Annotated in this window: 82 protein-coding genes and 2 tRNA genes; 40 read left to right on the top strand and 44 right to left on the bottom strand. The window is 72.6% G+C overall.

Annotation, left to right across the window (positions count from 1 at the left end; translation table 11 throughout):
- Positions 1-247: 247 nt before the first annotated feature.
- Both C8054_RS08830 and C8054_RS08825 read right to left on the bottom strand, forming a co-directional pair.
- Positions 248-1,546 carry an Ig-like domain-containing protein gene (locus C8054_RS08830; RefSeq protein ID WP_107156251.1) on the bottom strand — a complete coding sequence of 433 codons (1,299 nt, stop codon included), beginning with the start codon at positions 1,544-1,546 and terminating at the stop codon, positions 248-250.
- Between the two features lie 191 nt (positions 1,547-1,737).
- Positions 1,738-3,015, bottom strand: coding sequence for an Ig-like domain-containing protein (locus tag C8054_RS08825; RefSeq protein ID WP_107156250.1), 1,278 nt, complete (start codon positions 3,013-3,015; stop codon positions 1,738-1,740).
- 187 nt (positions 3,016-3,202) lie between these two features.
- Between C8054_RS08825 and C8054_RS08820 the strand changes: the two genes are divergently transcribed.
- Positions 3,203-3,278: transfer RNA gene (locus C8054_RS08820), tRNA-Lys, on the top strand.
- Positions 3,279-3,796: 518 nt separating this feature from the next.
- Complete coding sequence (locus C8054_RS08815; protein ID WP_233219541.1) at positions 3,797-6,514, top strand: ricin-type beta-trefoil lectin domain protein; 2,718 nt, start codon at positions 3,797-3,799, stop codon at positions 6,512-6,514.
- A 105-nt stretch (positions 6,515-6,619) separates the two neighbouring features.
- Here C8054_RS08815 and C8054_RS08810 read toward each other — a convergent pair whose 3' ends face one another.
- Entirely contained in the window at positions 6,620-8,194 is a 1,575-nt protein-coding gene (locus C8054_RS08810; protein WP_107156248.1) for a cellulose binding domain-containing protein, read from the bottom strand.
- A 35-nt stretch (positions 8,195-8,229) separates the two neighbouring features.
- A complete protein-coding gene (locus tag C8054_RS08805; protein ID WP_199199614.1) occupies positions 8,230-9,579 on the bottom strand; it encodes a polysaccharide deacetylase family protein in 1,350 nt (449 codons plus the stop codon).
- 94 nt (positions 9,580-9,673) lie between these two features.
- Between C8054_RS08805 and C8054_RS08800 the strand changes: the two genes are divergently transcribed.
- The gene (locus C8054_RS08800) at positions 9,674-10,330 is read left to right on the top strand and encodes a flavodoxin family protein (protein ID WP_158273817.1); all 657 of its coding nucleotides are present in this window, start codon (positions 9,674-9,676) and stop codon (positions 10,328-10,330) included.
- On the opposite strand, the gene C8054_RS08795 is transcribed toward C8054_RS08800, so the two are convergent.
- The 6 genes from C8054_RS08795 to C8054_RS08770 are packed head-to-tail and all read right to left on the bottom strand — an operon-like array spanning position 10,273 to position 15,396.
- Positions 10,273-10,806 (bottom strand): hypothetical protein, encoded by a 534-nt coding sequence (locus C8054_RS08795; RefSeq protein WP_107156246.1) that lies wholly within the window; start codon positions 10,804-10,806, stop codon positions 10,273-10,275. The genes C8054_RS08800 and C8054_RS08795 overlap by 58 nt on opposite strands.
- Complete coding sequence (locus C8054_RS08790; protein ID WP_107156245.1) at positions 10,803-11,183, bottom strand: carboxymuconolactone decarboxylase family protein; 381 nt, start codon at positions 11,181-11,183, stop codon at positions 10,803-10,805. The genes C8054_RS08795 and C8054_RS08790 overlap by 4 nt, the downstream gene beginning before the upstream one ends.
- 2 nt (positions 11,184-11,185) lie before the next feature.
- The gene (locus C8054_RS08785; RefSeq protein WP_146179888.1) at positions 11,186-12,397 is read right to left on the bottom strand and encodes an MFS transporter; all 1,212 of its coding nucleotides are present in this window, start codon (positions 12,395-12,397) and stop codon (positions 11,186-11,188) included.
- 7 nt (positions 12,398-12,404) lie between these two features.
- Positions 12,405-12,917, bottom strand: a complete 513-nt coding sequence (locus tag C8054_RS08780; protein ID WP_107156243.1) for an aromatic-ring-hydroxylating dioxygenase subunit beta — start codon at positions 12,915-12,917, stop codon at positions 12,405-12,407.
- Positions 12,914-14,233, bottom strand: a complete 1,320-nt coding sequence (locus C8054_RS08775; protein WP_233219540.1) for an aromatic ring-hydroxylating dioxygenase subunit alpha — start codon at positions 14,231-14,233, stop codon at positions 12,914-12,916. Before C8054_RS08775 ends, C8054_RS08780 begins: the two co-directional genes overlap by 4 nt.
- A complete protein-coding gene (locus tag C8054_RS08770) occupies positions 14,230-15,396 on the bottom strand; it encodes a glycosyltransferase (protein ID WP_107156241.1) in 1,167 nt (388 codons plus the stop codon). The genes C8054_RS08775 and C8054_RS08770 overlap by 4 nt, the downstream gene beginning before the upstream one ends.
- A 552-nt stretch (positions 15,397-15,948) precedes the next feature.
- On the opposite strand from C8054_RS08770, the gene C8054_RS08765 reads away from it, so the two are divergent.
- Positions 15,949-16,767: a hypothetical protein gene (locus tag C8054_RS08765; RefSeq protein WP_107156264.1), complete on the top strand. Its 819-nt coding sequence runs from the start codon at positions 15,949-15,951 to the stop codon at positions 16,765-16,767.
- Here the strand turns inward: C8054_RS08765 and C8054_RS08760 are convergent.
- A complete protein-coding gene (locus C8054_RS08760; RefSeq protein WP_107156240.1) occupies positions 16,724-17,215 on the bottom strand; it encodes a DUF3291 domain-containing protein in 492 nt (163 codons plus the stop codon). The genes C8054_RS08765 and C8054_RS08760 overlap by 44 nt on opposite strands.
- Before the next feature lie 21 nt (positions 17,216-17,236).
- The gene (locus C8054_RS08755) at positions 17,237-17,854 is read right to left on the bottom strand and encodes a metalloregulator ArsR/SmtB family transcription factor (protein ID WP_107156239.1); all 618 of its coding nucleotides are present in this window, start codon (positions 17,852-17,854) and stop codon (positions 17,237-17,239) included.
- A gap of 82 nt (positions 17,855-17,936) precedes the next feature.
- On the opposite strand from C8054_RS08755, the gene C8054_RS08750 reads away from it, so the two are divergent.
- Both C8054_RS08750 and C8054_RS08745 read left to right on the top strand, forming a co-directional pair.
- On the top strand, positions 17,937-21,011 hold the full coding sequence (locus C8054_RS08750) for a VWD domain-containing protein (protein WP_107156238.1): 3,075 nt from the start codon (positions 17,937-17,939) through the stop codon (positions 21,009-21,011).
- 61 nt (positions 21,012-21,072) lie between these two features.
- Positions 21,073-21,148, top strand: a tRNA-Lys gene (locus C8054_RS08745).
- 63 nt (positions 21,149-21,211) lie between these two features.
- Here the strand turns inward: C8054_RS08745 and C8054_RS33065 are convergent.
- The 7 genes from C8054_RS33065 to C8054_RS32250 all read right to left on the bottom strand — a co-directional run bounded on the left by C8054_RS33065 (position 21,212) and on the right by C8054_RS32250 (position 27,433).
- The gene (locus C8054_RS33065; RefSeq protein WP_255562981.1) at positions 21,212-21,589 is read right to left on the bottom strand and encodes a hypothetical protein; all 378 of its coding nucleotides are present in this window, start codon (positions 21,587-21,589) and stop codon (positions 21,212-21,214) included.
- On the bottom strand, positions 21,586-21,948 hold the full coding sequence (locus C8054_RS33060; RefSeq protein WP_107156237.1) for a tyrosine-type recombinase/integrase: 363 nt from the start codon (positions 21,946-21,948) through the stop codon (positions 21,586-21,588). The genes C8054_RS33065 and C8054_RS33060 overlap by 4 nt, the downstream gene beginning before the upstream one ends.
- 960 nt (positions 21,949-22,908) lie before the next feature.
- Positions 22,909-23,556: a hypothetical protein gene (locus C8054_RS08730; RefSeq protein ID WP_146179887.1), complete on the bottom strand. Its 648-nt coding sequence runs from the start codon at positions 23,554-23,556 to the stop codon at positions 22,909-22,911.
- Between the two features lie 67 nt (positions 23,557-23,623).
- The gene (locus C8054_RS31690; protein WP_146179886.1) at positions 23,624-25,945 is read right to left on the bottom strand and encodes a hypothetical protein; all 2,322 of its coding nucleotides are present in this window, start codon (positions 25,943-25,945) and stop codon (positions 23,624-23,626) included.
- Between the two features lie 87 nt (positions 25,946-26,032).
- Positions 26,033-26,554: a hypothetical protein gene (locus tag C8054_RS08720; RefSeq protein ID WP_146179885.1), complete on the bottom strand. Its 522-nt coding sequence runs from the start codon at positions 26,552-26,554 to the stop codon at positions 26,033-26,035.
- Positions 26,555-26,726: 172 nt separating this feature from the next.
- Positions 26,727-26,981, bottom strand: coding sequence for a hypothetical protein (locus C8054_RS08715; RefSeq protein WP_233219539.1), 255 nt, complete (start codon positions 26,979-26,981; stop codon positions 26,727-26,729).
- Between the two features lie 65 nt (positions 26,982-27,046).
- Positions 27,047-27,433: an NUDIX hydrolase gene (locus tag C8054_RS32250; RefSeq protein ID WP_199199613.1), complete on the bottom strand. Its 387-nt coding sequence runs from the start codon at positions 27,431-27,433 to the stop codon at positions 27,047-27,049.
- 202 nt (positions 27,434-27,635) lie between these two features.
- Here C8054_RS32250 and C8054_RS08705 point away from each other — a divergent pair, with 202 nt between their 5' ends.
- A complete protein-coding gene (locus tag C8054_RS08705) occupies positions 27,636-28,133 on the top strand; it encodes a DinB family protein (protein WP_107156233.1) in 498 nt (165 codons plus the stop codon).
- A 24-nt stretch (positions 28,134-28,157) separates the two neighbouring features.
- Here C8054_RS08705 and C8054_RS08700 read toward each other — a convergent pair whose 3' ends face one another.
- Complete coding sequence (locus C8054_RS08700; protein ID WP_107156232.1) at positions 28,158-28,898, bottom strand: SDR family oxidoreductase; 741 nt, start codon at positions 28,896-28,898, stop codon at positions 28,158-28,160.
- A 57-nt stretch (positions 28,899-28,955) separates the two neighbouring features.
- Between C8054_RS08700 and C8054_RS08695 the strand changes: the two genes are divergently transcribed.
- Positions 28,956-29,525 carry a TetR/AcrR family transcriptional regulator gene (locus tag C8054_RS08695; RefSeq protein WP_233219538.1) on the top strand — a complete coding sequence of 190 codons (570 nt, stop codon included), beginning with the start codon at positions 28,956-28,958 and terminating at the stop codon, positions 29,523-29,525.
- Positions 29,526-29,598: 73 nt separating this feature from the next.
- Here the strand turns inward: C8054_RS08695 and C8054_RS08690 are convergent, their stop codons facing one another.
- The gene (locus C8054_RS08690; protein ID WP_107156230.1) at positions 29,599-30,705 is read right to left on the bottom strand and encodes an NAD(P)/FAD-dependent oxidoreductase; all 1,107 of its coding nucleotides are present in this window, start codon (positions 30,703-30,705) and stop codon (positions 29,599-29,601) included.
- Positions 30,706-30,735: 30 nt separating this feature from the next.
- Between C8054_RS08690 and C8054_RS08685 the strand changes: the two genes are divergently transcribed.
- Positions 30,736-31,455, top strand: coding sequence for a TetR/AcrR family transcriptional regulator (locus tag C8054_RS08685; RefSeq protein ID WP_233219537.1), 720 nt, complete (start codon positions 30,736-30,738; stop codon positions 31,453-31,455).
- A 28-nt stretch (positions 31,456-31,483) separates the two neighbouring features.
- On the opposite strand, the gene C8054_RS08680 is transcribed toward C8054_RS08685, so the two are convergent.
- Positions 31,484-33,157 carry a Na+/H+ antiporter gene (locus tag C8054_RS08680; protein ID WP_107156228.1) on the bottom strand — a complete coding sequence of 558 codons (1,674 nt, stop codon included), beginning with the start codon at positions 33,155-33,157 and terminating at the stop codon, positions 31,484-31,486.
- Between the two features lie 51 nt (positions 33,158-33,208).
- Here C8054_RS08680 and C8054_RS08675 point away from each other — a divergent pair, with 51 nt between their 5' ends.
- Together C8054_RS08675 and C8054_RS08670 are read left to right on the top strand one after the other, a co-directional pair.
- Positions 33,209-34,111 carry a ParA family protein gene (locus C8054_RS08675; protein ID WP_107156227.1) on the top strand — a complete coding sequence of 301 codons (903 nt, stop codon included), beginning with the start codon at positions 33,209-33,211 and terminating at the stop codon, positions 34,109-34,111.
- Between the two features lie 14 nt (positions 34,112-34,125).
- Positions 34,126-34,533 (top strand): hypothetical protein, encoded by a 408-nt coding sequence (locus tag C8054_RS08670; RefSeq protein WP_107156226.1) that lies wholly within the window; start codon positions 34,126-34,128, stop codon positions 34,531-34,533.
- Here the strand turns inward: C8054_RS08670 and C8054_RS08665 are convergent.
- Positions 34,505-36,682: an ATP-binding domain-containing protein gene (locus tag C8054_RS08665; RefSeq protein WP_146179884.1), complete on the bottom strand. Its 2,178-nt coding sequence runs from the start codon at positions 36,680-36,682 to the stop codon at positions 34,505-34,507. The two genes, C8054_RS08670 and C8054_RS08665, sit on opposite strands and share 29 nt — an antisense overlap.
- A gap of 422 nt (positions 36,683-37,104) precedes the next feature.
- On the opposite strand from C8054_RS08665, the gene C8054_RS08660 reads away from it, so the two are divergent.
- The 4 genes from C8054_RS08660 to C8054_RS08645 all read left to right on the top strand — a co-directional run bounded on the left by C8054_RS08660 (position 37,105) and on the right by C8054_RS08645 (position 42,396).
- On the top strand, positions 37,105-38,460 hold the full coding sequence (locus tag C8054_RS08660) for a ricin-type beta-trefoil lectin domain protein (RefSeq protein ID WP_107156224.1): 1,356 nt from the start codon (positions 37,105-37,107) through the stop codon (positions 38,458-38,460).
- Between the two features lie 133 nt (positions 38,461-38,593).
- Positions 38,594-40,954: a ricin-type beta-trefoil lectin domain protein gene (locus tag C8054_RS08655; RefSeq protein ID WP_233219544.1), complete on the top strand. Its 2,361-nt coding sequence runs from the start codon at positions 38,594-38,596 to the stop codon at positions 40,952-40,954.
- Between the two features lie 76 nt (positions 40,955-41,030).
- Positions 41,031-41,597, top strand: a complete 567-nt coding sequence (locus C8054_RS08650) for a hypothetical protein (protein WP_107156222.1) — start codon at positions 41,031-41,033, stop codon at positions 41,595-41,597.
- 61 nt (positions 41,598-41,658) lie between these two features.
- The gene (locus C8054_RS08645) at positions 41,659-42,396 is read left to right on the top strand and encodes a Clp protease N-terminal domain-containing protein (RefSeq protein ID WP_107156221.1); all 738 of its coding nucleotides are present in this window, start codon (positions 41,659-41,661) and stop codon (positions 42,394-42,396) included.
- A 45-nt stretch (positions 42,397-42,441) separates the two neighbouring features.
- On the opposite strand, the gene C8054_RS08640 is transcribed toward C8054_RS08645, so the two are convergent.
- The 6 genes from C8054_RS08640 to C8054_RS08615 form a co-directional block, all read right to left on the bottom strand.
- Positions 42,442-42,960: a hypothetical protein gene (locus C8054_RS08640; protein WP_107156220.1), complete on the bottom strand. Its 519-nt coding sequence runs from the start codon at positions 42,958-42,960 to the stop codon at positions 42,442-42,444.
- A 108-nt stretch (positions 42,961-43,068) separates the two neighbouring features.
- Positions 43,069-43,488: a PIN domain nuclease gene (locus tag C8054_RS08635; RefSeq protein WP_107156219.1), complete on the bottom strand. Its 420-nt coding sequence runs from the start codon at positions 43,486-43,488 to the stop codon at positions 43,069-43,071.
- Entirely contained in the window at positions 43,488-43,745 is a 258-nt protein-coding gene (locus C8054_RS08630; RefSeq protein WP_107156262.1) for a type II toxin-antitoxin system VapB family antitoxin, read from the bottom strand. The genes C8054_RS08635 and C8054_RS08630 overlap by 1 nt, the downstream gene beginning before the upstream one ends.
- Positions 43,746-43,808: 63 nt before the next feature.
- Entirely contained in the window at positions 43,809-43,994 is a 186-nt protein-coding gene (locus C8054_RS08625) for a DNA repair protein (protein ID WP_107156261.1), read from the bottom strand.
- 82 nt (positions 43,995-44,076) lie between these two features.
- Complete coding sequence (locus tag C8054_RS08620) at positions 44,077-45,099, bottom strand: sensor histidine kinase KdpD (protein WP_107156218.1); 1,023 nt, start codon at positions 45,097-45,099, stop codon at positions 44,077-44,079.
- Entirely contained in the window at positions 45,092-45,787 is a 696-nt protein-coding gene (locus C8054_RS08615) for a response regulator transcription factor (RefSeq protein ID WP_107156217.1), read from the bottom strand. The genes C8054_RS08620 and C8054_RS08615 overlap by 8 nt, the downstream gene beginning before the upstream one ends.
- Positions 45,788-45,902: 115 nt before the next feature.
- Here C8054_RS08615 and C8054_RS08610 point away from each other — a divergent pair, with 115 nt between their 5' ends.
- Positions 45,903-46,568 carry a GNAT family N-acetyltransferase gene (locus C8054_RS08610; protein ID WP_107156260.1) on the top strand — a complete coding sequence of 222 codons (666 nt, stop codon included), beginning with the start codon at positions 45,903-45,905 and terminating at the stop codon, positions 46,566-46,568.
- Between the two features lie 183 nt (positions 46,569-46,751).
- Here the strand turns inward: C8054_RS08610 and C8054_RS08605 are convergent, their stop codons facing one another.
- Together C8054_RS08605 and C8054_RS08600 are read right to left on the bottom strand one after the other, a co-directional pair.
- Positions 46,752-47,459, bottom strand: coding sequence for a TetR/AcrR family transcriptional regulator (locus C8054_RS08605; protein WP_107156259.1), 708 nt, complete (start codon positions 47,457-47,459; stop codon positions 46,752-46,754).
- A 144-nt stretch (positions 47,460-47,603) separates the two neighbouring features.
- Positions 47,604-49,058, bottom strand: coding sequence for a glycoside hydrolase family 3 protein (locus C8054_RS08600; protein WP_107156216.1), 1,455 nt, complete (start codon positions 49,056-49,058; stop codon positions 47,604-47,606).
- 126 nt (positions 49,059-49,184) lie between these two features.
- On the opposite strand from C8054_RS08600, the gene C8054_RS08595 reads away from it, so the two are divergent.
- Positions 49,185-50,390 carry an ROK family transcriptional regulator gene (locus C8054_RS08595; protein ID WP_107156215.1) on the top strand — a complete coding sequence of 402 codons (1,206 nt, stop codon included), beginning with the start codon at positions 49,185-49,187 and terminating at the stop codon, positions 50,388-50,390.
- Between the two features lie 136 nt (positions 50,391-50,526).
- Here the strand turns inward: C8054_RS08595 and C8054_RS08590 are convergent, their stop codons facing one another.
- The gene (locus tag C8054_RS08590) at positions 50,527-51,537 is read right to left on the bottom strand and encodes an ABC transporter permease subunit (RefSeq protein ID WP_107156214.1); all 1,011 of its coding nucleotides are present in this window, start codon (positions 51,535-51,537) and stop codon (positions 50,527-50,529) included.
- Entirely contained in the window at positions 51,534-52,538 is a 1,005-nt protein-coding gene (locus tag C8054_RS08585) for an ATP-binding cassette domain-containing protein (protein ID WP_107156213.1), read from the bottom strand. Before C8054_RS08585 ends, C8054_RS08590 begins: the two co-directional genes overlap by 4 nt.
- Before the next feature lie 76 nt (positions 52,539-52,614).
- Between C8054_RS08585 and C8054_RS08580 the strand changes: the two genes are divergently transcribed.
- Positions 52,615-53,511, top strand: coding sequence for an ABC transporter ATP-binding protein (locus C8054_RS08580; RefSeq protein WP_199199617.1), 897 nt, complete (start codon positions 52,615-52,617; stop codon positions 53,509-53,511).
- A gap of 16 nt (positions 53,512-53,527) precedes the next feature.
- Positions 53,528-54,442, top strand: a complete 915-nt coding sequence (locus tag C8054_RS08575; protein ID WP_107156211.1) for a ribokinase — start codon at positions 53,528-53,530, stop codon at positions 54,440-54,442.
- A gap of 27 nt (positions 54,443-54,469) precedes the next feature.
- On the opposite strand, the gene C8054_RS08570 is transcribed toward C8054_RS08575, so the two are convergent.
- Positions 54,470-55,228, bottom strand: a complete 759-nt coding sequence (locus tag C8054_RS08570; protein ID WP_107156210.1) for a hypothetical protein — start codon at positions 55,226-55,228, stop codon at positions 54,470-54,472.
- Positions 55,229-55,382: 154 nt separating this feature from the next.
- Between C8054_RS08570 and C8054_RS08565 the strand changes: the two genes are divergently transcribed.
- Positions 55,383-56,882: a dienelactone hydrolase family protein gene (locus tag C8054_RS08565; RefSeq protein WP_107156209.1), complete on the top strand. Its 1,500-nt coding sequence runs from the start codon at positions 55,383-55,385 to the stop codon at positions 56,880-56,882.
- Between the two features lie 13 nt (positions 56,883-56,895).
- Here the strand turns inward: C8054_RS08565 and C8054_RS08560 are convergent, their stop codons facing one another.
- On the bottom strand, positions 56,896-57,267 hold the full coding sequence (locus C8054_RS08560; RefSeq protein WP_107156208.1) for a hypothetical protein: 372 nt from the start codon (positions 57,265-57,267) through the stop codon (positions 56,896-56,898).
- Positions 57,264-57,746, bottom strand: a complete 483-nt coding sequence (locus C8054_RS08555; RefSeq protein ID WP_107156207.1) for a DUF6232 family protein — start codon at positions 57,744-57,746, stop codon at positions 57,264-57,266. The genes C8054_RS08560 and C8054_RS08555 overlap by 4 nt, the downstream gene beginning before the upstream one ends.
- A gap of 106 nt (positions 57,747-57,852) precedes the next feature.
- Between C8054_RS08555 and C8054_RS08550 the strand changes: the two genes are divergently transcribed.
- Entirely contained in the window at positions 57,853-58,263 is a 411-nt protein-coding gene (locus tag C8054_RS08550) for a nuclear transport factor 2 family protein (protein WP_107156206.1), read from the top strand.
- Here the strand turns inward: C8054_RS08550 and C8054_RS08545 are convergent.
- Entirely contained in the window at positions 58,209-58,733 is a 525-nt protein-coding gene (locus tag C8054_RS08545; RefSeq protein ID WP_107156205.1) for a DUF6232 family protein, read from the bottom strand. The genes C8054_RS08550 and C8054_RS08545 overlap by 55 nt on opposite strands.
- A 97-nt stretch (positions 58,734-58,830) precedes the next feature.
- Here C8054_RS08545 and C8054_RS08540 point away from each other — a divergent pair, with 97 nt between their 5' ends.
- Together C8054_RS08540 and C8054_RS08535 are read left to right on the top strand one after the other, a co-directional pair.
- Positions 58,831-59,604, top strand: a complete 774-nt coding sequence (locus C8054_RS08540) for an enoyl-CoA hydratase/isomerase family protein (RefSeq protein ID WP_107156204.1) — start codon at positions 58,831-58,833, stop codon at positions 59,602-59,604.
- Between the two features lie 72 nt (positions 59,605-59,676).
- Positions 59,677-61,299, top strand: a complete 1,623-nt coding sequence (locus C8054_RS08535) for an acetolactate synthase (RefSeq protein ID WP_107156203.1) — start codon at positions 59,677-59,679, stop codon at positions 61,297-61,299.
- Positions 61,300-61,349: 50 nt separating this feature from the next.
- On the opposite strand, the gene C8054_RS08530 is transcribed toward C8054_RS08535, so the two are convergent.
- Genes C8054_RS08530 through C8054_RS08520 form a run of 3 tightly spaced genes read right to left on the bottom strand, consistent with a single transcriptional unit; the run spans position 61,350 to position 62,460 of the window.
- A complete protein-coding gene (locus tag C8054_RS08530) occupies positions 61,350-61,748 on the bottom strand; it encodes a PLD nuclease N-terminal domain-containing protein (protein ID WP_107156202.1) in 399 nt (132 codons plus the stop codon).
- A gap of 26 nt (positions 61,749-61,774) precedes the next feature.
- Positions 61,775-62,074 (bottom strand): DUF202 domain-containing protein, encoded by a 300-nt coding sequence (locus C8054_RS08525; protein ID WP_107156201.1) that lies wholly within the window; start codon positions 62,072-62,074, stop codon positions 61,775-61,777.
- Complete coding sequence (locus C8054_RS08520; protein WP_107156200.1) at positions 62,071-62,460, bottom strand: YidH family protein; 390 nt, start codon at positions 62,458-62,460, stop codon at positions 62,071-62,073. The genes C8054_RS08525 and C8054_RS08520 overlap by 4 nt, the downstream gene beginning before the upstream one ends.
- A gap of 41 nt (positions 62,461-62,501) precedes the next feature.
- On the opposite strand from C8054_RS08520, the gene C8054_RS08515 reads away from it, so the two are divergent.
- From C8054_RS08515 to C8054_RS08500, 4 genes are all read left to right on the top strand, one after another.
- A complete protein-coding gene (locus C8054_RS08515; RefSeq protein WP_107156199.1) occupies positions 62,502-63,299 on the top strand; it encodes a GNAT family N-acetyltransferase in 798 nt (265 codons plus the stop codon).
- Positions 63,300-63,301: 2 nt separating this feature from the next.
- Positions 63,302-63,706, top strand: a complete 405-nt coding sequence (locus C8054_RS08510; RefSeq protein ID WP_107156258.1) for a hypothetical protein — start codon at positions 63,302-63,304, stop codon at positions 63,704-63,706.
- A 187-nt stretch (positions 63,707-63,893) separates the two neighbouring features.
- Complete coding sequence (locus C8054_RS08505) at positions 63,894-64,673, top strand: electron transfer flavoprotein subunit beta/FixA family protein (protein WP_107156198.1); 780 nt, start codon at positions 63,894-63,896, stop codon at positions 64,671-64,673.
- Positions 64,674-64,684: 11 nt separating this feature from the next.
- Positions 64,685-65,644: an electron transfer flavoprotein subunit alpha/FixB family protein gene (locus tag C8054_RS08500; RefSeq protein ID WP_107156197.1), complete on the top strand. Its 960-nt coding sequence runs from the start codon at positions 64,685-64,687 to the stop codon at positions 65,642-65,644.
- Between the two features lie 191 nt (positions 65,645-65,835).
- On the opposite strand, the gene C8054_RS08495 is transcribed toward C8054_RS08500, so the two are convergent.
- Positions 65,836-66,606, bottom strand: coding sequence for an anti-sigma factor (locus tag C8054_RS08495; RefSeq protein WP_107156196.1), 771 nt, complete (start codon positions 66,604-66,606; stop codon positions 65,836-65,838).
- On the bottom strand, positions 66,560-67,165 hold the full coding sequence (locus tag C8054_RS08490; protein WP_107156257.1) for an RNA polymerase sigma factor: 606 nt from the start codon (positions 67,163-67,165) through the stop codon (positions 66,560-66,562). The genes C8054_RS08495 and C8054_RS08490 overlap by 47 nt, the downstream gene beginning before the upstream one ends.
- A 242-nt stretch (positions 67,166-67,407) precedes the next feature.
- On the opposite strand from C8054_RS08490, the gene C8054_RS08485 reads away from it, so the two are divergent.
- The 7 genes from C8054_RS08485 to C8054_RS08455 all read left to right on the top strand — a co-directional run bounded on the left by C8054_RS08485 (position 67,408) and on the right by C8054_RS08455 (position 74,195).
- On the top strand, positions 67,408-68,238 hold the full coding sequence (locus C8054_RS08485; protein WP_107156195.1) for a DUF4397 domain-containing protein: 831 nt from the start codon (positions 67,408-67,410) through the stop codon (positions 68,236-68,238).
- Complete coding sequence (locus tag C8054_RS08480) at positions 68,235-68,906, top strand: class F sortase (protein WP_107156194.1); 672 nt, start codon at positions 68,235-68,237, stop codon at positions 68,904-68,906. The genes C8054_RS08485 and C8054_RS08480 overlap by 4 nt, the downstream gene beginning before the upstream one ends.
- A gap of 100 nt (positions 68,907-69,006) precedes the next feature.
- Positions 69,007-70,182 (top strand): cysteine desulfurase family protein, encoded by a 1,176-nt coding sequence (locus C8054_RS08475; protein WP_107156193.1) that lies wholly within the window; start codon positions 69,007-69,009, stop codon positions 70,180-70,182.
- 37 nt (positions 70,183-70,219) lie between these two features.
- Positions 70,220-71,293, top strand: a complete 1,074-nt coding sequence (gene mnmA, locus C8054_RS08470; RefSeq protein WP_107156192.1) for a tRNA 2-thiouridine(34) synthase MnmA — start codon at positions 70,220-70,222, stop codon at positions 71,291-71,293.
- Positions 71,294-71,744: 451 nt separating this feature from the next.
- Positions 71,745-72,749 carry a methionine synthase gene (locus C8054_RS08465; protein WP_107156191.1) on the top strand — a complete coding sequence of 335 codons (1,005 nt, stop codon included), beginning with the start codon at positions 71,745-71,747 and terminating at the stop codon, positions 72,747-72,749.
- Positions 72,750-72,786: 37 nt separating this feature from the next.
- Positions 72,787-73,155, top strand: a complete 369-nt coding sequence (locus C8054_RS08460; protein WP_199199611.1) for a VOC family protein — start codon at positions 72,787-72,789, stop codon at positions 73,153-73,155.
- A 26-nt stretch (positions 73,156-73,181) separates the two neighbouring features.
- A complete protein-coding gene (locus C8054_RS08455) occupies positions 73,182-74,195 on the top strand; it encodes an ADP-ribosylglycohydrolase family protein (RefSeq protein ID WP_107156189.1) in 1,014 nt (337 codons plus the stop codon).
- Between the two features lie 13 nt (positions 74,196-74,208).
- Here C8054_RS08455 and C8054_RS08450 read toward each other — a convergent pair whose 3' ends face one another.
- Complete coding sequence (locus C8054_RS08450; protein WP_107156188.1) at positions 74,209-74,718, bottom strand: type II toxin-antitoxin system PemK/MazF family toxin; 510 nt, start codon at positions 74,716-74,718, stop codon at positions 74,209-74,211.
- 198 nt (positions 74,719-74,916) lie between these two features.
- Between C8054_RS08450 and ligA the strand changes: the two genes are divergently transcribed.
- The 4 genes from ligA (at position 74,917) to gatA (ending at position 81,704) form a co-directional block, all read left to right on the top strand.
- Complete coding sequence (ligA, locus tag C8054_RS08445; protein WP_199199610.1) at positions 74,917-77,052, top strand: NAD-dependent DNA ligase LigA; 2,136 nt, start codon at positions 74,917-74,919, stop codon at positions 77,050-77,052.
- A gap of 152 nt (positions 77,053-77,204) precedes the next feature.
- The gene (locus C8054_RS08440; protein ID WP_107156186.1) at positions 77,205-79,820 is read left to right on the top strand and encodes a bifunctional diguanylate cyclase/phosphodiesterase; all 2,616 of its coding nucleotides are present in this window, start codon (positions 77,205-77,207) and stop codon (positions 79,818-79,820) included.
- 106 nt (positions 79,821-79,926) lie between these two features.
- Positions 79,927-80,232: an Asp-tRNA(Asn)/Glu-tRNA(Gln) amidotransferase subunit GatC gene (gene gatC / locus C8054_RS08435; RefSeq protein ID WP_107156185.1), complete on the top strand. Its 306-nt coding sequence runs from the start codon at positions 79,927-79,929 to the stop codon at positions 80,230-80,232.
- Complete coding sequence (gene gatA / locus C8054_RS08430) at positions 80,229-81,704, top strand: Asp-tRNA(Asn)/Glu-tRNA(Gln) amidotransferase subunit GatA (protein WP_107156184.1); 1,476 nt, start codon at positions 80,229-80,231, stop codon at positions 81,702-81,704. The genes gatC and gatA overlap by 4 nt, the downstream gene beginning before the upstream one ends.
- A gap of 191 nt (positions 81,705-81,895) precedes the next feature.
- Here gatA and C8054_RS08425 read toward each other — a convergent pair whose 3' ends face one another.
- Positions 81,896-82,186, bottom strand: a complete 291-nt coding sequence (locus C8054_RS08425) for a hypothetical protein (RefSeq protein WP_146179883.1) — start codon at positions 82,184-82,186, stop codon at positions 81,896-81,898.
- Positions 82,187-82,326: 140 nt separating this feature from the next.
- On the opposite strand from C8054_RS08425, the gene gatB reads away from it, so the two are divergent.
- Positions 82,327-83,823 carry an Asp-tRNA(Asn)/Glu-tRNA(Gln) amidotransferase subunit GatB gene (gatB, locus tag C8054_RS08420; protein WP_107156182.1) on the top strand — a complete coding sequence of 499 codons (1,497 nt, stop codon included), beginning with the start codon at positions 82,327-82,329 and terminating at the stop codon, positions 83,821-83,823.
- 108 nt (positions 83,824-83,931) lie between these two features.
- The gene (locus tag C8054_RS08415; protein WP_107156181.1) at positions 83,932-86,280 is read left to right on the top strand and encodes a pyruvate dehydrogenase; all 2,349 of its coding nucleotides are present in this window, start codon (positions 83,932-83,934) and stop codon (positions 86,278-86,280) included.
- Positions 86,281-86,371: the final 91 nt, after the last annotated feature.

Here is an 86,371-nt window from a genome sequence, read left to right as displayed (position 1 = left end):
CCGGTGTTCGGGTTCTGCTTGGTCGCTGAACCAGATACCGGAGACCTCGCTACATCTCGAACACCGACACGCCAAGATCCTCACCCAACAGCTCAAGCCCTCGCACGGACTTCGACACAGGCCCTAGCACGGGAAACGGTGGGCCACTCCCGTGGCCTAGATGCCACGGCGGTTTCAATTCCCATCAGTCACCCCAACGACGAAGCCCCCTCCTCCGGGAGGGGGCTTCGTCGTGTGCGGGGTCCGGTCAGGCGGTCGGCTCGGCGCTGGGCGTGCCGGCGGCCGGGCCGGCGTCGTCGCCCGGCGCGGCCGGCGGCTCGTACGGCAGGGCGCTGCCCTTCACGTACTCGTCCCAGCTCATGTTCCAGTCGGTCCAACCGTTGCCGTTCTGGAGCTTGCGCTCGGTGCCCTTGACCGTGATCGGGTCGCCCAGGCGGGTGTTGGCGAACAGCCAGTTGCCGTCCTTCATCGAGACGTTGACGCAGCCGTGCGAGACGTTCGAGCGTCCCTGCACGCCCTCGGACCAGGGGGCCGCGTGGATGAACTCGCCGCCCCAGGTGAGCCGCTGCGCGTAGTCGATCTCGGTGCGGTAGCCCTCCTCCGGACCCAGCTCCTCCATGGTGTCGAAGACGGTGTGCCGGAGCTTCTCGATGACCACCATGGTGCCGCTGGACGAGGGGGTGCTCTTCTTGCCGAGGCTCACCAGGATCGTCTTGATGGCTTTGCCGTCCTTGGTGACGGTCATCCGCTTGGTGCGGTTGTCCACCGTCATCACGAACGACGGGCCGATCTTCACGTCGACGGTCAGGTCGGAACGGCCGTACCAGCCGTCGCCAAGCGGCAGCCCGTTGGCCCGCACCTGGTAGGAGACCGTGCTGTTGGCCTTCCAGAACGTCTTGGGCCGGTAGTGCACCTCGGTCGGGCTGATCCAGCGCCAGATGCCCTCCTGGGCCGGCTGCGCGGTCACCGTCATCCGGCGCTGCATGTCGTCGCGGTAGTCCTCGGGGATGGCCCGGCCGAACTTCACGATCAGCGGCATGCCCACGCCGACGACCTGGTTGTCGCCGAGGAAGCTGGTCACCCGGACCTGCTTGGCGGGCTTGGCCATCACGGTGAACGTGCTGGTGGCGGTCGCCGGCTTGCCGTCGTCGCCGGTCGCCGTCACGGTCGCGGTGTACGTCTGGGCGTAGTCCAGCGCGGTGGCGGGCTCCCAGCTCCTGCCGTCGGCGGCGAGGGTGCCCTCGACCGCCTTGCCGGTGGCGTCCTTCAGCTCGACGGCGGTCTCCTTCGCCTCCTTCGTGGTGAAGGTGATGGCGGTGGTGGCCGGGACGTCCTTGGCGTCGGCGGCCGGCTCGCTGATGGTGGCCGCCGCCTTCGGGGCCTTCTCACCGCCGTCACCGCCGCCCTGCCAGCTCGACGGTTTGTCGCCGCCGCCGGTGCAGGCCGTCAACGCCATGGTGGCGACGAGCACCGCGGCGGCGAATGCGCGGCGCCCGCCGCGGCGGGCGCCTCCGCCCCGGATCGGTTCGTCCTGGCCAGCTCGCATGATTCCCTCACAAGTGTGCTGCGCGGTCCCGATCGTCTCTGGTCAGACGCGTCGGACCGGGTACTCGTTGCCGGAAGTGAACCGGAACACCCCGGTGACGGTGTAACGATTCTGTCGTCGTCCGGCGCTTCGTTGCTGGGGACGAGTCCCGGCGCCGCCGCAAGCGGCCGCGTCCGACAACGGTACGCCGCTCAGAACGGCGCGCCCTGCCCGCCCTTCGGCACCGGCAGGGCGCTGCCGGCGACGAACTCCGACCAGCTCATGCTCCAGGCCGTCCAGCCGTTGCCGGGGACCAGTCGCCGTTCGGTGCCCTTCACCGTGATCGGGTCGCCGACGAGCGTCTTGCCGAACAGCCACCGACCGTCGGCCATCGACACGTTCACACAGCCGTGCGACACGTTCCGGCGGCCCTGCACCCCCTCCGACCAGGGCGCGGCGTGGATGTACTCACCGCCCCAGGTGAGCCGCTGGGCGAAGTCGATCTTCGTGACGTACTGGTTGTCCGGGTCCGGCTCGTCGCGGGTGTCGAAGACGGTGGACTCCTTCTTCTCCATCACCACCATGGTGCCGCTGGAGGAGGGGGTGCTCTTCTTGCCCAGGCTCACCGGCAGCGTGCGGATCACCGCGCCGTCCTCCGAGACCGTCATCTTCTTGGTCGCGTTGTCCACGGTCATCTCGAACGCGCGGCCGATCTTCGCGGTGGCGCTCCGGTCGACGTTGCCGTAGCGGCCGTTGCTCAGCGGGATGCCGGCCAGCGCCAGCCGGACGGTGAGCGTGGTCCCGGTCTTCCAGTACTCCGGGGCGCGGTAGTAGGCCTGGGTGCCGTTGGCCACCCAGTGCCAGGCGCCGGGCTGCGGCGGATCGGTCTGCACGAACATGCGCTTCTGCACCGCGGCGCGGTCCTTCTTCGGGATGCCCGGCGAGAACTCGGCGACCACCGGCATGGCCACGCCGTACGTCTTGTCGCTGAACAGGTAGAGGCCGGAGCCGATGGTGGACTTCGGCTTGGCCATCGTGGTGAACGTGCTGGTGCCCTGGTGGGTCGCGCCGTCCGGGCCGGTCCCGGTGACCGTGGCGGTGTACTTCGTCGCGTACTTCAGCGTGGTGGACGGCACCCAGCTGGAGCCGTCGCGCCGCATCCGCCCGTTGACCGCCGTGCCGTCGGCGGTGGTCAGGACGACCTTCGACACCGTGCCGCCGCCCGGGACGCGCGCGCTGATCTCGGTGCTGGCCGGCCGGCCGGTCGCGCCGTCGGCCGGGCTCACCGTCAGCGGCGACGCGGCGGGGGCCGCGTCGCTCGGCGGGGCGCTCGTCGGATCCGGCGCGGTGGCCGAGACGCCCCCGACCCCCTGCTGCTGGCCGGGCACGAAGGCCGGCTTCTGCTCGTCGCCGCCGCACCCGGTCAGTGCCAGCGACGCCGTGAGGACCAGGACGCCCACCATCGCCCCGGCCCGCGCGAACCTGCCCATGCCCACCCCTGTCGTAGCGTGCCTGGCGGACATCGTGCCCCATCGACGCCATGACGCCCGCCCCCGAACCGGGTCCGCTGTCTGGTTTCGGCATCTTTGCCGGTTAAGCTCGTCCGAAGGGTGGACCCCGGTATCGGATTGGAACCCCGCTCGGCGGGCATGCTAAGGTTCTTCCCGTTGTCAGCGAGCGCCGCTAGCTCAACTGGCAGAGCAGCGGACTCTTAATCCGCGGGTTCGGGGTTCGAGTCCCTGGCGGCGCACCAGCAGCAAGGCCCCGAAAGGCGTTCCGCGCCGGTCGGGGCCTTCTTCGCGTCCGCCGGTGGTGGCTCGGCCCGCCGGCTCGGCGGTGCGGGTGGTCTCCGGACGACCGGTGACCCGGCCGGCTGCCGCAAGGATGCTCGGCGGGCGCGGCCGGGAGCCTCCTGTCGATCTCCGCCCAGAGGTCGGACGGCTGGGCCGATCGCGATACGCATAGTCGACTGACGATCGGATGGTTGCGCGGTAAACGTCTGACGTCTACGCTGCAAGGCAGAATTCTGTGACCATGGGCAAGCGGGTGTGAACGGGCATCGGGCGTTACCGACGGCACGGTAGGTGCCGTCGGGCGGTACGTCTCGCTCGAAGCGCACGTGGCCTCGCGGCTGTTCCTGCCGCTCCTTGTCAGAGCCCCACCATGGTCGGAACCTCCCCGTGTTCCCCCCTCCGTCGGCGGTTATTCGCGCGGTGGTCCACCGTCGCGCCCCGAGGACGATTGTCCAGCGAACATGTCCAGTCGGCGGTAATGCGAAAGGAATGGTACGTGAAACCAGCCGTCTCTACCGTTCGAAGGTCACTGCTGGCAGTGGTTCTGGCCGTCGCCTCCACGGTCCCGGCAGTGGTCGCGAATCAACTGCCGGCCTCGGCCGCCGTCCAACAGACCTACTATGTCGCCCCGGACGGAAACGACGCCAACCCGGGAACGCTCCAGTCACCATTTCGGAGCCTGCAACGCGCGCGGGACGCCGTTCGTACGGTGAATTCCAGCATGACCGGCGACATCCAGGTCTACCTGCGCGGTGGAAGTTACCCGGTGAACAGCACGATCGAGTTCGGGGCCGGCGACTCCGGCACCAACGGATATCGGGTCAGCTATTCCGCCTACCCCGACGAGACCCCCGTGCTCGAAGGTGGGGTGCAGGTGACGGGGTGGACCCAACACAGCGGCAACATCTGGAAGGCGCCGCTCGACCGCGCCAACAAACTGCGCGCGCTCTACGTCAACGACAAGCGGGCGTACATGGCGTCGAAGACGATCGCCTCGGCGGGCTGCTACGGGACGTACACCATCACGGCCGGGCAGGCCGCGTGGGCCTGGGAGTCGGGGTCGCAGTGCGACGGCGCCAGGTACAACCTGAACGACTTCCCCGCCGTCGCCCGCAACTCCGACGACATCGAGATCGAGACGGGGACGACCTGGACCACGGCGATCGTGGGGGTCCGTCAGGTGACCACGAGTTCCGACGGCGCCAATCGGGTGGCGCTGTTCCAGCAGCCGGGTGCCGCCATCGCCCAGGGCGCGTTCAACGGCAACGCCCAGACCGGCGGCAGCCACAAGGTGATGAACGCCTACGAGTTCCTGGACGCGCCGGGTGAGTTCTACTTCGACAAGGGCGGCCGGACGCTCTACTACTACAAGAGCAGTTCCGAGAACATGGCGACCGCGTCGGTCTTCGCGCCGAACAACGTGACCACCCTGGTACGGGTCGCCGGCACCTCGACGAGCAGTCACGCTCGCAACATCACGTTCTCCGGCCTCACCGTCCAGCACTCCGACTGGAACCTGTTCACCGTCGCCGGTTCGTCGTTCAAGCAGGCGCAGCAGGGCAACCTCGGTGCGCAGGCGTATGCGAAGCGGAACTTCCACGACTACTACTACCGCAACGTCGACGTCACCCCGGGCATCATCCAGGTGGAGAACGCCGACGGGATCCTCCTGCAACGCAACCGGGTCCAGCACACCGGCGCCGACGGCATCAACATGGTCAACGATGTGCAGAACAGCCAACTGGTCGGCAACCGCACCAACGACATCGCCGGCTCCGCCGTCACCGTCGGCCATCCCCAGCACGTCTACATCGGCGACGGGACGTCGACCAACCGCGAGAAGTGGTCCCCGCAGGTCGAAGGGCTGCCGAAGAACATCGCCATCAGGAACAACTACCTCTACGACAGCGCGGTGCTGTTCAACGGGCACAGCCCCGTCTCGGCGTACTTCGTCGACACCCTGACGGTGCAGCACAACCGGATCGAGAAGTCGCCGTGGGCGGGCATCACGCTCGGTTGGGGCTGGTGGAACTTCGACGGATCATCGGGCTCGATCGCGCCCAACCGGCCGACCACGACGGCGCGGAACAACACCATCAGCTACAACCACATCATCGACACGGTGCAGCGTCTCAGCGACACGGCGCCCATCTACACACTGGGCAGCCAACCGGGCACCACGATCACCAACAACTATCTCCAGGGCGTGCCGTCCGGGCACAAGTACGGCCTCCACCCCGACGAGGGATCGGCGTACCTCACCTTCCGCGACAACGTCCTGAGCGTGGACAAGAACGTCACCTGGATGATCAACTCGGACGACTTCGGGCGCAAGCACGACCTGAGCATCACGCAGACCTACGGTCCCATCAACAAGGTCTCGAACAAGAACCTGCCCAACAGCACGATCAACGACATCATCGTCTCCGCCGACTACGTCTGGCCGGCGCCGGCGTACGGCATCGCCGTCAACTCCGGCCTGGAGGACGCGTTCCGGGACATCGTCCCGGCGGCCAACCTGTCCCTGCCGAACCATGTCCTGCCGGCCAGCACCTACGTCACGAGCGGGACGGCATCGATTCCGATCCGCAGCGCCGGCGACGCGACCAGGACGGTCTGGCTGGCTCCCGCCGGCACCACCGCCTTCACCGCCGGCCCGACGATGACCAGGGCCGGGGGCACCGACACGTCCATCGCCGTCCCGACGTCGCAGGGCGAGTACCGGCTCTACGTCCTCGACGCGCAGGGCAACCGGTCGGCCGAGTCCAGCTCGATCGTCCGGCAGCAGGGCACCGGCACCGGCCAGCCGGGGGGCCGGCTCGTGGGCGGCCAGTCCGGCCGGTGCGTCGAGGTGCCGAACTCCGCCACCACCAACGGCACGCAGGTCCAGCTCTGGGACTGCGCCGGCGGCGCGAACCAGCAGTGGGCCTACACCGCCGGCAAGCAACTGATGGTGTACGGCAACAAGTGCCTGGACGCGAACGGCGCGGGCACCAGCAACGGCACCACGGTCATCATCTGGGACTGCCACGGCGGCACCAACCAGCAGTGGAACGTCAACGCCAACGGCACCGTCACCAACGTCCAGTCCGGACTGTGTCTCGATGCCAACGGCGCCGCCACCGCCAACGGCACGAAGATCATCCTCTGGTCGTGCAACGGTGGCCCGAACCAGCAGTGGAGCCTTCGCACCTGACCGACGGCTCCGGGGCCGGGCCGACTCGGCCCGGCCCCGGGCCGGCGCACCGACGAGGAAGGCCCTGACATCCGCCACCGCGGGTCGGGGCCTTCTCCGCGTCGGCTACCAGCTCAGCGGCAGAGTGCCGATGAACCGGGTGAGCGCGCCGGCGATCAACTGGTCGTCGCGTCGCGACGGGTGCCAGTCGCACCCGAGCTTGTCCAGACCCAGCGCGTTGTCGTCGTAGTAGAGCGACCGGATCCGGGTGTCGCCCGCGTCCGTCCGGGTCCGGACGACCTGCTGCACGGAGCTGGCGAGCGGCGTGCCGGACAGGTCCGGGTAGGTCAGCACGATGAACGTGTCGGGGCCGTAGCGGGCCCGCAGCTTGTCGAGGAAGCCCAGGTACGCGGTCCGGAAGTCGGCGGCGAGTTGGTCGGGGGTGCTCCACCGCTCACCGGCGTGCAGGGCGGTGGAGAAGTCGTTGATGCCCAGGCCGACCACGACCAGTTGCGGTTGCCAGGTGGCCGGCTTCTGCCACACGGTGCTGTTCCAGAGCGCCTGGAGGTCGGTCTCGTAGTAGGTGCGGAAGTTGTCCGTGCCCCCGCCGTTGTAGTTGCGCACCATGCCCAGGCCGGACCAGGCGATGAGCTGGAAGTCGGCGTCCAGGCTCTGTGCGGTGAGCGCGCCGAACGTGACGTCGGCGTTGGAGTTGCGGGTGACCCCGCCGTTGGCGGAGCAGTCCCGGGTCGTCGACATGTTGCCGTAGCCGGCGGTCCACGAGTCGCCGATGAACTCGATCTGTCGGCTGCGGGTGGCGGGCCTGGCCAGGATCACGCCACCGGGTTCGGCGACGAGCCCACCGAACTCGCCGGCGGCCCACGGGCTCTCGGTGCGTTTGACGAGCCGCACGGTGTGGATGGCGTCGGTGAGGTTCCGGACCCAGTAGGTGGTCTGCCCGGGGGTGACCAGGGTGGCGACGGTCGTGCCGTCGATCTGGACGGCGTAGTCGTTCTGGCTGTCGTTGAGCACGATCCCGACGCTGGTGCCCCGGAACCGCCCTTCGAAGTAGGTGCCGGGCCAGGTGTACTGGACGCTGCTCCCGACCGCCCGGACGCGCCCCACAGTGTTCGTCTGCCCGGCCGACGGCGGCGGCGGGCTGGTGGGCGGTGGCGTCGGCGTGGCGGTGGGTGGCCAGTGGGTCTCCGGCGGGCCGGTGGGCGGTGGCGGGTCGATGGTCGGTGCCGGGGTGGTCGGCGCCGGCGTGCTGGGGGTCGGGCTTCCGGTGCACGGCACGCCGTTGAGCGCGAAGTCGGTCGGCGCCGGGTTCGACGAGTTGTTCCACGAGCCGCTGAAGCCGAACTGCGCGCCGGCGCCGGTGCCGAGGTTGCCGTTCCAGCCGGCGTTGGTCACGGTGACCCGGCCGCCGGACTGGACCACCGTGCCGTTCCACAGTTGCCCGACCAGCTGCCCGGCGGTGAACGACCAGGTCAACCGCCAGTTGGTGAGCGGATCGCCGAGGTTGGTGAGGTTGACGTTCGCGCCGAAGCCGCCCGGCCACTGGCTGGTGACGGTGTAGGCGACCCGGCAGCCGTCGGCGGCCTGCGCGGAGACGGCGGTGGTGAGTGCGGCGGTGACGGCGACGGTCACGGCGGTGGACACCGCCACCGCCGACCGGAGCCGGGTACGGGTGGGTGGCATCTGTGCTCCTCCGGATCGACGGGATGACGGGCGCGCTACGCGCCGGAGCAGGCGATTCCGCTCGGGGCGGGGGAACTGCTGCCGTTGGCGAGGAAGCCGAAGCTCGTCGACCCGCCGGCGCTGAGGGACCCGTTGTAGGCGGCGTTGCGCACGCTGACCGGGCCACCGGCGCCGGTGGCCACGCCGTTCCACACGTTGCTGATGCTCTGTCCACTCGCCAGGGTCATCCGCACCGTCCAGCCGCTGATGGCCGCCGTGCTGCTCACCGTCACCTCGCCCTGGAAGCCGCCGGTCCAACTGCTCACCAGGCGGTAGGTGGCGGTGCAGACACCCGAGGGGTCCGGCGGCGGGGTGCTCGGCGGCGGCGTGGTGGGCGGCGCGGTGGTGGGCGGCGGCGTGGTGCTCGGCGGCGGCGTGGTGGGCGGCGCGGTGGTGGGCGGCGGCGTGGTGCTCGGCGGCGGCGTGGTGGGCGGCGCGGTGGTGGGCGGCGGCGTGGTGCTCGGCGGTGGGGTGCTGGGCGGCGGGGTGGCGCCGTCCGGGGCGACCGCTCGGCCGGTGGCCGGCGAGATCATGCCGGCGCACAGGCCACGGTTGGCGAGATCGCTGACGATCCGCGGGATGGCCGCGATCGTGTTCGCCGGCCAGTCGTGCATCAGGATGGACCCGCCGGCCTGGAGCCGGCTGGCGTTCTGCACGATCTGGTCGGTGCTGGCGTTGTTCCAGTCCTGGGAGTCCACGTCGGCGTTGATCTCGGTCAGCCCGAACTGGGCCTCGACCGCCCGCAGCGTCGCGTTGGACTCCAGGTAGGGCGGCCGGAACAGCTTCGGGGCCGTGCCGGTGGCCTGCTGGATCGCCTGCTGCGTCTGGGAGATCTCCGAGGCCATCTGCGCCTGGCTGAGCTGGGTCATGTGCGGGTGCGTCCAGCTGTGGTTCCCGATCCACATGCCGGCGTCCCGTTGCGCCCGGACCAGCGCCGGGTTGCTCTGCGCGTTCTGGCCGACGTTGAAGAACGTCGCCCGTACGCCGGCCGCCCTGAGCGTGTTGATCAGCGTGGTGGTGTTGCCCGGGGTGGGCCCGTCGTCGAAGGTCAGGGCCACGTAGCCGGTGCAGGCGGCGGCCATCGAGGGCGCGGCGGTGACGGCCAGGCCGGACGTCACGGCGGTCAGCAGCGCGGCGGTGGCCGCCGCCACCAGCGCCGGGCGACGCGAGGATCGGGTGGGGGCAGCCGTCGGTCCGGCCGGGAAGGGTGTCATCGGTTTCTCCCGCTGGCGTTCGAGGTGCTGCTCGGCGCCGTCGAGGATCGCTCCACCGGGGAGTCGGTCCGCGACGTGGCTCAGCGGCCCGCTGGCAGCGACGTCGGGTGGGTGCCCACGGTCCGCCGGCATCGGCGCACCGTGAGGTTCGGCCTGTGCCAGCCCGGCTCCGGTGGAGATTATGCCGCTATGCTTCGACAATCGTCAATTCCTGGAGGCTCCTCGAATGAAGATCGTTGCGTTGTCCTGCACCCAGAAGCGCCTGCCGTCGGTGACCGACGCGCTGCTGGAGGCAGCGATCAGCGGCGTCGTCCGGGAGGTCGACGGCGCGGAGATCCAGCGGATCCGGTTGATCGACCATTCCATCGCCATGTGCGAGGGCGAGGACACCTGTCTCGATCCCGAGGTGGGCCGGTGCCCGATCGACGACGACTTCGCGCACGTCGTCGAGCTGGCCGAGGGGGCGCAGGCGATGCTGCTCGCCATGCCGGTGTACGCGGGGAACGTCCCCGCCGTGCTGAAGATCTTCCAGGAACGCCTGAAGAGCTTCATGAACGCCCGGCAGCGACCGTTCGGCAACCTGCTGGTCGGGACCATCGTGCATGCGCGCACCATGCTGACCGAACCGGCGCTGGGCGCCTTGTTCCCGTGGTACCTGCGGCTGCGCAACAGGAATGTGGCGTCGGCCTGCTTCACCCGCAACGATCATCAGGACCTGACCCGCACCGCGGCGTTCGACATGTGCGTGGCAGTGGGTCGGCAGCTCGGCATGACGCTCGCCGGCAGCGGGTCGCCGGCCGACGAGCGCACGCTGCTGCCGGTGGTTCAGCCGCCGGCTCGTCCGCGGTGCGGCGACCCGTCCGTCTCCTCGTCCGGGGCGTGAGACTCCGCGCGCCAGGTGCACCCGTCGCCGGCCCGCACGCACGAGACCCGGACGTCCGGTTCCAGGTAGCGGGCGGCGATGGTCTCGTGGAGGGGCTGGCAGTACGTGCACGGTGAGGAGAGCGTCAGCACGACGCCGGCGCGGGCGGCCTTCCTGCGGTAACGCAGGATCCCGCAGTCGGTGTTACGCAGGACGGTGCCCGAGGGCTGACGCTCGCTGGTCACCGCCGAGTCGTACAGCAGCAGCTGACGGTGCAGCCGGGTCATGAAGTGGTCGGTGGCGGACACCCCGGCGGGCCGCTGCGCCCGGAGCAGTGCCGCGGTGATGCGGGAGTTCGCCCGGATCCACGCCGCCAGGCCCGCTTCGCCGTGCTCGCCCAGGACGAACTCCTCGGCGGCGGCCTGGGCCTCGAAGAACCGCTGGCGCCACAGGTCGACCTTCTCGTCCGGGTCGAGCGGGGCCGGCTGACCGGTCACGCGGCCCTCCCGGTGGCGTCGTCCAGTTCGGCGAAGACCTCCTGGGCCACGCGCAGCCCGTTGTTGGCGACCGGCCAGCCACCGTAGTAGGCGAGCTGGATGATGACCTCGACGATCTTCTCCCGCGACATCCCGAGGTGCAGGGCGGCACCGATGTGGCCGCGCAGCTCCCAGTCGGTCCGGGCCAGCGCGACAGCGGTCAGCGCGACCAGTTCGCGCTCCTCGACGCTCAGGTGCGGGCGGGTCCAGATCTCCCCGAACAGGTGGTCGACCGTGATCCGCAGGAACTCCGGGTAGGAGCCCGGGCGCGGCTCACGTCCGAAGACCTGCTGGAACATGGCCTCACCCCGCTCGTGGCGGTCAGCCGGCTGATCCATCGTCAACTCCTTCGGGTCGGACGAACGGTGGTCAACGTGCTCGACGCCACGAAGGCGACGGCCAGCAGCGCGGCACCGCTGGCGAAGGCGGCCGGAACGTTCACCCGCTCGGCGACGAGGCCCACGACGACCGGTCCGGCCACGGCGCCGATGTCGGTGCACATCGAGAAGCCGGCGACGCCGCTGCCGGCCCGCCCGGCCACGACGTCACCGACCAGCGCGGCCGGCGCGGCGTTGAGCAGCGCCGATCCCGCGGCGTACAGGCAGAGCAGCGCGACGAGCCAGGCGTACCGGTCGACGAACGCCAGGGCGGTGACGGACGCCGCTGCCACACCGGTGCCGGTGATCATGGCGGCCCGGCGGCCGGCCCGATCGACCATCCGGCCGGCCGGCATGATCAGCAGCGCCTGGACGGCGGCGGACAGGGTGAACGCCCATCCCACCCATGACACGTCGTGTCGCCACACCACCACGACCAGCGTGGGGACCAGTGCGCTGCGCAGTCCGAACAGGACCCAGCCCTGCGCCAGCGCGGCGAGGCAGGCCACCACGTAGCGTCGGTCCCGCAGCAGCGCCGGTAGTCCGATCACCGGACGGCCGGGCTCCGCGCCGGTGGTCCGGTCGGTGCGCAGCAGCGCCGGCGTCAGCACCGCGGCGGCCAGCAACATCGTGGCGTACGCCAGGAACGGCGTGGTGAGGGTGACGAGCGCGAGGAGCCCGCCCAGGGCCGGTCCGCAGATTCCGCCGAGCAGGAAGCCCGCCTCGAACACGGCGCTGGCCCGCCCCCGCCGGTCGGCCGGCGCGACCGCCAGGAGCATCGCCAGCGCGGACACCGAGAACAACACCGAGCCGACGCCGCCGAGGCCCCGGAACACGAGCAGTTGCCCGTAGGACGAGGCGTTCGCCGTCAGCGCCGAGGAGACCGCACAGAGCAGCAGGCCGGCGACCAGGACCCGCCGCTCCCCGAACCGCACGCCGAGCCGGCCGCAGAACGGGCTGGCGACCAGCCGCATCAACGCGAACAGGGCGACGAGCGCGCCGATCCGGGTCGGCCCCGCCCCGAACGTCGCCGCGTACACCGGGAGCACCGGGAGCACCAGCCCCAGGCCCAACATGACGCATCCGCCGACGACGCTGAGGACGTAGACCTCGCGCGGGAGACCCGGTCGGACGGCGGCGACCGGTGGGACGCTGCCCGGAACGACTGTCTTCACGGCCCGGTCACAGGATGATGCTGAGCTTTCCGTGCGCGACCAGCGTCTCGTGGTCCAGCACCACGACCCGGCGCCGGACCCGGAACGACCCGCCCTCGGCGACGAGCTCGAAGCGGTACTTCCCGACGTAGGCGTCGGAGCGCCCGTGCCCGAACCGGTGGACGACGACATTCGCCGCCACGTCGAGGTGGGTGCCCCGGTCGGTCAGGATCTCCACATTGCCGACCAGCCGGTTCGTCCGCGATCGTGGGTTCTCGCACCACACCTCGCCGTTGAGGAGCTGGTCGATGCGCTGGCGCAGGCGGGCCGCGTCGTCGTCGATGAGCCCGAGCACGTTCGGCCCCTCGTCGCGGACGTCGGTGGCCGGCACCCGGTAGCGGATGTCGTCGGTCAGCATCTCGTCGTACCACTCGCGCAGGCGCCACTCGTCGAGCAGCCGCGCCTCCCGGAAGAGGAACTGGTTCACCCGGTGCCACAACCGCACCTGGGCCGATTCGTCGACGGTCAGCTCGATGGTCATCGCGGTTCCGCCCCCTGCCGCTCCGCCGGCCGAGCGATCTCGTGGTGATCGTCGTCGCCGTGCATCAGCCGGTCCCACCGGCGCCAGAACTCGCGGGCGGGAAGTTCGTCCGTCGTCTCCGGAACGGCCCTGTTCATGCCGCGTGACAGGTCCGAGTAGCGGACCGACCGGTTGAGGTAACCCCGCTGGCACGACTCGATGATCTCGATGTCGTCGGGAGTGGCGAAGCCGGCGGGACCGAGGAACGTCAGGTAGTGGCTCTTGCGGAGTTCCCGGATGTCCGGATCCTCGTCCTTCGGGGCCAGCGCGACCGAGGTGATGGCCATCCGGTCGGGGGCGATCGGGTCGATCTTGCGGATCGTGATCGCGATCGCGTCGATGATCATCAGGTTGGGGAAGATCAGCAACGCGCGGTTGGTGCCGGTGATCCGCTCGGCACGCTCGGCACCGAACCGGTCGGCGAACCGGGCTGCCGTCGCCTCGATCCGCGGCCGGACCTCCGGGCTGAACATCGGCGTCCAGTACGCGAGCGGGCGGGCCGCCGCCGGTGGCAGCTCGTTGGCGCCGTGTCCCAGCCCGAGGGCGCAGCCGAAGCCGCCTCGCCGTCGTGGTGGCACCGACCCCAGCGACTCCATGTAGCCGACGTACCGCTTGTGCAGGGCCCGGAAGTGGTAGATGTCGACGCTGTTCTCCATCATGAGCTTCCAGTTGGCCCGCGCGCCGTGGAGCTGCGCGCCCTGGATCACCTCCATCCCGACCTCGGACTGGTCGTCGACCAGGTCGAGGTACTCCGTCGCGCCCGCCAGGTACTCGGTCAGGGTGCGCCGCTGTGCCGGGTCGAAGGTGACGAACACGAATCCGCGGTAGGCGTCCCCACGGTGCTGCGTGAGGCCGTGGTCCGCCTTCCGGAAGCCCGGTCCGTACCCGTCCGGGATCGGGACCCCGACCAGGTCGCCCCGGTTGGAGAACGTCCAGTCGTGGTAGGGGCACCGGAACGACCTGGCCTGCCCGGCCGGCTCCGCGCAGATCAGCGCCCCGCGGTGCGGGCAGCTGTTCGCGAACACCCGGATCACCCCGTCGGATCCGCGCGCCATGACCACCGGCCGCCCGCCGACGTCACGTGCCACGTAGGAGCCCGGTCCGGGCACCTCCGACTCGTGTCCGACGTACAGCCAGCAGCGGTCGAAGATCCTGGTCATCTCCTGGGCGGCCAGCTCGCCGTCGGTGTACGCGCGGCGATCCACCAGGAAGGAGTGGCGCTCCCGGTCGTCGATCACGATCGGGTCGCCCGCCGGTCGCCGCGGCTCGGTCGTCACCGCTTCTCCTCGCGCCGTGGCGTCCCGGCCGGGTCGAGGACCAGCTCCGCCGTCCGCGCGGCGGAGTCGCCGCACTCCGGCTGTGCGGCGCGCAGCCGGGCCCGGTAGCCCCGGGTGGGGTCGAGCAGGTCGGTGACGGCGTCGGTGACCGCCCGCGCGGTGACGTCGGCCGGCGCCAACGCGGTCCCGAAGCCCGCGCTGCCCACGAAGTGCGCCTGCACCGGCTGATCCACCGCCAGCGGGATCACCAGCATCGGTGTCGCCGCGCGGATCGACTCGGCGACGGAGTTGTACCCGCCGTGGGTGACGAACACGTCGGCGCGTTCGAGCACCTCACGTTGCGGCAGGTACGGGGCGGTGAGCACGTCGTCGGGCAACGCGAGGTCCTCGGCGAGGTCGCCGACCGCGGCGATCACCTGGGCGCCGGTGGCCGCCGCGCCGGTGATGACCGTGCGCAGCAGGTCGGGTCGCCGGTAGAAGATCGTGCCGAACGAGACGTACACCACCGGACGGCCCGGGTCGATCCGGTCGAGGCCGGCGAAGGCCACCTCGTCGCCGCGGGTCCCCGCCGCGCCCGGCAACCCGATCAGCTCGACACCGTCGTCGGTGACGCCGTCGTTTCCGACGAGCGCGGGAATCGTCGGCATCAGATTGAGAATCGGCGATCGCGCCGAATGGGTCCGGGTCGACCACCGCACCCCGTGCCGGGTCAGATAGTCGCCGACCTGCTCGTCGTAGGCCCAGCGTCCCCGTCGGTGTTCGCGCGGGCAGACGCCACCCAGGTTGGCCCAGATCATCCCGTACGGAATACCGGAGGCCTCGGTGCCGACCATGGCCGCCGCGGTGACCGGCAGCGAGTCGACGAGCACGAAGTCCGGTGCCGTCGCGCGCAGCGCGTCAGTCGTCTGGTCCGCCACCGGGGACGCCTGGAGCATCGCGCCGATCTTCGCCGGATCGTCGCTCCACGGTGCCATCTCGACCTTTCCGACCAGGTGGACCGGCGTGGTGCCGAGGGCCCGGCGACGCTTGTCGTCGAGCATGCCTCCGTCCGCTGACAACAGCAGCAGCGTGACGTCGCCGCCGGCGGCGCGGAGCGCGTTGACCACCGGAACGTACGGGTTCAGATGACCGTGCTGCGTCGTGGTCAGGAGGGCGACGTGCATCAGGTCTCCGATCCGTCGGGAAACGGCATGAACTCGTCCTCGGGGCAGGCGGGAAAGGCTCGACGGCCAAAGAAAACGCGCGCTTCTGCGTATTTCCCGTCGCGTTTCCCGGTGTTCCGCAAAGCCTGCCGGGGCACGGGATCGATGTCAATGGCGGGTGCCCGCCTCCCGTCGCCGTTCCGCGGTACGCAAACGTCGGCCGACATCGAATGATCGGCACTTGAGTGTTTCGGGGGAGTCTGCGCGTTTGGAGCGGCCGGTCTGGTTTTCGGCCATTGACTCATATAGACGATCAGTAATATATATGTGGTTTCGGTCCGTCTGGGCCCCTCGGCGGCGGGCTCACCCTGGCCGTGGACATGTCCGCCGCACGCGAGCAGCCGCTACAACTTCGAGAACCACACCTGCGACACGGGCACTGACTGGTGCTTCGAGAACATCGTGGCCGGACCCGACAACACGGTCGAGGCGTTCGTCAGCGAAACCCGGAGCAGGACTCGTTCGACAGGTGAGCGGGCAGCCGTTGTCGGTGGCGGCAGGCACAATGCCGGGATGTCGTACGCGGAGTTGACCCTCTCTGCCTGGTGGAGCCTGTCCGACGAGGACGCCCGTCGCACCGCCGCCGCCATCGCGCGCGGCGTCGACGCCCGCCTCGTCGGGGTCGGGTCGCACGCCTACGCCGGCCGGAGCGGGCGGGTGGCCTTCTTCGAGCGGGACGGTCTGCGCTACGCCCTGGTGCCCGGTGGCGCCGTGCGACTCGGGTTCGACGCGGACCGCTTCACCGCCGGCGACCGGCTGCGCGCGGACTTCGCCACTGCCGCGGCGGAGTACGACCTGCCGGGTCCGGTCGATCGTTTCCTGAGCGCTGTCACCTCCCCGCCGCGTCGAGCGTCCCTGCCGGCGCGGCTCGTCGCGGTCCGTTCCGTGGACGCCGACGAGTTGCTGGCGACCGACGACGAGGCCGATGAGGTCGACGACCACGCCGGTCTGACGGCCGGACTGCATCGCCGCGGCCTGCGCCCGCCGACGCCCGACGAATGGGAACACTCCTGCGCGGCCGGGGCCACCGGCCTGTTCCGATGGGGCGACGAGTATCCCGAGACCGGCCCGTACGGCGAGTTGCCGCTCATCCGGGAGCCGAACCTGTTCGGCCTGGTCATCGGTGACGACCCGTACCGGGCCGAATTCACCACCGATCCGGTGGTCCTGTGCGGCGGCGACGGCGGCTCGGCGCTCTGCGGCGGATACGGCAGCTTCCTGTCGTGGCTCACCCTCGCCACCGCCTACCGCGATCCTGACCTGGCGGAGGCGCTCCACGAGGGTGGCCTCATCGGTGAGACGCCGGTGCGGCCCGTCCTGGCGATTCCGTGACGGCGTCCGGGGCGGGGAACGGCTCGCGGAGGGTGAACGCCGCCGCCGACGGCCCGGTGCGGCGCAGCAGGTCCAGTCGTCGGGCTGCCTCCTCGATGGACGGCTGCGAGCCGGCCGGGATCCACCACAGCACCAGGTGGTCCGCGTCCAGCGGCGTGAACCACTCCCGCCGCCGGCGCATCGGCTCCAGGTGCGCGGTCCGGTAGACGAACGTGCGCAACGCCTCGACCGAGTCCCACACGGTGAGGTTCACGATGACGTCCGGCTCGAAGGGCCGGAACGCGGTCGCGTCGCCGGAGTCGTCCTGGAGGCGCCAGACGTAGCCGGGGGAGCGTTCGGCCAGGTCGTGGATCTCGGGCAGCCGGGCGACGAAGTCGGCGAGCGCGGGGCTGTCGATCGGGGCACGGAGTCGGGCGATGTTCAGTTGCGCGAGGTGGTGGTCCGCCATGGGGCCAGGCTACCGTCTATGTCAACGGTCATTGTTTTTAGACTGGATCGCCACGCAGCACCCGGTCGGGCCCGGATCGAGGCGCACCACCTGGCCGTCGTCGCCCACCACGGCTTCGAGCATCGCCAGGTTCAACCCGCAGACCAGCCCGGGGTGGGAGTGCGCCAACGCGTCGAACGGGCAGTTGCGCAGCCGGATCGTCCGGTCCGCGTCCTCGTACGGCTCGTAGCCCAACGCCGTCAGCCGGGAGATCGCGTCGCCGCCGGCCAGCCTCGCGCCCTGCGCGTGCGCCGCCGCGTAGGCCGCCGGCTCCGCGCCGACCCGCTCGATCGCGCTCGCCAGCACGCCGGCCAGCAGCCGGTAGTCGCGCGGCGGCAGCGTCACCGTGTGCTCGGCGGCGGACCGGCGGTAGAGCTTGGCCGGCCGTCCCGCCCCCGGCCCCCCGACGCGCGGCGCGTGCCCCGCGTCCAGCAGCCCGGCATCGGTCAGCTTGTCCAGGTGGAACGCGGCCAGGGTCCGGCCGATGCCCACCCCCTCGGCCACCTCGTTGCGGCTCACCGGCTCCGCCCGCGTGACCACGTACTCGTAGACCGTCCGGCGCACCGGCTCCCGCAGCGCGGCGATGGCCTCCAGCGACATGCCCCGACGCTACCCGCCCGCGGAACGACCGGTCCCCGACAGAGCACGGGAATCCCGGCGTCGTACCCCTACAGTCCGCAGCATGAACTGGTCGGTGCGACTCACGGCGGGGCTCGCCGTACTGGTGACGGCCCTGGCCGCCGGCGCGACGAGCGCCGCCGCGGCGCCCGCCGACGGCGGCCTCGGCCTGACGGTGCGCCCGGGCCGGGCGGACCTCCGCGTCGGCGAGCAGGTCCGCCTGAACCTCACGGTCACGAACTCCACCGGGTCGGCCTGCGCGCTGCCCACCAGCGCCGTCGGCACCGTCCAGATCACCGGGGTACGCCGGGACGGGCGCGACCTCGCGCCGACGCTCGCCCGCAGTTTCCACGACGACGGCATCGCCGCCGCTGCCACCGCCGGCCTGACCACCGTCGAACCGGACGCGACCACGATCGTGGCGCTGACCGGCGTCCGGCTGCACGACGGCGACCGGCCCGACGACGTCGTGCTCCGGTCGGTGGCCGCCACCGGGGACGGCGGTGGCCTGGACTCGCTCTGGCCGGTCGGCGCCCCCGGCAGCTACGAGGTCACGGCCGGCTACGTGCCGCTGTCGGTCACCGGCGCGACGAACCTCTGCCCGGGCGCGACGGCGCTACGGACCGCCACGTTCACGGTCGGTCGGGGCGACGACGGCGGGCCCGGTCACCGCTGGCTCTGGCCGGCGGCCGGGGCGCTGCTGCTGGTGCTGCTGCTCCTCGCGCTGATCGTGGTGCGGCGGCTCCGCCGCCGACCGACCGCCGCCGTGGCGTTGCTGCTGGTGGCCGCCGGCACGCTGGTCGGCGGCGGCCGGCCGGCGCGGGCCGACTACTCGGTCGACCCAACGGCCGGCGTGCCGGTCAGCGGCGTCGACTTCCAGGCCGCGGTCGACGGCTGCCTGGCCGGGTTCGCCCTGCCCGGCGGGGATCCGTCCGGCCTGCTGCCCCGGCTGAAGGACAAGAAGACCCCGAAGGTGCGGATCATCCCCACCCCGGGCGGCTCGGGCGCGTTCGAGACGCCGGACAGCACCGACGGCAAGGGCTCGTCCACGGTGACCTGGAACCCCACCTCCACCGACCCGTACGACGACGGGGTGGCCCGGGACCCCTGCGCGGCGCTCTACCACGAGCTGAACCACGCCGACGACATCTCCCGGGACGCGGTCCCGCCCGGCCAGTGCGGCAGCACCGGGATCCCCACCGCGGAGGTGAAGGCGACGCTTGCGGAGAACCGCTACCGGGTGGCGAAGGGCCTGCCGTCGCGCACGCAGTACAAGGGGAACCCGCTGCCGAAGAGCCTCGACGAGTGCAGGAAGCCGGCGAAGAAGACGCCTCCGCCGAAGGGCCCGGTGAAGCTCTGCGAGGACGGGGCGGACTGCGGCGGCAGCAACGGCGACCCGCACCTGGTCACCTTCGACCGGGTCTACTACGACTTCCAGGCCGTCGGCGAGTTCACGCTGGTCGCCGCCGTCGGCGGTGACCCGCTGGAGGTGCAGGTCCGGCAGGCGCCGATGGCCGGCACCCGCACCGCCTCGGTCAACTCCGCGGTCGCGTTCCGGGTCGGCGCCCACCGGCTGGCGCTCACCCTCACCGACGGCACCACCCGGGTCCACGTCGACGGCGCGCCGCTCGCCGCGTCGCCGGCGCGGACCGACCTGGCCGGCGGCGGCAGCCTCACCCGCCGTCCCTCCGACACCGGACCGACCGACGGGTACGACGTCACGTGGCCGGACGGCTCCGCCGCCGCGGTCGACCAGATCGGCCGGTACGGCTACCGCGTGCTGGTCCGGCTCGCCGACGGTCGGGCCGGAAAGGTGCGTGGACTGCTCGGCGACTTCGACGGCGACCCCGCCGACGACATCGCGCCCGCCTCCGGCCCCGCCCTCACCCAGCCGGCGCCGTTCGCGAAGCTCTACCCGGCGTACGCGGACAGTTGGCGGATCACCGCGGACCGGTCGCTGTTTCCCTACGGCGACGGGGAGGACACCGGCACGTTCACCGACCGGAGCTTCCCCGAGCGGCAGGTGACCGCCGGTGACCTCGACCCGGCCCGCCGCGCCGCCGCCGAACAGGTCTGCCGGTGGGCCGGCGCCACCGCCCCCGGCCCGCTCGCCGAGTGCGTCTTCGACGTCGCGGTCAGCGGGCGCCCCGAGTTCGCCGTCGCCGTCGCCACCACCGAACGCGTCGCCCCGCCGGCCGCCGCGCCGATCACCGCCGTACCGGTGGCCACCGCCAGCCTGACGCCGGGCGGTGAGCCGCTGACGTTCGCCGGCCGGGCCGGGGACGCCGTCTTCGTCGACGCCACCGCCCCCGGCATCGACGACCGCTGCTCGCCGTACCTGCTCGTCGACCCCGGTGGGCGGGAGATCGCGAGCGGCTGCAACATCAACGGCGCTGGTTACGTCGACCGCGTCGACCTCCCCACCACCGGCACGTACGCGATCCGGGTCGCCGCCGTCCCCGGCGACGCCGGCCGTGCCGCCGTCCGGGTCTACCTGGCCCGGGACAGCGGCGGCATGCTTCAACCGAACGGCCCGGCCGTGACCGCGACCGTCGAACAGCCGGGCGCCCGGGCGCAGTACCGGTTCACCGGCCGCAAGGGGGAGCGGGTCTTCGTCGAGGTGCCCGAGAGCACGCTGCCCGACCAGTGCTCCCCGCTGGAGTTGCGGGACGCTGAAGGGCAGGTGCTGCGCAGCGGCTGTGTGATCAACGGCATCGGCGAGGTCGACGGCACGCTCCTGCCCGCCGACGGGACGTACACGGTGCTTGTCGACCCGGTCGAGCGCGGCACCGGCACGGCCACGCTGCGCCTGGTCACCGGCCGGGACCGGGATGCGACGATCATGGTCGGCGGGTCGCCGGTCGTCGCCGGGATCGACCGGCCCGGGGCGGTCACCGGCTACCGGTTCACCGCCGCCGCCGGCACGTCGGTGACGGTCACCGCGACCGCCGCGACGCTGCCCGACCAGTGCGGCACGCTGGTGCTGAGCGCCCCGGACGGCAGCACGCTCGCCACCGGGTGCGTGATCAACGGGGCCGGCGGGATCGACTCGACCACGCTGCCGGCGGCCGGGGAGTACACGCTGTCGGTGGATCCGTCGGGGGCCGCGACCGGGGAGGTCACGCTGGCGGTGCGATGAGGTGGCCCTGCCGTCAAGGGCCGGCGGGCAGGCTGCTAACGTTCCGTCCCGTTGCCGGCGAGCGCCGCTAGCTCAACTGGCAGAGCAGCGGACTCTTAATCCGCGGGTTCGGGGTTCGAGTCCCTGGCGGCGCACCAGCAGTGATCAGGCCGTATAGCCATCTGGCTATACGGCCTTGATCTTTGGGTGTCGTTTGGGTGTCACGTGGGCGCGGCCAGCCCCTGGGTGGGGCTCGCGCCTGATTCTGTTTCCTGGCAACGGTTTGGGCCGTCGGGCGGTGGGTGTTGCTGCGGTTCGTGGGTGTCGGGTGGGTGTCCGGTGCTTGCGACCGGGGACGCGGGCTGCGGCGGCCAGGACGAGTCGGGCGGTGGCTTCGGCGACGGTGAAGTGCAGGTCAAGCAGGACGCTGGTGTAGGTGTCGGCGGTGAGCACGATGCTGTGTGACCGAGTTGCTCCTGAACGGCTTTCAGGTCGGCGCCTGTGCTGTCGGCGAGGCTGGCCGCGCCGTGGCGCAGGTCGTGCAGACAGACGGGCGCGAGACCGGAGTCGGTCACGAGGTGCCGGAAGCGGCGGGTCAGGTAGTCCGGGTGTAGCGGCTGCCCGTCCGGTTGTGTGAAGACGTGTAACCGGAGTCCGTCCAGTCGGCTGCGTGCTCTGTCTGTTCGGTGAGTTGTCGGCGGCGGTGTTGGCGCAGGATCGTGACGGTGGTGTGGTCCAGGGCGATGGTATGGCGGCTGGCGGTGGTCTTGGGTGGGCCGACGGTGACGGCCTGGCCGTAAGCGATGCGTTGTTGGTCGATGGTGATCACCCGGCCGTCGAGGTCGACGTCGACCCAGCGCAGTCCGGCGGTTTCGCTGCGGCGCAGGCCGCGCAGGCTGATGAGCCACCACATCGCGGTGAGCCGGCAGTCGGTGGTGTGGTCGAGGAAGAGTGCCAACTGCTGGGGGGTCCAGACCGCGACGGCATAGCGTTCGCCGTGTTGGCGCCAAGCCCGTACCCGGTGGTCGGTTCAGACGCGGGCCTGGGGTCGTCTTGGTTTGGCCAGTCTGATGAATCGCGCGGGGTTGTCGCGCAGGAGCCCGTGCCGGATCGCGGCGTTGAGGGCAGAGCGCAGGATGGCGCGGATGCGGTGCAGCGTCGACGGGGTCGGCGGCCGGCCGTGCCGGTTGGGTGCCTTGGCGATGTCGGCGAACGTCGCCGTGATGTGCAGGTTGGTGAGGTCGCTCAGACGGGGGCGCCCGAGGCGAGGGATGAGTTGGTGCTCGACGTGGTCGGTGTAGGAACGCAGCGTGCTGGGCGGGTCCCGAGGTTGGTCGATAGCCAGTAACGCAGCCAGCGCGACACCGTCCAGGTGTCACTGGTGCACTCCTCGGCCGACCTGTCCAGCAGTGCGTCCCGCGCCCGCCCGGCATCCCCACGGCTCAGATACCCGCCCCGCCGGACACGCTCCCGTCGCCCGGACAGGGTGCTCACCGAGCAGTGGAAGTACCAACTGCCGTGACCACGCCGACTCAGTAACTCGTAGGCCGACTCCAGACGCCGCCGAGTCTCCGGATGACGACACCCGCACCGCTTCACGATCACACCACCACCACGCACCACAGTACCTCCAAGTCGAGTAGGGATTCCCGCCCTACCAACTTGAGTCTCTCGACAGGCCCCCGTACACGTTCCACCCGAATCAGCGAAGCGTCTAACGGGGCATTGCTAATTTGCATGATCCTTATCAGGATTGGCGCCAGGTGACCTCGACCGGTGCGACACTGACCTGATCCTCGCCGCCCTCAAATACGGCATCTGGTGCCGCGACGTCCGCGACCGCCAGTTGATCCACATCGACGGCTCCGTATGATTTGGCAGTCTGCCTGGTGGGGATGAGGGAAAAGTCGCTGAGCGATTATTTGTCTTCCATCAAGTAGCGCCTAATGGCATCCCGCTTTTCTGGGTGTCCCGCCCGGCTGACCACCTCGCAGAGGACCCAGACAAGGTGTTCGATATGCTGTTGGTCGAGCCGCGACACGACCTCGGTGAGCAGTTTGGCAACTTGAACCCAGCCCTTTGCTGGGTCGTAAGTACCCACCCGCTGGACCAGGTCGTCGAATGGCGCATCAAGCAGCTTCGTAAGGTCCTGGCTCGGGTCCTGCATGTATCGATAGGCCAGCGCTGTCCCCGGATCACGCAGCACAGCATCTTGAAAGCGGCGTAACCGGGCCAACTCCCGGACCTGGACGAGGTCCGCGAGCCGCTGCTCGCGCTCAAGTCGAGCGTGCTCATCTGCAATTGCCTGGACATCTCGTGGTACAGAAAGGGTGACCGTGGCTGTCAGAATCCGAACCTCCGGATGCGCCTGGGGGTGAAGTCGACCGAGCGCGGCGTTGACCCGGTGCTCCGCCGGTACAAGCTCGTTGATGCCAAAAGGTGCCTTGGTGAGTGCCTGGTGCGCGACGTCCAGGACGAGCTCACAGGCTACCGACTGTGGGTGCTGTTGATGGGCAGCGGACATCAACGGCACCCAGGACACCCGGAAATGCGCCGTGAACTCCAAGCCCGCCACGCTGCTGGGCAGCGTGGCGGGGAACTGATCGTGTATGGGAGGAGGATCCGGAACTCGTCTACGCCAGGGCAGGCGCATCCACCCTCCTCGCCGCGTTGACCTGTATGGCCGAGGACCGGTTTCCGATCGGATCGCGGCTGTGGATCAGGGCAGCCAGTTCATCACCCACGCGTCGGCGTGTCTCACTGTCGCCGACGGACGACTGATCCTGCCATCGGTTGACCGCATATATAGCAGTCAGGCTGGGCTGGGCGTTGTAGAAACCGTCATCGTGCCGGGTGGCGGCATCCACCAGCATTGCAGCGATAGAGCTAGCGAGGGTGTTGTCGCGGAACATCGCGTCGAGCCAGAGAGAAAGGACATCACGTGCGCGGTCACGCTGTGTAGGGTCCTCTAGTACGACCCGCCAGCCAGCTACGAGTAGACCAGTGCCGTCTGCGGTTGCGAGAAGATCCATGAGGACGGGGCGACTCAACTTGTCATTGATCAGTCCCGCCAACACCAGGAAGGTGTGCCGAACGGTGCTTTGACGGGGGGAACTGGTCGACCTCAGCCACCTCTCGAGCGTCTTTTGCACCTCCGCACGGGCTGTCTCATCTGCCCAGAGCGTCCGCATCGCGTTACCAACAGCTTCTACCACCGTTGGGTCATGACTCTTCGAAAGGTGCCCGAGTCTGGTCAGAGCTGGAGTCAGGTACACCCGAGAGAGCGGGCCGGCACAGACCTCGGCGACCACCGCGCGGAGTGCGATGCTCTGTTCCCCTTCTGCCTTCGACCACTCCAAGAGCTTGTCGCGGACCGCCCTGCCGAACGCAGGATTCAGGGCGGCCGCGGTGATCAGCTCGATGGCGGTGGCGCGGTACCGCTGATCCGTACCCCAACTCTCGGCGATCTTTTGAAGGAAGGTGAACTTGCCGTTCCGCAATGTCCAGCGTAGCGCGTACACTCCGATCCGCTGAGTGGCGCGGGCGGCCGTCTCGTCTTCGTCGAGAGTCTCCGGCAGCGCACACATCCAGTGCAGGAAGGCCTGTTGCATTGGCTGCCGGTCGACCCAGAAGTAGTCCAAAACCGCGTCGCCGTACCCAGGTCGGGTAAACTCCACTCGGAGATCGTTGGTCGTTCGGGCACCGATGATGTCGACGAGCTCGATGATCCCGGGACCATTGAGGCCGATGTTCTTGAACTGGGCCTTGCGTCCAGCCAGTGCCCGGTGCAGTGACTCGATCTGGTCGTGGATCTCAAGCACCGACCGTCCCTCAAGCACGGCCGACGCAACCAAGAAGCAGAGCAACCGCGCGTCGTGGGTTTGCTTGTGCCAGGTCAGCAGGTGGTCGCGCCAGTCAGAGAACGCGGCTACAACCATCTGCGCCCGGAGGTCATGATCCCCCTTACGACACGTCATGATGTCGTTGCGATCTGCCTCGGGCAGCAGCCCAAAGTCCAGTCGCTCGGTAGGTAAGGCTGCCACAGACTTGATCTTGTCTGCCCATTGGACCGCTTCTGCAGGCTCCGCAGCGCGGAGGTGTGCATTAATCCGGTCGTGCTCGACCCACTGATCGGGGTTCGCTACGCCGGCAACCTCAAGCCGCTTGCGTACGATCGTCCCTGCGTCGGTCCGCTGCCAAGCAAGCGTGAAGTCACCGGCGCCGGTACCGGCTTGTGCCCATACGGTCGGAGGGACGATCAGGCAAATGGACGAGTTTGTATCGACCAGTCGGGTCCGGACGTCATGGCCGGCGAGCTCACGGGCGAAGGTAGACGCAAGACTGCGGCCATCGCGTAGGTCCAGCAGCCAGCCGGTGTTCTGCCTAGTGCCTAATACAGCGAGATCGATTGTTGCGCCAGCTCGATGTCGCAGCTCCCGCAGCCCCTGCACGCCCGTGCGATGTAGCAGGTTGACCGCTGCCTCGTGTCGACCTGTATCCGCCTCGGCGACGAGTACGACAATCTTGCGAATCCTCAAGTAACCGAGTGCATCGTCGAAAAGTGGACCCGGGGCGTAGGTGGCGACACACCGCTTGACGTAGGCGTCGGACAACTCGTGATGGGCCAGAAGCTCTGCGACCACCACAGTCAGACTGGCGGCCACCACACCGTGATTGACTTCAACATTCTGCTGTGCCGCCGGCGGCAGAGGATCCGGCGTCACTGCCGGCACAACCTCCCCGGCTGATGCCGGAACAGGCGCAGTTTCCGGGTTCGGGCTCTGCGTTTCAACAGCCGCTATGGAACGAGCCCCGCCCGGCTCCATCCCTTCTTCCTGCGGTTCCCGCAGGAACGGATTGACTGCCAAGCCCACTCCGTCGATCGGCGGGCTGCTGAAGGGGGCGGCAGGAGGAAACTGCCGGGGCAAGTCTGTCGGCAGATGGCTTTCGCTCATGTCGAATCCTCTCGCGTCGGAGCAAGCGAAGGCGCGACGGCATCCTGTCGTCGCCTGATTGTCGACCTACGGGTGTCCGGCTGCTCGCTACTGGCGCTTGTCGCTGCGCACCCCGATCAACCACCCGCCCGCTTCGACGCTCTTCGCCTGCTGCACCACGTGAGTCGGGCCGTCCTGGACGCCATCCACCCCCAGGACTGTTCCCGTAACGGAGTCGACCCGTTGCTCGACTCGGGTACCAGTCTCTGGACGGTCTGTCTCGCCATCGAAGCTGAGTGCTCGCCCGTACACCTCCTCCAATAGGCCACGAAGCCGCCCGAGCTGGATCACCAGAGCCTCGTCCTCCGTGCTGAGTCGCTCAGGGTTCCGAACGTAACTACCCAAGGCGCCCGCCAAGTTCTGCAGTTCAGCTTGGTGCCGGAGGAAAATGGGCTCGTTCACAACCAGCGTGCCCAACTCACCCTGGAGCGCAGCCGGAGCCTCGGGCGTCTCGCTCTGATTCTTTTTGTCGTGCCAATGATCGAGTAGATGCGAAAGCCGGTCGAACAAGAAGGAGAACGCCTGTGGCATAGCAGCGGCAGTGATGGAGGAAATGCTCCAGGGATCCATGTTGATGATTCGCTCCAGTGCGCGGGAAGGAGTGAACGGGGGTCAGCGTCTCGACGTCTGATAGATGGCACTACACGGTAAGGAGCGTTACCTCACCGCCGTAGATTTTTGTCCTATATAAGACAGAAGCCCTGTGGTTGTCGGGTGGCCGGGTAGGGCTCCGGCAAAGTCGTCACGTGATGCCGAGTAGTGCCAGCGGGCGGGTGCTGTCGCGGGCGGGATGTCGGTTGGCGGCGACGATGTTGGTGACCCCCTTCAGGTGCAGGGCACCGATTGCGGCGTTGCGCAATGCGGCCATGACTTCGGGGCCGGTGCCGGTGCGGATCTGGCTGCGACCTTCGTCGTAGGTAACGTCGCGAACCCAGTGGATTTGTTTCGATGGCCCAGTAGCCGCAGACCCAGCCGGCCCTGGCTCAGCCCGGTCCACCTAACTGGTCGAGATCGCGACCCCATCTTCAAGGTAGACACCACCACGCTCGATCGCGGCGATCGCTACGGTGACCCGCCGAGCCAGTCGGGGATCAATACCTCGTCCAGGCGTCCCGGCTCGACGAACTGGAAGCCGTCGAGCTCGTCGGGGCACAGCCGCATCGCCGCAATCTGGTCCGCTGTCAGGACCCCGCCGTCGAACACGAACATGAGCCCGCCGTCCCACGGCGGGCTCGCCGGCACCCAGTCGACGCACAGCAGTGCCCCTGCGGGTATCGACAGGCCCAGCTCCTCCCGGATCTCGCGCGTGCAGGCGTCCGCCGGGGACTCGTCCGGCTCGACGGTTGCGCCGGGAACCTCCCACACGTCCTTGTAGACCGGATGCACCAGCAGCACCCGACCGGTCTGGTCGCGGAGGAGCACACCGGCCGCCGCGCGGACCCGCGTCACGATGGGCGATGTAGGAGAGGTCCGGTTCGGGCTGTGTCTCGGCCACGCGACCGACCCTACGGGCTCGCCCTCGGCGCATAGCCCGTTCCTGAATGAAGACGCGGCAACGCCCTCTAGCTCGTCGAAGCTTCTCGCGGCAGCTTGTCGGACTGGGAGCCCGTCGACACCACCGGCTCGGGCGACGGCCTGGAATGCTTCGGCCATGCCTTCCTTTCCACCCACCTTCGCCGACCGGGTCGTCGCGTTGCCGGCCGGCGCCCAGTTCGAGGCGTTCCTCGACGAGCACCGCGACGCGCTCAACGGCTGCCTGGACGGGCTGACCGAGGAGCAGGCCCGTCGGTCGCTCGTGGCGTCCCGGACCACGTTGCTGGGTCTGGTGAAGCACGCGACCTTCGTGGAGAAGGTCTGGTTCGACGAGGCCGTCACCGGCCGCTCGCGCCCCGAGATCGGCATCCCGGAGCGGTCGGAGGAGTCGTTCGTCCTCGACGACGGGGACACGATCGCGACGGTGCGGAAGGCGCACCGCGACGCCTGTGCGGCGTCCCGCCGTGCCACGTCGTCCCTCGGCCTGGACGACGTCCTGCGTGGACATCGCCGGGGCCCGCTGCCGCTGCGCTGGGTGTACCTGCACGTGCTGCGCGAACTCGCCCAGCACTGCGGGCACGCGGACATCCTCCGTGAGCAGCTCCTCGACGGCTGACCGCCGCGCGGGCCCGGTCGCGGCTCAGCCCTGACGGGTGGGCCGGATGGTCAGGTCGCCGATCTCGACGTCGTCGGGCTGGTCGATGGCGAAGGCGATCGCCCGGGCCACCGCCGCCGGGTCGATTCCGAGGTCGGCCATGTGCTGCCGGGCCTGCTCGCGCGCGGCCGGGTCGTCCACCGCGTTGTCGACCAGTTCGGTACGCACGTAACCGGGGGAGATCGACGTGGTGCGCAGCGTGCCGTCGGTGCTCTCCTGGCGCAGCGCTTCCAGGATGGTGCGGACCGCGTTCTTCGTGCCGGCGTAGACCGCCTGGGTGGGGACGATCTTGAGCCCCGAGGTCGACACGACGGTGACCAGGTGCCCGCTGCCCTGGCGGCGGAACGTCGGCAGGGCAGCGGCGATCCCGTGCAGGATGCCCTTGACGTTCACCTCGATCATGGCCGACCAGCCGGCCACGTCGAGGTCGGCCAGTGGGCCGATCCGGGTCATCCCGGCGTTGCCGACCAGGACGTCCAGCCGCCCGTACCGCCGCACGGCGGTGTCGACGAGCGACGTGACGTCGTCGGCGTCGGTGACGTCGACGCGTACGGCGGTCGCGGTCCCACCGGCGTCGGTGATCTCGTCGACGAGCTGGTCCAGTCGGTCGGTACGGCGGGCGCCCAGCACGACGGTCGCGCCGAGCGACGCGAGGTGGCGAGCCGTCGCCGCCCCGATACCGCTGCTGGCGCCGGTGACGGCGACGACCTTGCCCTGGATGGCCATGATGCCTCCCCCTAGACTGGACACATGTCCGGTTACTCCGACCAGCCTAGCGGACACGTGTCCGCTTTCGCCACCGGCCACCCGTCGCGGCGGGCCGACGCGCAGCTCAACCGCGAACGGATCCTCGCGGCGGCCCGCGACCTGGTGCGCCGACCGGGCGAGCTGAAGCTCAACGCGGTCGCCAAGGCGTGCGGCATCGGGCAGGGGACGTTGTACCGGCACTTCCCGACCCGGGAGGACCTGTTGGCCGAGGTCTACCGCCAGGAGGTCGACGAGCTGGTCGCTGCCGCCCCGCGACTGCTGGCCCGACACCAGCCGGTGGACGCGCTCGCGGCCTGGTTCGACCGGGTGGCCGCGTACGCCCGGATCAAGCGCGACGTGTTCGCCGCCGTGGAGGCGGCCACCTGGCGCGGCCTGGCCGCGCACAGTCTGGGCCCGATCGGCGAGGCGGTCGAGCTGCTGCTCGCCGCCGGCCGCGCGGCGGGCACCATCCGTCCCGACGCGGACGCCCGCGACGTCATCGTGCTCATCAGCTGGCTGTCGCGCCTGGACGACGCCGAACTCGACGCCCGCGGGTCCCGGTTGCTCGCCATCCTGGTTGACGGGCTCCGGGTGGGCCCCGCCTGAGCCGATGCCCCGCCGGGGTGTCCGCCCGGCGACCGCGGGGTGCGGGCCGGCCGGGACCGGACGCGTCGGCGCGTCAGGCCGGCTGCGGCGTGAAGAAGCGGACGAGGTCGTCGGCTGCGGTGGGCGACAGCATCATCGCGTGCACCCGGGCGGACATCTCGGCGATCGGCTGGATCCTGCGGAACATCGCCTCCTCGTAGGCCCGGATCGCCGCGTCCGGGTCGGCGGGGGCGTCGACGAGCGCGGTGGCGAGTTCCGCCGCGTCGAGCATGGCCTGGTTGGCGCCCTCGCCGACCGGCGGCATGAGGTGGGCGGCGTCGCCGATGAGGGTGACGCCGGGCCGGTGCGTCCAGCGGGTGCCGGCGGGCATGGCCTGGATCCGGCGGAGGATCGGCGGCCCGTCGCCGGCTTCGACGAGTGCGGTCAGGCGAGGGCTCCAGCCGTCGAAGAGGGCCAGCAGGTCGCGCTTGGTGCGGCAGGTGTCCGGGTGCCGGTCGTCAGCGGGCAGGGAGATCCCGACCCGGATGCTGCCGTCGCCGAGGCGTTGCGCGGACAGGATCTGGCGCACCCCGACGCCCCAGAGGTTGCCGGGGCCGACCAGCTCGGCGATCTCCGGGTGGCGCCGGTCCGCGTCGTCGATGCGGAGCTCCACCGCCGTGGACACGGTGGCGAGGGGAGCATCGGTGAGCAGCGACCGGGCGACCGAGCGGGCGCCGTCCGCGCCGACGAGGAGGTCGCAGTCGTCGCGGTGGCCGCCGTCGAACGTCAGCCGGAAGCCGCCGCCGGGCCGTGGCTCCGCCGCGACGAGCCGGTGGCGCCACCTGACCGTGTCGGCCGGCAGCGAGTCGAGCAGCAGATCACGCAGTGCGGCGCGGTCGATCTCGGGGCGGCCGTCGAACGAGCCGGGCGGCGGCACGTGGTGCAGGAGGGTCCGGCCGGCCGGGTCGAGGATGCGGTGTTCCTCGCCCTCCGGCCGCGCCTCGGACCGGAACCGGCCGGTGAGGCCCGCCTCGTCCAGGGCCCGCTGGCCGGACTCGGGGTGCAGGTCCAGCATCCCGCCCGGGGAGCGCGTCGTGCGGTCGGCCTCGCGCTCGTGGACCACCGCGTCGATGCCGTGCCGGTGCAGGATCCGGGCCAGCGTGAGGCCACCCAGACCGCCGCCGGCGATCGCGATTCGCATCGCCACCTCCTTTAACGTACGATGTATTCTATGGATACACCGTACGGTAGCGTACCGTTGCCGGTCTGGGAACGCCCCGAGCCGCAGCCGCGGGCGGCGCCCGTGCCGTTGAGCCGGGCGAAGATCGCCGCCGTCGCGATCCGACTCGCCGACGCCGACGGCCTCGACGGCGTGTCGATCCGTAAGCTCGCCAAGGCGCTCGGCGTCGGCCCGATGCGGCTCTACGACTACGTGCTCAACCGGTCCGAGCTGCTCGACCTGATGGTCGACGCGGTGTACGCCGAGATCGCCGAGGCCGACCGGCACGAGGGGTGGCGCGACACCGTGCTGGCCGTCATGCGCCGGACCCGGGAGGCCGCACTCGCGCACGAGTGGTTCGTCGACCTGCTCGGCGCGCGTCCCCACCTGGGCCCGCACGCGCTCGCGGTGGGCGAGGCGACCGCGGCGGCGCTCAGCCGGGCCCCCGCCGTGCGGGGGATCGACGAACTGCAACGGGCGCTGGGCGCGCTCAACGCGTTCGTCGCCGGGGCGCTCCGCCGGGAGATCACCGAGCGACGCACCACCCGGTCGACCGGCACCGACGTGGCCGCCTGGCAGACCGCCCTCGGGCCCTACCTGACCCGCATGCTCGACACCGGTCGTTATCCGACAGTCGCCCGGCTCGTCGTCGAGGGCGCCCACCTCGACGCCGCGGAAACGTTCCACCACAACCTGGTCACCGTGCTGGACGGCATCACCAGCCGGCCGTGACGGGCCCGGTCGGGTCCGCGTCCACCGGTCAGGTGGACCGCTTCGGCAGCAGCAGCTCCTCGTGGTCGAGTTCGCGCTCCAGCACACGGAGTTCCTCGTCGGGCAGCCGGCCGGAGTCCCGCCAGCGGACCAGCTCCTCGCGCTGCGCGTCGATGGTCGCCCGGCGGACCCGCAGCGCGGTCTCGTACGCCGGTGAGGTGGGCATCTCGGACGAGCCGCTCTGCTCGATCAGGTCGAGCCGGCCCCGGTAGCGGGTCAGGCGCGTCAGCAGCTGGGCACGGATGGTGTTGACGGCCACCCCGCTCTCCGGCTCCTCGGCGGCGACGGCGTCGAGGCGGGCCAGGGCGGCCTCCACCGCGGCGGAGCGGGCCTCGTTGCGTACCCGGGCCTGGTCGGCCTCGTTGGCGCGCAGGCCGAGCCGCCGCACCAGCGGCGCGAACGTCAGGCCCTGCCCGACCAGCGTCACCAGGACGACCACGAACGTGCAGAACAGCAGCAGGTCACGGTCCGGGAACGGAGCGCCGCCGTCGGTGGTGAGCGGCAGCGTGAAGATCGCGGCCAGGCTGATCACGCCGCGCGTGCCGGACCAGCTCAGCGCCGCCACCTCCCGTACGGTCAGCCGGTCGGCGTTGCGGTCGGCGCGGGCGACCTGCCGGGCGCTCGCCGGCTCGTCGGCGTCCGGCTCGGCGACGCCACCGAGCCGGGTGTGCAGCGACCGGGGGAGCGACTGGGTCAGGACCAGCCAGGCGGGACGCAGCAGCAACACCACGCCGACGGACACCGCGACGGCGGTGACGATGGTCGAGGTGTCGTACTGGCGCAGGTTCTTGACGACCTCGGGGAGCTGCTGGCCGATCAGCAGGAAGACGAACCCCTCCAGGAGGAAGTCGACCAGCCGCCACACCGCGTTGGTCTGGAGCCGGGCCGCGCCGGACCCGAACTGGGGCGTCTGGTGGCCGACGATCAGCCCGGCGACCACCACCGCGAGCACGCCGGAGACGTGCAGCTCCTCGCCGATCAGGTAGGCGACGAACGGGGTCGCGAGCGAGATCGCGTTGGACAGCAACGGGTCCGCGGTGAGCGGTCGGGCCAGCCGCTTCGCCCAGGCGACGGCGGCGCCCACGGCGACGCCGCCGACCGCCGCGACGACGAACTGCGCGACGGCGCCGGGGAAGGAGAACTCCCCGCCGACGGCGGCGGCCACCGCGACGCTGAGCATGGTCAGCGCGGTCGCGTCGTTCAGCAGCCCCTCACCCTGGATGATCGTGACCATCTTGGGCGGCAGATTGACCCGGCGGCCGACCGCCAGGGCCGCCACCGGGTCGGGCGGCGCGACGGCGGCGCCGACCGCGATCCCGGCGGCCAGCGTCGCGCCGGCGACGAACAGGTGGAACCCGATGCCGACGAGCAGCCCGGTGAGGAGCACCAGCACCACGGAGAGGCTGACCACGATGCGCAGGTTGCGGCGCAGGTCGAGCAGGGAGGAGTCCAGCGCCGCACTGTAGAGCAACGGCGGCAGCACGACCATCAGGACGAGGTCCGGGTCGAGGCCGATGTTCGGGCCGGGGAGCAGCGCGTACGCGATGCCGATGAGCGGCAGGAGCGCCGCCGCCGGCAGACCGGTGCGGGCCGCCACCCACCGGACGGCGACGATGACCGCGACGGCGGCGAGCACGAACAACAACGTCGAGTGGATGCTCACCTCGACCGACCCTACCCACGCCTGCGATCATCATGCGATGCGGGGAGCGGCATGAGCATCACGTCGGTGATCAACTACAAGGGCGGGGTCGGCAAGACCACCATCACCGCGAACCTCGGCGCCGAGCTGGCCGCCCGTGGCCGCCGGGTCCTGCTGATCGACCTCGACCCGCAGGCCAGCCTCACCTTCTCGTTCTATCCGGCGGACGAGTGGGAGAAGGACCTCGCGTACGAGAAGACGATCCTGCAGTGGTTCGGCTCGGTGCTGGCCGAGGAGCCCACCGGCCCGCTGCACCCGTACGTGATCACGCCGGAACCGGCCAACGCGCTGCTGCCCGCCGAGGGCCGGCTCGACCTCGTCGCCTCCCACCTGGGCCTGGTCGACGTCGACCTGGACCTCGCCGCGGCGCTCGGCGGGTCGCGCTTCCAGCACGGCAGCCCGCACTTCCTGCCGCTGCACCGGGCGCTGGCGGACGCGCTCGCCGCCGACGAGTTCGCCGGGTACGACGACATCCTCATCGACTGCGCGCCGAACTTCACCATGGTCACCCGGACCGGCATCGTGGCCAGCGAGCACATCCTCACCCCGGCCCGGCCCGACTACCTGTCCACGCTCGGCATCGACTACCTGCGCCGCAAGGTCTCCGAGCTGGTCCGGGACTTCAACCGGGTCGCCGCCGCCGGGCTCACCATCGACCCGCAGTGGCTGGGCGTGGTGTTCACTATGATCCAGTACGCCGCGGGCGGGCCGATCACCGCGTCCCGCAACTACATGCGGCTCACCGACAGCCTGGAGATCCCGGTGTTCCGCCAGACCATCCGGGAGAACAAGACCCTGTTCGGCACCGCCGGTGAACGGCGGCTGCCCGCCGTGCTGGTGCCGAACGCCAACGACAAGGTGCAGTACGAACTCCAGCAGCTGGCCAGCGAGTTCCTGGCCCGCACCCGCCCGTAGAAGGAGAGTCCCCGGTGACCGACCCCGCCGACCTCGCCCACGCCGTCCTGCTGCGGGTGGCGGAGTTCGTCCGCGCGCTCCCCGCCGACCAGCTCACCGCGCTGGCCGACGGCACCGCGAAGCTGGCCGTGGTCGACCGGACCCGGGCCGTCGCCCGCAAGACCACCCCGGCCTCGGCGGGCGTGGACGCCGACCGGGTCCGGGCCGACCTCGCCGCGATCGGGGACCGCGCGGCCGGCTTCCGCTACCTCGCCGACCTGAAGCTCACCGTGGCGAAGCTGCGGGCGCTCGCCGGCGAGCTGGGCATCGCGGTGCCCGGCAAGGCCCGGAAGGCCGACATCGAGCACGACATCGTGCAGTGGACGGTGGGGCGACGGCTGGACTCGGCCGCCGTCAGCCGTCCGCCGGCCGCTCGGGGCTGACCGCGCCCGCCGGCCGTTCGGGGCCGCCTGCGGTCTCCGGCAGCAGCGTCCGCACCTCGGCGAGCACCTCGGCCCAGAACGCGGCCGGGGCGGCGCTGCGCACCTGCCCGGCCAGGTGCTCGGCGAGCCGCCGCGCCTCCCGCCTGCTGAACGGCGCGTCCGTCGGGCCGCCCACCCGCTGCCGGGGGCGGGCCGGCGCGTCCAACGGCACCGGGTCGCCGGTGCAGACGATGTCGAGGTGCCCGGTGGTGCGCGTCAGCGCCACGTAGAGCAGCCGGTGACCGCGTTCGTCGCCGGCCACGATCTCCTCCGGCTCGACCACGACCACCGCGTCGAACTCCAGGCCCTTGGCCTCCTGCGGACTGACCAGGTTGACCGCGCCGCCCAGCTCGCCCCGGTCGGCGCTGCTCCAGGCCATGTCGTTCGCCGCCAGCGCCGCCTCGACCGGGCGTCGCTGCCGGGGTGGGCAGACGATGCCGACGAACCGGCCGGCCTCGGCGTGCTCCCGCGCCACCGCGACCGCGCGGGCGGCCAGCTCGGTCAGGCCGACCCGGTGCACGCCGGTGTCGGCCGGGCCGTCCCGGACCACCTCCACCGGCGGCACGCCCGGCGCGGCCACCGGCAGCAGCGCCGCCGCCGTCGCGTACGCCTGCCGGGGTACGCGGTAGCCGTACCGCAGTGGGGCGATCCGGGCCGGATGCACGGCCGGCAGGTGCGCGAGCACCTCGTCCCACGAGTCGCGCGCCCACCTGCCGGTGGACTGGGCGAGGTCGCCGACCACCGTCAGCGACCCGGAGGCGCTGCGCCGGGCCACCGCGCGCAACTGCATCGGGGACATGTCCTGTGCCTCGTCGACCACCACGTGCGCGTACCGTCGGCCGGGCCCGTCGATGAGGAAGGCCAGCTCGTCCAGCAGCGGCAGGTCGGCCGCCGACCAGGTCTCCCGGGACAGCCGGTCGGCGCCGCGCCGGTGCAGCGCCGCCACCTCGGCCGGGGCGAACGCGTCCCCGGCGGCGGCCCGCAGCCGGGCGGTGGAGCCGAGCAGGTCGCGCAGCAGCCCGGTCGGCGTCTGCTGTGGCCAGAGCCGCTCGACGAGGTTGCCGACCGCGTCGGACCGGGCCGGGTCGACGCCGGTGCGGGCCGCGACCAGGGCGGCGAGCCGGTCACCGAGCAGCCGACGCCGGCCGGCGTACGGCAGGGCGGCGGCCCGGGCCACGGTGAGCGCCTCGGCCACCTCGGCGCCGGGCAGCGTGACGAACCGGCCGCCGACCAGCAGCCGCTCGGCCGGGTCGGGGACGCCGACCCGGGCGTCCAGCGCGCGGGCCAGCAGCTCGGCCATCCGGGCCTCGCCCTTGATCCGGGCGACCGCGTCGGACTCGGTCCGTCCGCGTGGCACGTCCGGGGCGAGCCGGTCGACGTCGCGCAGCTCCACCCCGTCGTCGCCGAGGGCGGGCAGGAGCTGGCCGATGTAGCGCACGAAGGTGGGGTGCGGCCCGACCACCAGCACGTCCGCGGCGGAGAACTCGGTGCGGTGCTGGAACAGCAGCCAGGACACCCGGTGCAGCGCCACGGCGCTCTTGCCGGTGCCGGGACCTCCCTCGATCACCAGCACCTGGTCACGCGGGGCGCGGATCAGCGCGAACTGGGCGGCCTGGATGGTGGCCACGATGTCCCGCATGGTGCCGGTGCGGCCCCGGCTCAGCTCGGCCAGCAGGTGCGCGTCCACCGCCTCGGCGATCTCGGCGAGGATGGTGTCGGTCAGGTCGTCGATGGTGTTGCCGGTGCAGGTGAAGGCGCGCTTGCGGCGGATCCCGGCGGGGTTCTCCGGGGTGGCCTCGAACCAGCCGGCGGCGGCCGGGGCCTGCCAGTTGACCACCAGCACCTCGCCGTCGGCGTCCCGGATCAGGTGTCGCCCGACGTACCGGGTCCCGCCGGCCTCGTCGTCGATCCGGCCGAACGCCACCGCCTCGTCGGCCGCGCCGAGCGCCTGCCCGGCGGCGTCGGCGTAGCGGCGCAGGTGGGCCGCGGCGGTGGCGTGGGCGGCGGCGGACGGCAGCCGGGCGAGGTGGTCGCGGCGCTGGTCGCGGCGCTCGGCCGCGGTGTCGAAGTATTTCTGTTCGGCGGCGATGTCGGCTTCCCTGGACGCCACGCAGCCCTCCCTCACGCCGGTGTGGACCGGTCCGGCCGACGAGACTCGGTCGGGGCTCACCGTACCGGCTCGGTCCGACGTCACGGGCACCTCACCCGCCGGCAACAGCATTGACATACTTCACTGCTCGGCCTAGGGTCTGGTCGAATCGATTCGAGTCGCGCTGTGGCGTTCCAGCGGCGACGGCGGGCGGTTCGGGTCGCGATCGGGCACGTGCGGTGCGGGTGCCGCCGCCGACGCGACGGCCGGCTGGTCGCGCACCGGGCATGCGGATCAGGGGCGAAGTCCGGGACAACCATGCCGCGCGCGGCGGACCCCGTCGTGCGTGTTCTCCCCGTGCCGGCCGGCGGAGTGGCGGTACGGGGGTCGTCGTCGATCCCCGTACCGGACAGGTTCCCACCAAGTGGCGAAGGAGCCGCGTCATGAGATTACGCAGCACCGTTTTCGGGCCCCTCGCGGCCCTGGCGGTCCTGGTCATGGTGGCCGCGACGACAGTGGCGGGCGGCCCGGGCGGGTCCGCCTCGGCCGCGGAGTCCGGCACGCTCGCCGGGACCGCCGGCTGTGGCCGGGCGCCCACGCTGACGAGTGGTCCCCGGACCATCCAGAGCAGTGGCCAGAACCGGAGCTTCATCCTGCGGATCCCCGACAACTACGACCGGAACCACGCCTACCGGCTGATCTTCGGATTCCACTGGAACGGCGGCACCGCGAACGACGTCGACTCCGGCGGGGCGGACCGGGAGGCCTGGTCCTACTACGGTCTGCGACAGCAGGCGAACAACAGCACCATCTTCGTCGCGCCCCAGGGCAACGGCAACGGCTGGGCCAACCCCGGCGGTCAGGACGTCACCTTCGTCGACGACATGATCAGGCTGATCGAGGGGGACCTGTGCGTCGACACGACGCAACTCTTCGCGCTCGGCTTCAGTTACGGCGGCGGCATGAGCTATTCGCTGGCCTGTTCCCGGGCGGGCGTGTTCCGCGCCGTCGCGGTCTACTCCGGTGGCCAGCTCAGCGGGTGCGCCGGCGGCACGCAGCCGATCGCGTACCTGGGGATCCACGGCATCGGTGACCCGGTGCTCAACATCTCCGCCGGACGCGCGCTGCGGGACACGTTCGTGCGCAACAACGGCTGCACCCCGCAGAGCCCGCCGGAGCCGAGGGCGGGCAGCCTGACGCACATCACCACCGCCTACGCCGGCTGCCGGGCCGGCTACCCGGTGGTGTGGGCCGCGTTCGACGGCGGGCACACCCCCGGTCCGGTGGACGGCGGCGGCGACAGCGGCGCCCGGACCTGGACGAAGACCGAGGTGTGGCGGTTCTTCACCCAGTTCGGCGGCACCGATCCGAACCCGACCCCGACGGCCAGCCCGACCACGCCGCCGCCGGGCGGTACGTCGATCGTCCGCAACGCCGCCGCCGGTCGGTGCCTGGACGTCAACGGCGGCTCGCAGGCCAACGGCGCGGCGGCGATCATCTGGGACTGCCACGGCCAGAGCAACCAGTCCTGGACCTCGACGGCGGCCCAGGAGCTGCGGGTCTTCGGCGGCAAGTGTCTCGACGTGAACGGCGCCGGCACCGCCAACGGCAGCTCCGTGATCATCTGGGACTGCAACGGCCAGTCCAACCAGCGGTGGCGGCTCAACGCCGACGGCACCATCACCGGGGTCGGATCGGGCCGGTGCCTGGACCTGGTCGGCGCCGGCACGGCCAACGGCACGCGGACCGAGATCCGGGACTGCACCGGCGCGGCCAGCCAGCGGTGGAGCCGCGCCTGAGCCGTTGACCGACACTTGTGTGAACGCTAACATATGACGTCTTATAGATTGACATTGATCGATTGAGTGGGACCGGGAGGCGGATCGGATGTTCAGCACAGTGAGTCGTCCACGGAGATCGTGGCGGGCGGTGATGTCGGCGGCGGCGGCATCGGTCCTCGCGGCGGCGGCCGTCCTGACCGCGTCCGCCTCCCCGGCCCAGGCGGCCACCGCCATCACCATCAACGGGTCGTCCGGCGGGCGGACGCTCGACGGCGTCGGCGCGGTCAGCGGCGGCGGCGGAAACAGCAGACTGCTGATCGACTACCCCGAGCCGCAGCGCAGCGACATCCTCGACTACCTGTTCAAGCCGGGCTACGGCGCCGCGATGCAACTGCTCAAGGCGGAGATCGGCGGCGACACCAACTCCACCTCCGGCGCCGAGCCCAGCCACGAGCACACCCGGGGCAGCGTGAACTGCAACCGGGGCTACGAGTGGTGGCTGATGGAGCAGGCCAGGCAGCGGAATCCCAACATCGCGCTGGCCGGGCTGGCCTGGGGAGCGCCGGGCTGGATCGGCAACGGGAACTTCTGGTCCACCGACTCGATCAACTACCTGGTGGGTTGGCTGGACTGCGCGGCGACGCACGGGCTGACCATCAACTACCTGGGCGGATGGAACGAGAAGGGCTGGAACACCACCTGGTACAAGAACCTGCGGTCCACGCTCAACGCCCGCGGCTACGGCAGCGTGAAGATCGTCGCCTCGGACGACTGGGGGTGGGGTGCGGCCGACGACTCGCTGCGTGACCCGGCGTTCGCCGCCGCGGTGCAGGTCTTCGGCAGCCACTACGTCTGCGGCTACCGCGGCGCCCAGAGCAGCTGCCCCAGCTCCGCCAACGCCATCTCGACCGGCAAGCCGCTGTGGGCCAGCGAGAACGGCTCCGACGACTACAACGCCGGCGCGCCGGCGCTCGCCCGGGGCATCAACCGGGGCTACATCGACGGCAAGATGACCGGCTACATCAACTGGCCGGTGATCGCCGCCATCACCCCGAACATCCCCTGGGCGACCACCGGCGTCGCGGTGGCCCAGCAGCCCTGGTCCGGGGCGTACTCCATCGGCAAGAGCACCTGGGTGATGGCCCACACCACGCAGTTCGCCGCCCCGGGTTGGCGCTACCTCGACGCGTCGAGCGGCTATCTCGGCGGCAACCGCAACAACGGCAGCTACGTCTCGCTCAAGTCCACCAACAACAGCGACTACAGCACCATCATCGAGACGCAGGACGCTGGCGCGGCCCAGCAGCTCGACTTCACCGTCACCGGCGGGCTCTCCACCGGCACCGTGCGCGTCTGGGCGACGAACGTCAGGTCCAACAACAGCGCCGACCACTTCGTCCGGGGCAGCGACATCACCCCGAACGGCGGGCGTTTTTCGCTCACCGTCCAGCCCGGCTACGTCTACAGCATCACCACCACCTCCGGGCAGGGCAAGGGCACCGCGGTCAGCCCGGCGCAGGGCAACCTGAAGCTGCCGTACAGCGACAACTTCGACAGCTACGCCACCGGCCGCGAGGCCAGGTACCTGATGGACCAGCAGGGCTCGTTCGAGATCGCCGGGTGCGCCGCCGGGCGTACCGGCCAGTGCGTCCGCCAGATGTCCGAGCAGGCGCCGATCTACTGGACGACCGGCCAGGCCGAACCGTACGCCCTGCTGGGCGACCTGACCTGGCGCAACTACACGGTCTCCTCGGACGTGCTGCTGGAGAAGCCCGGTTACGTCCAGCTCATCGGGCGCGGCAACACCTACAACCACCAGGGCCCGCAGAACCTGAACGGTTACTACTTCCGGGTCACCGACGGCGGCGCCTGGTCCATCCGGAGCAACAACACCAGCGGCAACTGGCGCACCCTGGCCAGCGGCAACATCTCGGCGCTGGGCACCGGACGCTGGCACAACCTGTCGTTGAAGCTCAACGGCAGCACCCTCACCGCGGCGGTCGACGGCACCACCGTCGGCACCGTGTCGGACTCCGCCTGGGTCGCCGGCCAGATCGGGTACGGCACCGGCCAGGGTGTCACCGCCCAGTTCGACAACCTCTCCATCACGCCGGGCGACGGTTCCAGCAGCCCGACCGGGGAGATCCGCAGCGCCAACGCCAACCGCTGCCTGGACGTCAACGGCGCCAGCCAGGCCGACGGCGCGGTGGTGCAGATCTGGGACTGCAACGGTGGCGCCAACCAGCAGTGGACGGTCGGCACGAACAACCAGCTGACCGTGTACGGCAACAAGTGCCTCGACGTGGCGGGCACCGCCTCCGGCAGCCGGGCGCGGATCATGACCTGCACCGGCGGCAGCAACCAGCAGTGGCGGCTCAACGCCGACGGCACCATCGTCGGCGTCGGCTCGGGGCTCTGCCTGGACGTCAACGGCGCGGGCACCGCCAACGGCACCGCGGTCCAGATCTGGACCTGCAACGGCGGCAGCAACCAGCAGTGGGTACGCGGCTGACCCCGCCACCCGTCGCCGACCCGGCCGTCCCGCCACGGGGCGGTCGGGTTGGCGGGTCCCTCCTACGATGACGGTCATGGATGTCGCCGCGGTGACGAACGTGGTCGTGGCCGCGATCTCGGTGCTCACCGTCGTCGTCTCGGCGTTCTTCGCGCTCCGGCAGCTCCGGCTGGCGCAGGGCGCGAACCACACCCTGGTCGCGATCGAGCTGCTCACCCGCGACCGGATGAGCGACACGTTCCTGGACAGTCAGCAGTTCGTGCTCACCGAGCTGCGGACCGCCTGCCCGCGCGGCGTGCCGGTCAGCGAACTGCCCGCCGACGCCCGCAAGCACGTGAACCGGATCGCGCTCTACTACAACGGGCTGGGCCAGATGCTGGCCTTCAAGGTGGTCGAGCCGGCGTTGCTGCTCGGCACCGGTGGATACCGCGCCCGGGAGGCGTGGGCCGTGCTGGAACCGTACATCCTCGCCGAGCGGGCGGTGCGCGGCGAGTCGTACCTGTCCAACTTCGAGCATCTCGCGGTGCTGGCGACCGAGACGCCGTGGCCGGTCGCGGTGCGCAAGCTGGGCCTGCGCCGGTTCGACCACTACCCGGCGGACGTGGGTCGGGCGCCCCGACCGGTCGACGGACCGGAAACCTGAGAGAAGGGGAAAGCGTCAACCGAGGGTTGACGGAGTCCATGCGTCAACCTATGGTTGACGCATGGACGAGACCGAACCGCTCAAGATGAGCCACCCGGTGCGCCTCGACGACCTGATCGAGGGCATCAAGAAAGCCCGCCCGGACGCACTCGACCAACTGGCCGACGCGGTCCTCCTCGCCGACCACCTCGGCGACGTCGCCGACCACCTGATCGGGCACTTCGTCGACCAGGCGCGCCGCTCGGGCGCCTCGTGGACGGAGATCGGCCGCAGCATGGGGGTGAGCAAGCAGGCCGCCCAGAAGCGCTCCGCCGCCAAGGCCGAGACCGCCGCCGCGCTCGACCCGAACGCCGGGTTCGGCCGGTTCACGCCGCGCGCCCGCAACGTGGTGCTCGCCTCGCAGGAGGAGGCACGGGCCGCCGGCCACGCCGAGATCACCCCGGAGCACGTGGCGCTGGGGCTGCTCGCCGAACCGGACGGGCTGGCCGCCGCGTTGGTCAAGGCGAAGGGCGTACCGCTGGAGATGTTCCGGGAGGCCGTGGCCGCGACCCTGCCGGCGAAGGCCGGCCAGGTCCCGGACCTGATCCCCTACGACGCACGCGCCAAGAAGGTCCTGGAGCTGACGTTCCGGGAGGCGCTGCGGATGGGGCACAACTACATCGGGACCGAGCACATCCTGCTCGCCCTGCTGGAGGAGGAGGGGGTCGACGGCGTGCTCGGCGGCCTCGGCCTGACGAAGGAGGCGATGGAGTCCGCGGTGGAGGGCGCGCTGGCGGAGCTGACCCGTAAGCGGGCCTGAACCGCGTCGGGCACGCGCCACGGGGGCGCGTGCCCGACGTGCGGGTCAGTCGGCGGCGGGGAAACCGTAGCGGGCGGCGTGCTCCGGGTCGGCCGGGTCGACCTGGCGGATGCCGGCGTCGGCGAGAAGCTTGTTCACCTCGTCGAGCCGGTCCCGGACCAGCCGGGCCTCCTCCTCGGTGACCCGGCCTCGGTGCGGCCGGCCGGCGTGCTCGATGGTGCCGTAGTCGATTTTCTCGGCGGTGCGCCGCGCCTTCGGCGGCCTGACCCGCTCGGCGGTCCGCAGCAACTGTGCCATCGGCACGTCGGTCGCCATCGCGTCGAACTCGCTGGCGGTCAGCACCACCCGGCGCGGCTCACCGCCGCCGTGCCGGTCGTGGATCTCCACCACGGCCACGTCCAACGCCGCGTCGTCGATGCTCTCCACGTCGACCGGGGTGGCGTCCAGTTGCACGGGCCCGGCGACCAGGTCCGGGTGCTCCAGCACGACGACCCGGACCACCTCGTCGTCGGGGGACAGCACCTGGCCGGTGAAGTCGGAGACGTGGATCGTCTTCTTGCCCATGCGCGGAGCTTCTCCTGTCGTAGGCCGGAAATCGGACCACAAGACGCTACCGCACAGGCGTACGAAGGCCGCTACGACCGCCGCCCGGTGTGTCGCCGCCCGCGTCGCTCAGAGACTGCCCCGCGGCGCCACCCACTCGGTCGGTTGGCCGGTCAGCGCGGCGATCCGGTCGTAGTCGGCGTCGTAGTGCAGCACCACCACGCCGTGGAGTTCGGCGGTGGCCGCGATGAGGAGGTCGGGCAGGCGGAAGTGGCGGTGCTGGCTGTCGGCCGCCAGGAGGCGATGGACCGACAGGGCACGGTCCATCGCCTCCGTGGTGACGTCCAGCCAGCGGTGCCCGCGTAGTGCCTGCCAGAGGATCTCGTAGCCCTTGGGGCTGGGCGCGTTGTTCAGGTATTCCAGGGAGGTCATCTGGCACGCCGCCAGCCGTCCTTCCGCCAGCAGCGTCTCGAAGCGCTTCCGAACCGAGGGGTGGCGGCCTTGGAGCACGTATACCGAGGTGTCAGCCAGATAGATCCGACCGGCCATCAGGCTGCGGCCTCGCCCTCTCGCGCGTGTTCGGCCAGCCGGCCCAGATCACGCCCTCCGCCGTGCCGCCACGCCTGCTCCGACATGGTGAAGTCCATCTCGACCTGGTCGAAGGCTGCGACGATCTCCTTGGCCTGTCGCCGGACCGCGAAGGCGTGGAGCGCGGCGTTGATGGTGGCGACCTTGGTGTCCGTGCCCAGAGCCTCCCGGGCCGCCTCGAGCCACTCGTCGTTCACGTCCACGGTGATGCGCGTCATGCCGCCGACCATACACCGGAAAAGCCGCATGGGGCGCACCAAAGAATCAGGTGTTGTGGTGCGTCACGTTGTCGTGAGGCCGCGCCAGGCGGGGGTGCCGGCCGGCTGTGCGTTCAGCTCGGCCCAGCCGGGCCCCCGGTGTCGGGCCTCGCGGTAGGCCGGCTGCGCCGGGAAGCGGCCGGGCGCGTCGCCGGCCCGCCAGCTCCGCGCCGGGTCCTGCTGGAATCGGTCATTCGGCTTCTGAGGCATGACCACTACCGTCCCAGAGAAACTTGTCCATGTATGAAAGTGAATATGACGCGGGGTCGAGGCGTTCGGTTCCGCCGAAGCGTCAGATTCCGGCGGCCGGCAGGCGGACCACGAATCGGCATCCGTCGCTGACGTTCTGGACCTCTACCCGCCCGCCGTGCGCCTCAACCAACCCGCGCACGATCGCCAGCCCGAGCCCGCCGGACCCGCTCGGCTCCACCGCCGCCGGCGTACGGGCCGGCTCGCCCCGGAACGCCACGTCGAAGACGCGGGGCAGATCGTCCGCCGGAATGCCGCCGCAGGTGTCCGCGACCGCCAGCCAGGCGGTGTCGACGTCCCGCCCCGCGTCCACCGTCACCGTGCCGTCGGCCGGCGTGTAGCGGATCGCGTTGAGCAGCAGGTTGCCCACCACCCGCGCCAGCTCCCGCTCGCTGGCCGTCACCGCCGGCCAGCCCGACTCGGGGGCGACCAGTCGGATCCGGCGGGCGGCGGCCAGCGGCGCCGCGCCGGCCAACGCGTCGGAGACCACGTCGCCGAGCGCCACCGTGGACAGCGACAACCGGAGCGCGCCGGCGTTGATCCGGGACAGCTCGAACAGGTCGTCCACCAGCCGGGTCATCCGGTCGGTCTCGATCCGGATCCGGCGGTGGTACTCGGCCACCGTCACCGGCTCGTCGACCACCCCGTCCTCCAGCGCCTCGGCCATCGCCCGCAACCCGGCCAGCGGGGTTCGCAGGTCGTGCGAGACCCAGGCGACCAGGTCGCGGCGGCCCTTCTCGATGCGGCGCTCCCGGGCCCGGGCCTGGTCCGCCCAGACCGCGGCGGCGGCCAGCCGGCGGCCGAACAACCAGCCCACCGCCAGGCTCACCACCGCGGCGGCGGCGAGCGTGGTCAGCACCACCTGGAGGTCGTGCGGGGAGAGGAACATGGCCTGGGCGACCACCGCCACTCCGGCGGCCACCGCGCCGACGGTCGAGGCCAGCAGCACCGAGATGTGCACGGTGATCGACCGGCCGCGCAGCACCCGCAGCGCCACCGCGCCGGCCAGCCCGACCGCGAGCGCCGCGGCCAGCGACGCGCCGAAGATCAGCGCGAGGTCACCCATCGGCCGGCTCGTACCGGTAGCCGACACCCCAGACGGTGACGATGCGTCGGGGACTGGCCGGGTCGGCCTCGATCTTCTCCCGCAGCCGCCGCACGTGCACGGTCACCGTCGACTGGTCGCCGAAGCTCCAGCCCCAGACCCGCTCCAGCAGCTCGGCTCGGCGGAACGCCCGCGCCGGATGCCGCATCAGGTGCGCCAGCAGGTCGAACTCGCGCAGCGTGAGGGCCAGCTCCCGGCCGTGCAGGCGGGCCACCCGGGGCCCGGTCTCCACCTCCAGGCCGCCGTCCGCGAGCACCTCCGGCAGCACGCCGGCCGGCTCGCCGCCGGCCCGGCGCAGCACCGAGCGCACCCGCAGCACCAGCTCGCGCGGGGAGAACGGCTTGCCCAGGTAGTCGTCCGCGCCCAGTTGCAGGCCGAGGATCCGGTCCGCCTCGTCGCCGCGCGCGGTCAGCATGACGATGGGTACGCCGTCCGGCCGCTCCCGCAGCCGCCGGCACACCTCCAACCCGTCGAGCACGGGGAGCATCAGGTCCAGCACCACCAGGTGCGGTGGGCGGCGGGACACGGCGTCCAGGGCCGCCGCCCCGTCCCCGGCGTGCTCGACCTCGTAGCCGGCGTGCTCCAGGTAGCGGCAGACCACGTCGGCGACCGTCCGGTCGTCGTCGACCACCAGCACCCGCTGCCCCACGGTGCACCTCCTGCCGACCGGGAGGCCAGCGTAGCCACGGGCGGGCGCGTGATCCATTGCCAGGTTCTTACGGTCGGTGGCGACCGGGCGGGCCCGGTGGGCGTACCGTGATCATGTGCTCGACCGACGGCTCTTCCTGCACCTGGCGACCTGGTTGGGGCAGTGGCCGGCGGCGCCCGGGTTGCACGTGGTCCGGTCCTGGCGCCGCGCCCGCCCCGCCTGGGACGGACGGCTGCGCCCGGCGATCGGGGTCGCGGCGGGCGGCAGCGCGATCCTGTCGGTGGCGCCGGCCCGGGTCGAGGCGGTCCGCTCGCTGGTCGCCGGGCGGCCGATCGAGGAGTGGCTGCCCGTGCTGCCGGCGACGGTCGGCACCCCGGAACTCACCACGAACCGGGGCGTGTTCCGCTGGTGCACCGACCCGGCGCCGCTGCCCGACGTGGGGGAGTGGTTGCCGCCGACGGTGCCCGGCGCGCCGCCCTGGCTGGGCCTCTTCGACACCGACGTGCTGGTGGTCCGGGACGACGCCGGCGCGTACCTGGCCGGTGTGGGCATCAAGCGGCACGACGCGTACGGGCACGAGCTGGCGGTGGGCACGGTGCCGGCGGCCCGGGGGCGCGGGCTGGCCCGGCGGCTGGTCGCGCAGGCGGCCCGGCGGGTGCTGACCGAGGGCGCGATCCCCACCTACCTGCACAACCCGGGCAACCTCGCGTCCGCCCGGGTGGCCGAGGCGGCCGGGTTCCCGGATCGGGGCTTCACCTCGTTCGGCGTCTTCCCGCACTGACCGGTGACGTGGGCGCGGACCGTGGATCCCGGGCCGGATCCACGGTCCGCTGCCTCTCCCCCCGGCCCCGACACCGGTAACGCTAGGTGGCGTGACCGGGGTGCGACAAGGGGTGCGGTGCTCGGGAATCCTGTCCGGTTGCGGACTTGACCTGCGGAATCGTGGCTGCCCTCGGTTCCGCGCTCAGTGACGCAGAGTGTGGATGAGCGTGACCGCCTGGCGGGTCACCGGGCGCAGCACCCGGAGCCGGGACAGGCCCACGAGGCGGTCCACCAGCGGCACCACGCCGTCGACGAGCTGGCGAGTCTTCACCTGGCCGGGCGAGCGGTCGTGCACCCAGTAGAGCACCACGCCCAGATAGCCCAGCCAGAGCAGCTCCGGCAGGGCCGCCCGCAGTTCCGGGTCCGGCTTCGCGGTCGAGCCGGCGAGCGCCTCGCCGAAGATCGCCACCGATGCCTCCCGGGCCGTCGAGGACTCGGCCGAGAACGGGCTGAGCGGCGAGGTGGGCTCCGCCGCCGTCCGGAAGAAGGTGCCGGCGAACGAGTGGTACGGGCTCAGCACGTCCACGCCGGCGTGCAGCACACCGGCCAGCCGCGCGGCGAAGTCCCGCTCCCGGGCGAGTACCGACGCGGCGGCGGCCCGGTGCTCGCGCTGGATGTCCGTGTAGAACTCCTGGACCAGATGCTCCTTCGAGCCGAAGTAGTAGTAGGCGTTGCCCACCGCCACGCCGGCCTCCTGGGCGACCGCCCGCATGGTGGTACGCGCGTATCCGCGTTCGCGGAACAGCCGTAGCGCGGTGTCCAGGATCAGCTGGCGGGTCTGCTCGCCCCGGGCGGTCGATCCGCCGCTCGGGCCATCCGCACCGGTCGTCGGCGCACTCTGCTCGGTCATCGTCGTCACCGTATCCCGGTGCCCGGACGCGTCCGCGGTGCGCGGCGGGGCCACCGCTCCCGTCGGGCCGGTGCCGGGCGCGGGCGGACAGCCGTCCGGTGCCGGCCGGCGGTCGGTGGACCGCCGGCCGGCGGCCCCGGTGGGTCAGTCGGTCAGGCCGAGCACCCGGGCGGCGGCCCGGCCGTTGGCGTGGCTCGCGCCGTAGGTGGCGACGAACGCGCGTGCCCCGGCCGGCCGCCAGGCCCCCGGCCAGCCCATCTCCACCACTGTCACCGGATGCGTGGCGGCCAGCGCCTCGACCAGCTCCCGCGCCCCGGGCAGCCGGTGCAGGTGCCGTCCGACCAGCACCACCGGCCGTTCGCCGGCGAGCCGGCCCAGCTCGCCCGGGTCGGTCTCGCCGGCCACCGCGCGGACCTGCTCGACGCCGGCGGCCAGGTGCGGGCCCAGCCCCCACGGCACCCGCCCCTCGGCGATCGTGGCGGCGGCGTGCACCTGCACGACCAGCGGGGCGCCCGGACCGGGCAGGTCGCCCTCGACGCGTACCGCCCGCAGCGCGGCGGCGTAGCCGAGGCCGTCGGCGGCCGGGGCCGGGACGTCGGCCGGCCCGGCCCAGGCGGCGAGCGCGGCGGTCCGGCCGGCGGCCTCCTCCACCCGGGCGCGGTCCAGCCGGCCGTCCCCGAGCGCGGTGACGATCTCGGCGGCGACGCGTTCCACCAGGGCGGCGTCGACCTGCGCGCCGATGCAGAGCAGGTCGGCGCCGGCGGCCAGCGCGCGGACCGCGGCCGGACCCACCCCGCCGGCGGCCAGCGCCGCGCCCTTCATCTCCAGCGCGTCGGTGATCACCGCGCCGGTGAAGCCGTACTCGCCGCGCAGCAGGTCGTGCAGGACCGCCCGGCTGAACGTGGCCGGGCCGTCGCCGGTCAGCGCCGGCACCCGGATGTGCGCGGTCATCACCGCGCGGACACCGGCGTCGATCACCGCGGCGAACGGCGGCAGGTCCCGCTCCCGCAGTACGGCCGGCGGCACGTCGACAGTGGGCAGCTCGTGGTGGGAGTCGGCGACCGTCGCGCCGTGCCCGGGGAAGTGCTTGGCGCAGGCGGCCACGCCGACCGACTGGAGGCCGGCGACCGCGGCGGCCGAGTGCACCGCCACCCGCTTCGGGTCCGCGCCGAACGAGCGGGTGCCGATCACCGGGTTCTCGTCGGCGGTGTTCACGTCGACCGTGGGGGCCAGGTCGAGCGTGAGGCCGAGCGCGGCCAGCTCCGCGCCGATCGCCGCGTACACCGCCCGGGTGAGGTCCGGGTCGTCGACCGCGCCGAGCGCGGCGTTGCCCGGGTACGGGCTGCCGGTGGCGTGGGCCAGCCGGGTGACGTCACCGCCCTCCTCGTCGATCGCGACGATCACGTCCGGGCGGCCGGCGCGCAGCGCCGCCGTGGACGCCGCCACCTGGGCCGGGTCGTGCACGTTCGTGCCGAACAGGGTGTGCCCGGCGAGCCCCTCGGCGAGCAGGCCGACCGCCCAGTCCGGCGGCACCGGGCCCGGGTACGCGGCCAGCAACGTGCCCAACGCGAGCCGCCGGAGTCCTGGATCCAGCCCCACTGTCGTTCCCCTTTCCCTGCCGGGTCGTCCGACGTCCGTCGGACGGGGTGGCCGATACGCTAACGGGCACCCCTCGGCAGGCGTTTTATGGTTAGCAAACTTACGAAAAAAATTGAGGACGTTGGCATGAGTGCGACCCGGCTGCCCGGCACCCCCCGACTGTTGCGGGCGCTCAACGACCGTGCGGCGCTGGAGCTGCTGCTCGAGTGCGGTCCGCTGACCCGGGCCCGGATCGGCGAGCTGACCGGGCTGTCCAAGGTGACCGCCTCCCAGCTGGTCGAGCGGCTGGAGGAGCGCGGCCTGGTCGCCCGGGTCGGCGAGCAGGCCGGCGGGCGGGGCCCGAACGCCCAGCTCTACGCGGTGCGCCCGGGCAGCGCGTACGTGGTCGGCGTGGACGTCGGCGCGGAGCGGGTGGTGGCGGCCTGCGCCGACATCACCGGCACCGTCGCCGGCCGGGTCGAGCAGTCCACCAAGGACACCGACGACCCGGTCGGGGTGGTGCACAACGCCGTGGTGCAGGCCGCCAGCAGCGCCGGCGCGGAGCTGTCCGCGGTCCGCCGCGTCGTGCTGGGCACCCCCGGCCTGGTCGATCCGCAGACCGGCGACATCACGTTCGCGTTCAACCTGCCGCGCTGGCACAGCGGCCTGCTCGCCGCGCTCCGGGAGGACCTGGACACCCCGGTCGTGTTCGAGAACGACGTGAACCTCGCCGCGGTGGCCGAGGCGCAGTCCGGCGCCGCCCGGGGCACCGCCGACTTCGTGCTGGTCTGGGTGGACGCGGGCGTCGGCCTGGCGATCATGCTGGGCGGCCGGCTGCACCACGGCAGCAGCGGCGCGGCCGGTGAGATCGGCTACCTGCCGGTGCCCGGGGTGCCCATCCCGCGCGACGTGTCGCGGCGGGCCAAGCCGGCGTTCCAGCAGCTCGCGGGCGCCGACGCGGTGCGCGCCGTGGCGGCCGAGCACGGCTTCGCCACGCCGGACGCGGCCGAGCAGGGCGTCGCGGCGGCGCGGGCGGCCGAGGCGGTGCAGGCCGCCATCGCCGCCGGCGAGGCCGGTGGCCCGGTGCTCGACGAGCTGGCCCGCCGGCTGGCGCTCGGCGTGGCGAGCACCTGCGTGGTGCTCGACCCGCCGCTGGTGGTGCTCGCCGGTGCGGTCGGGCGGGCGGGCGGGGCCGCGCTGGCCGAGCGGGTGCAGCAGGAGGTCGCGGCGATCACGCTGGTCCGCCCCCGGGTGGTGAGCACCGGGCTGACCGAGGAGCCGATCCTGCGCGGCGCGTTGCGTACCGCGCTCGACGCGGTCCGGGACGAGGTGTTCGGCTCGACGGTCGGCTGACCGCCGACCTGTCACCGCACCGGCCGCCATGTGAAGGAATTCTTCACGGTGTAGGCAAAGTCTGCAAGGAGTTGCCGGTGGGGTCCGGTCGGCCCGCGTCGGCACGGCCCGGCCGGACCGGGCCGTGCCGACGTGCTCAGATCAGGTCACGGCGGCGGAACACCGCGAACGCGGCGGCCACCAGCGCGGCGGTGAGCCCGACCAGGACCACCAGGCCCGCCGGCCAACCCACCGTGTAGGAGCCGTCGCAGAAGCCGGAGATCCCGGTGCTGCACGCGTTGTCGTCCCAGAACCGCACCTGACCGGCGAGCCACGCCCCCAGGTAACTGGAGAGCATGAACCGGTCCGGGCGGCCGACCTGGAGGATCTGGAACACCAGCCGCGCGCCCAGCTCCCACACCACCACGTACGCGGCCACCGTGCCGAGCGCCGCCGAGGTGTGCCGGCCCAGCGTGGCGACGGCGAACCCGAGCGCCGCGGCGAGCAGCACCAGCACCACGCCGCGCGCCCAGACCGCGCCGAGCCCGGCCCAGAACTCGCCGCTCATCCGGCCGGTCAGCCCCGACGCCTGGCCGATCAGCCAGAACGCCCCGAGGTACGCCACCGACGCCAGCACGGAGAGCCCGAGCAGGCCACCCAGCAGCGTGCCGAGCTTCGCGGCGAACACGGTCGGCCGGCGGGGCCGCCACAGCAGCAGGTTGACCACGCCGCCGGAGTTCAGGTCCGCCCCGATGTAGGAGGCGCCGACCAGGAACCCGAACAGCGCCAGGAACGCGATCAGGAAGTAGAGCAGCGGCTTCGCCTCCTTGGCGAAGACGAACACGCCGCTGAGGTAGTCGGACGCGGTCGGCAACTGCTCGGACTGCGCCGGGTCGATCTGGGCGCAGTCACGCGGCAGGTAGTCGTTCTCGTCCGGGGTGAGCGTGCCCGCCTTGATCCGCAGGCACCGGTCGTGCGCCAGCTCCAGCCGGCGCACCTCGTCCGCGGCCTGCGACTGGGCGCGGCTCAGCTCCACCTCGGTCGGCCGGTGCGAGCCGCCCAACGTGGTCACCACCGTCACCGCGAACGCGACCGCCAGCAACACCACCATGAGCTGCACGAAGCGCCGGGCGGCGAGCCGCTCCAGCTCGGCACGGACCAGGTTCACGCGTCCACCTCCCGGCTGCCCCGGACATCGAGATCGATCACACCGTCGTACGCCGGCGCGCCGTCCACCTGGCGCGGCACCGCCACGTGCTCGTCGCCGCCGGTCAACTCCAGGAAGACGCTCTCCAGGTCGGGCCGGAGCGGGACCAGCTCCCGCACCCACATCCCCTGCTCACCCAGCGTGCGGCTGATCACCTCGGGGTCCTCCACGCCGGTCACCACCAGGTGGTCGGCGTGCCCGGCCACCGACAGGCCGGCCCGGCCCAGCAGCAGCGCGGCCGGCTCGGGCTCGGCCACCCGGACCCGCCACTGGTGCTGGTCGAAACCGGCAAGCACCTCGTCGACCCGGCCGTACGCGACCCGCCGCCCCCGGCTGACGATCGTCACGTGGTCACAGATCAACTGGATCTCGGCGAGGATGTGGCTGGACAGCAGCACGGTCACCCCGGACGCGGCGAGCGCCCGGGTCAGGTCGCGCATCTCCCGGATGCCGGCCGGGTCGAGCCCGTTCGCCGGCTCGTCGAGGATCAGCAGCTCGGGGCGCTTCAGCAGGGCGGAGGCCACCGCCAGCCGCTGCTTCATGCCGAGCGAGTAGCCCTTGACCCGCTCCTCGCCCCGGTCCCGCAGGCCGACCTGCTCCAGCACCTCGTCCACCCGGGAGGTGGGCACGCCGCCGGCGAGCGCCAGCAGCCGCAGCGTGCGGTGCGCGGTGAAGTTGCCGAAGAACTGCGGACTCTCCACGATGGCGCCGACCCGCCCGGCCACGTCCGGCAGCCGCTCCGGGGAGCGGGCGCCCAACACGTGCATCTGGCCGGCATCCGGCCGGACCAACCCGAGCAGGGCCCGCAGCGTGGTCGTCTTGCCCGAGCCGTTCGGCCCGAGGAAGCCGTGCACCTGGCCCGCCTCGACCAGCATGTGGAAGTCGTCGACGGCGACCCGGCGCCCATGACGCAGCGTGCGGAACGTTTTGCGGAGACCGGCGATCTCGATGACCGCGCTCATCCGCCTGCCTCCCGGCAGCGGTCGGGCATGAGTCGTCCTTCCTCAGGCGGTGACCAACGACACGGCGCCCCACCCTATGGCGGCGGCCCCGCCCGTGGGGGGCGCCGGGCCGGGTGCGTGGTTGGATGGGGCGGTGACTGGTGACCTGATCCCCGGCGCCGCGGGCGCCCCCGCCCCCTCGACCGTGGACGCGGATCTGGTGGTCAGCCTCGACGGGGTCGGCGTCACGCGTTCCGGCACCGCGCTGGTGCGCGACGTCGACTGGCGGGTCGAGCTGGACGAACGGTGGGTGCTGCTCGGCCCGAACGGCGCCGGCAAGACCACCCTGCTCAACCTGGCCGCCGGCCGGCTGCACCCGAGCAGCGGCGTCGCGCACGTGCTCGGCGAGCGCATCGGCCGCACCGACGTCAACGAGCTACGTACCCGGATCGGCCTCTCCACCGCCACCCTCGCCGAGCGGATCCCCGCCGACGAGCGGGTCGTCGACGTGGTGGTGACCGCGGCCTGGTCCGTGGTCGGCCGCTGGCGGGAGAACTACGACCGCACCGACGAGGCGCGAGCCGCCGCGCTGCTGAGCCAGCTCGGCGTCGGCCACCTCGCCGAGCGCGGCTACGGCACGCTCTCCGAAGGTGAGCGCAAGCGGGTGCAGATCGCCCGCGCCCTGATGACCGACCCGGAGCTGCTGCTGCTCGACGAGCCCGCCGCCGGGCTCGACCTGGGCGGTCGGGAGGACCTGGTGGCCCGGCTCGCCGAGCTGGCGTACGACCCGGACGCGCCGGCCATGGTGCTGGTCACCCACCACGTCGAGGAGATCCCGCCCGGCTTCACCCACGCGCTGCTGCTGCGCGAGGGCGGCGTGGTGGCGCAGGGCCTGCTCGCCGACGTGCTCACCGCCGACAACCTGTCCAAGACCTTCGGCCTGCCGTTGGTCGTCTCGCGAACCGGCGACCGCTGGACCGCCCGCGCCGCCTGACCGACGGGAACCCACCGTGCCACAGACCCGGATCGCCGTCGTCGGCAGCGCCAACATGGACCTGGTCGGCACCGCCGCCGCGCTGCCCCGGCCGGGGGAGACGGTGCTCGGCAGCGACTTCGTGATGCTGCCCGGCGGCAAGGGCGCCAACCAGGCGGTCGCCGCGGTCCGCGCCGGCGCGTCCTGCGTCTTCCTCGGCGCGATCGGCTCGGACGCGTTCGGCGTCACCCTCCGGGCCCGGATCACCGCGGCCGGCGTCGACACCGGCCACCTCCGGGTGACGTACGGGCCGTCCGGTGTCGCCCTGGTCATGGTCGGCGGCGCGGGGGAGAACGCGATCCTGGTCACCCCGGGCGCGAACGAGGCGTTCACCGGGCCGACCGAGGACGAGCTGGCCGCCGTACGCGAGGCGGACGTGCTGGTCGCGCAGCTTGAGGTGCCGGTCGAGACGGTGACCGAGGCGGCGCTGGCGGCCCGGTCCGCCGGCACCCGGGTGGTGCTCAACGCGGCGCCGGCCCGCCCGCTGCCGGCCGAGTTGCTGGCCGCGACCGACCTGCTGGTGGTCAACGAACCCGAGGCGCAGGCGTTGACTGGCCGCGGTCGGGACGAGCCGGCGGCGCTGCTCGACCTGGTGCCCCGCGCGGTGCTCACACTCGGCGGCGACGGCGCCTGGTACGTCGACCGGGACCGCCCGCCGCTGCACGTGCCGGCCGTACCGGTGGACGTGGTCGACTCCACCGCCGCCGGGGACGCCTTCACCGCCGCGTTGGCGGTGGCCTGGGGCGAGGGGCGCGACCTGGCCGAGGCGGTGCGCTGGGCGGCGGCGGCCGGGGCGGCCTGCGTCCGCAGGCTCGGCGCCTCCGTGGCCCTGCCCCACCGTGCCGAGATCGACGCCCTGTTCGACGGGCGTCAAGGAGGGGCCCCTTCTTAACGCCTCCGGTATAGGCGGGGCCCCTGCTTAACCCTCGGCGCGCTCGCCGCGGCGGCGCAGCATGGCGAGGCCGGGGATGCCGGCCACCGCCAGCTTCAGGTCCCGGGTGACGTCCAGCAGGTCGTGCAGGTCCGGGCCGACCCGGTCCAGTGTGGCCAGGATCGGCAGCACGTCCGAGGTGAGGTGCTCCTTCAGCTTCGGCAGCTCGTCGACGAGCCGGATCGCGGCGGTCACCTCCTCCGGGCTGAGCTGCTCGACGAAGCGGGCCGCCATCGGCGCGGCCCGGCGCAGCGTCGCCTCGTACGCGGTCAGCAGCTCGGTCGCGGTGCCGGCGGCCTGCTCGGCGGTGGCCACCGTGCCGGCGGCCCGGGTCGCCACCGTGTCCGCCTCGGCCACCACCCCGGCCGCGGCCCGCGCCACCCGGTCCGCCTCGCCGACCACCGTGGCGGCGGCGGCCGAGACCCGCTCCGCCTCGCCGACCACCACCGCCGCCGCCGCGGCCACCTCGGTCGCGGTGTCGATCGCGGTGGTGGCGGCGGCGCTGATCACGGCCACCTCACGCACCGCCCCCTCGGCGTCGGTGAGCACCCGGTCGGTGCGGTCGAGCGTGCCCTCGATCCGGTCGACCACCCCGTTGATCCGCCGTACCAGCGCCTCCACCTCGTCGAGCACGGCGAAGGCGCGGGCGGGCACGCCGGCGAACGCGGCGGCCGAGCCGAGCGCCTGGTCCAGGGCGGAGCGGGTGAGGCCGACGACGGCGCCGGGCCGGGGAAGTGGGATCGCCATGCCGACAAGTGTGCGTCGCGCCGGCCACTGACGCTCGCCGGCCGCCGGCCGCCGATCGTGTCAGGTGGCACGCGGGCCACGAGGCAGCCGGGTGCGGAGACCCGGAGCAACGCCGGTTCCCCCGCGACGCGGGCGTGCCGCGTAGGGTGCCGGCATGCAGGCCCCCGGCCCGGCCCCGCGGCGACTCCTCGTGCTCGGCGCGCTCGCCCTGCTCGCCGTCGTGCTCGGCACGCTGCTGCTGGTCCGCGCGGACACCGGCCTGAGCACGCGGCGGGCCACCGTCGCCGGGGTGCCGCTCACCGAGGTCCGCCAGCCCGGGACGGGCGGCGGCGACCGTCGACCGGGGGTGGTGATCGCGCACGGGTTCGCCGGTTCCGCCCGGCTGATGCGCCCGCTGGCCGACTCGGTGGCCCGGCACGGCGCGGTCGCGGTGCTGCTCGACTTCGCCGGGCACGGCGCCTACCCGGCCGGGCTGCCCGGCGCGGGTCGGGACGACGAGCGGGCCCGGGCGGTCCTGCGGCACGACCTGGACGTCGCGCTGGCCTGGCTGCGGAGCCGACCGGACGTCGACCCGGACCGGATCGTCCTGGTCGGCCACTCGATGGGCGCCGGGGCGGTCACCCGATACGCGGTCGACCACCCGGAGATCACCCGGACCGTGGCGATCTCGCTGCCCGACGCGAACGACGTGCCGCCCGGCTGGGCGGGCCGCCTCACCGTGGTGGTGGGCGGGCTGGAGTTTCCCGACTTCCGCCGGGCGGCCGGCGCGGCGACGGCCGGCGGGCCACCGGGGGCGCGGGAGCGGGTGGTGGCACCCGGCACCGAGCACATCTCGGTGCTCTTCGCGCCGCGTACCCACGCCGCGACGCTGGCCGCGATCCCGGGTCGCCCCGGCGGTCCGCCGCCGGCCCCGCTGACCCGCCTGGCCGGCGGCGGGCTGCTTCTGCTCGGCCTCGGCCTCGGCTTCGTACCGCTGGCCTCGCTGCTGCTGCGCGGCCCGCCGCCGCCCGCCGCGTCGGCCGGCGGACCACGCTCCCGGCCGGGTCGGTGGCTCGCGGTGGCGGGGCCGGCGGCCGGGCTCGGCGCGGTCCTCGCCGCGCCGCTGCCGACCGACCGGCTGCCGCTCGCGGTCGGCGGGCACGTGGCCGGGTTCCTGCTGCTCACCGGCGTGCTGCTGGTTGCGGCGTACCGGCGGTTCCGGCCCCGCCGGCTGCCGGCCGGCCACGCCCGCCGGCCGCCGCGCGCCGCCGGAGTGGCGGCGGTGCTTCTCGGGTACGCGGTGCTCGCCGTCGCGTTGCCGCTGCACCTCGGGTTCACGTCGACGGCACCGGTCGGTGCCCGCTGGTGGCTGCTGCCCCTGGTGACGCTCTGCTGCCTGGCCTTCCTGCTCGGCGCCGAGCTGGTCACCGAGGGCCGGGGCGTGGCCTACGCGGCGGTCGGCGGGCTCGCGGTGGTGGTCCTGGCCGCAGCGGCGGTGACCGGTCTGGCGCCCGGGTTCGTGCTGTTGGTGGTGCCGCTCTTCGCGGCGCTGGTGGCCTGGCAGGCGGCATGGGCCGGAGTGCTTCGCCGGCGCGACGCGCCGTGGTGGCTGCCGGCGGCGGTCGGTGCGGTGGTGCTCGCCTGGCCGATCGCCACCACGCTGCCGCTGACCTGAGCCGGGGCGGGGATCAGCGCGTCGGCCGGGCCACCCGCAGCGCCCACCAGATCAGCGGCGCCTGCATCGGCACCCGGCCGTAGGCGACCGCCCGCTTCGCCGGCCGGCGCCGCCGCCAGTCCCAGGCCATCTGCGCGTTGGCCGGCAGTACCGCGACGAACAGCGCCGCGGCGGCCAGCCCGCCCCGTCGCCGGGTGGCCGGATGCGCCACCGCCGCCGCCACGGCCAGCTCCGCGACCCCCGAGGCGTACGTCCAGAAGCGGGCCGGCCCGGGCAGGACGCGCGGCACGATCGGGTCGTAGAAGCCGGGGCGGGCGAAGTGGGTGACGCCTGCGGCGGCGAGCAGCCCGGCGAGCGCGACGGCCTCGCCGCGACGGTGGGTCATCGTCGGTCTCCCTGCTGTTCGACGGCGCGCTGCACGGCCCGGTAGATCTGCCCGAACCGTAGCGCGTCGGGCGTGCGGACCAGCATCGTCTCCCGCCCGTGGACCTGCACCCACAGCTCGTGCACCCGGTTGCCCCGCTCGTAGGAGCGGTCCAGCCAGCCCAGCGGCACCTCCAGGAACGGGGTGAGCACGAGCCCCACCACCACGAACGCGGCCAGGATGATCAGGGCGAGTTTCCAGTCGCCCCGGTCCTGCGCGGCCCAGGCCAGCGACAGCACGCAGACCAACGCCACCAGCGGCGGCAGCGACAGCAACAGGACCAGTACGCCCCGGCCCAGGACCCGGCCCCGGACCGCCATCGTGGTGGTGCCGCGGGCGTGCCAGACGTACGTGATGTCGGCGAGCGCGACGACCTGCCCGCCGGCGTGGATGGCCTGCGAGGTGACCTGTACCGCGTCGTCCCGGTAATAGAGGGTCATAAATCAGCCTAACCATCCGTGCGCCATCCGTGCCGCTGCGTGTCGCTCTTGATCGACTCCATCTCGGCGAAGTGGCGGCGGAGTGCGACTCGCTAGCGTGGCGGGCATGACGGACTCCGACGAGCGGGCGCGCAACGTCGAGGTGGTCCGGCGGTACCTGCGGACGTTCGTCACCAAGGACCTGGCCGAGCTGGCCGAGGTGGTCGACGAGGACGTGGCGGTCTACGGCTCCGGCACGGCGGTACGCGGCCGGCGCTGGCCCGAGGCCGCCGTCTCCTCGCCCGGCCTGACCGTGCTCGACCAGGAGATCGTGGAGATCTTCGCGGCCGAGGACCGGGTGGTGGTGTCGATCGCGCAGACCTACCGGCGGGACGCGACCGGGGCGACCACGGTGCAGAGCGCCTGCAAGATGTACCGGTTGGCCGGCGGCCGGATCGTCCAGTTCTGGGGCGAGCAGGACACCTACGGCCTGCTGCGCGGGCTGGGCCTGGTGCCGGACGACCCGATCACGTTCTGAGCGGCGCCGGGACCCGAGGGCACGCGCTCCATGGCCCGCTGCACCGCCCGGTAGATCTGGCCGAAGCGCAGCGCGTCGCGGGTGTGCAGCAGCCGCACCGGCCGGCCCCGCCAGGTGGCCCACATCTCCAGCTCGCGGCTGCCCCGCACGTACGAGCGGTCCAGGTGCTCGAAGAGCACGTCGGCGAGCGGCCCGACCGCGAGGCCGACCAGCACGGAGGCCCCGACGATGGCGATGGTGACGGTGAGCGAGCGGTGCAGCCAGACCGCCAGCGCGATGCCCAGCAGCGCGGCCACCAGCGGCCCGGCGAGCGCCGCGCCGATCGCGCCGCGCCCGGCCAGCACCCGCCAGGAGCGGTCGCCCCGGCGGTGCCACACCATGGTCAGCTCGGCCAGCGGGTAGCTCTGCTCGTCCACCCGCAGCGCGGTGGACGTGACCCGGACCGACCGGTCGTCGTAGAAGGTGGTCATGGCGTCACTCCCGGTGTCCGGCGGTTACCGCACTGTCTACCCCAACGACGTGGGTCGTAAGGTTGGCACGCTACTTCGACGAGGAAGTGAGGGCGGCGTGGGCGAGTTCGTCAGGCTGGAAGTGAAGGACGGCATCGGGACCATCCGGCTGGAGCGGCCACCGATGAACGCGCTCAACACCCAGGTGCAGGAGGAGTTGCGCGCCGCCGCCACGGCGGCCACCGCCGACGCCGAGGTCCGCGCCGTCATCGTGTACGGCGGCGAGAAGGTCTTCGCGGCCGGCGCGGACATCAAGGAGATGGCCGACATGTCCTACGTGGACATGGCGGAGCGGGCGGCCGACCTGTCCAGCGCGTTGGGCGCGATCGCGCGCATCCCGAAGCCGGTGGTCGCCGCGATCACCGGGTACGCGCTCGGCGGCGGGTGCGAGCTGGCGCTGGCCTGCGACTGGCGGATCGTGGCCGCCGACGCCAAGCTCGGCCAGCCGGAGATCAAGCTCGGCATCATCCCGGGCGCCGGTGGCACCCAGCGGCTGGCCCGGTTGGTGGGCCCGGCCCGCGCCAAGGATCTGATCATGACGGGCCGGATGGTCGACGCCGACGAGGCGCTGCGCATCGGCCTGGCCGACCGGGTGGTGCCGGCCGCCGAGGTGTACGACGCCGCGGTGGCGTACGTGAAGCCGTTCCTGACCGGGCCGGTGCAGGCGCTGCGGGCGGCGAAGGCGGCGGTCGACGGCGGTCTGGACATGGATCTCACCTCCGGCCTGGCCTGGGAGAGCCAACTCTTCGCGGCGCTGTTCGCCACCGACGACCGGCGCGAGGGCATGGCCGCGTTCGTGGCGAAGCGCAAGCCGGGCTTCACCGGTCGCTGACGCGAGGGTTGTTCACATCCGGTCTACCGGCCAGTAGCGTGTGACTCCGGTCGCGCGACGAAGGGGAGTGGCATGACGGAACGCCTCGAGGGGCACGGCGGCGAGTTGGCGCTGGCGGCGCTGCGGGCGCACGGCGTACGGGAGATGTTCACGCTCTCCGGCGGGCACGTCTTCCCGCTCTACGACGCCGCGCACAAGTCCGGCTTCCCGCTCTACGACGTGCGGCACGAACAGTCCGCCGTGTTCGCCGCCGAGGCGGTGGCCAAGCTCCAGCGCCGTCCCGGCCTGGCCGTGCTCACCGCCGGCCCCGGCGTCACCAACGGCGTCTCCGGCCTGACCAGCGCGTTCTTCAACGCCTCGCCGGTGCTGGTGCTGGGCGGGCGCGCGCCGCAGTTCCGCTGGGGCTCCGGCAGCCTCCAGGAGATGGACCACCTCCCGCTGGTCGCGCCGGTGACCAAGCACGCCGAGACGGTGTTCAGCGCCGACGACATCCCGCGCGCGGTGTCGGCGGCGCTGACCACCGCGCTCACCCCGCACCGGGGCCCGGTCTTCCTGGACTTCCCGCTGGAGGCGGTCTTCTCGGTCGGCGACGCCGACCTGCCGGCGGTCGCCCCGCCCGCACCGATCGAGCCGGACCCGGACGAGGTGGCGAAGGCGGCCGGCCTGATCGCCGGCGCGTCCCGGCCGGTGATCATCGCCGGCTCCGACGTGTACGCCGGCGACGCGGTCGACGCGCTGCGCGCCGCCGCCGAGGCGTTGCAGGTGCCGGTGTTCACCAACGGGATGGGCCGGGGCGCGCTGCCGCCGACCCACCCGCTGGCGTTCGCCAAGGCCCGCCGGGTCGCGCTGAAGGGCGCCGACGTGGTCGTGGTCATCGGCACTCCGCTGGACTTCCGGCTCTCCTTCGGCGACTTCGGCGACGCCACTGTGGTGCACGTGGTGGACGCGCCCAGCCAGCGCGCCGGGCACGTGCAGCCGGCCGCCGCGCCCGCCGGTGACCTGCGGCTGATCCTCGGCGGGTTCGCCGAGCACAGCGGCGACCGGGCCGACCACGCCGACTGGATCGCCGAGCTGCGCACCGCCGAGGACGCGGCGAAGGCGCGTGACGCCGAGGAGATGGGCGCCGAGACCGACCCGATCCGGCCGGCCCGGGTCTACGGCGAGCTGCGCAAGGTGCTCGCCCCGGACGCCATCACCATCGGCGACGGCGGCGACTTCGTCTCGTACGCCGGGAAGTACCTGGAACCCGCGCAGCCCGGCACCTGGCTCGACCCCGGCCCGTACGGCTGCCTCGGCACCGGCCTGGGCTACGCGATGGGCGCCCGGGTCAGCCACCCGGACCGGCAGATCTGCGTGCTGATGGGCGACGGCGCGGCCGGCTTCTCGCTGATGGACGTGGAGTCGCTGGCCCGGCAGAAGCTGCCGGTGGTGATCGTGGTCGGCAACAACGGCATCTGGGGGCTGGAGAAGCACCCGATGCGCGCCATGTACGGCTACGACGTGGCCGCCGACCTCCAGCCCGGCCTGCGCTACGACAAGGTGGTCGAGGCGCTCGGCGGCGCGGGCGAGACGGTGGAGAAGGCCGCCGACCTCGGCCCGGCGCTGGGTCGCGCGTTCGACGCCGGCGTGCCGTACCTGGTCAACGTGCTGACCGATCCGGCGGACGCGTACCCCCGCTCGTCGAACCTGGCCTGACCACGACCGTGACCGCCGCCGCCGGGTGACCGGCGGCGGCGCGTGGCGTTTCAGACCTCCGGGCGGTCCCGGTCGTCGGGGCGGTCCCGCAGCTCCGCCTCGCGGCGACGCAGGTCCTCCTCCCAGCGGCGAAGGCGTTCCTGGTCCTCGTCGCGGGAGCGCTTGTCGAGCGACGCGAGGAAGTCGGGGTCGTCGTCCGGCGCGACCGGTCGGCGGGCCGGGGCGGCGGGTCCGCCCGACCCGGTTACGCCGGCCGGCCCGGTCGGGCGCTCGCGACCGGCCACGAACCAGGCGATCGAACCGACCACCGGGAAGAACAGGATGACCAGCACCCAGATCATCCGGGGCAGCGCCTTGACCTGACCGTCCTCGGCGGAGAGGCAGCTGATCAGCGCGCAGACGGCGAGCACGACCTGGACCAGGAAGAGCAGTACGTAGAGGCGGGCCATGCCCCATGATGGCTCACCCGACGGGGTCAGTGCACCCGGCCGAGCACGTGCGCCACGCCGAGCAGGGCCAGCGCGGCGGCGCCGAGCGCGGTCAGCGGCATGGACAGGCGGCCGAGCCGGCGCGGGCCGGCCCCGGCGGCCCGTCGCCAGGCGGCGGCGAGCACGACCAACCAGACCAGGATCGCGACTCCGGCCAGCACCGCGTCCACGACCCGGCCGGTGAACGCCGGCCGAAGTTGGAGCAGCAGCACCACGGTCAGGGTGAGCAGCGTCCGTCGCCAGGCCAGCCGGGTGCGTTCGGCGGGCAGCCCGACGTCGGCGCTCATGGGGTTGTCCCCCGGATGAGCACGGCGCCCACCAGCAGCAGCGCGCCGACCGCGACGATCAGCGCCAGCACGGCGGGGAAGCGGGACGCCGGCAGTTCCTCGCCCAGCCGGATGGCGCGTTCGGTACGGGCCCAGTGGTCCACCGCCCGGATCGACACGGTGGCGCCGAGCAGCAGCAGCCCGACGGCGAGCACCTCGCGCAGGTGGGCCAGCGGGAGCGGCGGGAGGAACTGCGCGGCGGCAAGCCCGCCCGCGACCAGCGCCAGCCCGGTCCGCAGCCAGGCCAGGAACGTCCGTTCGTTGGCCAGCGAGAAGCGGTAGTCCGGCGTGCTGCCGACCGAACGCAGCTCCCGCGGGTCGAACCACCGCTTGATCGACTCCCACACGGCACCGATTATCCGCTTTGCCACCGGCCTAGCCTGAGGGGATGACCGATCTTGACGCGCGCGCCCTGCGCGACGCCTACGACACGCAGGTCCGCCCGGAGCTGCCGGACCCGGTGCCCGCCGGGGTGACCATCGAGCGGGACGGCCCGCTGTTCCGCGTGCTCGGGCTGGACCAGCGTGGCTTCCTCACCTACCGGACGCTCGACGGCCTGGTCGGCGCTGAACTGGACGCGTTGATCGCCCGGCAGGTCGAGGTGTTCCGGGCCCGCGGCGAGGCGGTCGAGTGGAAGCTCGCCGGCCACGACGAGCCGGCCGACCTGGGCGACCGGTTGCGCGCCGCCGGCTTCGTCCCGGAGGACGAGGAGACCGTCGTGGTCGGCCCGGTGGCGCCGCTGGCCGCCGCCGTCCCGGTCCTCCCCGAGGGGGTACGCCTGCGCGAGGTCACCGGCCGCACCGACCTGGAGCGGATCGCCGCCATGGAGGAGGAGGTCTGGCACGACGACCGCGGTCACCTGGTGCACGGGTTGGCCCGGGAGATCGAGGCGGACCCGCAGTCGATCACGATCGTGGTGGCGGAGGCGGGGGAGACGGTGGTCAGCGCCGGCTGGATCCGCTACCAGGCCGGCACCGGGTTCGCCAGTCTCTGGGGCGGCTCGACGCTGCCCCGGTGGCGTCGCAAGGGCGTGTACCGGGCGCTGGTGGCGTACCGGGCGCGGCTGGCGCAGCAGCGTGGCCGGACGTTGGTGCAGGTGGACTGCTCGCCGGACAGCCGGCCCATCCTGGAGCGGCTGGGGCTCGTTGCGGTCACCACCACCACGCCGTACGTCTACACTCCGTGATCATGGACCGGTTGACGGAGGACGAGCAGCTCACCCTGAAGACCGGCGCGTTCGGGGCGGTGTTCCTGGTCTCCAACGCGGTGCCCGGGGTGCTGGCCATGGTGCGCGAGAGCATCGCCGCCTCCGGTGCGCTGGCCGACGTCGGTGGCGTGGTCAAGGAGGCGCTCACCACCGGCCCGCTGCCGCAGTTGCCCCGCGACTCCGCGCTGGAGATCGAGTCGGTGGTGCTGCCCGCGCTGGGTCGGGCGGTGGAGATCCTGCGCGCCAAGTCACCGGGCGACGTCGAGGCGTACCGGTCGGTGGTGCTGGCGGCGGCGGACCAGGTGGCGGCGGCGCACCGGGGCGTGGCACCGGCCGAGGCGGCGGCCATCGACAAGATTCGGGTGGCGCTGACCGAGGCGGCGTGACCACCACAGGTTACGGTGAGTTGCGTCACTCCGGGCTCCCGGGGAGTCGATGCTACTTGCGGGTAACATTGCCCCGTGGGCAAGTGCACAGCGGCCTGCGGTTGACCGAGCGTTAAGTCACGCGGCAGGCTGCGCCCGTGACCGGGCGAGTGATCGCTACACCAAACAGGAGGGTCGTCGAAGCGCGATGAACATCGTCGTACTCGTCAAGCAGGTGCCCGATTCGGGCGCGGACCGCAACCTGCGTCCTGACGACAACACCGTCGACCGCGGCTCGGCGAACAACGTCATCAACGAGATGGACGAGTACGCCATCGAAGAGGCGTTGAAGATCAAGGAAGCGCACGGCGGTGAGGTCACCATCCTGACCATGGGTCCGGACCGGGCGACCGAGTCGATCCGCAAGGCGCTCTCCATGGGGCCGGACAAGGCCGTCCACGTCGTCGACGACGCGCTGCACGGCTCCTGCGCGGTGGCCACCTCGAAGGTGCTCGCCGCCGCCCTCGGGCAGCTCAACGCCGACCTGGTCATCTGCGGCGCCGAGTCCACCGACGGTCGGGTGCAGGTCATGCCGCACATGATCGCCGAGCGGCTGGGCGTGGCCGCCCTGACCGGCGCGCGCAAGCTCACCGTCGACGGCTCGACGCTGACCGCCGAGCGGCAGACCGAGGAGGGCTACGAGGTGGTCACCGCCTCGACGCCGGCCGTGGTCTCCGTCTGGGACACCATCAACGAGCCGCGCTACCCGTCCTTCAAGGGCATCATGGCCGCGAAGAAGAAGCCGGTGCAGACGCTCTCCCTGGGCGACCTGGGCGTGGCCCCGGCCGAGGTGGGCCTCGACGGCGCCACCAGCGCCGTGCTGGAGCACACCAAGCGCCCGCCGCGCTCCGGCGGCGAGAAGATCACCGACGAGGGCGAGGGCGGCGTCAAGCTGGTCGAGTTCCTCGCCACCGAGAAGTTCGTGTGAGAGGTCTGGACATGTCTGAGGTTCTCGTCGTCGTCGAAGCCACGAAGGAATTCGGCGTCAAGAAGGTCACCCTGGAGATGCTCACCCTCGCCCGCGAGCTGGGCACCCCGAGCGCGGTCGTGCTCGGCGGCGCCGGCGCCGCCGAGGCGCTGAGCGCCAAGCTGGGCGAGTACGGCGCGGAGAAGATCTACGCCGCCGAGGGCGAGGAGATCGACGGCTACCTGGTGGCCCCGAAGGCCACCGTGGTCGCCGAGCTGGTCAAGCGGGTGCAGCCGGTCGCCGTGCTGCTCGCCTCGTCGCAGGAGGGCAAGGAGATCGCCGCCCGCCTCGCGGTCAAGCTGGACAACGGCATCCTGACCGACGTGGTCGCCCTGGCTGCCGACGGCACCGCCACCCAGGTCGCGTTCGCCGGCTCCACCATCGTCAAGTCCAAGGTCACCAAGGGCCTGCCGCTGGTCACCGTCCGGCCGAACTCGCTCAACCCGACCCCGGCCGCGGCCACCCCGGCCGTCGAGCAGCTCGCCGTCTCGGTCACCGACGCGGACAAGCTGGCCAAGGTCGTCGAGCGGGTCGCCGAGCAGAAGGGCTCCCGCCCCGAGCTGACCGAGGCGTCGATCGTCGTCTCCGGCGGTCGCGGCGTCGGCAACGCCGACAACTTCAAGCTGGTGGAGGAGCTGGCCGACCTGCTCGGTGGCGCGGTCGGCGCGTCCCGCGCGGCGGTCGACTCCGGCTTCTACCCGCACCAGTTCCAGGTCGGCCAGACCGGCAAGACGGTCTCCCCGCAGCTCTACGTCGCGCTCGGCATCTCCGGCGCGATCCAGCACCGGGCCGGCATGCAGACGTCGAAGACCATCGTCGCGGTGAACAAGGACGGCGAGGCGCCGATCTTCGAGCTGGCCGACTACGGCGTGGTCGGCGACCTGTTCAAGATCGTCCCGCAGGCTGCCGAGGAGATCCGCAAGCGCAAGTGACCCGGCGTTCCCCGGGGGCGACTCGTGGCGCCCCCGGGCTCGCAGGGCGCAGATACACGGAAAGAGTGGCCATCCTTCGCGGAATGGCCACTCTTTCCGTGTATCTGCGCGTCATCCGACCGCTCGGGCGGAGCGTGCGTCGCGCCGTAGGGAGCTGATCGGCGGGCCGGGGAGCTGAGCCGGCCCGCCGATCAGCCCGTCAGGGTGCCCCTCAACAGGCTGTCGCCGGAGTGGCGGGTGTTGTTGTCGTACTGCTCGGCGCTGATGTCGACGACGGTGAAGGTGCTCAGGTCGACGTTGCGGGGGATCGGCAGCAACGCGTCCCCCGATCCGTTGCTCAACGTGCCCACCGAGAACATCTCCATCGTCTTCGGATCGATCAGCCAGACCTCGTAGTACCCCGGAACGCTCGGGAGATTCGCCACGTGCAGATGCAATTGGTTGTCCCCGAGCACCCGGGCGTCGCCCGAGGCGTCCTTCGGCGTCGCGCCGAACGCGGCCAGCGGCGCACTGGCCAGCACCGTCGGCTGCGGCGCCGGATCGTCACCGCCGGGGCCGAGCACCGCGACGGTGCCCGCCACGCCGATCACCGCGGCGGCGGTGGCGGTGACCGCGGTGCTCGCCCACCTCGGCCAGCGGCGGCCACGGCGTGGGCGGACGACTGTCGTCGACCGGTCGCCGACGTCGGCCGGGTCGCCGGTACGCGGCGGCCGGCGGCCGTTCAACGTGGGCAGTTCCTCGGCGGCCTGGATCTCGGCGACGATGCCCTGCCAGACGTGCTCCGGCGGGTCGGGCAGCTCGGTCAGGCCCTGGGTGCCGGCGCCGAGCCCGGCGATGTGCCGGAGCGTCTCCAACTCGCCCCGGCAGTGCCCGCAGGCGACGAGATGGGTGGATTCTCCGTCGGCCGCCTCGCTCTCACCGAGCGCCAGAAAGACCAGCCGGTCGTGGTCCAGGTGCTGCACCGTCCACCTCCCATCTGCGTTTCAGGCTCTGCATGCCGCGCCGGATGTGGCTCTTGACCGTGCCGAGCGGCACTCCGGTCACGGCCGAGATCTGCTGGTGTGTCAGGTCGTCGTAGAACGCCAGCTCCAGCATCCGTCGTTGCTCGTCGGGGAGCCGGGCCAGCTCGTCGGCGACCACCAGCCGGTCGACCACCGTGTCCGGGTCGGGGCCGGTGTCCACCGGTTCGGGTAGTTGCTTCACCGTCTCGACCACCCGGGTCTCCCGGGCCGCGGCGCGGATCCGGTCGACGACCTTGCGTCGCCCGATGCCGAGCAGCCAGCCGATCAGTGATCCCTTCGCCGGGTCGAACGTCTCGCGGCCGAGCCAGGCGGCGACGAACGTCGCCTGCGTCACGTCCTCGGCGTCACTGCGGTTGACCAGCGTCGTGGTGGCCAGGTGCAGCACCGCTCGGCCATATCTGTCGTACGCCTCGCGCAGGGCAGCCTCGTCGCCGTCGCGGAACCGCGTCGCGAGATCGTCCTCGACCGGCGGCTCGGGGCCCTGCCTAGCCGCCGTCACCGGGCGGCTCGCCATCCGTGGGGCATGCCGAACTGTAACTCCCACCGCCCCCGCCCCACTCTCCCGGTGTGTCCGACACGACGCTCATCACCTCCTCCTTCGTCGCCGAGGGCCCCGACGGATGCGCCCGCGGCCGGAAAAAGAAAACGGATCCGGCGCGCATCCGGGAACGGCGGGGCCGGCGTAACCCGTTCTGCAAGCCAGGCCTGACGAATCAGCACCAACCACCAGGAGGCACTCAAATGCAGCACGCCATGTTCCGTCGGGTCGCCGCGGGCGGCGCGGTGGCCGCCCTCACCTTCGCCGGCGTCGGCGCCGCCACCATGAGCCCGGCCTACGCCGCCTCGTCGAAGGTCTCCGTGGTCCACGGCATCCCGGACACCCCGGTCGACGTCTACGTCAACGGCAAGAAGACGCTCGACAACTTCAAGCCCGGCGACGTGGCCGGCCCGCTCACCCTGCCCGAGGGTGAGTACGACATCGCCCTGACCAAGCCCGGTGAGGCGGTCGACAAGGCCATCCTGAAGGTCGACGACGCCGAGGTGCCGGGCGGGGCGAACATCAGCCTCGCCGCCCACCTGAGCGCCGACGGCAAGCCGCAGATCACCCCGTTCGTCAACGACGTGTCCAAGGTGGGCGCCGGCAAGGCCCGGCTGATCGTCCGGCACACCGCCGCCGCGCCGGCCGTGGACGTGCGGGCCGGCGGCAAGCCGGTCTTCGAGGGGCTGACCAACCCGAAGGAGGCCAAGGCCGACGTGGCTGCCGGCACCGTCAAGGCGGACGTGGTGCTCGCCGGCACCGACACCGTCGCCATCGGCCCGGCCGACCTGAACCTGAAGGAGGGCACCGCCACCATCGTCTACGCGATCGGCTCCGCCGAGGCCAAGAACCTCGACCTGGTCGCGCAGACCATCAGCGGCCTGCACTCGGCGCCGGGCGGCGTGCCCAGCGGCACCGGCGGCCAGGCCGGCACCGGCGTGGACACCTGGTGGTACGTGCTGGCCGGCGCCGGCGTGCTGCTCCTGGTCGGCGGCGGCGCGCGGGTGGCCACCGCCCGGGCCGGTCGCCGGTGACGGTGCGCAACCGCGGGGCGCTGGCGGCGATGGCCGCCGGCGTCGCCGCGCTCACCGTGGCGACGCTGGTGGCGTGCGGGTCGCAGCCCGCCGAGGACGTCGGCGCCGACGAGGCGGCGGCCCTGGCCAGCGCCACCCCGAGCGCGACGCCGGCGGCGACACCGACCGGGGACGCGTCGGTGCCGGTGAACGCCGGCACGCTGCCGGCGGACGGCAAGGCCGTGCCACCGGTACGGCTGAGCATCCCGCCGATCAAGGTCACCGCCTCGGTCAACCCGGTCGGAATCAACGAGCGCACCAACGAGTTCGAGGTGCCGCCCAGCGTGGACCAGGTCGGCTGGTACCGCTACGGCCCGGGGCTGGAGGCCGACGCCGGCTCGGTGGTCATCGCCGGGCACGTGGACAGCGCCGAGCAGGGCAAGGGGGCGTTCTTCCGGCTCCGGGAGCTGGACCGGGGGGACACCTTCACCGCGACCGGCGCGGACGGGAAGGACCGTCGCTACCGGGTGGTGGCCCGGGAGGAGTACACCAAGACGAAGATCCCGCTGGAGCGGTACTTCGCCCGCGACGGCAGCCCGCGACTCACGTTGATCACCTGCGGCGGCCCGTTCGACCCGAAGACCCGGCACTACCGCGACAACATCGTCGTCACCGCGGTTCCCGCGTGAGCGGCCCCGCATGAGCGTCCGGACCGCCCGTCCCGCCTCCGCACGGGACGGGCGGTCCGGCCAGTGGTGGCCCGCCCACCGGCCGTTAGGCTGAACGGTGATGGCATACCTGGATCACGCGGCGACGACCCCGATGCTCGACGAGGCACTCGAGGCGTACGTCGCCACCGCCCGCGAGGTGGGCAACGCGTCGTCGCTGCACGCGGCCGGCCGCCGTGCCCGGCGACGGGTGGAGGAGTCCCGCGAGCGGGTGGCCGCCGCGCTCGGTGCCCGCCCCTCCGAGGTGATCTTCACCGGCGGTGGCACGGAGAGCGACAACCTCGCCGTGAAGGGCATCTTCTGGGCCCGCCACGACGCCCGGCCCGAGCGGGTCCGGGTGGTCTCCAGCGCGGTCGAGCACCACGCCGTGCTGGACGCGGTGGACTGGCTCGTCGGGCACGAGGGCGCGGAGGCCGGCTGGCTGCCGGTCGACGCGACCGGCCGACTCGACCCGGAACGGCTCCGCGCCGAGCTGACCGAGCACGGCGGCCGGGTGGCGGTGGTCACGTCGATGTGGGCCAACAACGAGGTCGGCACCGTCCAGCCGGTGGCCGGGCTGGCCGCCGTCGCCGCCGAGCACGGCGTGCCGTTCCACACCGACGCGATCCAGGCGGTCGGTCAGGTGCCCGTCGACTTCGCCGCGAGCGGGGTGTCCGCGCTGACCGTGACCGGGCACAAGCTCGGCGGCCCGGCCGGCGTCGGCGCGCTGCTGCTGGCCCGCGACGTCGCCGCCGTCCCGCTGCTGCACGGTGGTGGCCAGGAGCGCGACGTCCGCTCCGGGACGCTGGACACGGCCGGCATCGTCGCGTTCGCGGTCGCCGTCGAGGCCGCGGTGAAGGGCCAGCAGGAGTACGCGGCCCGGGTCGCCGCACTCCGCGACGAACTGGTCGAGCGGGTCCGCCGGGCGGTGCCCGAGGTGGTCTTCAACGGCGACCCCGCGGACCGCCTTCCCGGCAACGCGCACTTCTCCTTCCCCGGCTGTGAGGGGGACGCGCTGCTGCTGCTCCTCGACGCCCAGGGCATCGCCTGCTCGACCGGGTCGGCCTGCTCGGCCGGCGTGGCCCAGCCCTCGCACGTGTTGCTGGCCATGGGCGCCGACGACGACCGGGCCCGCTCCTCGTTGCGTTTCACGCTCGGTCACACCAGCAGCGGCGCGGACGTGGACACGCTCATCGCCGCGTTGCCGGCCGCCGTCGAGCGGGCCCGGCGCGCGGCCGCCCTCCGTACCCCACGCTGACCCGGATACCCTCGGTACGGACGAGGGGAGTGGGCCGGTGAGGGTTCTGGCGGCGATGTCGGGCGGGGTGGACTCCGCCGTGGCGGCGGCGCGTGCGGTGGAGGCGGGGCACGACGTGACCGGCGTGCACCTGGCGCTGGCCCGCAACCCGCAGACCTACCGCACCGGCGCCCGGGGCTGCTGCACCCTGGAGGACTCCCGGGACGCCCGGCGGGCCGCCGACGTGCTGGGCATTCCGTTCTACGTGTGGGACATGGCGGACCGCTTCCACGACGACGTGGTCGACGATTTCGTCGCCGAGTACGCGGCCGGCCGTACCCCGAACCCGTGCCTGCGTTGCAACGAGAAGATCAAGTTCGCCGCGGTGCTGGACCGGGCCGTGGCCCTGGGTTTCGACGCCGTGGTGACCGGCCACCACGCCCGGCTCGGCCCGGACGGCCTGCTGCGGCGCAGCGTCGACGCGGCCAAGGACCAGTCGTACGTCCTCGCGGTGCTGACCCGCGCGCAGCTCGACCGGTCGGTCTTCCCGCTCGGTGACTCGACCAAGGCCGAGGTGCGCGCGGAGGCCGCCCGGCGCGGCCTCGCCGTGGCCGACAAGCCGGACTCGCACGACATCTGCTTCATCGCCGACGGCGACACCCGCGGTTTCCTGGCCGAGCGGCTCGGCGAGGCCCCGGGCCAGGTGGTGGACGCGCTCACCGGCGCGGTCGTCGGCAACCACAGCGGCGCCTACCAGTACACCGTCGGGCAGCGACGCGGGCTGCACCTGGACCGCCCAGCGCCGGACGGCCGACCCCGCTACGTGCTCTCCATCACCCCGACGACCAACACGGTGACGGTCGGCCCGGCCGAGGCGCTGGAGGTTTCCGCGGTGCGCGCCGTCCGCCCGGTCTGGACCGGTGGCCCGCGCCCGGACGGGCCGGTCGAGTGCGAGGTGCAGCTCCGGGCGCACGGCGACGTGGTCCCGGCCGCCGTCTCGGTCGACGCCGACGGCCTGCACGCCGCGCTGCGCCGACCGCTGCGCGGGGTCGCCGCCGGCCAGGCGATCGTGGCCTACCGGCCGGACCCGGCCGGCGACGTGGTCCTCGGCTCCGCCACCATCACCACCTGACAGATCGCCGCCCGGCTGCCCGTCGCAGCGAGCTGTCCTTGTGACGAACTGCCCTGCTGGCGGGGCTGTCCACCCGGTGGGCTGCAACCTCCGGCGACGCGATGCCGTTGCCCAGGCGGATCACCAGTTGGCCAGGCGGATCACCCGGCACCGACGAAGCCGGCGCGGAGCCCTGCTGCCACCCCTGCAAACTTGATGGCACGGATGAGTCGCCCCCGACCCGCCCTCGGCCCGACTCTTCGATGACGCGGTTCGGTCGCTGTCCGACGCGGTGACCCATCTGTGCCATCAAGTTTGTAGTCACTTCGTCGCTCAGCGACCGCCGGACGCTCCGGCGGCCATCCGCGCCCGCCCCCCGACTCGCCCCGGCTGTGCGCCTCCGGCCGCTGCCGTGGCCCGGCCACGGCCCGCGCTGTCCGCCGGGGGGCGGCCCAGTCGATAGGCTTCGGCGGTGACTGATCAGCAGTGGCCCTGGCCGGCCGGGGCGGCGACCGGAATCGGTTCGCTGCCCGGCACCGACATCGCCGAGGCGCAGCGGATCGTGCTCGGCGAGCTGCCCGCGTTGCCGCATCTGCCGGAGCTGCCCGCCCGGGGCCCCGGCGCGGATCTCGTGGGCCGCACCGCCGGGCTGCTCGTCGAGCTTCCGGTCGAGCTGTACGCGGCCCGCTGGCGGATCGCCCTGCGCCCCGGGCGGGACCTGCGCCGCGCCCGTGACCTGATGGAACGTGACCTCGACCAGCTCGCCGAGCAGGCCGAGGAGTACGCCGGCCCGGTCAAGGTCCAGGCCGCCGGCCCGTTCACCCTGGCCGCCACGCTGGAGCTGCCGCTCGGCGGCCGGGTGCTGCGCGACCCGGGCGCGGTGCGGGACCTCGCCGGCTCGCTGGGCGAGGGGCTGCGCGGCCACCTGGCGGCGGTGCGCCGACGGCTGCCCCGCGCGACGGTGCTGCTCCAGCTCGACGAGCCGTCCCTGCCGGCGGTGCTGGCCGGGCGGGTGCCCACCGAGAGCGGCCTCGGCACCCACCGGCCGATGGAGGCCGAGGTGGCCCGCGCGCTGCTGCGCGGCGTGCTCGACGCGGCCGGCGTCCCCACGCTGGTGCACTGCTGCGCACCGGACGTGCCGCTGGAGCTGATCCGTTCCGTCGGCGCGGTCGGCGTCGCCCTCGACCTGTCCCTGGTCAGCGACCTGGACCCGCTCGGCGAGGCGCTCGACGCCGGGTTCGGGCTGCTGGCCGGCGCCGCGCCGACACTGCCGCCGTCGTCCGGCCGCACGCCCACGTCCGCCGAGGTCGCCGACCGGGTCCGCCGGCTCTGGGACCAGCTCGGCTTCCCCCGCCGGCGGCTGGCCGAACAGGTGGTGGTCACGCCCGCGTGCGGGCTGGCCGGCGCCACCCCGGCGTACGCGCGGGCCGTGCTGGCCGCCTGTCGCGACGCCGGCCGGCGGCTCGCCGAGGAGTGACGTTTTCCTGTCGTACGCCGGGGGCAGGATGGCCGGCATGATCGGACGACTGCGTTCCACCGTGATCGACTGTCCCGACCCGCGTGCGCTGGCCGGCTTCTACGCGGAACTGCTCGGCCTCCCGCTGATCGAGGACAATTCCGACGGCGACGACTGGGTGGTCCTCGGCGGCCCGCCCGGGCACCAGCCGCGGCTCGCCTTCCAGAAGGCGCTCGACCTGCGGGCACCCGACTGGCCCGACCCGGAGCGTCCGCAGCAGTTCCACCTGGACCTGACGGTGGACGACATCGAGGCGGCCGAGAAGGCGGCGCTGGCCCTCGGCGCCCGGCGGCTGCCCGGCGAGGGGGAGGGTTTCCGGGTCTACGCCGACCCGGCCGGCCACCCGTTCTGCCTCTGCTGGGACTGACCGCGCAGGGCTTGCGCGGTCGGTGCATGATCACCACCGTGACCGCCTCCACCGACCGACGCGCCGCCGGCTCGCTCTTCGGCCTGGCCTACGGCGACGCCCTCGGCAAGCCGACCGAGTTCCTCACCGTCACCGAGATCGTCCGGCGCTACGGCCCGGCCGGTCCCCGCGAGCTGGAAGGTGACCCGGCACTGGTCACCGACGACACCCAGATGGCGCTGGCCGTGGCGTGGGCGTTGCACGACGCGCCCGCGTACACGGCGGAGGCGGTGGAGCCGCTGCTGCGGCAGCGCTTCCTCGACTGGGCGGCCAGCCCGGAGAACAACCGCGCGCCGGGCATGACCTGCCTGCGGGCCTGCGCCGAGCTGAGCCGGGGCACCCGCTGGCAACAGGCCACTGTCGCCGGTTCGAAGGGCTGTGGCGCGAACATGCGGGTCACCCCGGTCGGGCTGCTCGACGTCGACCTCGACACGCTGGCCGGGCTGGCCCAACTCCAGGCCGGTCTCACCCACGGGCACCCGACCGGGCTGGCGGCCAGCGAGCTGACCGCGTACGCGGTCCGGCTGCTGCGCGACGGCGCGGCGCTGCCGGCGCTGCCCGGCCTGCTCACCGAGCGGGCCCGCGAGCAGCGCACGGTCTACCGGGGCGAGTGGCTCGGCGACCTGTGGCAGCGTCCGGGCGTCGCCGACCCGGCGGAGTTCATCGCCCGCGGCTGGGACGACTGCCTGCGCGTGCTCGGCCGGCTGGAGGCGGCACTGGCCCGCCCCGACGACGGCGGCGACCCGTGTCGGCTCACCGGCGAGGGGTGGATCGCGGAGGAGGCGCTCGCGACCGCGCTGCTCTGCGCGCTGCGGCACCCGGACGAACCGGTCGCCGCGCTGGCCCGGGGCGCCACCACCGCCGGCGACTCGGACTCCATCGCCGCGCTGGCCGGGGCGTTCCTCGGGGCCGCGTACGGCATGGCCGCCTGGCCGGCCGGCTGGTCCGCCCGGATCGAGTACGCGGACCAGCTCACCGCCCTGGCCGACCCGCTGGACTGAGCGGCGTCCCGCGCTACGCGGTGAGGTGGGGCAGGCGGCGTACGCCGCGCCACACCTCGGGGTCGCAGTCACCGGCGCGGTCCGCGAACGCGTCGAGCGGCACGCGGATCGGTTCGCTGACGTCGAGGAAGCTGTCGTGGTCCGCGCCCGGGTCCCAGGTGCGGGTCGGGATCCGCACGTGGTCGTCCCGGTCCGACTTGTCCTGGCTGGTGATCTTCAGCACCTCGGCCGCCCGGCCGTCGACGCGCAGCACCAGGCAGGGGCGCACCTTCGAACCGGTGCCGTCGGCGTACGGCACGTCGGCCCACCAGATCTCCCCGGGCCGTGGCCGGTTCCCGGCCGGCCGGTCGGCGCCACGCGGCTTCGGCGGGGCGGCCACCCGCCCACCACCGGGTCGGTTGTCCCGCCCGCCACCGGGCCGGCTGCTCCGCCCGTCGGCGGCGCGGCGGCGCCACTCGCTCCACAGCCAGCCCGCCGCCACACAGGCCACGATCACCAGTGCCCAGATCAGCGCGTCGCGCATCCGTGCCCGCCTTCCGTCCGCTTCGGCCCAGCGATCGTCGCACGGTTGCGGCCCGTCCGCTCCGCGGCGCGACACGCGTCGTCCCGGCGCCGGGTCGCCCTGTTCAGCGCGGGTGGGCGGACGGTTGTCACAGCCGACCGTTACGGTTCGGGGGTAGCACGAGCACGGGAGGTCGACAGCGTGTCCGATGGTGGCGGCGTGTCCGAAGAAGCGGTTCCCCCGACGGTCGACGCCGCCCAGAAGGCGGCGGCCGGCGTCGAGCCGACCCCCGAGGCCCGGGAGCGGCACGCCATGCTGAGCCAGGAGCTCACCGAGCACCAGTACCGCTACTACGTGCTGGACGCGCCGACGATCACCGACGCCGAGTTCGACAGGCAACTGCGCGAGCTGGAGGCGCTGGAGGCGGAGTTTCCGGCGTTGCGCACCCCCGACTCGCCCACCCAGCGGGTCGGCGGCACGTTCTCCACCGACTTCACCCCGGTCACGCACGCCGAGCGGATGCTCTCGCTCGACAACGCGTTCGCCGACGAGGAGCTGGCCGCCTGGGCCGAGCGGGTCGAGCGCGACGCCGGCGGCCCGGTGCCCTACCTCTGCGAGCTGAAGGTCGACGGCCTGGCCATCAACCTGACCTATGAGAAGGGCCGGTTGGTCCGGGCGGCCACCCGCGGCGACGGCCGCACCGGTGAGGACGTCACCGCCAACGTCCGCAGCATCAAGGGCGTGCCGGCCCGGCTGACCCCGTCCGACGACTTCCCCGACGTGCCCGAGCTGATCGAGGTGCGCGGCGAGATCTACTTCCCGGTGGCCGGGTTCGCCGACCTCAACGCGAGCCTGGTCGAGCAGGGCAAGGCGCCGTTCGCCAACCCGCGCAACGCCGCCGCCGGCAGCCTCCGGCAGAAGGACCCGCGGGTCACCGCCGGCCGGCCGCTGCGCCTGATCGTGCACGGCATCGGCGCCCGCAAGGGCTACCGGCCGTCCGCGCAGTCCGAGTCGTACGCCGCGCTCAAGGCGTGGGGCCTGCCCACCAGCGACCGCTGGAAGGTGGTGGCCGATCTGGCCGGCGTGGCGGAATACATCGCCTGGTACGGCAAGCACCGGCACGACGTCGAGCACGAGATCGACGGCGTGGTGGTCAAGGTCGACCCGGTCTCCATCCAGGGTCGCCTCGGCTCGACCAGCCGCGCGCCGCGCTGGGCGATCGCCTTCAAGTACCCGCCGGAGGAGGTCAACACCACGCTGCTCGACATCGACGTCAACGTCGGGCGCACCGGCCGGGTCACCCCGTTCGCCGTGCTCCAGCCGGTCCTGGTGGCCGGCTCCACGGTCGCGCTGGCCACCCTGCACAACGCCCGCGAGGTCGAACGCAAGGGCGTGCTCATCGGGGACACGGTGGTGCTGCGCAAGGCCGGCGACGTCATCCCGGAGATCCTCGGCCCGGTGGTCGACCTGCGGCCTCCCGACGCCCGCCCGTTCGTCATGCCGACCACCTGCCCGGCCTGCGGCACGCCGCTCGCGCCGGCCAAGGAGAGCGACGTCGACATCCGCTGCCCCAACGGGCGCACCTGTCCGGGGCAGATCCGCGAGCGGGTCTTCTACCTGGCCAGCCGCAAGGTGCTCGACATCGAGGTGCTCGGCGAGAAGGGCGCGGCGGCGCTGCTGGACGCGCAGATCATCACCAACGAGGGCGACCTGTTCCAGCTCGACGCCGAGCAGCTCGCCCGCTCGCCGTTCTTCGTGAACAAGGACGGCAGCCTCGGCACCAACGCCACCAAGCTGCTGGAGAACCTGGCCGAGGCCAAGGAACGGGACCTGTGGCGGGTGCTGGTGGCGTTCTCCGTCCGGCACGTCGGCCCGACCGCGGCGCAGGCGCTCGCCCGGCACTTCCGTTCCGTCACCGCGATCGAGGAGGCGTCCGAGGAGGATCTGTCCTCGGTGGACGGCGTCGGGCCGACCATCGCCGCGAGCCTCAAGGAGTGGTTCGCCGTCGACTGGCACCGCGACGTGGTGCGCAAGTGGGCCGCGGCCGGCGTCCGCATGGCCGAGGAGTCCGCCGACGAGGGGCCGCGCCCGCTCGACGGGGTCACCGTGGTGGTCACCGGCACGCTTGCCGGGTTCAGCCGCGACGAGGCCGCCGAGGCGATCCAGAGCCGGGGCGGAAAGGTGACCGGCTCGGTCTCCAAGAAGACCGGCTTCGTGGTGGTCGGCGACAACCCCGGCACCAAGGCCGACAAGGCGGCCACCCTGAAGCTGCCGATCCTCGACGAGGACGGGTTCCGGGTGCTGCTGGAGTCCGGTCCGGAGGCGGCCCGGGCGGTGGCCCGGGTCCAGGAGTGACCGGTGCCCGGGTGACCGCCCGGCGGCGTATACCAACTTAATTACGACTAGCACCGATTCGTGACTGTCGTGTCGGGGAAAGCGGTCCGTAGGGCGTTTCATTGGCGTACGGCGCGTGACGGCGCGCGCCAGGACCGTGCCCGGGAGGTGCGATGGCGACCGACGACCCGCGCAACTCCGTCCCGCCGGGGCGGACCGGGCCGTTCTTCGGCTTCGTCGGTGCGGTAGGCGTCGTCGCCCTGCTCGTCTCGGTCGGGCCGCTGGCCGCGCTGCCCGGCCGGTTGACCGAGCTGCCGGTCGCGTTCTGGACGATGGCGGCGCTCGCCGTCGCCTGCGACGCCCGCCCGTTCGTCCCGCCCGGCCGGCGGCAGACCTCGGCGGTCTTCCCGTCCACCTGCTTCACCTTCGCCATCCTGCTCGGCTGGGGTCTCGGCCCGGCGGTGGCGGTGCAGGCCGTGGCGGTGGCCGTCTCCGGCTTGCGCCTCGGGTACGCCGCCTGGCGCACCGGCTTCAACGCGGCCCAGTACGCGTGCGCGCTGGCCGCCGCGTACGCGGTCACCAGGTTCGGTGCGGGTGAGCTGTTCGGCGGCGGCCGGCTGCACTGGACGGACGTGGCAGCGGTGGGCGGCGCCACGGTGGCCTGGTTCGCGGTCAACTACGGGCTGGTCAACTCCGCCATCCGGCTGCGCTTCGGGGACCGGTGGTGGCCCAACGTCCGGCTCGGGCTGGCCTACGAGCTGCTCTCCACCGGCTCGCTGCTGCTGCTCGCGCCGGTGCTGGTGGCCGCCGCGCGGGCCAGCGCGGCGCTGATTCCGCTGGTGCTGGTGCCACTCTTCGCGGTCTACCGGATGGCCCGGCTCTCCGCCGAGCGGGAACAGCTCGCCGACGTCGACCCGCTGACCGGGCTGCCCAACCGCAAGGCGTTGCTCAGCGAGGTGGTCGAGCAGGTGCACCTGCACGCCGAGCGGGCCGCCCGGGGCGAGCCGAACGCCCATCTGGCCCTGCTGCTGCTCGACCTGGACCGGTTCAAGCACGTCAACGACGCGCTCGGCCACGCGGTGGGGGACCGGCTGCTGGTCGAGGTGAGCGCCCGGCTGATCGACGTGGTCGGCGAGCACGAGATGGTGGCGCGGCTCGGCGGCGACGAGTTCGCCATCGTCGTGCCGGGGCTGACCGGCGTCGAGGAGGCCCGGGAGCGGGCCGACCGGGTGGTCGCCGCGCTGGCCGAGCCGGTGCCGTTGGACGGGCTGCCGCTGGACGTGGGCGGCTCGATCGGCGTCGCGCTCTTTCCCGAGCACGGCGAGGACTTCGCCACCCTGATGCGGCACGCCGACGTGGCCATGTACGACGCCAAGCACCGCACCGACACGGTGGCGGTCTACGCGCCGGAGTCCGACCACAACTCGGCCGAGCGGTTGAGCCTCCTGGCGGACCTGCGCCGGGTGCTGGAGTCCTCGCCGTCGTCCTCCGGTGAGCCGGTGGGCGTGCGCGGCGGGGACGGCGCGGCGCTGACGCCGGGTCTGCCCGTCGCGCGGCCGGCGCACCCGGGTCGGCCGGACGGCGGGCCCCCGGTCCACGATGCGCGGCCGGCCCGTGAGGGCCGGTCGGGGCAGGAGGGCCGGCCGGTCCACGCGGACGGCCGGGGCGCGGAACGGCCCGGCGTCGTTCCGGCCCGCCGGCGGCTCCGGTGGCGCCGGGAGCGTGTCGAGGCGCGTTCCGACGACCTGATCGAGCGGATCCTGACCGGCGCCGACCCGACCCGCCGCCGGGCCGACCGGGTCCCCGACCCGGTTCGTTCCGGCGGTGACCCGGCGTCGGCCGCGGCAGCCCCACCGGCGGCAGCCCCACCGGCGGCGGCGAAGGTGGCGCCAGCGGTGTCGACCGCGTCGGCCCCGCCCGGCGGACCCGCCGCGGAGGCCGCCCCGGCCGCGCGGCTCGCGGCGACCACGGCCGCGTCGGCCGCGGAGGCCGGCGAGATCACCATGTACTACCAACCGCAGATTGCCATCGCCACCGGCGAGGTGGTCGGCGTCGAGGCGTTGCTGCGTTGGCGGCACCCGCGCCGGGGCATGGTCGACCCGGGGGAGCTGATCCAGGTCGCCGAGCAGAGCGCCGTCATGCGGCTGCTCACCCGCCGGGTGGTGGACGACGTGGTGGAGCAGCTCGCGAAGTGGTCCGCGGCCGGGCTCACGTTGCGGGCCGCGCTCAACGTCAGCGTCCGGGACCTGCACACCGGTGAGATCGCCGACCAGATCGCCGACCGGCTCACCCGGTACGGCGTCCCGCCCGAGCGGCTCCAGGTGGAGATCACCGAGGGCGCGCTGATGGCCGACCCCCGGCGGGTGCTGGCCAGCATCACCCACCTGCACCGGATCGGCGTCGGGATCGCGCTCGACGACTTCGGCACCGGATACTCCTCCCTCCAGCACCTGCGCCGGCTGCCACTGTCCGAGGTGAAGGTGGACCGGTCGTTCGTGCTGGGCATGGCCGACGACCAGGACGACGCGGCGATCGTCCGCTCGATGATCGAGCTGGCCGGCGCGCTCGGCCTGCGGGTGGTCGCCGAGGGCGTGGAGGACGAGCGCACCTGGCGGCTGCTGCACGCCGCCGGCTGCGACGTGGCGCAGGGCTGGTTCCACGCCCGGCCGATGCCGGCCGAGGAGCTGATCGCCTGGCTGTCGCGCTACCGCCCGGTCCGCCCGACCGCGGTGGACGGCGACGGGCGGGGCGGGCCGGCGGCGGAGGGGGAGTCGAAGGCGTCGTCGTGACGGCGGGACAATAGACTCGCTCCGGTCACCGCGCGTCATCGTGCTCCGTCAGACGCGCGGCCGGCACACGCAGACGTCTGAAGGACAGCCACGAAGGGGGCACCCGATGGCCGCCATCTCCCGCGAGGAGGTCGCGCACCTCGCGCGACTGTCGCGGCTCGCCGTCACCGAGGAAGAGCTGGACATGTTCGCCGGCCAGCTGGACGTGATCCTCCAGTCGGTCGCGCAGGTCGGCGAGGTCGCCGCGGCGGACATCCCGCCGACCTCCCACTCGGTGCCGCTGACCAACGTGCTCCGCGATGACGTGGTGACGCCGAGCCTGACCCCGCAGGAGGTGCTGTCGGGTGCGCCCGACGCCGAGGAGCAGCGGTTCCGCGTTCCGCGGATCCTGGACGAGGATGTGGCATCGTGACCGACCTGACCAGGCTCAATGCCGTCGACCTCGCCGGCCTCGTCGCCAACGGTGACGCCTCGGCGGTCGAGGTCACCCGCGCCCATCTGGACCGGATCGGTGCCGTCGACGACCGGGTGCACGCGTTCCTGCACGTCGACAGCGACGGCGCGTTGGCCGCCGCGCGGGCCGTGGACGAGCGCCGCGCCGCCGGCGAGGAGCTGGGCCCGCTGGCCGGCGTCCCGGTCGCGGTCAAGGACGTGCTGACCACCAAGGGCGTGCCGACCACCGTCGGGTCGAAGATCCTGGAGGGCTGGCGTCCGCCGTACGACTCGACGATCGTCGAGCGGCTGCGCGCCGCCGGCACGGTGATGCTCGGCAAGACGAACATGGACGAGTTCGCCATGGGCTCGTCCACCGAATACTCCGCGTACGGGCCGACCCGGAACCCGTGGGACACCGACCGCATCCCGGGCGGCTCCGGCGGCGGCAGCGCGGCGGCGCTCGCCGCGTACGAGGCGCCGCTGGCGATCGGCTCGGACACCGGCGGCTCGATCCGCCAGCCCGGCGCGGTCACCGGCACCGTCGGCGCGAAGCCCACCTACGGCGGCACCTCCCGGTACGGCCTGGTGGCGTTCTCCTCGTCGCTGGACACGCCCGGCCCGTGCGCGCGTACGGTGCTCGACGCCGCGCTGCTGCACCAGGTGATCGGCGGCCACGACCCGCGTGACTCCACCTCGATCCCGGCCCCGGTGCCGGACGTGGTGGGTGCGGCGAAGCTCGGCGCGAGCGGTGACCTGACCGGCGTCAAGCTGGGCGTGGTCACCGAGTTCACCGGCGAGGGCGCCGAGCCGGGTGTGATGGCGGCGTTCCGCGAGTCGGTCGAGGCGCTGGCCAAGCTGGGCGCCGAGATCGTCGAGATCTCCTGCCCGCACTTCAGGTACGCGCTGCCGGCCTACTACCTGATCGCGCCGAGCGAGTGCTCCTCCAACCTGGCCCGCTTCGACGGCGTCCGGTTCGGCCTGCGGGTCGGCGACGACGGCAACCGGTCGCTGGAGGAGGTGATGTCGCTGACCCGCGAGGCCGGCTTCGGTCCCGAGGTGAAGCGGCGCATCATGATCGGCACGTACGCCCTCTCGTCGGGCTACTACGACGCCTACTACGGCCAGGCGCAGAAGGTGCGCACGCTGATCACGCGCGACTTCACCAGCGCGTTCGAGCAGGTGGACGCGCTGATCTCGCCGACCACGCCGTTCGTGGCGTTCCCGATCGGCGCGCGCACCGCGGACCCGTACCAGATGTACCTGGCGGACCTCTTCACCATCCCGACGAACCTCTACGGCGGTCCGGCCATCTCGGTCCCGTGCGGGTTGTCCGACGGGCTCCCGGTGGGTCTGCAGATCATGGCCCCGACCATGGCCGACGACCGGATGTACCGGGTGGCCGCCGCGCTGGAGTCCTCGGTCGGCGCGTTCACCCCGCCGGCTCTCTGACCCCGTCCCCGATCGGCGTCGACGGTTCGCCGTCGGCGCCGGTCCGGACATCCCCGTGACGGCGACCACGGCGACCACGTCCCGGAAGTCGTGGTCGCCGTCCGCCACCCAGATCCCGGTCAGCAGCGCGGGCAGGCCGAGCGCCACCGCCCCGGCGACGGGCACCACGCCGGGCTTCACCTGCCCGTTCCTCACCGACCCGTCGGGTCGCGCCGTCGACGGCTCGTCAGCCACCGCGCCGCGACGAGCCCGACGAGCGCGCCGACGACGCCGGGCAGAACGCTGGCCAGCATCAAGGCGCCGAAGCTCTCCGGTTCCGGGTCGTCCGAGAGGAACCACCGGATCGTGCTGAGCGTCACCGCCACGACGAAGACGGCGCCCACCGCCACCACGATCTGCCGGGGATGCCGGAGGAAGGGCGGCACCCGGGGTTCCCCGGGTTCGTCCGGCCGTACCGTCGAGTTGTCCCCCGTATTCGTCATGGTCGACACGTACCCCCGGGTCGTTTTCTTCATGCCGGCGCGGCGGGTCCCCGCGCGGCGATCTCGAAGCCCGGCAGCGGGGTGGCCGGCCCAGCCGATTAGGCTGGACCGGTTCTGTCCGGATCGCGCCTGGAGCTCAGATGACGACGACACTGCCCGCGTACGACGAGGTCGTCGCGCGCTACGAACCGGTGATCGGCCTGGAGACCCACGTCGAGCTGGGCACGAACACCAAGATGTGGTGCGGCTGCCCGACCGACTTCGGTGGCGAGCCGAACACCCGGGTCTGCCCGGTCTGCCTGGGCCTGCCCGGCTCGCTGCCGGTGGCCAACAAGGCGGCCATCGAGGCGACCATCCGGATCGGCCTGGCGCTGAACTGCTCGATCGCCGAGTGGTGCCGGTTCGCCCGGAAGAACTACTTCTACCCGGACATGCCGAAGAACTTCCAGATCAGCCAGTACGACGAGCCGCTCTGCTTCGACGGCCACCTGGACGTCGAGGTCAACGGCGAGCTGGTGCGCATCGGCATCGAGCGGGTGCACCTGGAGGAGGACACCGGCAAGACGCTGCACGTCGGTGGTGCCACCGGCCGCATCCACGGCGCCACCGAGTCGCTCGTCGACTACAACCGGGCCGGCATCCCGCTGGTGGAGATCGTCACCAAGCCGATCCCCGGCACCGGCGCGCTCGCCCCGGAGATCGCCCGCGCGTACGTCGCCGAGCTGCGCGACGTGATCCGCTCGCTTGGTGTCTCCGACGTGCGGATGGAGGAGGGCTCGCTGCGCTGCGACGTCAACACCTCGCTGAACCTGCCCGGCGCGGAGTGGGGCACGCGGACCGAGACCAAGAACGTCAACTCGCTGCGCTCGGTCGAGCGGGCGGTCCGTTCGGAGATGCTGCGCCAGGCGTCGGTGCTGGACGCGGGCGGCCGGATCGTCCAGGAGACGCGGCACTTCCACGAGGACACCGGCGACACCACGTCGGGCCGGTCCAAGGAGACCGCCACCGACTACCGGTACTTCCCGGAGCCGGACCTGGTGCCGCTCGCGCCGGACACCGCCTGGGTGGCCGAGCTGAAGGCCGCCCTGCCGGAGCTGCCGCGGCTGCGCCGCAAGCGGATCCAGCAGGACTGGGGCCTCTCCGACCTGGACATGCAGTCGGTGGTCAACGCCGGCGCGGTGGAGCTGATCGAGGCCACCGTGGCGGCCGGCGCCACGCCGGCGGCGGCCCGCAAGTGGTGGCTCGGTGAGCTGTCCCGGCGCGCGAACGAGACCGGCGTGGAGCTGGCCGACATCGGGGCGACCCCGGCGCAGGTGGCCGAGTTGCAGGGCCTGGTGGACGCCGGCAAGCTCAACGACAAGCTGGCCCGTACGGTGCTGGAGGGCGTGGTGGCCGGCGAGGGCTCGCCGACCGAGATCATGACCGCCCGCAACCTGGAGGTCGTCTCGGACACCGGCGCGCTCACCGCCGCCGTGGACGAGGCGATCGCCGCCAACCCGGCCATCGCCGACAAGATCCGCAGCGGCAAGGTCGCGGCGGCCGGCGCCCTGGTCGGCGCCGTCATGAAGACCACCCGCGGCCAGGCGGACGCGAAGACCGTCCGCGAGCTGATCCTGGAGCGTCTCGGCGCTGCCTGACACGTGTTAAGAGGGGCCCCCGCCTATGCAGAATGCGTTAAGCGGGGGCCCCGCTTTGCCACCCCCACACCGAGGGCGTCAACGGCGACGCCCGGATGGAGAGTCACCGTGAACGAGCACGTCCTCGACGAGATCCAGCGCCGGGTGCTCTGGCTCGCCACCCGCATCGTCGACGCGGCCAACCACGACCGGGACACCGGCGACGGGGTGAAGGTCGGCGGCCACCAGGCGTCGAGCGCGTCGCTGGTGACCGCGATGACCGCGCTCTGGTTCCAGCACCTGGACGCCGAGGACCGGGTCGCGGTGAAGCCGCACGCCTCCCCGGTGTTCCACGCCATCCAGTACCTGCTCGGCAACCTGGACCGGTCCTACCTGCCGAAGCTGCGCGCCCGGGGCGGGCTCCAGTCGTACCCGTCGCGGACCAAGGACCCGGACGAGGTGGACTTCTCCACCGGCTCGGTCGGCCTGGGCGCCGCCGCGCCGCTGTTCGCCGCCGTCACCCGCCGCTACGTCGACGCGCACTTCGGCGCGCGCCCGCACTCCCGGTTCATCGCGCTGATCGGCGACGCGGAGCTGGACGAGGGCAACATCTGGGAGGCGGTCGCCGACCCGGCCACCACCGGCCTGGGCAACGTGATGTGGCTCGTCGACTTCAACCGCCAGTCGCTGGACCGGGTCGTCCCCGGCATCCGGATCAACCAGTGGCGCGGCCAGTTCGAGGCCGCCGGCTGGCACGTCGTCGAGGTCAAGTACGGCCGCCGGCTCGCCGAGGCGTACGCCCGGCCGGGTGGTGCGGCGCTGCGCGACTGGATCGACCGGATGCCGAACGAGCAGTACCAGTCGCTGTTCGGGCTGACCGGGCCGGTCCTGCGCAAGCAGTTCCTGGACGGCGCGCCGGACGAGGTGACCGCGTTCGTCGCCGACGTCCCGGACGACGAGCTGGGCCCGCTCGTCACCGACCTGGGCGGGCACGACGCGCAGGCGCTGCTCGACGCGTACGCCCAGTGCGACGCGGTCACCGACCGGCCCAGCGTGGTGTTCGCGTACACGGTGAAGGGCTGGGGGCTGCCGATCGCCGGCAACCCGCGCAACCACTCGGCGTTGCTGAGCACCGAACAGGTGGCCGCGTTGCGGACGGCGCACGGCCTGACCGCGGAGACCGAGTGGGACCGCCTCGACCCGGCGTCCCCGGCCGGCATCTGGGCCGGCGAACGCCGGGAGGCGCTGTCCCGCGCGCCGCGCGAGCGGGCGCTGGGTGTCACCGTGCCGGAGTCGACCCGGGTACGCGCGAACAAGCCGGTCTCCACCCAGGAGGTGTTCGGCCGGGTGCTCGTCGACCTGGCCCGTGACCCGCAGGTGGCGCCCTACCTGGTGACCACCGCGCCGGACGTGGCCACCTCGACCAACCTGGCCGGGTTCATCAACAAGACCAGCGTGTTCGCCCCGACCGAGCAGCGTTCGTGGACCGAGGACCGGATGCTGCGCTGGACGGAGAGCCCCGCCGGGCAGCACATCGAGCTGGGCATCTCCGAGATGAACCTGTTCCTGCTGCTGGGCCAGCTCGGCCTGTCGTGGGACCTGTCCGGCCAGCCGCTGCTGCCGGTCGGCACGGTCTACGACCCGTTCGTGCTGCGCGGGCTCGACGCGTTCCTGTACGGCACCTACTCGGGTTCCCGGTTCGTGGTGGCCGGCACCCCGTCCGGCATCACGCTGGCGCCCGAGGGCGGCGCGCACCAGTCCACCATCACCGCGTCGGTGGGCCTGGAGCTGCCCGGGGTGACGTTCCTGGAACCCGCGTACGCCGGCAGCCTGGACTGGCTGCTCTGCGACGCGCTCGGGCAGATCGCCGGCGGTGCCGCGCCGGCCGTCACCGCCGCGCCGGCCGAGGACGGGGCGTACTACTTCCGGCTCAGCACCCGACCGATCGACCAGGCGCCGTTCGAGGCGGCGCGGGCCCGGCTCGGTGACGCGGTGCTGCGCCGGCAGGTGGTGGCCGGGGCGTACCGGCTCGTCGACGCGCACCAGGCGTACCCGGATCTGGCGGATGCCCCGGTCGTGCAGCTCGCCGCCTCCGGCGCGGTGCTGCCGGAGGTGCTGGCCGCCGCCGCGGAGCTGGCGGAGGAGGGCGTGGCGGCGCACGTGGTGGACGTGACCAGCCTGGACCGGCTCTACCGCGCGTGGCAGCGGACGCTGCGTCAGGGCGTGCGGACCGCCACCGTGCCGAGCGTGCCCGGCGCGCTGCGGTCGGCGTTCGCCGACCGGGTGCCGGTGGTGACCGTGCAGGACGCGGCCTCGCACGCGATGGCCTGGCTCGGTTCGGCTGTCGGCGCCCCGGCGGTGCCGCTCGGGGTGGACGAGTTCGGTCAGTCCGGCACCGTCCGGGAGCTGTACGAGCTGCACGACCTGCTGCCCGGCAGCATCGTCAACGCGGCGCTGGCCGCGCTCGCGTTGCGCTGACCCGGCCGGACGGTTGCGCGGCGTCAGCGGCCCGTGCCGTCGTGCGGTGGGAGCGGCCGTGCCGTCATGCGGTGTGGCGGAAGGCCGTCGC

Source organism: Micromonospora sp. RP3T (assembly GCF_003027925.1).
GTDB lineage: Bacteria > Actinomycetota > Actinomycetes > Mycobacteriales > Micromonosporaceae > Micromonospora.
Note: the sequence above shows the minus strand (reverse complement) of the source record. Positions and strands in the feature narration are given on the sequence as shown.

Excerpts from the sequence above, each read along its gene's own strand:
- C8054_RS08830 (WP_107156251.1), bottom strand. The coding sequence starts at position 1,546 with ATGCGAGCTGGCCAGGACGAACCGATCCGGGGCGGAGGCGCCCGCCGC.
- C8054_RS08825 (WP_107156250.1), bottom strand. The coding sequence starts at position 3,015 with ATGGGCAGGTTCGCGCGGGCCGGGGCGATGGTGGGCGTCCTGGTCCTC.
- C8054_RS08815 (WP_233219541.1), top strand. The coding sequence starts at position 3,797 with ATGCGAAAGGAATGGTACGTGAAACCAGCCGTCTCTACCGTTCGAAGG.
- C8054_RS08810 (WP_107156248.1), bottom strand. The coding sequence starts at position 8,194 with ATGCCACCCACCCGTACCCGGCTCCGGTCGGCGGTGGCGGTGTCCACC.
- C8054_RS08805 (WP_199199614.1), bottom strand. The coding sequence starts at position 9,579 with ATGCCGGCGGACCGTGGGCACCCACCCGACGTCGCTGCCAGCGGGCCG.
- C8054_RS08800 (WP_158273817.1), top strand. The coding sequence starts at position 9,674 with ATGAAGATCGTTGCGTTGTCCTGCACCCAGAAGCGCCTGCCGTCGGTG.
- C8054_RS08790 (WP_107156245.1), bottom strand. The coding sequence starts at position 11,183 with ATGGATCAGCCGGCTGACCGCCACGAGCGGGGTGAGGCCATGTTCCAG.
- C8054_RS08780 (WP_107156243.1), bottom strand. The coding sequence starts at position 12,917 with ATGACCATCGAGCTGACCGTCGACGAATCGGCCCAGGTGCGGTTGTGG.
- C8054_RS08770 (WP_107156241.1), bottom strand. The coding sequence starts at position 15,396 with ATGCACGTCGCCCTCCTGACCACGACGCAGCACGGTCATCTGAACCCG.
- C8054_RS08765 (WP_107156264.1), top strand. The coding sequence starts at position 15,949 with ATGTCGTACGCGGAGTTGACCCTCTCTGCCTGGTGGAGCCTGTCCGAC.
- C8054_RS08760 (WP_107156240.1), bottom strand. The coding sequence starts at position 17,215 with ATGGCGGACCACCACCTCGCGCAACTGAACATCGCCCGACTCCGTGCC.
- C8054_RS08755 (WP_107156239.1), bottom strand. The coding sequence starts at position 17,854 with ATGTCGCTGGAGGCCATCGCCGCGCTGCGGGAGCCGGTGCGCCGGACG.
- C8054_RS08750 (WP_107156238.1), top strand. The coding sequence starts at position 17,937 with ATGAACTGGTCGGTGCGACTCACGGCGGGGCTCGCCGTACTGGTGACG.
- C8054_RS31690 (WP_146179886.1), bottom strand. The coding sequence starts at position 25,945 with ATGAGCGAAAGCCATCTGCCGACAGACTTGCCCCGGCAGTTTCCTCCT.
- C8054_RS08720 (WP_146179885.1), bottom strand. The coding sequence starts at position 26,554 with ATGGATCCCTGGAGCATTTCCTCCATCACTGCCGCTGCTATGCCACAG.
- C8054_RS08705 (WP_107156233.1), top strand. The coding sequence starts at position 27,636 with ATGCCTTCCTTTCCACCCACCTTCGCCGACCGGGTCGTCGCGTTGCCG.
- C8054_RS08700 (WP_107156232.1), bottom strand. The coding sequence starts at position 28,898 with ATGGCCATCCAGGGCAAGGTCGTCGCCGTCACCGGCGCCAGCAGCGGT.
- C8054_RS08690 (WP_107156230.1), bottom strand. The coding sequence starts at position 30,705 with ATGCGAATCGCGATCGCCGGCGGCGGTCTGGGTGGCCTCACGCTGGCC.
- C8054_RS08685 (WP_233219537.1), top strand. The coding sequence starts at position 30,736 with ATGGATACACCGTACGGTAGCGTACCGTTGCCGGTCTGGGAACGCCCC.
- C8054_RS08675 (WP_107156227.1), top strand. The coding sequence starts at position 33,209 with ATGAGCATCACGTCGGTGATCAACTACAAGGGCGGGGTCGGCAAGACC.
- C8054_RS08660 (WP_107156224.1), top strand. The coding sequence starts at position 37,105 with ATGAGATTACGCAGCACCGTTTTCGGGCCCCTCGCGGCCCTGGCGGTC.
- C8054_RS08655 (WP_233219544.1), top strand. The coding sequence starts at position 38,594 with ATGTCGGCGGCGGCGGCATCGGTCCTCGCGGCGGCGGCCGTCCTGACC.
- C8054_RS08650 (WP_107156222.1), top strand. The coding sequence starts at position 41,031 with ATGGATGTCGCCGCGGTGACGAACGTGGTCGTGGCCGCGATCTCGGTG.
- C8054_RS08645 (WP_107156221.1), top strand. The coding sequence starts at position 41,659 with ATGGACGAGACCGAACCGCTCAAGATGAGCCACCCGGTGCGCCTCGAC.
- C8054_RS08640 (WP_107156220.1), bottom strand. The coding sequence starts at position 42,960 with ATGGGCAAGAAGACGATCCACGTCTCCGACTTCACCGGCCAGGTGCTG.
- C8054_RS08635 (WP_107156219.1), bottom strand. The coding sequence starts at position 43,488 with ATGGCCGGTCGGATCTATCTGGCTGACACCTCGGTATACGTGCTCCAA.
- C8054_RS08630 (WP_107156262.1), bottom strand. The coding sequence starts at position 43,745 with ATGACGCGCATCACCGTGGACGTGAACGACGAGTGGCTCGAGGCGGCC.
- C8054_RS08625 (WP_107156261.1), bottom strand. The coding sequence starts at position 43,994 with ATGCCTCAGAAGCCGAATGACCGATTCCAGCAGGACCCGGCGCGGAGC.
- C8054_RS08620 (WP_107156218.1), bottom strand. The coding sequence starts at position 45,099 with ATGGGTGACCTCGCGCTGATCTTCGGCGCGTCGCTGGCCGCGGCGCTC.
- C8054_RS08605 (WP_107156259.1), bottom strand. The coding sequence starts at position 47,459 with ATGACCGAGCAGAGTGCGCCGACGACCGGTGCGGATGGCCCGAGCGGC.
- C8054_RS08595 (WP_107156215.1), top strand. The coding sequence starts at position 49,185 with ATGAGTGCGACCCGGCTGCCCGGCACCCCCCGACTGTTGCGGGCGCTC.
- C8054_RS08585 (WP_107156213.1), bottom strand. The coding sequence starts at position 52,538 with ATGAGCGCGGTCATCGAGATCGCCGGTCTCCGCAAAACGTTCCGCACG.
- C8054_RS08580 (WP_199199617.1), top strand. The coding sequence starts at position 52,615 with ATGGCGGCGGCCCCGCCCGTGGGGGGCGCCGGGCCGGGTGCGTGGTTG.
- C8054_RS08570 (WP_107156210.1), bottom strand. The coding sequence starts at position 55,228 with ATGGCGATCCCACTTCCCCGGCCCGGCGCCGTCGTCGGCCTCACCCGC.
- C8054_RS08565 (WP_107156209.1), top strand. The coding sequence starts at position 55,383 with ATGCAGGCCCCCGGCCCGGCCCCGCGGCGACTCCTCGTGCTCGGCGCG.
- C8054_RS08560 (WP_107156208.1), bottom strand. The coding sequence starts at position 57,267 with ATGACCCACCGTCGCGGCGAGGCCGTCGCGCTCGCCGGGCTGCTCGCC.
- C8054_RS08555 (WP_107156207.1), bottom strand. The coding sequence starts at position 57,746 with ATGACCCTCTATTACCGGGACGACGCGGTACAGGTCACCTCGCAGGCC.
- C8054_RS08550 (WP_107156206.1), top strand. The coding sequence starts at position 57,853 with ATGACGGACTCCGACGAGCGGGCGCGCAACGTCGAGGTGGTCCGGCGG.
- C8054_RS08545 (WP_107156205.1), bottom strand. The coding sequence starts at position 58,733 with ATGACCACCTTCTACGACGACCGGTCGGTCCGGGTCACGTCCACCGCG.
- C8054_RS08535 (WP_107156203.1), top strand. The coding sequence starts at position 59,677 with ATGACGGAACGCCTCGAGGGGCACGGCGGCGAGTTGGCGCTGGCGGCG.
- C8054_RS08530 (WP_107156202.1), bottom strand. The coding sequence starts at position 61,748 with ATGGCCCGCCTCTACGTACTGCTCTTCCTGGTCCAGGTCGTGCTCGCC.
- C8054_RS08525 (WP_107156201.1), bottom strand. The coding sequence starts at position 62,074 with ATGAGCGCCGACGTCGGGCTGCCCGCCGAACGCACCCGGCTGGCCTGG.
- C8054_RS08515 (WP_107156199.1), top strand. The coding sequence starts at position 62,502 with ATGACCGATCTTGACGCGCGCGCCCTGCGCGACGCCTACGACACGCAG.
- C8054_RS08510 (WP_107156258.1), top strand. The coding sequence starts at position 63,302 with ATGGACCGGTTGACGGAGGACGAGCAGCTCACCCTGAAGACCGGCGCG.
- C8054_RS08505 (WP_107156198.1), top strand. The coding sequence starts at position 63,894 with ATGAACATCGTCGTACTCGTCAAGCAGGTGCCCGATTCGGGCGCGGAC.
- C8054_RS08500 (WP_107156197.1), top strand. The coding sequence starts at position 64,685 with ATGTCTGAGGTTCTCGTCGTCGTCGAAGCCACGAAGGAATTCGGCGTC.
- C8054_RS08485 (WP_107156195.1), top strand. The coding sequence starts at position 67,408 with ATGCAGCACGCCATGTTCCGTCGGGTCGCCGCGGGCGGCGCGGTGGCC.
- C8054_RS08475 (WP_107156193.1), top strand. The coding sequence starts at position 69,007 with ATGGCATACCTGGATCACGCGGCGACGACCCCGATGCTCGACGAGGCA.
- C8054_RS08460 (WP_199199611.1), top strand. The coding sequence starts at position 72,787 with ATGATCGGACGACTGCGTTCCACCGTGATCGACTGTCCCGACCCGCGT.
- C8054_RS08455 (WP_107156189.1), top strand. The coding sequence starts at position 73,182 with ATGATCACCACCGTGACCGCCTCCACCGACCGACGCGCCGCCGGCTCG.
- C8054_RS08450 (WP_107156188.1), bottom strand. The coding sequence starts at position 74,718 with ATGCGCGACGCGCTGATCTGGGCACTGGTGATCGTGGCCTGTGTGGCG.
- C8054_RS08440 (WP_107156186.1), top strand. The coding sequence starts at position 77,205 with ATGGCGACCGACGACCCGCGCAACTCCGTCCCGCCGGGGCGGACCGGG.
- gatC (WP_107156185.1), top strand. The coding sequence starts at position 79,927 with ATGGCCGCCATCTCCCGCGAGGAGGTCGCGCACCTCGCGCGACTGTCG.
- C8054_RS08425 (WP_146179883.1), bottom strand. The coding sequence starts at position 82,186 with ATGACGAATACGGGGGACAACTCGACGGTACGGCCGGACGAACCCGGG.
- gatB (WP_107156182.1), top strand. The coding sequence starts at position 82,327 with ATGACGACGACACTGCCCGCGTACGACGAGGTCGTCGCGCGCTACGAA.